Source organism: Hydrogenophaga aquatica, from assembly GCF_054780915.1.
Genome location: NZ_BAAGVK010000011.1, coordinates 170,277 through 283,850, shown reverse-complemented (window position 1 = coordinate 283,850; position 113,574 = coordinate 170,277). Strand labels below are relative to the sequence as shown.

General features: G+C 65.6%; 99 protein-coding genes and 2 tRNA genes (2 of these 101 running past the window's edge). 52 read left to right on the top strand and 49 right to left on the bottom strand.

Annotated features, from left to right (window positions below; translation table 11 throughout):
* The 13 genes from ACYVHH_RS08735 to ACYVHH_RS08675 form a co-directional block, all read left to right on the top strand.
* Positions 1-550 carry the 3' portion of a LuxR C-terminal-related transcriptional regulator gene (locus tag ACYVHH_RS08735; RefSeq protein ID WP_460564748.1) on the top strand. The gene continues 107 nt to the left of window position 1, outside the view, so only the last 550 of its 657 coding nucleotides appear in the window; the start codon falls outside the window, past its left edge; its stop codon occupies positions 548-550.
* Positions 547-2,502, top strand: a complete 1,956-nt coding sequence (locus ACYVHH_RS08730; protein ID WP_460564747.1) for a sensor histidine kinase — start codon at positions 547-549, stop codon at positions 2,500-2,502. The genes ACYVHH_RS08735 and ACYVHH_RS08730 overlap by 4 nt, the downstream gene beginning before the upstream one ends.
* A 165-nt stretch (positions 2,503-2,667) precedes the next feature.
* Positions 2,668-3,201 (top strand): Fe-S cluster assembly transcriptional regulator IscR, encoded by a 534-nt coding sequence (iscR, locus tag ACYVHH_RS08725; protein WP_460564746.1) that lies wholly within the window; start codon positions 2,668-2,670, stop codon positions 3,199-3,201.
* A gap of 27 nt (positions 3,202-3,228) precedes the next feature.
* Positions 3,229-4,449, top strand: coding sequence for an IscS subfamily cysteine desulfurase (locus ACYVHH_RS08720; RefSeq protein WP_460564745.1), 1,221 nt, complete (start codon positions 3,229-3,231; stop codon positions 4,447-4,449).
* Between the two features lie 12 nt (positions 4,450-4,461).
* Positions 4,462-4,848: a Fe-S cluster assembly scaffold IscU gene (gene iscU, locus ACYVHH_RS08715; protein ID WP_460564744.1), complete on the top strand. Its 387-nt coding sequence runs from the start codon at positions 4,462-4,464 to the stop codon at positions 4,846-4,848.
* 17 nt (positions 4,849-4,865) lie between these two features.
* Positions 4,866-5,189: an iron-sulfur cluster assembly protein IscA gene (iscA, locus tag ACYVHH_RS08710; protein ID WP_460564743.1), complete on the top strand. Its 324-nt coding sequence runs from the start codon at positions 4,866-4,868 to the stop codon at positions 5,187-5,189.
* Between the two features lie 13 nt (positions 5,190-5,202).
* Entirely contained in the window at positions 5,203-5,724 is a 522-nt protein-coding gene (gene hscB / locus ACYVHH_RS08705) for a Fe-S protein assembly co-chaperone HscB (RefSeq protein ID WP_460565268.1), read from the top strand.
* 2 nt (positions 5,725-5,726) lie between these two features.
* Positions 5,727-7,625 carry a Fe-S protein assembly chaperone HscA gene (gene hscA, locus ACYVHH_RS08700; RefSeq protein WP_460564742.1) on the top strand — a complete coding sequence of 633 codons (1,899 nt, stop codon included), beginning with the start codon at positions 5,727-5,729 and terminating at the stop codon, positions 7,623-7,625.
* Position 7,626: 1 nt separating this feature from the next.
* Positions 7,627-7,965 carry an ISC system 2Fe-2S type ferredoxin gene (fdx, locus tag ACYVHH_RS08695; RefSeq protein WP_460564741.1) on the top strand — a complete coding sequence of 113 codons (339 nt, stop codon included), beginning with the start codon at positions 7,627-7,629 and terminating at the stop codon, positions 7,963-7,965.
* Positions 7,966-7,973: 8 nt separating this feature from the next.
* Complete coding sequence (dnaQ, locus tag ACYVHH_RS08690; protein ID WP_460564740.1) at positions 7,974-8,690, top strand: DNA polymerase III subunit epsilon; 717 nt, start codon at positions 7,974-7,976, stop codon at positions 8,688-8,690.
* A gap of 69 nt (positions 8,691-8,759) precedes the next feature.
* A tRNA-Val gene (locus ACYVHH_RS08685) sits at positions 8,760-8,834 on the top strand.
* A 10-nt stretch (positions 8,835-8,844) separates the two neighbouring features.
* Positions 8,845-8,919, top strand: a tRNA-Val gene (locus ACYVHH_RS08680).
* Between the two features lie 100 nt (positions 8,920-9,019).
* Positions 9,020-9,724 (top strand): hypothetical protein, encoded by a 705-nt coding sequence (locus tag ACYVHH_RS08675; RefSeq protein WP_460564739.1) that lies wholly within the window; start codon positions 9,020-9,022, stop codon positions 9,722-9,724.
* On the opposite strand, the gene ACYVHH_RS08670 is transcribed toward ACYVHH_RS08675, so the two are convergent.
* Both ACYVHH_RS08670 and ACYVHH_RS08665 read right to left on the bottom strand, forming a co-directional pair.
* Positions 9,725-12,439 (bottom strand): cation-transporting P-type ATPase, encoded by a 2,715-nt coding sequence (locus ACYVHH_RS08670; RefSeq protein WP_460564738.1) that lies wholly within the window; start codon positions 12,437-12,439, stop codon positions 9,725-9,727.
* Positions 12,440-12,519: 80 nt separating this feature from the next.
* Entirely contained in the window at positions 12,520-14,169 is a 1,650-nt protein-coding gene (locus tag ACYVHH_RS08665; RefSeq protein ID WP_460564737.1) for an isovaleryl-CoA dehydrogenase, read from the bottom strand.
* Positions 14,170-14,253: 84 nt separating this feature from the next.
* On the opposite strand from ACYVHH_RS08665, the gene ACYVHH_RS08660 reads away from it, so the two are divergent.
* Positions 14,254-15,618 carry a BaiN/RdsA family NAD(P)/FAD-dependent oxidoreductase gene (locus tag ACYVHH_RS08660; RefSeq protein ID WP_460564736.1) on the top strand — a complete coding sequence of 455 codons (1,365 nt, stop codon included), beginning with the start codon at positions 14,254-14,256 and terminating at the stop codon, positions 15,616-15,618.
* Here ACYVHH_RS08660 and ACYVHH_RS08655 read toward each other — a convergent pair.
* Both ACYVHH_RS08655 and ACYVHH_RS08650 read right to left on the bottom strand, forming a co-directional pair.
* A complete protein-coding gene (locus tag ACYVHH_RS08655) occupies positions 15,585-16,751 on the bottom strand; it encodes an HD-GYP domain-containing protein (protein ID WP_460564735.1) in 1,167 nt (388 codons plus the stop codon). The genes ACYVHH_RS08660 and ACYVHH_RS08655 overlap by 34 nt on opposite strands.
* A 70-nt stretch (positions 16,752-16,821) precedes the next feature.
* The gene (locus tag ACYVHH_RS08650) at positions 16,822-17,790 is read right to left on the bottom strand and encodes a helix-turn-helix transcriptional regulator (RefSeq protein ID WP_460564734.1); all 969 of its coding nucleotides are present in this window, start codon (positions 17,788-17,790) and stop codon (positions 16,822-16,824) included.
* Positions 17,791-17,831: 41 nt separating this feature from the next.
* On the opposite strand from ACYVHH_RS08650, the gene ACYVHH_RS08645 reads away from it, so the two are divergent.
* From ACYVHH_RS08645 to ligA, 6 genes are read left to right on the top strand one after another with little or no spacing between them, the layout of a single operon-like run.
* Complete coding sequence (locus ACYVHH_RS08645; protein ID WP_460564733.1) at positions 17,832-18,032, top strand: hypothetical protein; 201 nt, start codon at positions 17,832-17,834, stop codon at positions 18,030-18,032.
* Between the two features lie 60 nt (positions 18,033-18,092).
* Entirely contained in the window at positions 18,093-20,408 is a 2,316-nt protein-coding gene (selD, locus tag ACYVHH_RS08640) for a selenide, water dikinase SelD (RefSeq protein ID WP_460564732.1), read from the top strand.
* A gap of 12 nt (positions 20,409-20,420) precedes the next feature.
* Complete coding sequence (recC, locus tag ACYVHH_RS08635) at positions 20,421-23,891, top strand: exodeoxyribonuclease V subunit gamma (protein WP_460564731.1); 3,471 nt, start codon at positions 20,421-20,423, stop codon at positions 23,889-23,891.
* Positions 23,888-27,466: an exodeoxyribonuclease V subunit beta gene (recB, locus tag ACYVHH_RS08630; RefSeq protein ID WP_460564730.1), complete on the top strand. Its 3,579-nt coding sequence runs from the start codon at positions 23,888-23,890 to the stop codon at positions 27,464-27,466. Before recC ends, recB begins: the two co-directional genes overlap by 4 nt.
* Positions 27,463-29,421, top strand: coding sequence for an exodeoxyribonuclease V subunit alpha (gene recD / locus ACYVHH_RS08625; RefSeq protein ID WP_460564729.1), 1,959 nt, complete (start codon positions 27,463-27,465; stop codon positions 29,419-29,421). The genes recB and recD overlap by 4 nt, the downstream gene beginning before the upstream one ends.
* A 4-nt stretch (positions 29,422-29,425) precedes the next feature.
* Positions 29,426-31,618, top strand: coding sequence for an NAD-dependent DNA ligase LigA (gene ligA, locus ACYVHH_RS08620; protein WP_460564728.1), 2,193 nt, complete (start codon positions 29,426-29,428; stop codon positions 31,616-31,618).
* On the opposite strand, the gene ACYVHH_RS08615 is transcribed toward ligA, so the two are convergent.
* Positions 31,611-31,982, bottom strand: coding sequence for a hypothetical protein (locus ACYVHH_RS08615; RefSeq protein WP_460564727.1), 372 nt, complete (start codon positions 31,980-31,982; stop codon positions 31,611-31,613). The genes ligA and ACYVHH_RS08615 overlap by 8 nt on opposite strands.
* Positions 31,983-32,138: 156 nt before the next feature.
* Between ACYVHH_RS08615 and ACYVHH_RS08610 the strand changes: the two genes are divergently transcribed.
* A complete protein-coding gene (locus ACYVHH_RS08610) occupies positions 32,139-32,672 on the top strand; it encodes an Mpo1 family 2-hydroxy fatty acid dioxygenase (protein ID WP_460564726.1) in 534 nt (177 codons plus the stop codon).
* A gap of 23 nt (positions 32,673-32,695) precedes the next feature.
* Here ACYVHH_RS08610 and ACYVHH_RS08605 read toward each other — a convergent pair whose 3' ends face one another.
* From ACYVHH_RS08605 to ACYVHH_RS08590, 4 genes are all read right to left on the bottom strand, one after another.
* Positions 32,696-35,371 carry a [protein-PII] uridylyltransferase gene (locus ACYVHH_RS08605; protein WP_460564725.1) on the bottom strand — a complete coding sequence of 892 codons (2,676 nt, stop codon included), beginning with the start codon at positions 35,369-35,371 and terminating at the stop codon, positions 32,696-32,698.
* 7 nt (positions 35,372-35,378) lie between these two features.
* Positions 35,379-36,203 (bottom strand): type I methionyl aminopeptidase, encoded by an 825-nt coding sequence (gene map / locus ACYVHH_RS08600; RefSeq protein ID WP_460564724.1) that lies wholly within the window; start codon positions 36,201-36,203, stop codon positions 35,379-35,381.
* 192 nt (positions 36,204-36,395) lie between these two features.
* Positions 36,396-36,830 carry a cupin domain-containing protein gene (locus ACYVHH_RS08595; RefSeq protein ID WP_460564723.1) on the bottom strand — a complete coding sequence of 145 codons (435 nt, stop codon included), beginning with the start codon at positions 36,828-36,830 and terminating at the stop codon, positions 36,396-36,398.
* 36 nt (positions 36,831-36,866) lie between these two features.
* Positions 36,867-37,175 (bottom strand): hypothetical protein, encoded by a 309-nt coding sequence (locus ACYVHH_RS08590; protein ID WP_460564722.1) that lies wholly within the window; start codon positions 37,173-37,175, stop codon positions 36,867-36,869.
* Positions 37,176-37,299: 124 nt separating this feature from the next.
* On the opposite strand from ACYVHH_RS08590, the gene ACYVHH_RS08585 reads away from it, so the two are divergent.
* Positions 37,300-38,880 (top strand): winged helix-turn-helix domain-containing protein, encoded by a 1,581-nt coding sequence (locus tag ACYVHH_RS08585; protein ID WP_460564721.1) that lies wholly within the window; start codon positions 37,300-37,302, stop codon positions 38,878-38,880.
* Between the two features lie 40 nt (positions 38,881-38,920).
* Here the strand turns inward: ACYVHH_RS08585 and ACYVHH_RS08580 are convergent, their stop codons facing one another.
* On the bottom strand, positions 38,921-40,156 hold the full coding sequence (locus tag ACYVHH_RS08580) for a YbfB/YjiJ family MFS transporter (protein ID WP_460564720.1): 1,236 nt from the start codon (positions 40,154-40,156) through the stop codon (positions 38,921-38,923).
* Positions 40,153-40,896: a GntR family transcriptional regulator gene (locus ACYVHH_RS08575; RefSeq protein ID WP_460564719.1), complete on the bottom strand. Its 744-nt coding sequence runs from the start codon at positions 40,894-40,896 to the stop codon at positions 40,153-40,155. Before ACYVHH_RS08575 ends, ACYVHH_RS08580 begins: the two co-directional genes overlap by 4 nt.
* Before the next feature lie 156 nt (positions 40,897-41,052).
* On the opposite strand from ACYVHH_RS08575, the gene ACYVHH_RS08570 reads away from it, so the two are divergent.
* From ACYVHH_RS08570 to ACYVHH_RS08520, 11 genes are all read left to right on the top strand, one after another.
* Positions 41,053-42,648 (top strand): ABC transporter substrate-binding protein, encoded by a 1,596-nt coding sequence (locus ACYVHH_RS08570; RefSeq protein ID WP_460564718.1) that lies wholly within the window; start codon positions 41,053-41,055, stop codon positions 42,646-42,648.
* 30 nt (positions 42,649-42,678) lie between these two features.
* Positions 42,679-43,647: an ABC transporter permease gene (locus tag ACYVHH_RS08565; protein ID WP_460564717.1), complete on the top strand. Its 969-nt coding sequence runs from the start codon at positions 42,679-42,681 to the stop codon at positions 43,645-43,647.
* Positions 43,648-43,661: 14 nt separating this feature from the next.
* Positions 43,662-44,585: an ABC transporter permease gene (locus ACYVHH_RS08560; protein ID WP_460564716.1), complete on the top strand. Its 924-nt coding sequence runs from the start codon at positions 43,662-43,664 to the stop codon at positions 44,583-44,585.
* Positions 44,586-44,601: 16 nt separating this feature from the next.
* Positions 44,602-45,597 carry an ABC transporter ATP-binding protein gene (locus ACYVHH_RS08555; protein ID WP_460564714.1) on the top strand — a complete coding sequence of 332 codons (996 nt, stop codon included), beginning with the start codon at positions 44,602-44,604 and terminating at the stop codon, positions 45,595-45,597.
* A complete protein-coding gene (locus ACYVHH_RS08550; protein WP_460564713.1) occupies positions 45,597-46,571 on the top strand; it encodes an ABC transporter ATP-binding protein in 975 nt (324 codons plus the stop codon). Before ACYVHH_RS08555 ends, ACYVHH_RS08550 begins: the two co-directional genes overlap by 1 nt.
* Positions 46,572-46,604: 33 nt before the next feature.
* Positions 46,605-48,053 (top strand): amidohydrolase family protein, encoded by a 1,449-nt coding sequence (locus tag ACYVHH_RS08545; protein WP_460564712.1) that lies wholly within the window; start codon positions 46,605-46,607, stop codon positions 48,051-48,053.
* Positions 48,054-48,196: 143 nt separating this feature from the next.
* Complete coding sequence (locus ACYVHH_RS08540; protein ID WP_460564711.1) at positions 48,197-49,759, top strand: methyl-accepting chemotaxis protein; 1,563 nt, start codon at positions 48,197-48,199, stop codon at positions 49,757-49,759.
* Between the two features lie 165 nt (positions 49,760-49,924).
* Entirely contained in the window at positions 49,925-50,887 is a 963-nt protein-coding gene (locus tag ACYVHH_RS08535; RefSeq protein WP_460564710.1) for a homocysteine S-methyltransferase family protein, read from the top strand.
* Positions 50,888-51,011: 124 nt separating this feature from the next.
* Positions 51,012-51,701 carry a VC1465 family Xer recombination activation factor gene (locus ACYVHH_RS08530; protein WP_460564709.1) on the top strand — a complete coding sequence of 230 codons (690 nt, stop codon included), beginning with the start codon at positions 51,012-51,014 and terminating at the stop codon, positions 51,699-51,701.
* Positions 51,698-52,258 (top strand): hypothetical protein, encoded by a 561-nt coding sequence (locus tag ACYVHH_RS08525; protein WP_460564708.1) that lies wholly within the window; start codon positions 51,698-51,700, stop codon positions 52,256-52,258. Before ACYVHH_RS08530 ends, ACYVHH_RS08525 begins: the two co-directional genes overlap by 4 nt.
* Positions 52,236-53,135, top strand: coding sequence for a rolling circle replication-associated protein (locus ACYVHH_RS08520; RefSeq protein WP_460564707.1), 900 nt, complete (start codon positions 52,236-52,238; stop codon positions 53,133-53,135). The genes ACYVHH_RS08525 and ACYVHH_RS08520 overlap by 23 nt, the downstream gene beginning before the upstream one ends.
* A 246-nt stretch (positions 53,136-53,381) precedes the next feature.
* On the opposite strand, the gene ACYVHH_RS08515 is transcribed toward ACYVHH_RS08520, so the two are convergent.
* The 8 genes from ACYVHH_RS08515 to mltG all read right to left on the bottom strand — a co-directional run bounded on the left by ACYVHH_RS08515 (position 53,382) and on the right by mltG (position 60,121).
* Positions 53,382-54,902 carry a tripartite tricarboxylate transporter permease gene (locus ACYVHH_RS08515; protein WP_460564706.1) on the bottom strand — a complete coding sequence of 507 codons (1,521 nt, stop codon included), beginning with the start codon at positions 54,900-54,902 and terminating at the stop codon, positions 53,382-53,384.
* A gap of 47 nt (positions 54,903-54,949) precedes the next feature.
* Entirely contained in the window at positions 54,950-55,399 is a 450-nt protein-coding gene (locus tag ACYVHH_RS08510; RefSeq protein ID WP_460564705.1) for a tripartite tricarboxylate transporter TctB family protein, read from the bottom strand.
* A gap of 121 nt (positions 55,400-55,520) precedes the next feature.
* On the bottom strand, positions 55,521-56,201 hold the full coding sequence (locus ACYVHH_RS08505; RefSeq protein WP_460564704.1) for an ankyrin repeat domain-containing protein: 681 nt from the start codon (positions 56,199-56,201) through the stop codon (positions 55,521-55,523).
* A 21-nt stretch (positions 56,202-56,222) separates the two neighbouring features.
* On the bottom strand, positions 56,223-57,044 hold the full coding sequence (locus tag ACYVHH_RS08500; RefSeq protein WP_460564703.1) for a TatD family hydrolase: 822 nt from the start codon (positions 57,042-57,044) through the stop codon (positions 56,223-56,225).
* Between the two features lie 9 nt (positions 57,045-57,053).
* The gene (locus tag ACYVHH_RS08495) at positions 57,054-57,422 is read right to left on the bottom strand and encodes a PilZ domain-containing protein (protein ID WP_460564702.1); all 369 of its coding nucleotides are present in this window, start codon (positions 57,420-57,422) and stop codon (positions 57,054-57,056) included.
* Positions 57,423-57,427: 5 nt separating this feature from the next.
* Positions 57,428-58,468: a DNA polymerase III subunit delta' gene (locus ACYVHH_RS08490; protein ID WP_460564701.1), complete on the bottom strand. Its 1,041-nt coding sequence runs from the start codon at positions 58,466-58,468 to the stop codon at positions 57,428-57,430.
* Positions 58,465-59,106: a dTMP kinase gene (gene tmk / locus ACYVHH_RS08485; RefSeq protein ID WP_460564700.1), complete on the bottom strand. Its 642-nt coding sequence runs from the start codon at positions 59,104-59,106 to the stop codon at positions 58,465-58,467. Before tmk ends, ACYVHH_RS08490 begins: the two co-directional genes overlap by 4 nt.
* Positions 59,107-59,119: 13 nt before the next feature.
* Positions 59,120-60,121 carry an endolytic transglycosylase MltG gene (gene mltG / locus ACYVHH_RS08480; RefSeq protein ID WP_460564699.1) on the bottom strand — a complete coding sequence of 334 codons (1,002 nt, stop codon included), beginning with the start codon at positions 60,119-60,121 and terminating at the stop codon, positions 59,120-59,122.
* A gap of 66 nt (positions 60,122-60,187) precedes the next feature.
* On the opposite strand from mltG, the gene ygfZ reads away from it, so the two are divergent.
* A complete protein-coding gene (gene ygfZ / locus ACYVHH_RS08475) occupies positions 60,188-61,156 on the top strand; it encodes a CAF17-like 4Fe-4S cluster assembly/insertion protein YgfZ (RefSeq protein WP_460564698.1) in 969 nt (322 codons plus the stop codon).
* A 19-nt stretch (positions 61,157-61,175) separates the two neighbouring features.
* On the top strand, positions 61,176-62,114 hold the full coding sequence (locus tag ACYVHH_RS08470) for an NRDE family protein (RefSeq protein WP_460564697.1): 939 nt from the start codon (positions 61,176-61,178) through the stop codon (positions 62,112-62,114).
* Here the strand turns inward: ACYVHH_RS08470 and ACYVHH_RS08465 are convergent.
* On the bottom strand, positions 62,066-62,923 hold the full coding sequence (locus ACYVHH_RS08465; RefSeq protein WP_460564696.1) for a YbgC/FadM family acyl-CoA thioesterase: 858 nt from the start codon (positions 62,921-62,923) through the stop codon (positions 62,066-62,068). The two genes, ACYVHH_RS08470 and ACYVHH_RS08465, sit on opposite strands and share 49 nt — an antisense overlap.
* Positions 62,924-62,956: 33 nt before the next feature.
* On the opposite strand from ACYVHH_RS08465, the gene ACYVHH_RS08460 reads away from it, so the two are divergent.
* Entirely contained in the window at positions 62,957-64,954 is a 1,998-nt protein-coding gene (locus ACYVHH_RS08460; protein ID WP_460565267.1) for a peptidase U32 family protein, read from the top strand.
* A gap of 18 nt (positions 64,955-64,972) precedes the next feature.
* Here the strand turns inward: ACYVHH_RS08460 and ACYVHH_RS08455 are convergent, their stop codons facing one another.
* Both ACYVHH_RS08455 and purL read right to left on the bottom strand, forming a co-directional pair.
* A complete protein-coding gene (locus ACYVHH_RS08455; RefSeq protein ID WP_460564695.1) occupies positions 64,973-65,515 on the bottom strand; it encodes a hemerythrin domain-containing protein in 543 nt (180 codons plus the stop codon).
* Positions 65,516-65,601: 86 nt separating this feature from the next.
* Complete coding sequence (purL, locus tag ACYVHH_RS08450; RefSeq protein WP_460564694.1) at positions 65,602-69,678, bottom strand: phosphoribosylformylglycinamidine synthase; 4,077 nt, start codon at positions 69,676-69,678, stop codon at positions 65,602-65,604.
* 204 nt (positions 69,679-69,882) lie between these two features.
* On the opposite strand from purL, the gene ACYVHH_RS08445 reads away from it, so the two are divergent.
* The 6 genes from ACYVHH_RS08445 (at position 69,883) to ACYVHH_RS08420 (ending at position 75,130) form a co-directional block, all read left to right on the top strand.
* Entirely contained in the window at positions 69,883-70,365 is a 483-nt protein-coding gene (locus ACYVHH_RS08445; protein ID WP_460564693.1) for a flavodoxin domain-containing protein, read from the top strand.
* 115 nt (positions 70,366-70,480) lie between these two features.
* A complete protein-coding gene (locus ACYVHH_RS08440; RefSeq protein WP_460564692.1) occupies positions 70,481-71,668 on the top strand; it encodes an ABC transporter substrate-binding protein in 1,188 nt (395 codons plus the stop codon).
* A gap of 93 nt (positions 71,669-71,761) precedes the next feature.
* Complete coding sequence (locus ACYVHH_RS08435; protein WP_460564691.1) at positions 71,762-72,625, top strand: branched-chain amino acid ABC transporter permease; 864 nt, start codon at positions 71,762-71,764, stop codon at positions 72,623-72,625.
* 24 nt (positions 72,626-72,649) lie between these two features.
* Positions 72,650-73,669: a branched-chain amino acid ABC transporter permease gene (locus ACYVHH_RS08430; RefSeq protein WP_460564690.1), complete on the top strand. Its 1,020-nt coding sequence runs from the start codon at positions 72,650-72,652 to the stop codon at positions 73,667-73,669.
* Complete coding sequence (locus ACYVHH_RS08425) at positions 73,662-74,411, top strand: ABC transporter ATP-binding protein (RefSeq protein ID WP_460564689.1); 750 nt, start codon at positions 73,662-73,664, stop codon at positions 74,409-74,411. Before ACYVHH_RS08430 ends, ACYVHH_RS08425 begins: the two co-directional genes overlap by 8 nt.
* On the top strand, positions 74,408-75,130 hold the full coding sequence (locus ACYVHH_RS08420) for an ABC transporter ATP-binding protein (RefSeq protein WP_460564688.1): 723 nt from the start codon (positions 74,408-74,410) through the stop codon (positions 75,128-75,130). The genes ACYVHH_RS08425 and ACYVHH_RS08420 overlap by 4 nt, the downstream gene beginning before the upstream one ends.
* A gap of 7 nt (positions 75,131-75,137) precedes the next feature.
* Here the strand turns inward: ACYVHH_RS08420 and ACYVHH_RS08415 are convergent, their stop codons facing one another.
* A complete protein-coding gene (locus tag ACYVHH_RS08415) occupies positions 75,138-75,965 on the bottom strand; it encodes an IclR family transcriptional regulator domain-containing protein (protein WP_460564687.1) in 828 nt (275 codons plus the stop codon).
* A gap of 135 nt (positions 75,966-76,100) precedes the next feature.
* On the opposite strand from ACYVHH_RS08415, the gene pobA reads away from it, so the two are divergent.
* A complete protein-coding gene (gene pobA / locus ACYVHH_RS08410) occupies positions 76,101-77,285 on the top strand; it encodes a 4-hydroxybenzoate 3-monooxygenase (RefSeq protein ID WP_460564686.1) in 1,185 nt (394 codons plus the stop codon).
* A gap of 40 nt (positions 77,286-77,325) precedes the next feature.
* Here pobA and ACYVHH_RS08405 read toward each other — a convergent pair whose 3' ends face one another.
* From ACYVHH_RS08405 to ACYVHH_RS08375, 7 genes are all read right to left on the bottom strand, one after another.
* Positions 77,326-78,459: an ABC transporter ATP-binding protein gene (locus tag ACYVHH_RS08405; RefSeq protein ID WP_460564685.1), complete on the bottom strand. Its 1,134-nt coding sequence runs from the start codon at positions 78,457-78,459 to the stop codon at positions 77,326-77,328.
* Between the two features lie 13 nt (positions 78,460-78,472).
* Complete coding sequence (locus ACYVHH_RS08400; RefSeq protein ID WP_460564684.1) at positions 78,473-80,101, bottom strand: alpha-glucosidase family protein; 1,629 nt, start codon at positions 80,099-80,101, stop codon at positions 78,473-78,475.
* A gap of 24 nt (positions 80,102-80,125) precedes the next feature.
* Positions 80,126-80,962, bottom strand: a complete 837-nt coding sequence (locus ACYVHH_RS08395; protein ID WP_460564683.1) for a carbohydrate ABC transporter permease — start codon at positions 80,960-80,962, stop codon at positions 80,126-80,128.
* 2 nt (positions 80,963-80,964) lie between these two features.
* Positions 80,965-81,876, bottom strand: coding sequence for a carbohydrate ABC transporter permease (locus tag ACYVHH_RS08390; RefSeq protein ID WP_460564681.1), 912 nt, complete (start codon positions 81,874-81,876; stop codon positions 80,965-80,967).
* A gap of 32 nt (positions 81,877-81,908) precedes the next feature.
* A complete protein-coding gene (locus ACYVHH_RS08385) occupies positions 81,909-83,189 on the bottom strand; it encodes an ABC transporter substrate-binding protein (protein WP_460564680.1) in 1,281 nt (426 codons plus the stop codon).
* Between the two features lie 151 nt (positions 83,190-83,340).
* Positions 83,341-84,417 (bottom strand): LacI family DNA-binding transcriptional regulator, encoded by a 1,077-nt coding sequence (locus tag ACYVHH_RS08380; RefSeq protein ID WP_460564679.1) that lies wholly within the window; start codon positions 84,415-84,417, stop codon positions 83,341-83,343.
* Between the two features lie 99 nt (positions 84,418-84,516).
* On the bottom strand, positions 84,517-85,428 hold the full coding sequence (locus ACYVHH_RS08375; RefSeq protein ID WP_460564678.1) for a carbohydrate porin: 912 nt from the start codon (positions 85,426-85,428) through the stop codon (positions 84,517-84,519).
* A gap of 228 nt (positions 85,429-85,656) precedes the next feature.
* Between ACYVHH_RS08375 and ACYVHH_RS08370 the strand changes: the two genes are divergently transcribed.
* Genes ACYVHH_RS08370 through ACYVHH_RS08355 form a run of 4 tightly spaced genes read left to right on the top strand, consistent with a single transcriptional unit; the run spans position 85,657 to position 89,217 of the window.
* Positions 85,657-86,871 (top strand): MFS transporter, encoded by a 1,215-nt coding sequence (locus tag ACYVHH_RS08370; protein WP_460564677.1) that lies wholly within the window; start codon positions 85,657-85,659, stop codon positions 86,869-86,871.
* A 10-nt stretch (positions 86,872-86,881) separates the two neighbouring features.
* The gene (mgrA, locus tag ACYVHH_RS08365) at positions 86,882-87,922 is read left to right on the top strand and encodes an L-glyceraldehyde 3-phosphate reductase (protein ID WP_460564676.1); all 1,041 of its coding nucleotides are present in this window, start codon (positions 86,882-86,884) and stop codon (positions 87,920-87,922) included.
* Between the two features lie 10 nt (positions 87,923-87,932).
* Positions 87,933-88,304: a methylglyoxal synthase gene (locus ACYVHH_RS08360; protein WP_460564675.1), complete on the top strand. Its 372-nt coding sequence runs from the start codon at positions 87,933-87,935 to the stop codon at positions 88,302-88,304.
* A 28-nt stretch (positions 88,305-88,332) separates the two neighbouring features.
* Complete coding sequence (locus ACYVHH_RS08355; RefSeq protein WP_460564674.1) at positions 88,333-89,217, top strand: CoA transferase; 885 nt, start codon at positions 88,333-88,335, stop codon at positions 89,215-89,217.
* Positions 89,218-89,238: 21 nt separating this feature from the next.
* On the opposite strand, the gene ACYVHH_RS08350 is transcribed toward ACYVHH_RS08355, so the two are convergent.
* Positions 89,239-89,931 (bottom strand): aspartate/glutamate racemase family protein, encoded by a 693-nt coding sequence (locus tag ACYVHH_RS08350; protein ID WP_460564673.1) that lies wholly within the window; start codon positions 89,929-89,931, stop codon positions 89,239-89,241.
* Between the two features lie 131 nt (positions 89,932-90,062).
* Here ACYVHH_RS08350 and ACYVHH_RS08345 point away from each other — a divergent pair, with 131 nt between their 5' ends.
* Positions 90,063-90,524, top strand: a complete 462-nt coding sequence (locus ACYVHH_RS08345; RefSeq protein ID WP_460565266.1) for an Lrp/AsnC family transcriptional regulator — start codon at positions 90,063-90,065, stop codon at positions 90,522-90,524.
* 21 nt (positions 90,525-90,545) lie between these two features.
* Here the strand turns inward: ACYVHH_RS08345 and ACYVHH_RS08340 are convergent, their stop codons facing one another.
* Positions 90,546-92,966, bottom strand: coding sequence for a YgiQ family radical SAM protein (locus ACYVHH_RS08340; protein WP_460564672.1), 2,421 nt, complete (start codon positions 92,964-92,966; stop codon positions 90,546-90,548).
* Between the two features lie 85 nt (positions 92,967-93,051).
* On the bottom strand, positions 93,052-93,585 hold the full coding sequence (locus ACYVHH_RS08335) for a MarR family winged helix-turn-helix transcriptional regulator (RefSeq protein ID WP_460564671.1): 534 nt from the start codon (positions 93,583-93,585) through the stop codon (positions 93,052-93,054).
* A gap of 46 nt (positions 93,586-93,631) precedes the next feature.
* Here ACYVHH_RS08335 and ACYVHH_RS08330 point away from each other — a divergent pair, with 46 nt between their 5' ends.
* From ACYVHH_RS08330 to ACYVHH_RS08320, 3 genes are all read left to right on the top strand, one after another.
* Positions 93,632-94,684, top strand: a complete 1,053-nt coding sequence (locus ACYVHH_RS08330; protein ID WP_460564670.1) for a TRAP transporter substrate-binding protein — start codon at positions 93,632-93,634, stop codon at positions 94,682-94,684.
* A gap of 91 nt (positions 94,685-94,775) precedes the next feature.
* Entirely contained in the window at positions 94,776-95,330 is a 555-nt protein-coding gene (locus ACYVHH_RS08325) for an NUDIX hydrolase (RefSeq protein WP_460564669.1), read from the top strand.
* 102 nt (positions 95,331-95,432) lie between these two features.
* The gene (locus ACYVHH_RS08320; protein WP_460564668.1) at positions 95,433-95,789 is read left to right on the top strand and encodes an Hpt domain-containing protein; all 357 of its coding nucleotides are present in this window, start codon (positions 95,433-95,435) and stop codon (positions 95,787-95,789) included.
* Here ACYVHH_RS08320 and ACYVHH_RS08315 read toward each other — a convergent pair.
* The 13 genes from ACYVHH_RS08315 to ACYVHH_RS08255 form a co-directional block, all read right to left on the bottom strand.
* Entirely contained in the window at positions 95,786-96,928 is a 1,143-nt protein-coding gene (locus ACYVHH_RS08315; RefSeq protein ID WP_460564667.1) for a cell division protein ZipA C-terminal FtsZ-binding domain-containing protein, read from the bottom strand. The genes ACYVHH_RS08320 and ACYVHH_RS08315 overlap by 4 nt on opposite strands.
* A gap of 2 nt (positions 96,929-96,930) precedes the next feature.
* Positions 96,931-100,455, bottom strand: a complete 3,525-nt coding sequence (smc, locus tag ACYVHH_RS08310; RefSeq protein WP_460564666.1) for a chromosome segregation protein SMC — start codon at positions 100,453-100,455, stop codon at positions 96,931-96,933.
* Positions 100,456-100,655: 200 nt separating this feature from the next.
* Positions 100,656-100,853, bottom strand: coding sequence for a DUF2783 domain-containing protein (locus ACYVHH_RS08305; RefSeq protein ID WP_460564665.1), 198 nt, complete (start codon positions 100,851-100,853; stop codon positions 100,656-100,658).
* A 2-nt stretch (positions 100,854-100,855) separates the two neighbouring features.
* Positions 100,856-102,583: an FAD-dependent monooxygenase gene (locus ACYVHH_RS08300; RefSeq protein WP_460564664.1), complete on the bottom strand. Its 1,728-nt coding sequence runs from the start codon at positions 102,581-102,583 to the stop codon at positions 100,856-100,858.
* Between the two features lie 74 nt (positions 102,584-102,657).
* Positions 102,658-104,082 carry a replicative DNA helicase gene (dnaB, locus tag ACYVHH_RS08295; RefSeq protein ID WP_460564663.1) on the bottom strand — a complete coding sequence of 475 codons (1,425 nt, stop codon included), beginning with the start codon at positions 104,080-104,082 and terminating at the stop codon, positions 102,658-102,660.
* Positions 104,083-104,251: 169 nt separating this feature from the next.
* Positions 104,252-104,704, bottom strand: a complete 453-nt coding sequence (rplI, locus tag ACYVHH_RS08290; RefSeq protein ID WP_460564662.1) for a 50S ribosomal protein L9 — start codon at positions 104,702-104,704, stop codon at positions 104,252-104,254.
* 14 nt (positions 104,705-104,718) lie between these two features.
* Entirely contained in the window at positions 104,719-105,000 is a 282-nt protein-coding gene (rpsR, locus tag ACYVHH_RS08285; RefSeq protein WP_460564661.1) for a 30S ribosomal protein S18, read from the bottom strand.
* 12 nt (positions 105,001-105,012) lie between these two features.
* Positions 105,013-105,300 carry a primosomal replication protein N gene (priB, locus tag ACYVHH_RS08280; RefSeq protein ID WP_460564660.1) on the bottom strand — a complete coding sequence of 96 codons (288 nt, stop codon included), beginning with the start codon at positions 105,298-105,300 and terminating at the stop codon, positions 105,013-105,015.
* Between the two features lie 29 nt (positions 105,301-105,329).
* Entirely contained in the window at positions 105,330-105,695 is a 366-nt protein-coding gene (rpsF, locus tag ACYVHH_RS08275; RefSeq protein WP_460564659.1) for a 30S ribosomal protein S6, read from the bottom strand.
* 129 nt (positions 105,696-105,824) lie between these two features.
* Positions 105,825-107,912 carry a sodium:solute symporter family protein gene (locus ACYVHH_RS08270; protein WP_460564658.1) on the bottom strand — a complete coding sequence of 696 codons (2,088 nt, stop codon included), beginning with the start codon at positions 107,910-107,912 and terminating at the stop codon, positions 105,825-105,827.
* 5 nt (positions 107,913-107,917) lie between these two features.
* A complete protein-coding gene (locus ACYVHH_RS08265) occupies positions 107,918-108,181 on the bottom strand; it encodes a DUF4212 domain-containing protein (RefSeq protein WP_460564657.1) in 264 nt (87 codons plus the stop codon).
* A gap of 32 nt (positions 108,182-108,213) precedes the next feature.
* Positions 108,214-108,789: a tetratricopeptide repeat protein gene (locus ACYVHH_RS08260; protein ID WP_460564656.1), complete on the bottom strand. Its 576-nt coding sequence runs from the start codon at positions 108,787-108,789 to the stop codon at positions 108,214-108,216.
* Positions 108,780-109,076 carry a hypothetical protein gene (locus tag ACYVHH_RS08255; protein WP_460564655.1) on the bottom strand — a complete coding sequence of 99 codons (297 nt, stop codon included), beginning with the start codon at positions 109,074-109,076 and terminating at the stop codon, positions 108,780-108,782. The genes ACYVHH_RS08260 and ACYVHH_RS08255 overlap by 10 nt, the downstream gene beginning before the upstream one ends.
* A 194-nt stretch (positions 109,077-109,270) precedes the next feature.
* On the opposite strand from ACYVHH_RS08255, the gene ACYVHH_RS08250 reads away from it, so the two are divergent.
* Positions 109,271-110,731, top strand: a complete 1,461-nt coding sequence (locus tag ACYVHH_RS08250) for a putative nucleotidyltransferase substrate binding domain-containing protein (protein WP_460564654.1) — start codon at positions 109,271-109,273, stop codon at positions 110,729-110,731.
* A 24-nt stretch (positions 110,732-110,755) separates the two neighbouring features.
* On the opposite strand, the gene ACYVHH_RS08245 is transcribed toward ACYVHH_RS08250, so the two are convergent.
* The 3 genes in view from ACYVHH_RS08245 to ACYVHH_RS08235 are tightly spaced (at most 2 nt apart) and all read right to left on the bottom strand, a layout consistent with a single transcriptional unit that may run on beyond the window.
* Complete coding sequence (locus ACYVHH_RS08245) at positions 110,756-112,951, bottom strand: 3'-5' exonuclease (RefSeq protein ID WP_460564653.1); 2,196 nt, start codon at positions 112,949-112,951, stop codon at positions 110,756-110,758.
* The gene (locus tag ACYVHH_RS08240) at positions 112,948-113,322 is read right to left on the bottom strand and encodes a response regulator transcription factor (RefSeq protein ID WP_460564651.1); all 375 of its coding nucleotides are present in this window, start codon (positions 113,320-113,322) and stop codon (positions 112,948-112,950) included. The genes ACYVHH_RS08245 and ACYVHH_RS08240 overlap by 4 nt, the downstream gene beginning before the upstream one ends.
* A gap of 2 nt (positions 113,323-113,324) precedes the next feature.
* Positions 113,325-113,574, bottom strand: the 3' end of a protein-coding gene (locus ACYVHH_RS08235; protein ID WP_460564650.1) for an ATP-binding protein. The gene runs 2,513 nt beyond the window's last position; the window shows 250 of its 2,763 coding nt (coding positions 2,514-2,763); the start codon falls outside the window, past its right edge; it ends in the stop codon at positions 113,325-113,327.

Sequence of the window (113,574 nt, the reverse complement as noted above, 5' to 3'; positions counted from 1 at the left end):
GGAAACCTACGCCCATGCGCAGGCAATGGCGCTCAACAGTCTGGCCGACGTGTTCCTGGTGGACCTGGGCCTGCCGGACGGGCGTGGCGAAGACATGCTGCGCCAGCTGGCCGTGGCCCGGCCCGACGCCGAGCTGCTGGTCTTCACCGTGTTCGGGGACGAGTCCCGCCTGCTCACGGCGCTGCAGATGGGTGCCACGGGCTACGTGCTCAAGGGGTGCAGCGGCGAAGAGCTGATTGGCGCCATCGAACAGATCCGCGAGGGTGGGGCTCCCATCTCGCCCTTGCTGGCCCGCATGTTGCTGAAGAAGTTCCGCCCTGCAGGTGAAGCCCTGGGTTCACCCATGCAGGCCGAGCCGCCACCGCTTTCCGACCGGGAAAGCGACGTGCTCAAGCTGGTGGCGCAGGGCTACCTGAACAAGGAAATTGCACAGAAGCTGGGCATTGGCTCGGCCACCGTCAGCACGCACATCAAGAACCTGTACCGCAAGCTGGCCGTGCATACCCGCGTGCAGGTGGTGAAGGTGGCGCAGGAGCGGGGGCTGATTTGACACACGGCGCGAGCCCGCTGCCCGTGCTGGCGCGCATGCGTGTGCTGCCGCACTACGCGTGGGTGGGGCTGGTGTTGGCTGTGCTGCTGGCGGGCTTGTACTGGGTGTCGCGCCCGGCACCCGTGAAAGGGGCGCACCAGATTCGCATTGCAACGGCGTCTGTTCCCGATCAGCCGGATCTGGGCACGCAGACCGTCATGCTGCCGCACATCCTGGACGACCAGCCGCCCGAGTGGCAGAGCGTGGTGGATTACCAGGTACCCTGGCCAGCCGCGCTGCAGTACCAGAATGCCGCCGACACCCGGCTGGCCATCCTGCTGCCTCGCGTGGGCACCCGGTTCAGGGTGCTGCTGAACGGGCAGGAACTGCACGACGTGGGTTGGCGCGCGCCAGAGGGCCGAACCGTCAACGCGGCGTGGTTTCCTTACCTGGTGTCGCTCCCCTCGGCCCTGCTGGCCAGCCACCCCGCCAACAACCGCCTGGACATACAAGTACGCGGCGAGCTGCTGGAGCGCAGCGGCCTGTGGCCCCTGCACATTGGCGACCAGGACGTGCTGGCCGAGCGCTACCGCTCGCTGTATGGCTGGCAGGTCACCGGCACCTGGATGATGGTGATGACGGCGCTGCTCATGGCCTTCATGGCGGCTTTCCTCTGGGGCATCATGCGCGAGCGGCTCTTCGGCCTGATGGCGCTGGCTTCGCTGGCCCACACCGTGCGGCTCGTGCTCTCTGCCGTGGCCGAACCGCCGCTGTCGTACGACACCTACTTTCTGCTGCACCGCATCTCGTTCACGCTGTACTGCGGTTTCCTGTACCTGTTCATAGAAGACCTGTTCGGCCTGCGCCTGCGTCTGGCGCGCTTCCTGGCCATCGCGCTGCTGGTGGTAGGGCCGCTCTGGATGGTGGTGACCCTGCTGACGCGGGACTACGACCTCTACCGCATCTGGGCGGGGGTTCTGGCCGTGGTGGCCTTTGTCATCCTCTCGCAGGTCACGGTGCAGACAGGCTGGGGCCGGCGCATGACACGCGACCAGATTCTGGTGATGGTGGTGGCAGGCTTCACGTTCGTCACCGGGCTGAGGGGTTTCCTGGTGGTGCAGCTGAACTTCCCCGGCGACGCCGACATCCGCTGGATGTCCATCGGCAGTCTGGCGCTGATGTTGACGCTGGGCTGGGTGCTGCTGCAACGCTCCACGGAATCCATACGCGAGGTGCGCCGCCTGAACGAGACACTGGCTGAAAAGGTTGCCAAGCGCGAGGCCGACTTGCGTGCAGCCTTCGAGCAGTTGCGCGCGTCGGAACAGCAACGCGCCATCGAAAACGAGCGCCGGCGCCTGATGCGCGACATGCACGACGGCCTGGGCAGCCAGCTGGTGCAGACGCTGAACATGGTTCGCAGCCAGCGGGATGGGCTGGACCGCAACTCTGTGGCGTCGATGATCCACCATGCGCTGGAAGAACTGCGCATGACGCTGGACTCGCTGGAACCCATGGAAGGCGACCTGCCGACCATTCTGGGCACGCTGCGCCAGCGCATAGCGCCCGCACTGGATGCCGCAGGCATTGAGCTGGACTGGCAGGTGGAGGAGGTGCCCGCCGTGCCCGGCCTGGATTCGCGTGGGGTGATGCACCTGTTCCGCTGTGTACAGGAGGCATTTGCGAACGTTGTACGGCACGCCAACGCCACGCGGGTCACGGTGCGCACCTGGTCGCATGAGGGGGTGGCCTACCTGTCGGTGGCCGACAACGGCTGCGGCCTGCCGCCGCACGAGGCCATGCGGCAAGGCGCACGCGGGCTGATGAACATTCGCGTGCGCGCGGAAAAGATAGGCGCAACCGTGCGCTTCTACGATGCCCAGCCAGGCACGGGCATCGAATTTGCCTTTGTGCACCGCTACGGCGCGGCCCCGCACGAGGCCGACACAGACTGGATGCCGCTGTCCGCTGGTTGAAGGCCGAGCGAATCAGTCGGCCTTTCTGTTATACTTTACAAAAACAGTCGGGATTCAGCCGACCAACAGAGTCTAACAGGCGAAAGCCGGGTGGGTGGAGAGAGTGCCTGAGAGCCGAGGGGTTTTCAGGCTGGGCACTGGAAGTCATTCACAAAGGAGCAGGACATGCGCCTCACAACCAAAGGCAGATTCGCCGTCACAGCCATGATCGACTTGGCGCTGCGTCAGAGCAGCGGTCCGGTCACGCTGGCCGCCATCAGCCAGCGGCAGCAGATTTCCCTGTCCTACCTGGAACAATTGTTTGGCAAGCTGCGCCGCCACGATCTGGTGGAGTCCACCCGAGGCCCGGGCGGCGGTTACACGCTGGGCCGCAAACCCTCCGAAATCACCGTGGCCGACATCATCGTGTCGGTGGACGAACCCATTGACGCCACCCAGTGCGGCGGCAAGGAAAACTGCCTGGGCGAAGGCACCCGCTGCATGACGCACGAATTGTGGGCCGCGCTCAACGCCAAGATGGTGGATTTCCTCGACTCCATCACCCTGCAGAAGCTGGTGGACGACCAGCTGGCCAAGGGCGTGGTGGTGGAAAATGCGCCCACCATCAAGCGTGCCATTTCGTCGGCGCCGGTGGTCAAGCCCATCCGCGTCAACGCCCCCAATTCGGTCTTCGCGCTGGGCGCGGCGGCCTCCAAGTAATTCCGTACTGCTACCCGAGCCCTAACCATGAGCACGACCCCGCATTTCCCCATCTACATGGACTACAGCGCCACCAACCCGTGCGACCCGCGCGTGGTGGACAAGATGGTGCCGTGGCTCTACGAGCACTTTGGCAACCCCGCCTCGCGCAGCCATGCCTGGGGCTGGGAGGCCGAAAAGGCCGTGGAAAATGCCCGTGAGCAGGTTGCCGCCCTGATTGGCGCCGACCCTCGCGAGATCGTGTGGACCAGCGGGGCCACCGAGTCCGACAACCTGGCACTCAAGGGCGCTGCGCACTTCTACCAGGGCAAGGGCAAGCACATCATCACCGTCAAGACCGAGCACAAGGCGGTGCTTGACACCTGCCGCCACCTGGAGCGTGAAGGCTTTGAGGTGACCTACCTGGACGTGCAAGCCGACGGCCTGGTGAACCTGGACGCCTTCCGCGACGCCATCCGCCCCGACACCATTCTGGCCAGCGTGATGTTCGTGAACAACGAGATTGGCGTGATCCAGGACATCGCCGCGCTGGGTGCCATCTGCCGCGAGAAGGGCGTGATCTTCCACGTGGACGCCGCCCAGGCCACCGGCCGCGTGGACATCGACCTGGCCACGCTGCCCGTGGATCTGATGAGCCTGACCAGCCACAAGACCTACGGCCCCAAGGGCATTGGCGCCCTGTACGTGCGCCGCAAGCCGCGTGTGCGCATCGAGGCGCAGATGCATGGTGGCGGCCACGAGCGCGGCATGCGCTCCGGCACGCTGCCCACCCACCAGATCGTAGGCATGGGTGAGGCCTACGCCATCGCCAAGGCTGAAATGCATACCGAACTGCCGCGCATCCAGGCGCTGCACGACCGCATGCTGGCCGGCCTGTCCACCATCGAAGAAGCGTTCATCAACGGCCACGCCACCCAACGCGTGCCGCATAACCTGAACATGAGCTTCAACTTCGTGGAAGGCGAATCTCTCATCATGGGTATCAAGGGCGTGGCGGTGTCCAGCGGGTCGGCCTGCACCTCGGCCAGCCTGGAGCCCAGCTACGTGCTGCGCGCCTTGGGCCGCAGCGACGAACTTGCCCACAGCAGCCTGCGCATGACGATTGGCCGCTGGACGACGGAACAGGAGATCGATTACGCGGTCCAATCCATCAAGGACAACGTCGCGAAACTGCGCGAACTCTCCCCGTTGTGGGAGATGTACAAGGACGGTATCGATCTGTCCACCATCCAGTGGGCAGCGCATTGAAGGAGTAACACCATGGCATACAGCGACAAGGTCATCGACCACTATGAAAACCCCCGCAACGTCGGCAGCTTTGAAAAAGGCGACGACACGGTTGGCACCGGCATGGTGGGTGCCCCTGCCTGCGGCGACGTGATGAAGCTGCAGATCAAGGTGAACCCGAGCACCGGCGTCATCGAGGACGCGCGCTTCAAGACCTATGGCTGCGGTTCGGCCATTGCCTCCAGCTCCCTGGTGACCGAGTGGGTCAAGGGCAAGACGCTGGACGAGGCGGCACAGATCAAGAACAGCGAGATCGCCGAGGAACTGGCGCTGCCGCCGGTGAAAATCCACTGCTCCATCCTGGCTGAAGACGCCATCAAGGCCGCCGTGGACGACTACAAGAAGAAGCACGCTCACTGAGAAAGCCGAACGACACCATGTCCGTCACCGTTACCGAAGCCGCTGCCAAGCACGTGACCAAATACCTGGCCCGCCGGGGCAAGGGAGTGGGGGTGCGCCTGGGCGTGAAGACCACCGGCTGCTCTGGCCTGGCCTACAAGCTGGAGTACGCGGACGAGGTGGCGCCCGAGGACGTGGTGTTCGAGGACCGGGGCATCAAGATCCTGGTCGACCCCAAGAGCATGGCCTACATCGACGGCACGCAGCTGGACTTCGTGCGCGAAGGCCTGAACGAAGGCTTCAAGTTCAACAACCCCAACGAACGCGACCGCTGCGGCTGTGGAGAGTCGTTCCGTGTCTGAGGCGCCCGCCGCGCTGCCCCACCTGCAGGACAACGATTTCAAACTCTTCGGCCTGCCGGTGCGCTACGCACTTGACCGCGCCGAGCTGGACGAACGCTGGAAGCAGCTGCAACGGCAGGTTCACCCTGACCGTTTTGCCGCCCAGGGCGCAGCCGCCCAACGGGTGGCCATGCAGTGGTCGGTTCGCATCAACGAGGCGTACCAGCGCCTGAAAGACCCCCTCAAGCGCGCCGCCTACTGGTGCGAACTGCAGGGCGTGCCGGTGAATGCTGAGAACAACACCGCCATGCCCGCCAGCTTTCTGATGCGGCAGATGGAGTGGCGCGAGGCACTGGATGAGGCTGATGGCGCCGACGCGCTGGACACCTTGCTGGACGAGGCGCGCGATGCCCGCCAGCAGGCGCTGGCCACCCTGACGCAATTGATAGACGAAGAAGCCAACCCCACGGCAGCTGTACAGCAAGTGCGTGCACTGATGTTCGTGGAGCGCTTCACGGAAGAAGTACACCAGCGCCTTGAACGCCTGGAATCCTGACCATGGCTTTGTTGCAGATTTCCGAACCCGGCCAGACGCCGGACCCGCACCAGCGCCGCATTGCGGTGGGCATAGACCTGGGCACCACACATTCGCTGGTGGCTGCCGTGCGCCATGGCGTGCCGGAGTGCCTGCCCGACGAGCAGGGCAGGGTGATACTGCCCAGTGTGGTGCGCTACCTGGGTAACGGACAAGGCAGCGGCCGCCAGATCGGCTTCGATGCGCTGGCGGCGCAGGCCGAGGACCCGCACAACACCATCAGCTCCGTGAAGCGGCTGATGGGCCGCAAGCTGGCCGACCTGCAGGCGCAGGGCGTGGCAGCGCAACTGCCTTACGAGGTGGTGGACGGCCCTGGCATGGCTGCCGTGCGCACCGTGGCGGGAGACAAGTCGCCCGTGGAGGTGAGCGCCGAGATTCTTGCCACCTTGCGCTTCCGCGCCGAGGACACGTTTGATGACGACCTGTTCGGCGCTGTGATCACGGTACCCGCCTATTTCGACGACGCCCAGCGCCAGGCCACAAAGGACGCGGCCCAGATGGCCGGACTGAACGTGCTGCGCCTGATCAACGAACCCACGGCTGCCGCCATCGCCTACGGGCTGGACCAGGCCAGCGAGGGCGTCTACGCGGTGTACGACCTGGGAGGAGGCACCTTTGACGTGTCCATCCTGCGCCTGACGCGTGGCGTGTTCGAGGTGATGGCCACGGGTGGCGATTCCGCACTGGGCGGCGACGACTACGACCGAGCTCTGGCCGAATGGGCTCTGCAGCGCAGCGGCCTGGGCCTGAGCACTGCCGACCTGAGCACCACCGAACGCGCCCGTCTGCTGGCCGAGGCCCGCCGTGTGAAGGAAGCCCTGTCGGCGCATGCCGGGAGCGGCGAAACCGTGACGCTGAGCACCGAGGTGCGCAGCCAGCCGCTGGCAGTGGACATCAGCCACGCGGACTTTGCGAACGCCACCCAGCCTTTGACCCAGCGCACCATGGCGGCCGTGCGCCGCGTGCTGCGCGATGCACGGCTCGACAAGAGTGACATCCAGGGCGTGGTGATGGTGGGCGGCTCCACCCGCATGCCGGTCGTGCGCCAGGCTGTGCGCGAGCACTTTGGCCAGGAACCATTGACCAACCTGAACCCCGACGAAGTGGTGGCCCTTGGCGCCGCCGTGCAGGCCAACCAGCTGGCGGGCAACAACCCCGATGGTGAACTGCTGCTGCTCGACGTGATTCCGCTGTCGCTGGGCATCGAGACCATGGGCGGACTGGTGGAGCGCATCGTGCCGCGCAACACCACCATACCCACCGCGCTGGCCCAGGACTTCACCACTTTCAAGGACGGCCAGACCGCCCTGGCGCTGCACGTGGTGCAGGGCGAGCGCGACCTGGTGGCCGATTGCCGCAGCCTGGCCCGTTTCGAGCTGCGCGGCATTCCGCCCATGGCGGCTGGTGCCGCACGCATCCGCGTGACCTTCACGGTGGACGCCGACGGCCTGCTCACCGTGACCGCGCGCGAGCAGGGCACGGGGGTGGAGGCGCGCATCGACGTGAAACCCTCTTACGGCCTGAGCGACGAGCAGATCGCAGCCATGCTGCAGGACAGCTTTGCCACCGCCCAGCAGGACATGCAGGCACGCGCCCTGGTGGAAGCGCGCGTGGAAGCCGAACGCATGCTGGACGCCACGCGCAGTGCCCTGGCCGCCGATGGTGACCTTCTGAACGCCCAAGAGCGCGCAGCCGTGGATGAACTGATGCAGGCCCTGGAAGCCGCGCGCAACCTGACCGATGCCGCTGCCGTGGAGGCAGCGACAGAAGCGCTTGCCAAGGGCACCGAGCCCTTCGCGGCCATGCGCATGAACCGAAGCATTGCGCAGGCCCTGGCCGGCCGGAACGTGGAAAATCTCTGACATGCCTACGATCACCGTATTGCCCCATCCCGAGTACTGCCCCGAAGGCCGCCAGATCCAGGCCTTGCCCGGCACCACCATCTGCGAAGCCCTGCTCGACAACGACATCGAGATCGAGCACGCCTGCGACATGAGCTGCGCCTGCACCACCTGCCACGTGGTGGTGCGCAAGGGTTACGAAACCCTGAACGAGGCCACCGAGGACGAGGAAGACCTGCTTGACAAGGCCTGGGGGCTGGAGCCCCAGTCGCGTCTGAGCTGCCAGGCCCGGGTGGCACAGACCGACCTGACGGTGGAGATCCCCAAGTACTCCATCAACCACGCCCGCGAGAACCACTGACCCCCGCCATGCGCCAAATCGTTCTGGACACCGAAACCACCGGCCTGTCGGCGCAGGACGGCGACCGCATCATCGAAATCGGCTGCGTGGAGTTGCTCAACCGCAAGCTCACCGGCAACAACCGGCACTTCTACATCAACCCCGAGCGCGACATCCACGAGGATGCGCTGCGCGTGCACGGCATCACCCTGGAATTCCTGGCGGACAAGCCCAAGTTCGCGGCCGTTGCCGCCGAGCTGCTGGACTACCTGCAAGGCGCGGAACTGATCATCCACAACGCGCCGTTCGACATCGGCTTCCTCGACGAAGAGTTCCGGCGCCTGGGCCACGGGCCCACCAAGGCGATGGTCAGCGGCGTGATCGACACGCTGGTGATGGCCAAGGAGATGTTCCCTGGCAAGCGCAACGGCCTGGACGCCCTGTGCGACCGCCTGGGCGTGGACAACTCGGGCCGCACGCTGCACGGCGCCTTGCTGGACGCTGAACTGCTGGCCGACGTCTACATCAACATGACGCGCGGGCAGGACGCGCTGGTCATGGAGATTGAAACCGGTGGGGGCGGCGAGGGCGCAGTTGCCAAGTTGGATCTGAGCCGCTTTGACCTGCCGGTGCTGACCGCCAACGAACAGGAACTTGAGGCGCACGCCAAGCTGCTGGGTGACCTGGACAAGGCCAGCAAGGGCAAGACCGTGTGGCGTGTGCTGGAGCCGGTGGTCGCGGGATGATTTTGGCCGAATGATTTCTGCAAAGTCTTTCGGAAGCGCGCCGAAACGGTATATAATTTAAGGCTTGATGGGTGATTAGCTCAGCGGTAGAGCACTGCCTTCACACGGCAGGGGTCACATGTTCGATCCATGTATCACCCACCATCCGGATACCGGGTGATTAGCTCAGCGGTAGAGCACTGCCTTCACACGGCAGGGGTCACATGTTCGATCCATGTATCACCCACCAAACACAAAGGCCCAGACCAGCGTCTGGGCCTTTTGTTTTTCCACTGTTGCCGGGGCTGTTCTGCAAGAATGAAGGCCTGACCGGCCACAGAGGAATCGTCATGCGCCGCCTGACCCGACGAACCACCTTGCTCACACTGGCAGCCTTGCCAGCGGCGTGCGCCATCCAGCCGCTGCCGCCCTTGCAGACGTCGCAGTTGCCTGCGCCGCAAACACCCTGGGCGCCCAGGCTACCGCGCGTGGGGCAGAACTGGCTTTACCGCCACTACAACCGCTTCAACAGCCAGGTGCAGGGCACGCTGCGGGAGACCGTGACCGCCCTTCAACCGCTGGTGGCAATAGAGCGGAGGGACGGTGCGGGGAACCTGCTGCCGCAAGAGCGCCATGCCACGTGGGGCCGCGTGCTGAAGGACCCGGCATGGAATGCAACGCTGAACCTGGACGAAGCCGTGCCGCTGTGGCCAGCCGAACCTGGCCGCAGTGAATCCGCGCACACCCGCTACCGGCTGGACAACGGTTCCTTCCGCTATTGGCTGAACGTGCATTGCACGGCCCGGGGCTGGGAACGCGTGCAGGTGTCTGCTGGCGCTTTCGACTGCCTGCGGGTGGAGCGGTTGCTCCGCCTGGATCACCCCGACGTTTCCCGCACGATGACGGTGCGCAAAGACGTGATGTGGCTGGCCCCGGAAGTGGGGCGCTGGGTGGCGCGTGAGACCAGCGGAGAATACCTCACCAGCGGTGACGACGAGGGCCCCATCTGGCAGCTGGAGGACCGCTGGCGCTGGGAACTGCTGGAATGGGCCTGATCAGCGCCCGGCCCCGCCTGACCGTCTGCGGGTGAAGGCCTTTTCCGCCTCGATGACCAGGAATACCGCCGTCCCGACGGCAAAAGCCGTGAGCCAGTGGCGCAGCTCCAGGTTGGCGGTGCCAAACCATATCTGCATGACGGGAACGTAGACAAACACCAGCTGCAGCAACATGAGCACGCAGACGGCGATCCAGGCGGCCCGGTTGGTGAAGAGCTGCGAGAACCTCAGGCTGGACGCCCACAGGAAGCGGCTGTTCACCAGGTAGAACGCCTGGGCGATCACCAGCGTGGTCACGGCGGTGGTGCGTGCCACGTCCAACCGCATGCCGTGCAACAGCTCAAGCTCAAAGATGACGATCGTCGCCCCACCGATCAGCAGCGAGACCAGGGCCAGGCGCTGCATCAGCTCCCGCCCCAGAATGGACGCCCCGGGGCTGCGGGGAGGGCGCTGCATCAGGCCGGGCTCGGCCGGTTCGAACGCCAGGGCCAGCGCCAGCGTGACGGCGATGATCATGTTCACCCAGAGGATCTGGACCGGGGTGAGGGGCAGCGTCAGGCCCAGCATCACCGACAGCAGCATCACCAGCCCCTGTGCCCCATTGGTGGGCAGGATGAACATGATGGCCTTGCGCAGGTTGTCGTAGATCGTCCGGCCTTCCTCGATCGCCCGTTCGATCGAGGTGAAGTTGTCGTCCGCCAGGACGATGTCCGCGGCTTCCTTGGTGGCCTCCGTTCCCTTGATGCCCATGGCCACACCGACATCCGCACGCTTGAGCGCAGGGGCGTCGTTGACGCCGTCGCCGGTCATTGCCACCACCTCGCCGCGTGCCTGCAGCGCACGCACCAGCCGCAGCTTGTGCTCGGGGCTGGTGCGGGCGAAGATGTGCCCGTCCTGGGCGAGCTGCCGCAGCTGTTCATCGGTGGCGGCTTCAATCTCCTGGCCGGTGACCACGCGCAGGGCATCGCCGTTGCCCAGTCCCATCTCCAGGCCTATGGCACGCGCGGTGCCTGCGTGGTCGCCGGTGATCATCTTCACGCGGATACCGGCCTGGTGGCATGAGCGGATGGCCGCCACCGCCTCGGGCCTGGGCGGGTCGATGATGCCGATCAGGCCCAGGAAGACCATGCCCTCGTCCAGGTCCTCCAATGCCAGCTGGCTCTTGTTCTCGTGCACGCTCCTGGATGCGGCAGCAAGCACGCGCAGGCCCTCGGCGCTCAGGCGCTCTATCTCGCGCTCCCAGAAGGCGTGGTCCAGGGGAACGGCATCGCCGCTGGCGGCCATCTCGAAGTCGCAGCGCTCCAGCAGGCGGTCCGGCGCCCCCTTGAGAAGGATGCGGCGCCCGCCCGAGGCGGTCGAGTGCAAGGTGGCCATGAACTTGTTGGCCGACTCGAACGGGATGGCCGCGTGGCGCTCGTGGACACCGGCATCAAAGCGGGCCTTGTGGGCCAGGGCGCGCAGTGCGCCTTCCGTCGGCTCGCCCGTGACCTTCCATTGGCCGCCCTCCTCGGACAGGTGGGTGTCGTTGGCCAGCGCAATGACCTCGATGAGCGCGTGCAGATGGGTGTGCTGCGGCAGGCTCACGGACTCGCCAGCCAGCGTGATGTCTCCCAGCGGCTCGTAGCCGGTGCCGCTCACCTCGTAGGAGGCCGCGCGAGTGATCACATGGCGGGCCGTCATTTCATTGCGCGTGAGGGTGCCCGTCTTGTCGGAGCAGATGACCGTGACCGAGCCCAGTGTCTCCACCGCCATGAGCTTGCGGGTGATGGCGTTGCGCAGGGCCATGCGCTGCACCCCCAGCGCGAGCGTGATGGTGAGAATGGCGGGCAAGCCCTCTGGAATGGCCGCCACGGCAAAACCGATGGCAGCCAGGAAGACCTCGCCGATGGGGTAGCCATGCAGGAACACGCCCACGGCCAGCATGAGCACGGCCAGCGCGACGATCACGACCGACAGCGTCTTGCCAAAGGCGGCCATCTGGCGTGTGAGCGGGGTTTCCAGCGACTGCACCTCCGACATCAGGCGGTTGATCCGGCCGATTTCGGTCTGGGCCCCAGTAGCCGTGACGACGCCGATGCCCCTGCCTGCCGAGACCATGGTGCCCGAATAGGCCATGCCGAAACGGTCACCCAGCCCCGCGTCGATGGCCGCCGTTTCGGTGGTCTTGTCGACGGGCACCGACTCCCCCGTCAGGGCGGACTCCTCGATACGCAGGTTGATGGCGTCGATGAGGCGCATGTCGGCGGGCACCCGGTCGCCGGAACGCAGGCGGACGATGTCTCCTGGCACCAGTTGCTGCGCGTCCATTTCGGTCCATTGCCCGTCGCGCAGGGCGTGCGCATGCGGGGAAAGCATGTTGCGTATGCCCTCCAGCGCCTGTTCGGCCTTGCCCTCCTGCACGAAACCGATGATGGCGTTGATGACGACGACGCCGACGATGACGCCCGTGTCTATCCAGTGCCCCAGCACGGCGGTGATGGCTGCAGCGCCGAGCAGGATGTAGATGAGCACGTCGTGGAAATGCCGCAGGAACCGCTTGACGACACCGTCCTTCGGTGGCTCGGGCAGGCGGTTCGGGCCGAAACGCTCAAGCCGCTCCTGCGCCTGCACAGACGTCAGGCCGCGAGGCGTGCTGGCAAGGGTGTCCAGGGTCTGTTGGGGGCTGAGCGCGTGAGGATGGGCGCAGAAGGGATCGGGCAGATTCCGGTCGGTCATGTCGGGTGGCAACGGTGGCGGGGCGTGACGTCTGGGGGATGCCAGCTAGTGTATGCCCTGCGAGTACCGGTACCCTTTCATCAGCGCGGGCACGCCCGCGAGACGATGCTGTCGAAATCTTGCGTGGCCCCGAGCGTGCCGAACGTGTGGCCCCAGTTCCCGCCAAGGCGGGTGTTGCAGAAAGCCGCGAACACGGCCGTTGGCGCACTGCGGGCGAGCAGGGCGGCCTGCACGGCCAAGGCCACGTCCTGCACCAGGCGCCGCGCCTCGCCTTCGCTGGACAGGGCTTCCAGCCGCCCGGGCAGGCTGGCAGCCGCCTGATCGAGCGCAGTGTGTATGCCGCGCGCCAAGTCCAGCTCGGCGCAGAGGGCGGCCGCGGCGTCGGCCTGCCTGAGGGCCCGGAGCAGGTCCAGCGCCATGATGTTGCCAGCCCCTTCCCAGATGGAGTTGACCGGCATTTCCCGGTAGATGCGGGCCATGACGCCTTCGCCGTCCTCCTCGACATAGCCGTTGCCACCCAGGCATTCCATGGCTTCCTGGGCCAGGGCGCTGCCGCGCTTGCAGATCCAGAACTTGGCCACGGGCGTGAGCAGGCGGCACATGAGCTGTTCATGGGGGTCTTGCGGGCAGTCGAGCGCATGCGCCAGACGCAGGGCCAGGGCCGTGGCTGCCTCGGACTCGAGTGCCATGTCGGCCAGCACGTTTTTCATCAGCGGCTGCCCAGCCAGCGGCTTGCCAAAGGCCTGGCGCTGCGCGCAATGATCGGCGGCCAGCGCCACGGCACGGCGCATCAGTCCGGCGGTGCCCAGGGCGCAATCCAGCCGGGTGAGCCTGCCCATGGCCAGAATCTGGGGAATGCCTCGCCCCTCTTCACCCACAAGCCAGGCCGTGGCCTGGTCGAACTCTACCTCGGCACTGGCGTTGGCGTGGTTGCCGAGCTTGTCTTTCAGGCGCTGGATGAACAGGCGGTTGCGGCTGCCGTCCGGCAGAACGCGCGGCAGGAAGAAACAACTCGGGCCAGCCCCGGTGTGGGCCAACACAAGAAAGGCATCGCTCATGGGAGCGGAAAAAAACCATTTGTGGCCAGTGATGCGGTGGCGCTGGCCCCAGGCATCGGTTCCCTCGGCGGTGGCCCTGGTGGTGTTGGCGCGCACGTCGGAGCCGCCCTGTTTTTCGGTCATGCCCATGCCCATGGTGAGGCCGGTCTTGGCATTCCAGGGGCGCAGCGGCGCGTCGTAGCAGCGGCCGGTCAGGCCCTGCGCCCAGTCGGCATGCACGCCGGGGTTGGCCTGCAGCGCGGGCGTGACCGCGTAGGTCATGGAGATGGGACAGAGGGTGGAGGGCTCCACCTGGGTGAACAGCATGAAGGCTGCCGCGCGGCGCAGGTGGGCATGCCCCCGCGCCTGTTCGTCAGCGGAAAAGGGCGTGCCGTGCAGCCCGGCGCGCATGGCCGCCGCCATGAGCACGTGGTAGCTGGGGTGGAATTCCACCTCGTCGATACGATGCCCTTGCCGGTCGTGCGTGCGCAAGCGGGGCCGGTGAACGTTGGCCAGGCGGGCATGGGCTTGCATCTCGGCACTGCCCAGGCGCTGGCCGAGCCCCGTCAGCTCCGCAAGGTCGAGCTGGGGCGCATGAAGCCGCAGGCTGGCCTGCATGGCCTGGTCGCCGCCGAACAGGTTGTCGTCCAGCAGTGGCTGGGGCTGGTTGAACACGTCATGGGTGGGCCACATCTGCGTCTCCTGTGGTGCCTGCCGGTCTGCGACCTTAAACCCGCTGCGCCCCGCTGGGAAGGGGGGCGGGCGCTACACTCGCGCATGCCTTGCGAGTCCCCCGATCACCTGACCGAACCCGTCCCTGCCAACACACCGTGCAAGCCGCGCGCCATCATCATCGGCGCTGGCCCGGCTGGGCTGATGGCAGCCGAAGCCCTGAGCGCCGCGGGTGTGGAAGTGCATGTGCATGACGCCATGCCGTCGGTGGGGCGCAAGTTTCTGCTGGCGGGCATAGGGGGGCTGAACCTGACGCATGCGGAGCCGCTGGAACGTTTTGTGACCCGGTATGGCGAACGGCGGACCGAGATTGCGCGCTGGCTGGGCCGTCTGGGCCCGCAGGGCTTGAGGGACTGGGCCCAGGGGCTGGGCATCGACACCTTCGTGGGCAGTTCACAGCGGGTGTTCCCCACGGACATGAAGGCGGCACCCCTGCTGCGCGCCTGGCTCCACCGCCTGCGCCACCCCGGCAGCGGCGTGCCCGTTCAGTTCCACATGCGTCAGCGCTGGAACGGCGTGTTGCACCGGGAGGAGGGCACGGGAGCGCACCGCTTCGTGCTGGAGTTCGACACACCCAACGGCCCCCATGTGGCGCGTGCCGATGCGGTTGTGCTGGCGCTGGGCGGCGGCAGCTGGGCCCGCCTGGGGTCGGATGGCGCCTGGCAGAGCTGGCTGGCAGGCATGGGGGTAGGCGTGTCACCGTTGAAGCCGGCGAACTGCGGTTTTGACGTTCGCACGGGCGCCACGGTGGGCTGGAGCGACTACATGGCACAGCATCACGCGGGTACGCCGCTGAAGTCTGTGGCGCTGTCGTACGCACCACCGGGGCAGCCTGTCTGGACGCGCAAGGGCGAATTCGTCATCACGGCGTCGGGCATTGAAGGCAGCCTGGTGTACGCGCTCTCGGCCCGCCTGCGCGATGACCTGGAGCGGCTGGTGCAGGTCACCATTCATGTGGACCTGAAGCCCGACTGGAGCGAGGAGCGCGTGCTGGCAGCCCTGCGCCGCCCGCGCGGCAAACGCAGCCTGTCCAAGCACCTGCATGCAACGCTGGGTTTGCAGGGTGTGCACACCGCCTTGCTCCACGAACTGCTGGACAAGGAGACTCTCGGCAGCGATGAGCGCCTGGCGCGGGCGGTCAAGGCGCTGGCGTTCAACTTGCACGCCCCCCGGCCGCTGGACGAGGCCATCAGCAGTGCGGGCGGGGTGCAGCTTGAGGCCCTGACCGGTGACCTGATGCTGCGGGAACAGCCCGGCCTGTTCTGCGCGGGAGAGATGCTCGACTGGGAAGCCCCCACCGGGGGTTATCTCCTCACCGCGTGCATGGCCAGCGGCCTGGTGGCGGGCGAGGGCGTGCTTGCCTACCTTGGCAACGCTCAGGTCTGCGGCACGGCAGACAGTTCGTCCTGATAGTTGCGGGCGATCTGGTCGATTTCTTCAGCGTGCGCGGCCAGCGCCTGCACGCAACCAGCGTCGAGCTTGCCTGCGGCGGCCATGCGCTGAAGTTCTGCGATGGTGGCTTCGGTGGTCCAGCCGTTCTTGTAGGGGCGCTGGCTGCTCAGCGCGTCGAACATGTCGGCAACCGTCACGATCCTGGCTTCCAAGGGGATTTGGTCGCCCTTCAGGCCCCTGGGGTAGCCGCTGCCGTCCAGCAATTCGTGGTGGTAGGCCACGATGTTGCGCATGATGGAGGCATCAGGCATCTGCCCAAGGTCGAAATCGCCGATGATGGTTTCCAGGATGGCGCAACCCTTTTCGACGTGGCTTTCCATCACCTCACGCTCCACGGCATTGAACTTGCCCGGCTTGAGCAGCACCTTGTCAGGTATGCCGATCTTGCCGATGTCGTGCAGGGGCGCGAACTGGTAGACGTTTTCCACGAATTCGTCGGACAGGCCGTACAGGGGAGCGACACCCTTTGCAATCAACCGCGAGTAACGGGCCATGCGCTCCAGGTGAGCCCCAGTCTCGAAATCCCGCAGATTGGCGAAGTCGCGCGCCACCTTGGCCGAAGCCAGCACTGCCTTCACCGCGGATAGCTCACTGGCGATGGCCATGTTGAGCAAGGTGCAGTAGAGCACCAGGTCGCGCTGGATCAGCGGGGTGAAGGCCGAGGGCTGCACCGAGTCGAAGAAGATGAAACCGATGAGCGCCCCGTTGCCGTACATGGGCACGGTGAAGGACGAGCGGTAACCCTGTTCCAGCAGCCAGCGCGAGTGTTCGGTATTCGCCTGGATGACGCTGGGGATGTCGTCAAGCACACGAAAACGGCCAGAACCGGCGAGTTCGTAGAGCGAGCGGCTTTCGGACAGCTTGAACTCGTAACCGGCGATGGGTTCACCATGGCGGGTGCTGTTGATGAAGGTCTTGAGCGTGTCCTCCACAGGGTCGTAGAGCGCGCAGGCAATGCGGTCAACAACGTCAGTGCGCTGCAGCAGATCGTCATGCATCTGCTGCAGCCTTCGAGACAGCGGGGTGTGGCTCTTGAGCCAGTCAGTGAGCAGACCCGGACCGGGCCTTGGCTTGACCAAAGGTGCCAGCATTGAAATCAACTAATCAAAAGATAAAATATGCAACGCAAATATACCAAAATTATAACACTCATGCCCGGCATTAATCACCATAGTGGGCGAGCGCCCGTTCTAACATGGTTCGCACTTTCTGTCGAAGCCCGGCAGGGGACTCCACGACGCATGCAGGGCCATGCCGCAGGATGTCGCCCACCAGCTCCCGGTCGTCGCCGTAGGGGATGCGCAGCCGGTAGGAGCCGTCTGGCAGCCACTGCGCCTGCTGCTCGGGGTGCCAGTTCTCGCCGCTGACCCAGCGTGCCCGGTCGGGGCTGAAGCGCAAGACCGCCCATGCCTTGGCCGGCCCGCTGAAAATGCCATACGTGGCTTGTGTGGCACTTTGCAACTGCTCGGGCGGCACGTCGATGGCCGCCTCGTCCTGCAGCACTTCGCACTGCTCGATCGCGTCCACGGCGAAGCTCCTGAGGGCCTGGCGCCAGTGGCACCAGGCGTCCAGGTACCAGTTGTCGCGGTAGCGAACCAGTTGCTGCGGTGACACGGTGCGCTGGGTGGTCTGGGTGGTTTCCCGGTTGAAATGGCGCAGCTGCAGCCGCCGCCGGGTAAGGGTTGCCAGGGCAACGGCTTCGAACGCTGCGGGAGGCAGGTGGCGCTGGCCCGCATGCACAAGGCGGATGCGTTGTGCCAAGGCCACGTTGTCCAGATCTGCGTCATGCAGCAGCCGGGCCAGCAGCTCCTTGAGCGGGGCCAGCTTGTCAGCCATCAGGCCGGGCACGAAGTTCGCCAGCAGGTGCTGCAACGTGGCCAGGGCCACCAGTTCCTGCGAGTTCATCCAGAACCCGGGCAGCTCGCGGCTGCCATACCCGGCAGCCAGCCGGTACCCGCCGTGCAGCCTGTCGTATTCCACCTGCAGGTTCAGGCGGTCGCGCAGCTTGGCCAGGTCACGCTTGAGTGTTGCAATCGAAATGCCAAGCGTGTCCATGAGTTCCTGCGTGGGCACGGCGTGCCGGCTGGTGAACAGGCTTCGGTAACGGTACAGGCGGTCTATTTCACTCATGGCTGGATCATCCCGGATTTCCGTATCGTTTTTTGATACGGATGGACTTTATCGTTGAAAACAGCGTGGCGTGGGCCGCGATCAACGAGGAGAGCACCATGTGGAATCTGGTCAGGAACTGGATGACGAAAGGACTGAGCCGTGCAGCGGCGATCAAGACCGAGAACTGCCTGCCCATGAGCAGCCCCTGGGACATGCCGGCCTGCTGGCGCCAGGAGCTGTCTGGCGACCGGCTGCATTGACCGCCCGGCAAGGCCTGGCGCTCCCGGCAGCCGCTAAGATCGAGCGCCCAAGGCCAAGACATGCAAGCAGCGAACCAGCCCATATTGAAAGACATCGTCCTCGTCGGCGGGGGGCACAGCCACGTGGGGGTGCTGCGCAACTTTGGCATGCGGCCCATGCCCGGGGTGCGCGTCACCGTCATCGGCACGGACACGCACACACCGTACTCGGGCATGCTGCCCGGCTACGTGGCGGGGCACTACGCCTTTGACGACGTGCACCTGGACCTGCGCCGGCTGGCGACCTACGCTGGCGGGCGGTACTACCAGGACGAGGTGATTGGCCTGGACCGCGATGCCCGCCTGGTGCTGTGCAGGAACCGCCCGCCTGTGCCCTATGACCTGCTGTCCATCAACACGGGCTCCACCCCTTTGACCAGCGGTGTGCCGGGCGCAGACGCGCACGCGACCCCGGTCAAACCTGTACGGCATTTCAACAAGCGCTGGGAGCTGCTGCTGGAGCGCGCGCGCCAGAGCGACGCACCGCTGCGCGTGGCGGTGGTGGGCGCCGGGGCGGGGGGAGTGGAGTTGCTGCTCTCGATGCAATACCGGCTGAACCGGGAGCGCGTCTTGAGGGGGCTGGGCCACGTACCGCTGTCGTTCGACCTGTTCGACGCCGCTGCGGACGTGCTGCCCACGCACAACAGAACCGTGCGGCACATGATGCGCGCCCACCTTGTGGCGCGCGGCGTGCACTTGCACCTTGGCGAAAAGGTGAGCGCCCTGTCGCCAGGAAGCGTCCAGGTGGGCAACCGGACCCTGGGCCCTTTTGACGAGATATTCTGGGTGACGATGGCGGGCGGCCCTGCGTGGTTGAACGGCACGGGCCTGGCGCTGGACGAGCGCGGCTTCGTGAAGGTGCGCGACACCCTGCAGACGCTGGACGACCCCCTGGTTTTTGCCGCTGGTGACGTGGTGGCCTGGCAGGGTACCCCTCTTGAGAAAGCAGGCGTGTTTGCCGTGCGCATGGGCAAGCCGCTGGCAGACAACCTGCGGCGCCAGCTGCAAGGGCAGGCGCTGAAGCACTACCGGCCGCAGCGCCACTGGCTGGCCTTGATGGGAACCGGCGACGAACACGCGGTGGCATCGCGCGGCCCCTGGGGCTGGCAAGGCGGCTGGGTCTGGCGGTGGAAGCGCAGCATTGACGAACGTTTCATGCGAAGGTTCACCGGATTGCCCCCGCGCATGAGCGCGGACCGCAACCTCGGCCCAGTGCCTGGCATGGCCTTGAGCGACGAGGAAACCCGCCAGGCCCTGGCCGCGCAGGCCATGCGCTGCGGCGGTTGCGGCGCCAAGGTGGGCAGCAGCGTGCTTTCTCGCGCGCTGGCCACCATCCATGTGCAGCCGCAGCCGGGCGTTCTGGTGGGGCTGGACGCCCCAGACGACGCTGCCGTGGTTCGCGTGCCCGCCGGACACCTGCTCGTGCAGACGGTCGACTTCTTCCGTGCCTTCATCGACGACCCGTACGTCTTCGGGCGCATTGCGGCCAACCACGCCCTGGGCGACGTCTACGCCATGGGCGCCACACCGCACACCTGCACTGCCATAGCCACCGTGCCCCCCGGGCTGGAAAGCAAGGTGGAGGACACCGTTCGCCAGTTGATGTTTGGCGCCGTGGATGTGCTCAACGCAGCGGGTTGCGCGTTGGTGGGCGGGCACACGGGAGAGGGGCAGGAACTGGCGCTGGGCTTTGCCATACAAGGGCTGATGCCCGACCAGGCATCGGGCCATGGCCCGATGGCGGCGGGCATTGCCATGACCAAGGGCGGCATGCGTCTGGGGGAGCGGCTGATACTGACCAAGCCGATAGGCACTGGAACGGTCATGGCCGCCCATGCGCGCATGCTGGCCAAGGGCCGCTGGGTCGATGCGGCACTTGCTTCCATGCAGCAATCCAGCAGAGATGCGGCCATTTGCCTGCGACAGCACGGGGCCAGCGCCTGCACCGACGTCACCGGATTCGGTCTGCTGGGCCATGCACTGGAAATGGCACGGGCATCCGGGGCCGGACTGACGGTGTCGCTGGACGCCGTGCCCCTGCTCGATGGCGCGCTGGAGCTGGCACGCGCCGGGGTCTTGAGCTCCTTGCAGCCTGCCAATGTCCGCCTGCGGCGCGCGATTGCGAACCACGACGAGGCCAAGTCTCACCCGGTGTATCCGTTGCTGTTCGACCCGCAGACGGCAGGCGGCCTGCTGGCGAGTGTGCCCGCGGACAAGGTTGCCTCCTGCCTGGCGGCCTTGCGCACTGCAGGGTACGCAGACGCCTGTGTCATCGGTGAAGTCCTGCCACTTGGGCTGGGGGAGGGCGCTGACACGCCCATCCGCCTGCTGTATTGAGAGCGGCCGCTCATGACTGCCCCCGACCTGCCACGTGGTTTCATGGTGCTCCAGGGCAACCGCCTGGAGGATCTGCGCGACCTGCTCGTCAGCACGCTGCAGCGGCAGCCGCTCGGGCCGCTGGAGCCCGAAGTCATGCTGGTGCAGAGCAACGGCATGAAGCACTGGCTGGAACTGGCGCTGGCCAGCGACGAGGCCCTGGGCATCTGTGCCGCCACCCGCATGGCCCTGCCTTCGGCCTTTTTGTGGCAGGCCTACCGCGCTGTGCTGGGCCCGCAGCAGGTGCCCGAACAGCTGGCGCTGGACAAGCCCGCATTGCTGTGGCGGCTGTGGCGGGTACTGCCGCAGTGGGTGGCACAGCGCGCCGTGTACGCCCCACTGCAACGCTACCTGGCCAGCGACGCCGACGGCCGCAAGCGCTACCAGCTGGCCCAGCAACTGGCCGACGTGCTGGACGGCTACCAGAGCTACCGCGCCGACTGGCTGGCCGATTGGGAAGCAGGCCAGGACCAGTTGCGCAACCCGCACGGGCAAGGCATGCCGCTGCCCGACGATCAACGCTGGCAAGCCCAGCTGTGGCGCGACGTGCTGGCCGACTTGGCCCAAGGTGGCCTGGCCAGCAACCATGTATCAAGGGCAGACGTGCACCAGCGCTTCATGCAGGCGCTGCGGCAATGGCCGGCACAGCGGCTGCGTCCTGCCGGGCTGCCGCCCCGCATCACCGTGTTCGGCATCTCGTCGCTGCCCATGCAGCAGGTAGAAGCGCTGGCTGCCCTGGGGCAGCTGTGCCAGGTGCTGCTGTTTGCCCAGAACCCGTGCCAGTACCACTGGGGCGACGTGGTGGAGGGGCGCGAATGGCTGCGCCAGCTTGAGCGCCGCCGCCGCGAAGGCAAACCCGGCCAGCAAACGCTGCTTGCACCCGAACTGCTGCACACTCAGGCCCACCCGCTGCTCGCAGCCTGGGGCCAACAGGGGCGCGACCACCTGCACCTGCTCGACGCCTTCGACCTGCCGCCGCAGTACCGCCAGCGCTTCGACACCATCGACGTCTTCGTCGACCCTGCGGCAGAAACCAAACCCACCCGGCTGGCCCGGCTGCAGGCCGACATCCTGCACCTCAACCCGCCGCCCGCCGAACCCGAAGACCTACCGCCCGATGGCAGCATCGTGCTCACCATGACCCACTCGCACCAGCGGGAAGTGGAGGTGCTGCACGACCAGCTGCTGGCCTGGTTCGATGCCGACGCCACGCTGAAGCCATCTGACGTGATGGTGATGGTGCCCGACATGGCGGCCTTTGCGCCTCACATCCAGGCCGTGTTCGGGCGCTTCGTGCCGGGCATGCTGCGGCACATTCCCTACAGCGTGGCCGACCAGTCCGCCAGCCAGTTGCCCCTGGCGCGGGCACTGGCCGCGCTGCTGCAACTGCCCCAGTCCCGCGTGACGCTGGCCGACTGGATGGATGCGTTCGAAGCGCCCGCCATGCGGCAGCGCTTCGGCCTGGGCGAAGACGACGTCGATCTGCTGCGCACCTGGCTGGTGGACGCCGGGGTGCGCTGGGGCCTCGACGCGGAACACCGCCGCCACTGGGGCCTGCCTGCAGGCATGAGCGACGTGGACCAGAACACCTGGTCGTTCGGCCTGCGGCGCATGTTGCTGGGTTATGCCATGGGCGACGGCCCGGCCTGGCAGGGTGTGGCACCGTTGGGTGCAGTGGGGGGGCTGTCTGCCCGCCTGGCGGGCGCCTTGGCGCAATGGCTGGACGCGATGGACGCCACCTGGCGGGACCTGCAACAAGCGCGCACGCCTGGCGGCTGGGCCGCCACGCTGCGGGGGCTGGTGGACCGGTTCTTCCAACCCGTGGACGACACCGAGGAGCGCGAACTCCAGCGTCTGGTGGCGCCCCTGGGCCCCTGGTTGCAGCAGTGCGCCACCGCCGGGCTGGACGAGCCCGTGCCCCTGGTGGTGGTGCGTGACCACCTGCAGGCCCAGTGGGAAGCCGCCGCCTTGCACCAGCGTTTCTTCGGTGGCGGTGTGCAGTTCGCCACCCTCATGCCCATGCGTTCCATTCCGTTCCGCGTGGTGTGCCTGCTGGGCATGAACGATGGCGACTACCCGCGCCGCACCACCCCGCGCGATTTCGACCTGATGAGCACCTACCGCCGCCCCGGCGACCGCTCGCGCCGCGAGGACGACCGCTACCTCTTCCTGGAAGCGTTGCTGTCTGCCCGAGAAAGACTCTGGATCAGCTGGTGCGGCCGCCGGGCCAGCGACGATGCCGAGCAACCCCCATCGGTGCTGGTGGCCCAGTTGATGGACGCCTGCGCCGCCTACTGGCAAGACCCGCCCCAGCCCTGCCTGCAACCCTTGCAGCCGTTTTCAGCCCGTTACTTCGAGCCCGCTGGGCCGGGCGCGCAGCCCCTGTTCAGCACCTACGACACCGACTGGCAGGCCGCGCACAACGGCCCACAACCGCCCGCGCCAGACGGTGCGGCGGCCCCCATGCCACATGCCCTTGACCTGCCAAGCCTGGAACGCTTCGTGAAGGAGCCCGTGGAGTGGCACTGGCGCGAGCGGCTAGGCGTGCGCTTTCCGGCGCTGGACGAGCTGCCCGACGACGCCGAACCGTTCACGCTGGATGGCCTGCAACGTCACCGCCTGGGCGCGGAGTTGCTGCGTTCGGGCGATCCCGCACAGGCACAGGAAACCATCCACCTGCGTGGGGAGCTGCCATTGGGCGGCGTGGGGCAACGGCACGCGCGCGCCTTGCGGCGCGAGGCAGACACGGTGCTGGAACGCGCACAAGGCTGGTTGGCACACTATCACCAGACGGCCCGCCCCGTGAATGTGTCCTGGACCGTGGGCGCACACACCATCACCGGTGTGATCGAAGACTTGCGGGCTGCCCCAGCGGGACTGGAGAGCGATTGCCTGGGCACCTGGCTGCAATGTGAGATGCGCACTGGCGCCGTCACACACAAAGTGGGGGGAGCTTTGGCGCCGCGTGCCGACCTGTTGCGTGCCGCTTGGGTACGCCATGTGGCGCTGTGCGCCACTGGAACCCCCGTGACCACCGCATTGCTGGGGCTGGACAACGCCGTCTGGCTCAAACCAATGCCCGCCGGGCAGGCGCAGGCCTTGGGCGAACGCTGGCTGGCTGCCACCCAGGAAGCCTGGCAGGCGCCGCCGCCCGTCAGCGGCAAGGCGGCCTTGGCCTACGAACAGGCCCGGCAACTGGCCGACGGTGATGACAGATCTACCCACTGGCGCGCGGCGCGCGACGTGTTCGAGGGCACGCACCTGCGCACCGGCGAACAGGAGCGCTCCCCCTACCTGGCGCGCAGCATTGCCACGTTCGACGACATGACCGACATCTTGCCCCGCTGGGCCGCGCTGCTGTACGAGGACCTGCTGCGCCACGCCCGCCTGGGCTGGCCACCGGGCTTGAATACGGGCGATGACAACGAGGAGGGCAGTGCATGACCACGCCCACCATCCTGCCACTGGACGTGCTGGGCATGCCGCTGCGCGGCCGCCAGATCATCGAAGCCAGCGCTGGTACCGGCAAGACCTGGACCCTTGCCGCCCTGTACCTGCGGCTGGTGCTGGGGCATGGCCGCACGGCGGACGATGCAGCGGACCCGTTCGCTGCCGCGCTCATGCCGCCCGGCATTCTGGTGATGACCTTCACCGAAGCCGCCACCGCCGAACTGCGCAAGCGCATCCGCGAACGGCTGGCCGAGGCTTGCGGCTTCTTCCGCCAGAGCGGCGCCGAGGGCGACGCCTTCCTGCACGCCCTGCGCGGCAGCTACCCGCCCGAGCTCTGGAATGCCTGCGCCCACCGGCTCGATCTGGCCGCGCAGTGGATGGACGATGCCGCCGTGTTCACCATCCACGCCTGGAGCAACCGCATGCTGCAGGAACATGCTTTCGAGAGCGCCAGCCTGTTCCAGCAAAGCGTGGTGGAAGACGGCCAGACCCTGCGGCTGGCCGTGGCGCAGGACCACTGGCGCCAGCACTTCTACGACCTGCCGCCTGAGGCGGTGGACGCCTTGCTCGATGTGGCCAAGGACCCGGCGCACCTGCTGGAGCGCATTGCCGAACGCTGGCAGGCCGCCGACCGGTCGCCTGACGCAGATGCCGGCATGGGCAGCGGCACAGAGCCACCATCGCCCCGGGAACTGCTGCTGCAGGCAGGCCGCTGGCAGGCGGAGCTGCCCGCACTGGAAGCCGCCGCACGCGCCGCGTGGACGCCAGAATGGGTCGACGCCATCAGCGCCGCTGCCGCCAGCAAGGCCATCAAAGGCCACCCGCCGCACTACCTGCCCGGGCGGCTGGCCAAGATGGCCGCATGGCAGCAGGGCGGGCAGGTGGACGAAGGCGTGCTGCAGCGCTTCACTGCCGCCGCCCTGGCCGAAGGCTGGCCCGCAGCACCCGACCTGTCGCCCCTGGTGCCGCTGGACGCCTTGAGCCACCACCTGCGGCAACGCCCCGATCTGGAAGACGCCGTGCTCGACCACGCCGCCTGGGCGTTGCGCCAGGCCTACAGCCAGCGCAAGGCACAGGCCGCGCAGTTCGACTTTCAAGACCTGCTGCAACGACTGCACCACGCCGTGCAGGCGCCTGACGGCAGCCTGGCCGCCGCCATACGCCGCCAGTTCCCCGTGGCACTGGTGGACGAGTTCCAGGACACCGACCCCTGGCAGTACGGCACGCTGGAGCGCATCTACACCGGCGCTCAGGCCGACGCCACAGGCGCCACGCTGGTGATGATCGGCGACCCCAAGCAGGCCATCTACAGCTTCCGCGGCGCTGATCTGCCCACCTACCTGCGGGCCCGTTCACAAGCCCAGGCCATCCACACGCTGGACGGCAACCACCGCTCCACCCCCGCGCTGGTAGACGCGCTCAACCACATCTTCGAGCAGGCCGAGCGGCCTTTCGGCGACATTGGCTACCCCCACGTCCACGCCCGGCGGCCCGACGCACCCGTGTGGGACGGCCCAGACGCACCCACCGCCGTTACCGTCTGGCACACGCCCCTCGATGCTCCACTCAACGCCAGCGCCTTCGAGCAAACCCTGGCCGAGTGCTTTGCCGACGCCATGGCCCGCATGCTCGCCCAAGGCCATGCCCAGCCGCAGGACATGGCCGTGCTTGTGCGCAGCGGGCGCGAGGCCGACCTGATACGCACCGCCCTGGGCCAGCGCGGCGTGCGCAGCGTCTACCTGTCGGAAAAAAACAGCGTGTTCGCCACCCAAGAAGCCCAAGACCTGTGGCGCCTGCTGAACGCCTTGCTGCAACCGCGCAACGGCAGCCTGCTGCGCGCCGCACTGGCCAGCGCCACCTGGGGCCTGTCGCTTGGTGAGCTGGACCACCGGCTTCACAACGAAGCCGCGTGGGAAGCCATGCTGGAAAGCGCCTTGCGCTGGCAGTCCGTCTGGCGGCAACAGGGTGTGCTGCCTGCACTGCACCGCTGGCTGCACGACGAGGGCATACCCGCCCGCCTGCTGGGGCAGGACACCCAGGGCGAGCGGCGCCTGACCAACCTGCTGCAGATAGGCGAATGGCTGCAGGCCGCCAGCGCCGAACTGCACGGCGAAGCGGCCTTGCTGCGCCACCTTGAAAATCAGCTGCGCCAGCCCGGCCTGGCGGGCGACGCGGCCCAGCTTCGCCTGGAAAGCGACGAACGGCTGGTGAAGGTGGTGACGATGCACAAGTCCAAGGGCCTGCAATACCCGCTGGTGTTCCTGCCCTTTGCCAGCGCCTTCCGCCGTGACGATGGCGGCGAGGAGGGCGCTGATGCCCTGGCCGAGAACATGCGCCTGCTCTACGTGGCCCTGACCCGTGCCGAACGCGGCCTGTGGCTGGGTGTGGCACCGCGCGCGCAGGAATTCACCGCCAAGGCCACGCGGGGCAAGAGCGCGCTTTCCGCCTTGCTGGGCCGCCGCAGCGCCGACGATCTGCCTAACCGCCTGGCCGCGTGGGCGCAACACCCGCACATCACCGTGGCGCCGCTGCCCATGCCTACGGGCGCACATTTCACCCCGCCAGGGCAGGAAGGCCCCAGCCGCAGCGCGCTGCAACCTGCGCGTGTGCTGCACAGCCACTGGTGGACGGCCAGCTTCAGCGCCCTGGTGCGCCCGGGCCGTGACCGTGTGGCCAGCACTGCAACCAACGCCCCCACCTGGGCCGAGGAACGCTGGATGGACGCGCAAAGCGACGCCGCCCCCACCACCGAAGCCGAAGCACCGCACGAGCCCACGCCCTTCGACGCCTTCCCCGCAGGCAGCGCCTACGGCACCTTGCTGCACGACCTGCTCGAATGGCAGGCCCTGCGCGACTGGCCCATCGCCGCTCCTGCGGGTAGCGAAGAGGCGCAGGTGCATCAGCCCGACTGGCAAGCCTACCTGCAACACCGCACCCAGTCCGAAGGGTTGTCCCCGGAAGACGCTGCCCTGCTGCCGCGCTGGCTGCGCCTCATTGCCACGCGCGAGCTGCCTTTGACCGGAGCGGGCACAGCGCAAGCGCCCCTGCGCCTGGCCGACCTGCACACCCGCCGTGCCTGGGCCGAAATGGGTTTTTCGCTGCCCAGCGCCACCTTGCCCGTGGAGCGGCTGGACGCGCTCATCACCCGCCACCTGTGGCCCGGTGAGCCCCGGCCCGCCCTGGCGCCGCGCACGCTGGGCGGCATGCTCACCGGCTTCATGGACCTGGTGTTCGAACACCAGGGCCGCTACCACGTGCTGGACCACAAATCCAACAAACTGGCACGCTACACCCCGCAAACCATGCGCCAGGCCATGCTGGAGCACCGTTACGACGTGCAGCTCACCCTCTACGTGCTGGCCCTGCACCGGCTCTTGCGCGCACGCCTGCCCGGGTATCGCTACAGCCACCACATGGGCGGCGCGGCCTACCTGTTCTTGCGCGGCATCGACGAGCCCGGCGCGGGCCTGGTGCACCTGTGCCCGCCGCAGGCGCTGATCGAAACGCTGGACGCCTGGCTTCGTGGTGCGCAAACGCCTGCCCCCACCGGCGAGGAGGCCACCGCATGAGCACGCCACTGCCCCCGCTGCACGGCGTGCCGGAGCAAGCCCCCTTTACCGCGCTGGACCGCGCCTTTGCTGCCTTTTTGCAGGAACGCCTGCCCAGTGCCGACTCACGCCACACCTGGCTGGCCTTGCTGGTGAGCCACCTGCATGGCCTGGGCCATGCCCGGCTGGATTTGCCCACCCTGCACGCCGCGCCACAGCAGATGCTGCCCACCTGGCCAGACACCGCACGCGGCCTGTTGCCGCCCGGCCTGGACCTGGCCGCCGACACCTTGCCCTGGGCCGGGCGTGGTGACGGCACCGAGCCACTGGTGCGGCAAGGCAGCGCCCTGTACCTGCGCCGCGCCTGGGTGGCGGAACAGCACATCCTGGCCTCGCTGCAGCAGCGGCTGACACTGGCGCAGCCTGCTCCTGCCCAGCTGCCGCCCTTGCTGAACGAGCTGTTTGGCCCAGTGGTCCAGGGCAAGGTGGACTGGCAGCGCGTGGCCTGCGCATTGGCCGCACGTGGCAAGCTGCTGCTTCTCACCGGCGGCCCAGGCACCGGCAAAACCACTACCGTCGCCCGCCTGCTGGCCATGATGCAGTCCCAGGCCGTGGCCGCTGGCGTACCCTTGCGCATCCACCTGGCGGCACCCACCGGCAAGGCCGCCGCGCGGCTGGGCGAATCCTTGAGCGCTGCGCTGCAGCGCCTGCCCACAGCCTATGGTCAGGCTCTGCAAGCCTACCCGCCACAGGCCCCCACCACGCTGCACAGGCTGCTGCGCCTGAGCCCCACGGGCGACCACCCGCCCGCGCAGCCGCTGGCCACCGACCTGGTGGTGGTGGACGAAGCTTCCATGATCGACCTGGAAATGATGGCCCGCCTGCTGGCCTGCGTGCCAGAACAGGCGCGGCTGGTGCTGCTGGGTGACAAGGACCAGCTCGCCTCTGTGGAGGCGGGCGCCGTGTGGGCCCAGTTGTGCGAGGGCGCGGAACAGGGCGGCTACGACGCCAGTACCGTGGCCTGGCTGCGCGAACAGGCTGGTTGCGACGTGACGGCCTGGCAAACACAACCACCCCAAACCACCGCCAGCCCCGCCCAGCGCGGCCTGTGGGACGAGCCCGCGCCCGCGCAAGCATCATCTCCCTGGGCGCAACACACTGTCATGCTGCGGCACAGCCACCGCTTCAACGCCCAGGGCGGCATTGGGCAATGGGCGCAGGCGCTCAACACGGGCGACGTGCAGCAGGTGCACACGTTGTGGCAGGCTTTGCCCGCCTGGGCACCGGGCGAGGCTGCAACCATCACCCGGCTGGACAGCACCGCTACCCGTGGCCAAGCCTGGACGGCATACCTGCGGCAAGGCTGGCAAACCTGGCTGGCCGCCATGGAGCCCTGGCGTGCTTGGAGCGACAACGCCACGTCGCACAATGCGCCGCAGGAAGGGGTGGATGACACCCAAGCCCGCGAACTGCTGGACGCCTTTGCGCGCCTGCAACTGCTGTGCGCCGTCCGCGAAGGCCCCTGGGGCGTGCAGCAGGTGAACCGCGCCGTGGCCCAGGCCCTGCACCTGCCGCTGGACGGCTGGTACGCCGGGCGGCCCGTCATGGTCACCCGCAACGACAGCGCCCTGGGCTTGATGAATGGCGATGTGGGCCTGTGCCTGCCGCACCAGGGCCGCCTGCGCGTGGCCTTCCCGCAAGGGCAGGTTGGGGTGCGCTGGGTGGCCTGCGCCCGGCTGGAAGCGGTGGAAACCGTCTTTGCCATGACCGTGCACAAATCGCAGGGCTCCGAATTCGACGCCGTGCTGCTCATCGTGCCCGACCGCATCAGCCCGCTGCTCACGCGGGAGCTGCTCTACACCGCGCTCACCCGCGCCAAGACGCGCGCCACCTGGCTGGCAGCAGCGCCAGACGTGCTGGTGCAGGCAGCCGGGCAGAGGGTTTGGCGCAGTGGCGGCCTCGGGCACAATCCCTAGCCTTATGGCCCACGACCCGTCCCCCAAGCAGACCGAACGCGCCCGCGCGCTGCGCGAGCAGCTCAACCACCACGCCCACCTGTACTACGTGCTCGACGCACCGGCCATCCCGGACGCCGAGTACGACCGCCTGTTTCGCGAGCTTCAGGCCCTGGAGGCCGCGCACCCCAGCCTTCTCACACCCGATTCACCCACCCAGCGCGTGGGCGGGCGTGTGCTCGACGGCTTTGCGCCCGTGCGCCACCGCGTGCCCATGCTCAGCATCCGCACCGAGACGGACACCGAGGCCACCGGCGCCCAGGCGTTCGACACCCGCGTGCGCAAGGAGCTGGAGCTGGATGCCGCCACACCGGCCGTGGACTACGTGGCCGAACCCAAGTTCGACGGGCTGGCCATCAGCTTGCGCTACGAAAACGGCGTGCTGGTGCAGGCCGCCACGCGCGGCGATGGCGAGCAGGGCGAAGAGGTCACGCAGAACATCCGCACCATAGGCCAGATTCCCTTGCGCTTGCTGGCGGGACAGGGCACCCACCCCGTGCCCCCCGTGGTGGAGGTGCGCGGCGAGGTGTACATGCGCCGCGACGACTTCGAGGCGCTGAACGAGCGCCAGCGCGAGCGCATTGCCGCAGGCGCCAAGGGCGAAAAGACTTTCGTCAACCCCCGTAACGCCGCCGCCGGGGCCGTTCGCCAGCTTGACCCGGGCATCGCTGCACAGCGGCCCCTGAGCTTCTTCGCCTATGGGCTGGGCGACATCACGCCAGCGGCCGAAGGCGGCCCGGCCTTCACCAGCCACATGGAGGTGATCCAGACCCTGCGCGCCTGGGGTCTGCCCGTGTCCGACCTGGTGCAGACCTGCCAGGGCGCGGAACAGCTGGTGGCCTACCACCGCCGCCTGGGCGAGCTGCGCGACAGCCTGCCGTTCGACATCGACGGCGTGGTGTACAAGGTCAACCGCCTGGATTGGCAGCGCGAACTGGGCTTTGTGACCCGTGAACCGCGCTGGGCCGTGGCCCACAAATACCCGGCGCAGGAGCAGATGACAACCGTGCTCGCCATCGACATCCAGGTGGGCCGCACAGGCAAGCTCACGCCCGTGGCCAAGCTGGCCCCGGTGTTCGTGGGCGGCGTGACGGTGACCAACGCCACGCTGCACAACGAGGACGAGGTGCAACGCAAGGACGTGCGCGTGGGCGACACGGTGATCGTGCGCCGCGCGGGCGACGTGATCCCCGAAGTGGTGGCCGTGGTGCCCGCTGGCGGCCCAGGCATGACCGGGGTGTTGACTGACGAGGCCAAGGCTGACGAAGCACTTGCGGGACCAGCCAACGATGCGCAGCCGGGCCTGTTCGACCCCGCGCCCGCACCCATGCGCGGTGCCGTGTTCCATATGCCTGCCACATGCCCGGTGTGCGGCAGCGCCGTGGTGCGGGAGGAGGGCGAGGCGAACCACTACTGCACGGGCGGCCTGTTCTGTTCCGCGCAGCGCAAGCAGGCACTGCTGCATTACGCCCAGCGCCGCGCCATGGACATCGAAGGCCTGGGAGACAAACTGGTGGACCAACTGGTGGACGGCAGCGTCGTCCACACCCTGCCAGACCTCTACAAACTCGGCCTGACCAGCCTGGCCGCGCTCGACCGCATGGCCGAGAAGTCTGCCCAGAACCTGCTGGACGCGCTCGAAAAGTCCAAGAACACCACGCTGCCGCGCTTCCTGTTCGGTCTGGGCATCCGCCACGTGGGCGAGGCCACGGCAAAGGAATTTGCAAGACATTTTGGCAGTCTTGACAATATCTTGCAGGCATCTGTTGAGCAACTGCTTGAAGTTAGGGATGTGGGCCCGGTGGTGGCCCGCAGCCTGCACACCTTCTTCCAGCAGCCACACAACCGTGAGGTGGTGGAACAGTTGCGCGCCTGCGGCGTGCACTGGCCTGAAGGCGAGATGGCCCCCACGGCTCCGCAAGTCCTGGCGGGCAAGACCCTGGTGCTCACCGGCACGCTGCCCACCCTCACGCGTGACGAGGCCAAGGCCATGATCGAATCGGCGGGTGGCAAGGTGAGCGGTTCGGTCAGCAAAAAGACCGACTACGTGGTGGCGGGCGCCGAGGCGGGCAGCAAGCTCGACAAGGCCCAGGAGCTGGGCGTGGCGGTGATCGACGAAGCGGGCCTGCGGGAACTGCTGGCCGCTGGAGCTACTTGAAGCGGTAGTGGTCGCGGTTGAGCACTGCGGCCACCGCCGTCACCTCTTCGGGGAACAGCTGCAGGTTCAGCGTGACGCTGCATTGCTCCACCATGCCCCGCAACAGGCCAGCGGTATTGATGCGCCCCATCGGGCGGTAGATTCCGCTGCCGTCACCGCCCACCTTCTGCGCGTGGCACTGGCTGCAGCGGTGCTCGGCGATCAGCCGTTCGCCGAGCGCCAGATCGGCCTCGCGAAAGATTTGCGGCGTTTCAGCGAGGGCGCCTTCGCTCAAGGAAAGGCTGGCCGCCAGCAAGGCCCAACGCCAAGGGTTTCCAGAGGTGGCCGCCGTGCGCCCGCTGCCGCGCGTGGATGCTGTGTTCATGGCAACTCCTTTGCTGTCACTCTACACAACTTCAGGGCGGATTGAGAAGAGGGCATCTGAATGCGGGGCAGCACCAGACTGTCGGGTTCTTGACAGTCAGCGGCAACGAGCGTACCTAGGATGAGCGCCGTTGCCCCGATCAAACAGGAGACAGACATGGACACGAACACCGCACTCCTGGTGCAGTACGCCCGTTATCACCGCGACCCGCGCAACATCGCCACCCACTTCGTGGGCATTCCCCTGATCGTCTTCGCCGTGTGCGCCATCCTGACGCCACTGCGGGCCACTGTGGGCGGCCTCACGGTAAGCGCTGCGGTAGTTGCCTGGGCGCTGGCCACGCTGTGGTACACCCGGACCGGCCAGCGCAGCCTGCCCATCGTCACCAGCGTGGCGGTAGGCCTGCTGGTGCTGTTCGCCGAAGCGCTTTTTCAGGTGAACGCCGTTCCGTGGTGGCCCATGGCCATCGGCAGTTTTGTGGTCGGCTGGGTCTGGCAGTTTGTCGGCCATGTGTACGAAGGCCGCAAACCCGCTTTCGTCGACGACATCCGGGGCTTGCTCGTGGGCCCGATGTTCATGGTGGCGGAAGCGGGCTTCGCGGTTGGTGTCTGGCAGACCTTGCGCGACACCATCGAGGCCGAAGCTGGGCCTGTGGCCCGGCAGCAGCGGCGCACCAACCATGCAGGCTGATCTGGCGGCACGCCCGCCCACACTCAACCGTTGCCTTCAAGCACGTCCAGCAACTCGGTCTCGATTTCGATCTGTTCGCGCGTGTACTGCAAGGCCGCGCCGCTGATGAGGAAGGTGTCCTCCACCCGTTCGCCCAGCGTCATCACCTTGGCCAGCTGCAGGCTGATCTTGTGCTTGGCGAGAACACGGGCAATGCTGTAGAGCAGGCCCACGCGGTCGCTGGCTGAGACGCTCAGCAGCCAGCGCTGCGCCTTTTCGTCGGGGTGCAATTCCACACGGGGAATCACGGGGAAGCTCTTGACCCGCCTGGACAAGCGGCCCTTGCTCGGCGTGGGCAGCGGCGCACGTGTGTCAATCGCCTGTGTCAAATCCTTCTCGACCATCGCGATGAGCTCACGGTAGTGATCGGACAGGGTGGGTGCCACCACCTGGAAGGTGTCGAGCGCGTGCCCGTCCAGGGTGGTGTGGATCTTGGCGTCGAGAATGCTGAACGAGGCCTCTTCGAAGTAGCCGCAGATGCGTGCAAAAAGGTCGTTCTGGTCGCTGGCATACACCAGCACCTGCAACCCTTCGCCCACCGGCGACAGGCGGGCGCGCACCAGCGTGTGCAAAGGCACCGTGGCGTCGGCACGCTGCGCCAGGGGGCGGGAAAGCTGCCGGGTATGCCACGCGATTTCTTCGGCCTGGTGCCGCATGAAGTAGCTCACGTCCAGCTGGTCCCACAGCGTCTTGTGCGCCATGTGGGGCAGGGCATGCAGCGCCAGAATGCTCAGCGCCTCGCGCTTGCGGGCCTCCACCTCGGCATGGGGGTCGGGGGCGCCACCGCCCAGCGCGCGCAGCGTGTAGCGGTAAAGGTCCTCCAGCAGCTTGCCCTTCCAGGCGTTCCAGACTTTCGGGCTGGTGCCACGGATGTCAGCCACGGTCAGCAGGTACAGCCCCGTCAGCCGCCGCTCATTGCCCACCCGCCGGGCAAACGCGGCGATCACGTCCGGGTCGCTCAGGTCCTCTTTCTGGGCAATGCGGCTCATGGTGAGGTGTTCCCCCACCAGGAAGCGGATCAGTTCTGCGTCGGCCTTGGCAATGCCGTGCTGCCGCGCGAAGGTCATCACGTCTTTGGCGCCCAGGTCGGAATGGTCACCGCCACGGCCTTTTGCGATGTCGTGGAACAGGGCCGCCGCGTAAAGGATCCAGGGCTTGTCCCAGCCCGCTGCCAGCCGTGAGCAGAACGGGTATTCATGGGAATGTTCCGGAATGAAGAAGCGCCGCACGTTGCGCAGCACCATCATGATGTGCTGGTCCACGGTGTAGACGTGGAACAGATCGTGCTGCATCTGGCCCACCGTGTTGCGGAAGATCCACAGGTAGCGGCCCAGCACCGAAGTCTGGTTCATCAGCCGGAAGGCGTGGGTGATGCCTTCCGGTTGACGAAGTATGTCCATGAACGTGGCACGGTTGACCGGATCGCGCCGGAACGCGGCGTTCATGATCGGCCGCGCGTTGTAGAGCGCGCGCAGCGTGCGCGCCGACAGCCCCTTGATGCCCAGTGTCGTCTGGTACAGCAGGAAGGTCTCCAGGATGGCGTGCGGCTGTTGCACGTAGAGGTGGTCGCTGGCCACCTCCAGCATACCGCCCTTGTCGAAGAAGCGCTCGTTGATCGGCCGCAGGGGAACCGGGTCGCCCCTTTCGTCACTGTCCAGCCGCTCTTCGATGTTGAGCATCAGGATCTGGTTGAGCTGGCTGACTGCCTTGGCCGCCCAGTAGTAGCGCCGCATCAGCGCTTCGCTGGCACGCCGTGCACCGCGGGCGCTCTGGTGGGCACCGCTGCCGTGCGCAGGCTGCGGCGGTTCGGGCCGGAAACCGAACGACTCGGCCAGCGCCGACTGCATGTCGAACACCAGCCTGTCCTCGCGCCGCCGGGCCAGCAGGTGCAGCCTGGCGCGCAGAAGACTCAGCAGGGCCTCGTTGGCCTTGATCTGGCGGGCTTCAAGCGGCGTGGCCAGCCCGCGGCGCGCAAGTTCGTCCCAGCTGCGGCCCAGACCAGCCGCCTTGGCCACCCAAAGGATGACCTGCAGGTCGCGCAGCCCGCCAGGGGATTCCTTGCAGTTGGGCTCCAGCGCGTAGGGAGTGTTCTCGAACTTCTGGTGGCGCTGGCGCATCTCCAGCTTCTTGGCCACGAAAAAGGCTTTGGGGTCCAGGGCCTCTGCCAGTTCACCCACCAGCGTCTGGAAAGCCTTTCGCTGGCCTGCCAGCAGACGGCACTCCAGCAGCGACGTCTGGACCGTCACGTCAGCGGCGGCCTCGGTCACACACTCGCGCAGCGTGCGAACACTGGAGCCGATCTCCAGACCGACATCCCAGCAGTTGCCGATGAAGGCCTCCACCTTCGCCTTGAGCCCTTCGTCCTGTTCCAGCGCCACTCCCTCGGGCAACAGCAGCAGCACGTCCACGTCGGAGTAGGGGAACAGTTCGCCGCGCCCGTAGCCGCCCACGGCCACCAGGGCAAAGTCACGCGGAAACCCGGCGAGCGCCCAGAGCGCGCGCAGCACCCGGTCCGTCAGCCGTGCCAGGTCCTTGAGCTTGCCATGCACCGCGCGTGTGCTGGCTGGCAGCGCGGCAATCTGCCGCAGGACTTCTGCCTTGCCTTCACGGTGCTCCTGGCGCAGGAGATTCAGCGCTTCACGCGCGGCGGCATCAGCCATGGCAGGCTCACTCAGCCGGGGAGGGGCTGCGCTGCTGCACAAACGGCGGCGGCGCAGGCGTACCGGCGGAAACGGTCATGACCTCGTAGCCGGTTTCGGTACACAGCACGGTGTGCTCCCACTGCGCCGAAAGCGAGCGGTCCTTGGTGACGATGGTCCAGCCGTCGCCCATCTCCCGGATTTCCCGCTTGCCCTGGTTGATCATCGGCTCGATGGTGAAGATCATGCCGGCCTGGATCTCCATGCCGGTGCCGGGCTTGCCGTAGTGCAGGATCTGCGGGTCCTCGTGAAACTTCTGGCCAATGCCGTGGCCGCAGAACTCGCGCACCACGGAATAGCCCGCCGCCTCGGCGTAACGCTGGATGGCATGGCCAATGTCACCCAGGCGCACGCCGGGACGCACCATCTCAATGCCCTTCCACATGCATTCGTACGTGACCGCGCAAAGCCGCTTGGCGGCAACCGACGCTTCCCCCACCAGGAACATGCGGCTCGTGTCGCCGTGCCACCCATCCTTGATGACGGTGATGTCGATGTTGACGATGTCGCCCTTCTTCAGCGGCTTCTCGTTGGGAATGCCGTGGCAGATCACCTGGTTGACCGAGGTGCAGATGCTCTTGGGATAGGGGATGTAACCGTTGGGCGCGTAGTTCAGCGGCGCGGGAATCGCCTGCTGGACGTTGACGATGTAGTCGTGAGCGAGCTTGTCGAGCTCGTTGGTCGTGACGCCGGGGCGAACAAAGGGCGTGAGGTAATCAAGCACCTCGGCGGCCAGGCGGCCCGCCACTCTCATGCCCTCGATGCCGATGGCGTCCTTGATGGTTACAGTCATGTTGCTTCGCTGAAATGGTGCGCCCAGCGCCAGTGCGCCAGGTCGTGGAACCTGTGACATTCCGAAGCAGCTTATTGTCCCCGAATTCCGCCGGACACTGGTGAATGTGACATTCACCCCTGACCACTCCAAGGCAAAGCAGCCCGGCAGCCGCTGAGCGGCTGCCGGGCATCCCTCCCAAGAGCAGCCGGGTCACTGGCCGGCAACGGTTGTCGGCTTACCCGCTTCCCCCACGAACACGACGAGCAGCTTGCTTGGCCCCGCAGCCACGTTGAACGCCTGGTGTTTGCGGTTCTGCGACTCGATGAACGCCTCTCCAGCCTTGTAGCGCTGAGGCTGCGCACCGTCGGTCCGTAACTCGATTTCGCCTTCCAGGATGTACACGTAAACCGGAACCGGATGCATGTGCAGCGGTGTGCGTCCATCCTTCTCCAGGGTACCGATCACGGAAATCATCTCGGGATTGGCCATTGGGTAGCGAATCGGCTCGTTGTCACGGGTCATCCCGGTCTTGAGCAGCGGCTGGGTGGTAAACCCCGCAGGCAGAGGGCTGTCCTGCGCCTGGGCGGCGAAGCCCACGCCTAAACAGAGCAGGGTGGTCAGGGCGATTTTCTGGCTGGTTTTCATGGCATTGCTCCTTGGCACACGATGGGGTTCGCCCTTTCAGGCGACCTGCTTCAGGATTTCCCACCGGGTGGAGCCAGACACGAGCAGCGGCTCTACCCGTTGCGCGAACGCCTTGTGTTCGGCGAACCGGGCCAGCTGGTCCCACTGGGCCTCCAGCTCGGCCATGTCCTGGCAGCGCACGTCCACGGTCACGAGTGACTCTGCGGCCCCGACGCTGCCCGTGAGGATGGTGATGTCGGTCTGACCGATATCGCGTCCGATGGTGGACCACCAGCTCTTCAACTCTTCGATCAGTTCCTGCTTGTGCCCGAAACGGGCATTGACTTGCCAGCGTGCGACGATCATGATGTCCTCCTGTTGGAATGAGGTGGGTTCATCTTGGCGCGCAGGCGCCCCGCCGTCCTTGAGAAACGCTTGTCTTTCTCTGGACTTGTGCTCCACGCCCAGCCGGACCCTCGCCCCACGCGCCATGGACATCTTGTTCGAGGACTTCGTTCTGGACCCGGCACGACGCGAATTCACCAAGAATGGTGCCGAAGTCTTGCTGGAGCCCCAGGTATTCGACCTGCTGGTCTACCTCGTGCGTGAACGCGAGCGAGTGATAGACAAGGACGAGCTGGTCCACCATGTCTGGAAAGGGCGCATCGTTTCGGACTCCACCATTGAAAGCCGCCTGTCCGTCCTGCGAAAGGCGCTGTGCGACGACGGCCGCCGGCAACGGCTCATAAGAACCTACGCGCGCAAGGGGGTCCGGTTTGTTGGCTGCGTGCAGGAAAACCGCCCAGACGGCGAGCTTTTTCCGCTAGCCCCGCCAGTCGGCGCAGTGGCAGATGACAAGCCCCCCGGGCCGCCGGACGCCCGGCCTTCCGTGGCCGTCATTCCCTTCAACAACCTCGGCGGCAACCCCACGCAGGACCATCTGGCGGAGGGTATCGCAGCAGACATCATTGCACTGCTTACCCGCAGCCGCATGCTGTTCGTGCTGGCCCGCAATGCGAGCTTCGGCCTCAAGCATGCCGACCCCGCCAAAGCTGCGGCCATGCTGGGCGCCGACTATCTGGTCGACGGCACCATTCGCTGCGCCCAGGGGCGCCTGAGGATCACCTTCCAGCTGGTCGACACCACACAGGGATACGTGATCTGGGCAGAGCATTACGACTGTGAGGTCAATGACATCTTCGAGGTGCAGGACGACATCGCCGAAAAGATCGTCGGACGCATCGAACCCGAAATAGGTCGCTACACGCGTAGCCGGATCCTGCGGCACCCCCCCAGTTCGCTGCAGGCCTGGGACCACTTTCACCTGGGCATGTCCCACCTTTACCGGGCAACCCCGGGCGACAACCAGACCGCCCAGGCCTGGTTCCGAAAAGCCCTGACCCTGGACCCCAGGTTTGCCCTGGCACACGCCTTCCTGTCCTACGCAGTCGTCCTCAGCATGATCTACTTTGACGCCGAGCCTGTGCCGCGACTGCTGGACGACGCCCTGGGCCTGGCCAAGCGGGCCGTGGAACTGGACGGCGAGGACGCGACAGTGCGTTTTGCCCTTGGCCGCGCGCTCACGGTGCTGCAGCGGTACGACGACGCCATCGCCGAGATGACGATCGCCACCGAGCTCAACCCCGCGCTGGCAATTGCCTGGTGCGGACTGGCGGACTCCTATGTCTATGTCGGTCAGTTTGAGCGGGCGTACCCGCTTTTCCAGCACGCCATCAGCCTGAGCCCGCACGACCCGATGCGCTGGGCGTTTCATGCGTACTGCGCGCAGGCCCACCTGTTTGCGCGGGACTTCCTGGCGGCGGATACCCACGCGCAGCAGGCCGTGCGAACCCCCAGCTGCCACTACTGGCCGTTTGCCCACCGGGTTGCTGCCCTTGGCCACCTGGGGGCGGAGCCGGCAGCAACGTCTGCCGCAAGGGAGCAACTGCTGAATATCAAGCCGGATTTCAGCTGCGGCTGGGCCCACGCAAGGCTTTTCTACGTGCGAGACCCCGAGCAGCGGGAAATCTACATCGATGGCCTGCGGCGTGCGGGCTTGCCGGCTGCCTGAACACCTTGCCTGTACCGGGAATGGGCCCGCAAAAATGCCCTCAGGGGCTTGAGGTGCCTTCGCCGGGATACACCTTCGCCGTTTGAAGTGCACCGCTCTGCACCAGCGAGACAGCAGCGGCGCAGGCCAGCAGTGCCGGTCCCAGCCAAAGGCCTGCCTCAAGATGGCCGGAGGTGTCGGCGATCCACCCTGCCAGCAGCGGTCCGATGGACTGCCCCAGGGAAAACGCCGCGGTCAAGGCACCCAGCCCGCCTGCGAGCTGCTGGTACGGCAGGAGCCTCTGCGCCACCAGGCTGACGGCGGCAGGACCCGCCATGAAGCTGGCGCCAAAAACAAGCGCCGAGAACGCCAGCGACGGCAGGAGCGGCGACAGGATGACAGGAACAGACCCCACGGCAACGCAGACGCAGACCACGGCAAAACCATGACCGTTGCGCAAACGCGCCAGCCCCTTGCCCCATGCCGGCGTGGCAAGCAACGACGCCAAGCCCAGCCCGCAGAAAAACAGCGAGGAAGTGGTAGCGCTGTAGCCTTGCTGGCGCAGCAGCGCGATGACGAAGGTGGTGTAGCCGACGTAGCCCGCGCCGAACAGCGCGTTGGCCGTCAAGCTGGGCCAAAGGGCTTTCAGGCTGCCTTTTCCTTGCTCCAGGAGTGACGGGCTCTTGGCCTTTGGCAGGGACTTGGCCGCTGCGGCGCTGACAAATGCCGCCAGCAGGGAAGCGATGCCCATCAGCAACCAGGCCGTCTGCCAGCCTTGCGCGCTGGCGTCCACCCAGTGCGGGAGCACGCTGCCCGCCAGCACCATGCCCATGCCGGAGCCACCAAAGTAAAAGGCGAGGGCGGTGGCCGGCCGCTGTGGCATGGCCCGCGTTGCCAGTGAGGTGCCAAGTACAAACGTCACGGCAGTGCTTATTCCACCCAGGAAACGCACGGCCATGAATGTGTGCCAGTCGTCCACCAAGCCACTCAGCAACAAGGCCATGGCGCTGACCAGCATGCCTGCACCAAAGGCCTTGCTTTCGCCCCAGCGGCGCCCGGCCCAGGCCGAAGCGCCCGCGCCTATGAGGTAGCCCAGGCCGTTGGCCGTGTTCAACGCCCCGGCCTGAGACAGGCTCCAGCCCAGATCGCTCTGCATGGCGGGCAGCAACAGCGCATATGAAAAGCGAGAAAAACCCAGGGCAACCAAGGGCGCCAGCGCCAGTGCCAACACCTGCAACAGGCCGCCAAGCCTGCCACTGACATCCTGCCTGCCCGGGGTATCGCTCGCGGCGCTCATGCCCGCTTGCCAAACAGTTTCAGGAAGTCGACATCCGTGGATGGGGGTTCCAGCCTCAGTTTCCGCTCGGCGCTCTGCAAGTGCTCGTCCATCAGGCGGCAGGCGAGTTCCGCGTCGCCTGCGGCAATGGCATCCAGTATGGCGGTGTGCTCCTCGAACGAGCACACGTTGCGCCCCGGGGCAATGTAGAGCGCCTTCATCAGCGTGGTCCGGGCGACCAGGGCGTTCATGATCTCTTCCAGCTCGTGGTTGCCCAGGATGCGCGCCGCTGCCAGGTGGTACTCGCCGGAAAGGCGTATCCAGTTCGTGCGGTCACCCTGCTGGTAGGCACGGGTCTCGTCCTCCACCAGGCGGCGCAGGCCGGTGATGTCGGCAGACCGGGCACAGCTGCACAGGCGGCGCATCAGCCCCCCCTCGATCAGCCGGCGCACCTCGAACACTTCATGCATTTCGGACTGCGTGGGCTGGGCCACCGCGGCGCCCTTGTTGTGCTGCAGCTCGACAACCTTTTCGTTCGCCAGCCGCACCAGCACCCGCCGCAGCAGCGAACGGTTCACCCCGAAGGCCTCGCACAGCGGGGTTTCCACCAACCGCGTACCCGGCGGAAGTTTTTGTGACAAAACAGCTTCAACGATCGCCTTGTGCACACGCGTTTCGTCGGCCAGTTCCTGTGACTGATCGGCGTCATCGGCGTTTGCAGCGGGCGCTATCTGCGGGGGCTGGGTCTTGGGGCGTGCCATGTTGGTCCCTGTGAGAAAGGCTGAATTGTGCCATGCGGCCTCTCATGGTAACAAAGCCAAGAATTTTTGTTGCAAAAACTTATTTTTATGTGACAATAAATCCACGAATCGGCACAAGATGTCGATCGAACTGACCAACCCCGTAGAGGAGACATCGTGAAACAGCATCTTTTTTCCCACGGCCTTGCGGCCCTGATCGCGGGCTTCGGCCTGCAAACCGCCATGGCGCAGGCACCTGCCCAGGCGCTGACGTGGTCCGCCAACCTGGACGCGCTGTCCATGGACCCGCACTCGACCAACAACAGCTTCACCAACGCTTTCGTGAGCAACATCTACGAGGCGCTCGTGCGTTTCAACGACAAGCTGCAGATCGAGCCCGCGCTGGCCACGTCCTGGAAGGTGATCAGCCCCACGGTCTGGCGCTTCACGCTGCGCCAGGGGGTGAAATTCCACAACGGCGAGACCTTCGACGCCGATGACGTCGTGTTCTCCTGGCAGCGTGTGAACACCCCCGGCTCGCTGGTCAAAGGCAACCTCAGCGACATCAAAGACGTGCGCAAGGTGGATGCCTACACGGTGGACGTGGAAACGCACAACCCCATGCCCATCCTGACCAACGAGCTGGTGCAGCTTCTGGTCATGGACAAGGGATGGGCCGAGGCCAACCGTGCCACCGAGGCCAGCGATCTGCAAAAACAGAAGGAAAACCACGCCAACCGCAACACCAACGGCACCGGCCCCTTCATGCTGAAGCAGCGTGACGTCGACACCCGCACGGTGCTGGCGGCGTTCCCTGGCTGGTGGGACAAACCCAGGCACAACCTGGGCGAGGTGACCTTCATGCCCATAAAGTCCGACGCAACCCGCACCTCGGCCCTGATCAGCGGCAGCATCGACGTGTCTGTCAGCGTGCCGCTGCAGGACGTGCCGCGCCTGCAGTCCAGCGGCGTAGACGTGGTGCAGGGCCCCGAACTCAGGACCATCTTCCTGGGCATGGACCAGCACCGCGACGAATTGCTCTACAGCGACGTCAAGGGCAAGAACCCCTTCAAGGACAGGCGTGTCCGCCAGGCGGTCTACCACGCCATCGACATCGAGGCCATCAAGCGCTCGGTGATGCGCAACGCCTCATGGCCTGCGGGCACCCTGCTGTCGCCATACCTCAATGGCGCGCCCAACGCCCTCAACAAGCGTCTGCTGCCGTATGACCAGGCCGCCGCGAAGAAACTGCTGGCCGAGGCGGGCTATCCCAACGGGTTCACCGTGGGCATGCAGTGCCCGAACGACCGCTACGTCTATGACGAGGCGATCTGCCTGGCCATCTCGTCCATGCTGGCACGTGTGGGCATCAAGACCTCGCTGTCGATCGAGCCGACTGCGCGCTGGAGCGTTCGTCTCAACACGAATGACGTGTCTTTCTACATCGTCGGCCACGCCGGTCTGCCGATGGCAGATTCCTACGGCCTGCTCAAGGACGTGGTGCACACCCGCACCCAGAGGGAAGGCTCCCTGAATGCCGGCCGATACAGCAACCCGAAGTTCGATGCCTACCTGCCCCGCATCGCCGCCGAAATCGATACGGCCAAGCGCAACAAGCTGATCGAGGAGGCCGTGGCGCTCGAGCGCGATGACGTCTCGCACGTGCCGCTGCACCAGCAGCCCATCACCTGGGCGGCACGCAAGGGCGTTGAACTGGCCCAGGCACCCGACAACCAGATGCGTCTGTGGCTGGTGCGCGCACCGGCCAAGTAAGACTGTTGCCACCGATCACGGTTCACTCAAATGATCCGCTTCATTACAGCCCGGCTGGCCAATGGCCTGCTGGTGATGGCTGTCGTCTCTCTGCTGGCCTTTGGCCTGTTCAACTTCATCGGCGACCCGGTCAACAACCTTGCGGGCGAAAACGCGACCGCCGAAGAAAAAGCGGCCCTGCGTGAAAACCTGGGGCTGGACCAGCCGCTGCCGCTGCAGTACCTGCGCTTCGTGGGCAGGGTGTTGCAGGGGGAGTTTGGTGTCTCATACCGCAACCTGGAACCGGTGGCACAGGTCATCGCCGGGCGCCTGCCAGCCACGCTGGAGCTGGCGCTGGTGGCAGCAGTGCTGGCGCTGGCCGTGGGCATTCCTCTGGGCGTCTACAGCGGCATACGGCCACGCTCTGCCGGGGCGCGCGCCCTGCAGGTGGCCTCACTGGTCGGGATTTCGGTCCCTTCCTTCGTGACCGGCATCCTGCTCATCCTCGTGTTTTCCGTGGGGCTGAACTGGCTGCCCGCGTTTGGCCGCGGTGAGCTGGTGCAGGTGGGTGGCTGGAGCACAGGGCTGCTGACGGCAAGCGGCTGGGCATCGCTGGTCATGCCCGCCATCACGCTTGCGCTGTTCCAGCTCACGCTCTTCATGCGGCTCACGCGCACCCAGATGATGGAAGTCATGCGTACCGAGTACATCAAGTTTGCCCGGGCGAGGGGCCTGCGTGAGCGTTCCGTGCACTTCAAGCACGCATTGCGCAACACGCTGATCCCCATCATCACCGTGGCAGGCCTGCAGATCGGCGCGATGATCGCTTTCTCGATCATCACCGAGACCGTGTTCCAGTGGCCTGGACTCGGGCTGCTCATCATCCAGGCCATCACCTTCAGCGACGTGCCCGTCATTGCCGCATACCTGCTGCTGATTGCACTGCTGTTTGTCGTCATCAATACCGTGGTCGACCTGCTGTACTTCGCCGTCGACCCGCGCCTGCGCACCTCGCGCTGACAGGAGCCCGTCCCATGAACACGCTTGTTTCGGGCTTGCGCCGTGCGCGCAACTCCGAGTTGATCTGGCATCTGCGCCGCTCACCCGAGGCCATGCTTGCAGCCTTTTTGCTGGTGGCCTACGCCGTGATGGCCCTGACTGCGCCCTGGCTGGCGCCACAGAACCCGTTTGACCCAGCGGCGCTGGACGTGCTGGATGCACGTCTTCCCCCGGTCTGGCTGGAAGGAGGGCAGTGGCGCTACATCCTGGGCACGGACGGCCAAGGCCGCGATCTGGTTTCCGTCATGCTCTACGGCTTGCGCATCTCGCTGCTTGTCGGTCTGGCATCCACGGCGGTGGCCATGGCCCTGGGGGTGGCGCTTGGCCTGCTGGCGGGCTACAGCGGCGGTCGGCTGGACGCGCTGATCATGCGCGCGGCCGACGTCCAGCTGAGCTTTCCCGCCATCCTCGTGGCGCTGCTGATCGACGGCCTGTCTCGCACGGTGATGCCGCGCGAGGTCTATGAAGAAATGTCCCTGTACATCGTGGTGCTCGCCATCGCGCTGGCCAACTGGGTGCAATACGCCCGCACCGTGCGCGGCCTGACGCTGGTTGAAAAGGACAAGGACTACGTCAACGCCGCACGGCTCATCGGCATGGGGCGCATCCTCATACTGTGGCGGCACGTTCTGCCGAATGTGCTCAGCCCCGTGCTGGTCATCGCCACGCTGTCCATCGGACTGGCCATCCTCACGGAAGCCACGTTGAGCTTCCTTGGGCTGGGCGTGCCCGCGAGTTCGCCTTCACTGGGAACGTTGATCCGCATTGGCAACGAGGTGCTGTTTTCCGGTGAATGGTGGATCACCGTCATGCCCGGGCTGCTGCTGGTGGGCCTGGTGCTGGGTGTGAACCTGTTTGGCGACTGGCTGCGTGACGTTCTCAACCCTCGGCTGAAATGACATGGAGGAACCAGACATGAATGCTTCTCCGTTGCTGTCGGTGCGCCACCTGCGTGTGGAGATTCCGACGCGGCACGCCCCGCTGATTGCGCTCGATGACGTGAGCTTTGACATCGCGCGTGGCGAGATCCTGGGTTTTGTCGGCGAATCCGGTGCTGGCAAGTCACTCACCGGCATGGCGGTGCTGGGGCTGCTGGACGCCCCCGCCCACGTGGCCTCCGGGCAGATCATCTTCGACGGCGAGGCCATCCAGGCCTTGCCGCCAGCGCGCATGCGTTCGCTGCGCGGCCGCCGCATAGCGGCTGTTTTCCAGGACCCGCTGCTCAGCCTCAACCCGCTGCTCACGGTAGGAGACCAGCTGATCGAAACCCTGTGCACACACCTGCCACTCACCGCTGCAGAGGCCCGGGAGAGGGCGATTGACTGGCTGCGCCGCGTCGGCATCCCGTCACCCGCAGAGCGGGTCGATGCCTACCCGCACCAATTCTCTGGCGGCATGCGCCAGCGTATCGTGATAGCGCTGGCCCTGTGCGCCGAACCGGACCTGGTGGTGGCCGACGAACCCACCACGGCGCTGGATGTGTCGGTGCAGGCACAGGTGCTGGAGCTGTTGCGCCGCCTGTGCCAGGAGCGCGGCACGGCGGTGCTGCTGGTCACGCACGACATGGGCGTGATATCGGAAAACGCCGATCGCGTGGCGGTGATGTACGCCGGCCGCATTGCCGAGATTGGCCGAGTCGAGGATGTAGTGGGACGCCCCTCGCACCCTTACACACACGGTCTGATGCGCTCGATTCCGCCGCTGGACCACACGCCCGATCAGCTCAAGCAGATCGACGGAGCCATGCCACGCCTGTCAGCCCGCCCTGACGGCTGCGCGTTTCACCCCCGCTGCGAACACGCCACCGACATCTGCCGCCAGGAGCGTCCGAAGCTGGTGGAGCACCGCGGTGTCTCGCTGGCGTGCTGGTCCCCGGTGTTTGAACTGCCACCCGTGGCGGAGGCTGCCTGATGAACGCGAATACCCAACCCATGCTGCAGGTGTCGGATCTGACCCGCCAGTTCCAGGCGCAGGGCCGAAAGGTGCGTGCGCTGGCAGGCGTCAGCCTGGACGTGCCTCGCGGCACCACCTTCAGCCTTGTCGGCGAGTCAGGCTGTGGCAAGACCACCCTTGCCCGCATCGTTGCGGGGCTGGACCGCGCCTCATCCGGGAGTGTCCAGTTCGCAGCCGGGCAGGGCGCCCGGCCACCCCGCGTGCAAATGGTCTTCCAGGACCCATACGCTTCGCTCAATCCGCGCTGGAAGATTGGCCGCACGATCGCCGAACCCATGGTGTTCCAGAACCTGCGCCCGGCCGGCCAGACCGCCGCCCGCGTGGCCGAGCTGCTGCAGCGTGTCGGTCTGTCAGCTGCCGATGCAGAGAAGTACCCTCACGAGTTTTCCGGCGGTCAACGCCAGCGCATCTCCATTGCCCGGGCCTTGGCGGGCGAGCCAGACTTCCTGGTCTGCGACGAGCCGACATCGGCGCTGGACGTGTCGGTACAGGCCCAGATCCTCAACCTGCTCAAGCGGCTGGAGGCCGAAGACGGCTTGACCAGTCTCTTCATCAGCCACAACCTGGCTGTTGTGCGTTTCGTCTCCACGACGGTGGGGGTCATGTACCTGGGGCGGCTGGTGGAGGTCGCGCCGACCGAGACCTTGTTCGATGCCCCTCGGCACCCCTACACCCAATTGCTGCTGGGGGCCATTCCACGCGTGGGCCAGGGCCGCCGGGAGGCGGCCGTTCCGACGGGCGATCTTCCCAGCCCGCTTGCCCCGCCTTCCGGATGCACGTTCCATCCCCGCTGCACGATCGCGGCCGAAGTCTGCAAACGGGAAGCTCCCGAGCTGCGCCGCCTGCCCAGTGGCGGGACGGTCGCCTGCCACGCCGTCGCTGGCAGCGTCCAGCCCGTGCGGTTTGTCCCTCGAACCCCTGTGGCCGCCTAGCCTGACCACGTTCCACCCAGAAAGCCTTGACCCATGACCGCCCATCCCATTGACCTGCTGATCGACAACGGCACCGTGTTCACGCTAGACCCGCAGCGCCGCGTTCTGGAAAACGCCTCCGTCGCCGTGAACGGCAACCGCATCGTCGCCATCGGCGACGCCACTGAACTGCGCACCCGTTACCAACCCCGCCAAACGCTGAACGCCCGCCGCAAAGCCGTGCTGCCCGGCTTGATCGACAGCCACGCCCATGCCGGGCACGGCATGCTGCGCACGATCGGCACTGGCGCCGGCACCGGCGCATGGATGCAGGCGGCGGCCAAGGTTTACACGGCTGCGTCCGACGAACAGTTCTGGCACGCGGAAGCCGCACTGGCCTCATTGGAGAAACTGAAGGCAGGCGTGACCACCGGGGTCTCGCTGTTCGGTGGCGGCGATTCCATCATGCGTGTTGACGACCCCAAGTACGCACGAGCCCACTGCGACGCCATAGAAGCCGCCGGCACACGCGCGGTGCTGGCGATAGGGCCCTCCCGGCCCTCGGCGCCGCGCCGGTACACGGACTGGTCTGCTCAACCCCCGACCGAAAGCGAGATCACGCCGGAAACGATGATGGCCGTTTGTGACCAGATCGTGCGCGACAACCACCGCCGCGCCGATGGCCGCCTGCAGATGGCCGTCAACCTGGCAGTCTTTGCGCCCATGCACGACCCAGGGCACGAAGCTCTGCGCCCCCAGTTTGAGCAACAGGCGGCTGATGGGGTCGCACTGGCCAGCCGTTATGGCCTGGGCCTGACACAAGACGGGCATCGCGCGGGCACCATCGCACTCGCACGTGAACTGGGCCTGCTGGGTCCCCGCTCCTTCATGTCCCACAGCATCGACCTGACGGAAGCGGACATCGCTGCAGCCCTGGAAACCGGCACCCACATCGTGCACAACCCCAGCGCCATCATGTCCATCCTCGGGCGCTGCCCGGTGCCCGAACTGATCGAGCGAGGCGTCAATGTGGCGCTCGGCTCCGACGGGTCGGCCCCAGACCGCGGCTACGACATGTTCAGGCACATGTTCCAGGCCATGCACTACCACCGCCGCCATTTCCGGGACCCCGACGTGCTGCCCCACGGCAAGGTGCTCGAGATGTGCACCATTGATGCCGCGCGCGCACTGGGCCTTGCGGACGACATCGGATCGCTGGAAGTCGGGAAGAAGGCCGACATCATCCTGGTCGATTTGTTCAAGCCTCACATGATGCCGATGAACATGCCTTTGACCCGGCTGACCTGTTTTGCTAACGCAGCCGACGTTGACACCACCATCGTCGATGGACGCATCCTGATGCAAGGGCGCCAGGTGCTCAGCGTCGATGAAAACGAGGTGCTTGAACAGGCGCAGGCAGCCTGCGACCGCATGCTCGACCGCAGCGGACTGCGCCATCTGACCGAAATACCCGAGCGCACTTGGGGGCAGGCGCATTACTGAACCAACCACACTCGCTCCCCAACGCGCGCCCTGACAAGGCCGCGTTCGTGAGCACTGCTTCAGGTTCCGATTTGACCGCCAGATTTCACCCCAAAAATCAAATCGACATATATGATATGTTTTTCTTCTCTTAGGAGGAAAACATGAACCAGCTAAAGATTTCGACTCGCCTGGGAGTATTGATTTCAGTTCTTCTGTTGGTCTTGTTGGCTGTGGGCGCTGTGGGTTTGCGTGGAATGCAAAGCGCGAACGCAGGCCTTGAGACGGTCTACGAAGACCGAACGGTTCCCATGGGGCAGTTGCTCGATGTGCAGCGCCTGTTGTTGCGCAACCGAGGGTTGATCGCCCATTCCATCGCACTAGGCACCCCCGAGGTGATCAAGGCCGACGTGGAGCAGGCGAAGCAAAACACCGCCGAGATCAACCAAGTGTGGCAGGCCTACATAGCGACCAAGCACACGCCGGAAGAAGCCAAGACTGCACGAGCCTTTGAGGCGGCACGTGCAGCTTACATACAAGGCTTTCTGGGCCCAGCCCAGGAATTGTTGCTTGCAGGCAATCTGGATGCGGCCCGCGAGCTGCTCAAGGAAAAAGACGAACCCTTGTACGCGGCAGTGCGCAAAGAGATAACTGGGCTGACAGCGTTGCAGCTGGAGGTGGCCAAGCAGGAGTACGAAGATGCGGTCAAGCGCTATCAGTCATCGAGGCTGCTGTCGTGGGCCATCTTCCTGCTCGGTGCGGCGTTTGCGGTGGGCTTCGGTTTGCTGTTGGTGCGTGGTATCAACCAAGGACTGGGCTCGGCCATTGATGCGGCCAACGCGGTGGCTCAGGGTGACTTGACCCGCTCCATCCAGGCCCAGGGCAAAGACGAAGTCGCCCAACTGCTGCAAGCCCTGCAGTCCATGCAGACCTCGCTCGTTCGGGTGGTTGCCTCGGTACGTCAAGGCAGCAATTCGGTCTCACTGGCCAGCGCCGAGATCGCACAGGGCAACCAGGACCTGTCGGGGCGCACCGAGAACCAGGCCAGCGCGCTGGAAGAGACGGCCGCGTCGATGGAAGAGCTCAGTTCCACCGTCAGGCAAAACGCCGACAACGCCCAGACGGGCAACCAGCTGGCGCAGAACGCCTCGGCGGTGGCGGTGCGCGGCGGTGAAGTGGTGTCTCGGGTGGTGGACACCATGCGGGGCATCAACGACAGCTCGCGCAAGATCGCCGACATCATCACGGTGATCGACGGCATAGCGTTCCAGACCAACATCCTGGCGCTCAATGCAGCGGTGGAAGCGGCCCGGGCGGGCGAACAAGGGCGAGGCTTTGCGGTGGTCGCGGGCGAGGTGCGCAGCCTGGCGCAGAGGAGCGCGGAGGCGGCCAAGGAGATCAAGGCGCTGATCGGCGACAGCGTGGAACGGGTGGAGCAGGGCAGCGCACTGGTGGACCAGGCGGGCACAACGATGCAGGAGGTGGTATCGAGCATCCGGCGGGTGACGGACATCATGGGCGAGATCAGCGCGGCCAGCCGGGAGCAGAGCGAGGGCGTGGGGCAGATAGGCGAGGCGGTGCAGAGCATGGACCAGGCGACGCAGCAGAACGCAGCGCTGGTGGAGGAGATGGCTGCAGCAGCCACGAGCCTGAACGGACAGGCGCAGGAACTGGTGCGGGCGGTGTCGGTGTTCCGCCTGGCTCAGGGCACCGGCCAGGAAGCCTGAGTTGCAAGGCCGCGGTGACTGGAATGCATTTTTCCCCTGAAACACCGTTGCTCCAGCCTCAACCACCCGGGGTGTGTTGTCATTACCGGAGGTTGGACAAATACAGGCGCAGCGCGCACACTTTCGCTCAGCCATGTTTGGCGGGACACCTTGCAAGGAGACGCAATGACAACGCAAACGTCGCCTCTTGCACAGCTTGGAGCAATGCCTTTTCTGACAGATGGAGGACTGGAAACCACGCTTGTCTTTCGGGATGGATTGGACATCCCCCTCTTCGCTGCTTTTGGCCTTCTGCGAACGGAGGAGGGGCGTGGCGCACTTTCCAAATACTTCATTGAGTATTTGCGAATTGCCGAGCGTCACGGCTGCGGGATCATCCTTGAAAGTCCGACTTGGCGAGCCAACCCAGACTGGGGATGGCGGCTGGGTTACACGCTCGACGAGTTGGCTGCAGCCAATCGCGATGCGATCAACTTGTTGGGCGACGTCATTGAGCCATTTCGCAACGTGGCGGGCGCCCGCATACGCAGTGGTTGCATAGGGCCTCGTGGCGACGGGTATGTCGCCGATCATGTCATGCCGGTGGCCGAAGCCCAGGCCTACCACTCGTGGCAAATCGGTATCTTTGCCACCACCGAAACAGACATGGTTTGCGCAATGACCATGACGACCGCAGAAGAGGCTTCCGGTGTTGCGCTCGCGGCGAAGAAGCATGACATGCCTGTGGCCATTTCGTTTACCACCGAAATTGACGGGCGTTTACCCAGTGGCCAGGCACTCGGAGAAGCCATCACCCAGGTCGATGCCACCACGGCAGGCTATCCGGCGTACTACATGGTCAACTGCGCGCATCCAGACCATTTTCGGTTTGCCCTGGAATGCGGCGAACCCTGGCTTGAGCGGCTGCGCGGTGTTCGGGCCAACGCTTCTCGGAAGAGCCACGCAGAACTAGATGCCTCTGAAAACCTCGATGATGGCGACCCGGTTGAATTTGGGAAGATTTACGCCGAGATGCGCGCCCGCCATGGGCGCCTCAGCATCCTGGGCGGCTGCTGTGGCACCGATGCGCGACATATCGAAGCCATAGCAACGGCGTGCACACCGTTGTTCACGCGACTTCTGAACTGAGATCTGTTGCGGGGCGAGTAGCAACCGACGGGAATTCACGCGCCCCCACTATTTAACATAATATACATTGTGGAAATTACAGGCCAAGCCGCCACGGCGGGCCTGTGACCCGCAAACCCGCGCCATGCAAGGAAAACGCTTCCGCTACATGTACACCCGCCTGGGCTATACGGCCGCAGACGTGGCGAAGTTTTTGCAGGTGTCTGAGCGCACTGTTCATAACTGGGTGGCGGGATCTGTGCGGGTGCCCCACGCGGCCTACAAGCTGCTGCGCGTCCACCTGCGCTACGAGCTGCCGGGCGATGGCTGGCAAGGCTGGCACTTCAGCGCTGGGAAGCTCTGGACGCCTGAGGGCCATAGCATCCACCCGGTTGAATGGTCTTGGTGGTCGCTGATGGCACGCAAGGCAGCTTCGTTTGAGAAGCTGTACCACGAGAATGGCCTGCTCAAGGCCGAACTGGAGACTTTGCACCACCGACTTCAAGACGGAAACAGCCGGGGGGCCTGCGAGCCGATGAATGACACACGGTGTCATCCAGCGGCACGCTGGCGCGGCAGGAGGGGCCCCGCTTGCGGGGTGGCGCCTGCCGACGCGAAGCGGCGGCTAGATTTATCACTAGGACACTTTGGAACATCACCAGCAAAAGCGGTGGGTTCTCACTCTGAAGAACAACCGGGGGCCCCACTTGTGGGGGCTGGGGGGATGGGGGTGCAGAACCCCCATGCCAACGGTGGCCAGCCAATGACCGTGGCCACGAAGTCCGGGGTCTCTGCACGTCACCGTTTGAACCGTTCCCAGGGAGGCAAATCATGAGTACGAAACCCGCCATCGCGGCCAACCTTCCCCCGGTCGTGACCCGTCAGGACTGCTATTCGTGGCTGTCTGAGGAGGATTTGCAGGCTGAAGTCTGGGTGGCCCTGCGTGGTGCTATCCGCTACATGCAAGAGGAAGACTTCAGTGATCCAGACGATGGGGTCTCGCTGCAGCCTGGGACCGTCTTGGATGCGTCGGATGGTCAACCGCGGGTTGATCGGGCCTATTTCTTTGGGCAACTCATCGAGTTTGTGTACTGGCGTCTGCACCGGTATGCTGAGGCTCAGGGGCTGCGCATGAACGGGTTCACGGATGTGTCTGTGCGTCCTTATGCCTTTGGGGAGCTTCGGGATCGTCTGGACGCCCATCCCTATGGCAAGTACGTCAGTGGCGATGTGCAAACCTTTCACTTCGACACTGAGCGTGAGATGCGGGCCTTCATGAGGGCGAACGGCTTGGCCCGCAAAAAGAATGCCCCCACTGCTGGTTGCAACAGCACGGGGGCGGTGACCAACTTTGGTAGGAGCAAAGCTGATGGAACGGATTGTAGATCGTGACCTCCTTCGTGGGGTGCCTGGCGGCGGATACGACTTCGTGCGCCGGGATTTGGGCAATGGCCACCATGAGTACCGGATACAGGAACTGGTGACCTGGGAGCATGTCGACGTGCTCTCTGATGAGGCCTACGCGGCCTACCTTGAGCAGCGGGAAGCCACGGCTGAGGAACGGCGTCAGGCCAATCTTGAGCGGGCGGCAAAGCGCGCCAAGACCCGTGTGCGGCACCTGTGCAAGGCGTCGGGTGTGGACACCCTCCTCACCCTCACCTATCGGGCCAACATGGTCGATCGGGAGTTGCTCAAGAGGCACGTCAAGGAATTTAACCGGCGCATGAAGCGGTTGATCCCTGGCTTCTTCTATGTGGCTGCATACGAGCAACAGGAGCGTGGTGCATGGCATGTCCACATGGCGGTGCACAGGCTTCCCAGGGAGCTTCAGGCCAGGCCAGGTGTGAAGGTCAAGAGCTTCAACGTCGTCAGGGCTGTGTGGCGTGCGGTCGTGGGTGAGTTGGGCGGCAACATCGACGTGTCAGCTCACAAGCGCAACAGCAAGCGGGCTCCTTCCAAGGTGGCGGCTTACCTGTCCAAGTACATGGTCAAGGCGTTTGCTGATGGTGATGCGTGGTCCAACCGCTTCAGTTCTAGCAAGGGTGTCACGGTGCCCAAGCCTGAGCGCATGCGGTTTGTCGGGTACAGCCTTTGTGAGGTGCTTGAGCTGGTCTTCAATGACCTTCCCCACTACGTAAGCGACCAGCTCACGTGGGGCATGGGGCGGTTCAAGGACTGTGTCTGGCTGATGATTGACCGGAATATCCGAATACCGGGCTTGGCGGCGCTGGATGGCGTGCCATGTGACGAATTCGGCAACCTTGCGTAATTGAGACGGGCTGATCACTGACGGGAACGTCGGTGGCTCGGGTCGTATCACGCCTCGGGTGTAACCGCGTTACCTTCAAATATGGTCAATTCGATCCACAATTGCGCATTTAATTGACCCATGAATTGAAAGAATTTCGGTATGATGCCAATTAATTCACGATATACATTGTAGAAATAATATGGACCAACACAAACAGAAACGGGACCCTCAGGTCCCGTTCCATCTGTCACTTGCAGATACGCTTCAGGCTTCGCCAAAATCCTTGGCCCGTTCATTGGCCCGCAGCTGCTGCTTCAGCACAGACCACAAGGTCCACAGCACCAGGGCCGCACAGAACGCCAGGAAGCCGGCACTGATCGGACGGTCAATGAACGTGGACATGTCACCGCGCGACAGCAACAAGGCGCGGCGCAGGTTTTCCTCCATCAACGGGCCCAGCACGAAGCCCAGCAACAGCGGCGCCGCCTCAAAGCGCAGCACAGCCAGCGCGTAGCCAGCGGCACCGATCAAGGCCACCATGAACACGTCGAACGTGTTGTTGTTCACGCTGTAGACACCCAGCGCGATGAACACCAGGATGGCGGGATACAGCACGTTGTAGGGAATGCGCAGGATAGCCACCCAGATACCGATCAGCGGCAGGTTCAGGATCATCAGCATGATGTTGCCGATACCGAAGCTGACGATCAGGCCCCAGAACAGGTCCGGCTGCTGCGTCATGAGCAGCGGGCCCGGCTGAATGCCGTGAATGATCAACGCACCAAGCATCAGCGCCATCACCGCGTCACCGGGAATGCCCAGAGACAGGGTCGGCACGAATGCGGTCTGCGCGGCGGCGTTGTTGGCGGACTCAGGGGCGGTCACCCCTTCGATGGCGCCATTGCCGAAACGGCTGGGGTCCTTGGCCACTTTCTTCTCGACAGCGTACGAGAAGAAAGACGCGATGGAAGCACCGGTTCCCGGCAGAGCACCGAAGAAGCTGCCAATGCCCGTGCCACGCAACATGGGCATGACGGAGTCCTTGACGTCCTTCTTCGTCGGCATCATGTTGCGCATGGTGATCTTTTCACGCACCTTGGATTCGCGCGGCTGGTTGATGCTGCCGATCACCTCGGAGATGCCGAAGACACCCATGGCGAGAGCCACCAGGTTGATGCCGTCCATCAACTCGGGAACACCGAAATCGAAACGGGCCACCCCGGAGTTCACGTCGGTGCCGACCGTGCCCAGCAGCAGGCCGAACACCACCATGGCCATGCCCTTGGCGGGAGAACCCGACGCCAGCGTGGACGCCGCGACCAGCCCCAGCAACATCATCGAGAAGTACTCCGCCGGGCCGAACTTGAGCCCAAGCTCCGCGATGCTGGGCGAAAACAGCACCAGCATGAGGATGCCCAGCATCGAGCCGACAAACGAAGCAATCGTCGTCATGAACAGCGCCACACCCGCTCTGCCCTGCTTGGCCATGGGGTAACCGTCCAGACAGGCCACTGCCGATGACGGCGTGCCCGGCAGGTTGAGCAGAATGGAGGCCGTGGAGCCGCCGTACTGCGCACCGTAGTAGACGCCAGCGAGCATCACGATCGCGGCGGTTGGCGGAATGTGGTAGGTCACCGGCAGGAGCAGCGAAATGGTCGCCAGCGCGCCGATACCCGGCAGAACACCGATCAGGGTGCCCAGAAAAACGCCTATGAAGCAGTACAGCAGGGTCACGGGCTGCATCGCAGACTGCAGACCGACCCAGAGGCCATTGACTATGTCCATGTTTGTCTCGCGTTGAATTGAACGTTATTGTGAAAACGGCCTGAGACTCAAGGGCTCCAGGGCCAGGTCGGCAGGGTCATGCCCAAACCGAAACTGAACACACCCCAGGTGATTGCCGCCACACCCACGGCAACCAGCACACGGGCACGCCACGTGATCTCGCGGTCGGCCAACGACGACACCAACACCGAGGCGACGGTCGCGAGCACCAGACCGGCTGTCTTGAGCAGGAAGGCAAACACGACAATGCTCAGGGTCACAAGAGCAAAGGTCTTCCACTCGACCTGAATGGCCTCGCCTCTGCGCAACATGGCGGGCAGCGCGATCAGCACGCCCAGCACGGCCAGAACCAGGCCCAGAGCCACCGGGAAATAGCCCGGCCCCATGCGGTGCAACTCACCAAACTCGTAGTTCTGGCTGGCATACCAGGCCGCGAACAGGCCCGCTGCGGTCATCAGCCACCCTCCGACGATGTCCCGTGTGTCTTTGTGTGTCATGTAGTCTCCTGTTGACGTGCTAAGACGTGCCTGAATTGGACAGGCAAACACCCTGGAAGTCTTTACGTAATTGCACGTATCGGCTGAGGCGGGGGTTCATCTTCCCCCAAACCGACCGCGCTTACCAGCTGCCGCGGGGCTGCTGCTTCCTGACGAAGGCCGCAATCGCTTCGGCCACTTCTTCGCGCCCCACGCTGTGGGCGAAGTCAATCGCGCTCAGGCCTTTCTGGTTCCTCAGAAGGGGGTCGGCCCCCTCCTCCAGCAGCAGCTGAACAACCTCTGCGCGGCCGTAGCGTGCGGCCATCATCAGCGGCGTGGAGCCGTTGGGGGAGGCCGCATCGATGTAGGCGTGGCGTTCCAGCATCAGCCGGGTGATCTCCAGCGCCACCCGCTCGCTGTGGGTGGCCGCATAGTGCAAAGGGGTCCAGCCGGGCTTGTTGACGTGGGCCTTGCGGTCGATCAGCGCCTGCACCAGGCGCAATTGCCCCTTGAGAGCGGCCATCATCAGGGGGCTTTCGTCAGCGGGGCTGCGCGCTTCCACGTCCACCGATGGCTGCGCCGCCAGATACCCGGCCACTGCATAAGATTCCTTGGCAATGGCCAGGTAGAGAGGCGGCTCCAGATCGGGGCTGGGCGTGTTGAGGTCGAACCCCAGTGCCTGCAGGCGCTGGACCGTCCTGACGTCATCACGCTCCAGCGCGCGGAAGAAAGCTTCGTACGAACCAGCGCCAGCCGCCGGAAAAGACCCAAGAAAAAACACAACAAAAACAAAGTTTTGAAGAATTTTCTTGATGTATTTCATGCGATTTGAATCTGTACTGGATCACGCTGCGGCCAAGGGGCGCGTGGCACTGAACAGGGCATGGAAGTTGCCGGTGGTGACCCTGGCCACCTCCTCCACCGGGACGCCCTTGATCTCGGCCAGCTGGGCCGCTACGAAAGGCACCAGGGCGGGCGTGTTGGTCTTTCCCCGGTATGGCACGGGCGCCAGGTACGGGCTGTCGGTTTCAATGAGGCAACGCTCCAGCGGCACGAATCCCGCCACTTCGCGCAGATCGGCAGCATTGCGGAAGGTCAGAATGCCCGAAAACGAAATGTAGAACCCAAGATCCAGCGCGGCGCGCGCCACGTCCATCGACTCGGTGAAACAGTGGAATACGCCTCTGGACACAGGCCGGGCCCCGGCGCCGCCACCGCCAAAGCCCCCCTCTTCCCGCAGGATGGCCAGCGTGTCGTCGGACGCGCTGCGGGTGTGGATCACGAGTGGCAAGTCGGTGATGCGCCCTGCCCGGATGTGCACGCGAAACCGCTCGCGCTGCCACTCCATGTCGGCCAGGGTGCGGTCACCCAGGCGGTAATAGTCCAGCCCCGTCTCGCCAATGCCCACCACGCGCGGCAGCGCGGCATGCTGCACCAGTTCGTCCACGGTTGGCTCGTGCACGTCTTCGTTGTCGGGGTGCACACCCACCGTGGACCAGAGCCGGTTGTTCTGCGTGGCAAGGGCATGCACCTGGGGAAATTCCTCCATGGTGGTGCAGATGCACAGGGCTTCGTCCACCCGTGCGGCGCTCATGGCATCCAGGATCACGGGCAGCTGGGACGAGAGCTCGGGAAAGCTCAGATGGCAATGGGAATCGACAAACATGAAAAAGAATCAAACCGTCTGTGTCGGCCGGTCGGAGGCCAGGTGAGCACCCAGGATTTCCTCGATGCGGGCCTTCAGCATCCTGGACTTGTCATCAGAGGGAAACCGTATGCCTATGCCCTGCGTGCGCGAACCGGTCGTGCCTGCAGGCGTGATCCACGCCACCTTGCCTGCAATGGGGTAGCGCTGCGGGTCGTCCGGCAGCGTAAGAAGCACGTAGACATCCATGCCCAGGCGGTACTCGCGCGCCGAAGGCACGAAGATGCCGCCGTCGGAGAACATCGGTATGTAGGCCGCGTACAACGCGCCCTTTTCCTTGATCGACAGCTGTATGACCGTGGGGCGCGCAACCGAACCGGCAGCGTCATGGGTGCTCATGCCGGTTAGTGTAGCGCCAGAGCGTCGCGGGCGCGGACGGCCCAGGCTTCCTGCAACAAGGCCGCGCTGAAAGGATGCTCCAGCGTCCGGGACGCCTGGCGCAGCCACCGGTGCCACTCGTTCAGTGCCGCCGCGGCCGGTACGGGCGGCAGGTCATCGGTTGCAAAAAAGCGGGGCACCCCGCCAGCGCCCGCCACCATCAGGTCGTGGCAGACCTTCTGCATCACATCCATTTGCCGTGCGGGCGACCAGGACGCCATGAGGGAAAAGTCCCCTTCGGCCAGCGCCTTGGGCAGGCGGGCCCAGACCGATGCGGGCACGCCCTGCCGCACCCAGTCCAGCGCATCGTCGGGGCGGCCGCCAGCGGCACGCAGCCACACTGCCAGGTCTGCGGCCGAAAGCTTGGCCCCGGCCTGCTCCGCCGCACTCAGCAGCCATGCCGACGCCTGCTGCGCCGAAGGCCAGAGCATCGTGTGCGTCAGGCACCGGCTGCGAATGGTGGGCAACAGGGCGTGGGCAGCCTCGGTGGCGAGGATGAAGCGCACGGCGCCCGGCGGCTCCTCAAGCGTTTTGAGCAGCGTGTTCGCCGATTCGACGTTCAAACGCTCGGCCGGGTAGATCAACACCACCTTGGTATCGCCCCGCGAGCGTGTGAACTGGGTGAAAGCCACCGCTTCGCGCGTGGCGTCCACGCGAATGAACTTGCTGGCCTTGATTTCCTTCTTGTCGATCTTGTCCTGGGTCTTTTCGTCCAGCGGCCAGCCCAGCTCCATGCAGAGTGTTTCCGGCATCAGGACGAACAGGTCAGGGTGTGTGCGCACGTCGATGGCATGGCAACTGGCGCACACCCCGCAAGCGCCGGTGGACGTGGGGCTCTCACACAGCCAGGCACGTGCCAAGGCCAGGGCCAACGGGTATTGCCCCAGCCCCGGCGGCCCCGACAGCAGGATCGCGTGCCCGCGCTGCTGCCTGAGCTGGTCCAGCTGCGCCTGCAGCCAGGGCGCCAGCACCCCGCCGTCAGCCGCTTCGGCGGTTTCGCCGGTCATGCCAGCAGCCCCCGCTGTCGGCACACCGCCAGAACCGATGCCCACACCTGCTCCACAGACTGGCGGGCGTCGATGCGCGCAAAGCGTGCCGGGGCCTGCGCCATGCGTTCGCCATAACCGCCAGCCACGCGGGCAAAGAAGGCCTGCGGCTGGGCCTCGAACTTGTCTGGGTTCCGCACACCGGAAAGCCGCGCGGCGGCCACGTCAGGCGAAACGTCAAACCACAGCGTCAAGTCGGGCTGAAGGACGCCATGGCCATCCGCGCGTTCCTGCACCCAGCCCTCCAGGGCACGCAGAACATCCAGGTCAAAGCCCCGCCCGTAACCCTGGTAGGCAAAGGTGGCGTCGGTGAAGCGATCGCACAGCACCACATGCCCTTGCGCCAGTGCGGGCTCAATCACCTGGCGCAGGTGTTCGCGCCTGGCGGCAAACATCAGCAAGGCCTCGCTCAGCGGGTCCATGGCTTCGTGGAGCAGCAGCTCCCGCAACTTCTCGGCCAGCGGCGTTCCCCCGGGCTCCCGCGTCAGCGTCACGGCATGGCCCTGCGCCCTGAAGGCCTCGGCCAGAGAGGCAATGTGCGTCGACTTGCCTGCGCCGTCGATGCCTTCGAAAGTGATGAAGCGTCCGGAATGGGTCATGAGCAATCTCGGGTCAGCGGCCAAGGATGTAGCGGCGCACCGCCGCGTTGTGTTCGTCCAGTGTGCTGCTGAACTGGCTGGAACCGTCTCCGCGCGACACAAAGTACATGGCATCGGTGGAGGCGGGCTGCACGGCCGCCAGCAAAGACTCCATGCCCGGCATGGCGATGGGCGTGGGGGGCAGGCCCGCGCGCGTGTACGTGTTGTACGGGGTGTCGGTGTCCAGGTCGCGGCGGCGCAGGCGGCCGTCGAAGCTCTCCCCCAGGCCATAGATGACGCTGGGGTCGGTCTGCAGGCGCATGCCGATGCGGAGCCGGTTGGCGAACACGCCAGCGATCTGCGCCCGGTCGCTGGCCATGCCGGTTTCCTTTTCCACGATACTGGCAAGGATCAGCGCCTCCTCGGGCGTGCGCAGCGGCACGTTGCGCGCACGCTGCTTCCAGGCTTCATCCAGCCGCCGCTCCATCGCAACGGCGGCCTGCCGCAACACGCTCGACGCCGTGGCGTGCTTTGGGTAGACGTAGGTGTCCGGGAAGAAGCGCCCCTCCGGGTGCCCGGCTGCAAGCCCCACCGCACGGGCAACGGCGCCGGGGTCGGCGGGCAGGTCATAGCGCAGGTGCTCGGCGTTGCGCAGCGCCTGCAGCACCTGCCTGTAGTTCCAGCCTTCCACCAGGGTAACGCGGCGCACGGCCTGCTCGCCGCGCACCAGCTTGCCAAGCAGTTCGCGCGGCGTGGTGCCCGGGGCCAGCTCGTAACTGCCGGCCTTGATCAGATGGGCCTGGCCAGACAGGCGAAACCACAGAAACAGCAACCCTTCAGGCTGACTGACGCCACTGGCCACCAGCGTGCGCGCCACACCCCGGGCAGAGGTTCCCGGTTCGATGACCAGGTCGAGCACTGGCTCGCCACGCAGATTCATGGGCAGGGGACGGTGCAGCCACACCAGCGTGGCGGCAACACCAGCCAGTGCCAGCAGCACGCCACCCCAAAGCAGCGATTTCAACAATCGGAACACGGACTCGGCGCCTCTGGGAAAATACAAGCACCCGATGATAAGTGAGACCGTCCACCCCTCCTGCACATGACCTCTCCAACCCTTGCCCCCGCCTCCCCCCAGAACGTTCCCTCGGGCGTCAGCCCCGCGCAACTCCAGGGGGTTGCGCCCCTGGCGCACCTCGGCATCATCCGCGTCCAGGGTGAAGACGCCGCCAAGTTCCTGCACAGCCAGTTGACACACGACTTCGCCCTGCTGGGGCATAGCGAAGCCCGGCTGGCCGCTTTCTGCAACGCCAAGGGGCGCATGCAGGCCAGCTTCATCGGTTTCAAGCTCGCGGCTGACGACATTGCCCTGGTCTGCTCGCGCGACCTGCTGCCCCAGACCCTGAAGCGTTTGAGCATGTTTGTCCTGCGGGCCAAGGCGAAACTGACGGATGCCACCGCCGAATTCGCCCTGTACGGGGTCAGCGGCGACGCCGTGGCTAGCGCAGGCCTGGGCGACAAGTGGTGGAGCAAGGTGGACCGGGACGGCGCCCACTGGGTCCGGCTGCCCGATGCGGCTGGCGTGCCGCGCGCGTTGGTGACCGCACCGGCAAATGCCCCCGCACCCGCTGGCACACCGCTGCCAGAGCCTGTGTGGCAGTGGTTGGAGGTGCGCAGCGGCGTGGCCACCCTCACCCAGCCGCTGTTCGAGGCCTTCGTGCCGCAGATGCTCAACTACGAATCGGTGGGTGGCGTGAACTTCAAGAAAGGCTGCTACCCCGGCCAGGAGGTGGTGGCCCGCAGCCAGTTCCGCGGCACCCTCAAGCGCCGCGCCTACCTGGCGCACGCCGAGGTCGTGCCCGCCGTGGGCCAGGATGTTTTCCACGCCAGCGACGCCGAGCAGCCCTGCGGCACCGTGGCGCAGGTTGCGGCCCACCCTGCTGGCGGCTTCGACGCCATCGTCTCCATGCAGATCAACGCCGCCGACGGCCAGCCCCTGACCCTGGGCACACCTGACGGCACCGTGCTGACCCTGCTGCCCTTGCCCTACGAACTGCTCGCCGACATCTGAGCCCACTGCCGCCACGGCCATGTGCCTCATCGCCTTTGCCCTGAACATGCGGGAAGACTGCCCGCTGTTGCTCGCGTCCAACCGCGACGAGTTCTGGGAGCGCCCCACCCTGCCGCTGGCCCAGTGGACGCTGCCGGGCGGGGCCACGGTCTACAGCGGCCGTGACCTGCGGGCCGGTGGCACCTGGCTGGGCTTTTCGCCCAGCGGGCGGGTGGCCATGCTTACCAACGTGCGCAACGGCGAACCCGACCTGGCACCGCGCAGCCGGGGCGAACTGGTGACACGCTGGCTGGCCGGCCCGAGGGAAACGCCCGACTGGCAGACCCTGACCACGGGCCACCAGGCTGGCGACTATGGCGGCTTCAACCTGGTTCTGGGCGAGATGAACGGCCGCGACTGGGTCTGGCTGAGCAACCGGCCTGGCCACACCGATTCAGGGGGCGACCCTTTGCCCGTCAACAGCGGGTGGCATGGGCGGCGGCTGCGCCCGGGTGTGTACGGCCTGTCCAACGCTGGTCTGGACACGCCCTGGCCCAAGACCCGCCAGCTGAAAGCGGCCACGGCGCAGGCGCTGGATCTGCTGGGCCACACCGCGCCGGAGGCGTCGGAGCACTGGCGCCACACCCTGCTCGACGCCTTGCTGGACCGGCGCCTTGCCCTCGATACCGAGCTGCCCCGCACCGGCATTCCCCACGAGCGGGAAAAACAGCTGTCCAGCCCCTTCGTCCACATGCCCGACGCTGGTTACGGCACGCGCAGCAGCCTGATTGCAAGGTGGCACGCACCCGCCAAGGGAGGCCAGCTGGAACTGGAGGAATGGACACACGCGCCAGGGCTGGCACCAGCCAGCGATGCAGGCAGCGCCGACAACGCCAACAGTTCCACCCATTGGCCGCTGGCGGCCAGCACTTACAGGCGGGTTTCCATGTCCACGTGGGGAATGCCCACTTCCTCGTAAGTCTCGCCCACAGGCTGGTAGCCCAGGCGGCGGTAAAACCCTTCGGCGGTGCGCTGCGCGCTCAGGCGAATGGTGTGGTCGCCCCGCTCGCGGGCTGCGGTGGTCAATGCGCTCACGATCTCGCGGCCCACGCCGGTACCCCGCAACACACGGTGCACGGCCATGCGCCCGATCTTGCCCACCCCGGGCCCACCCTGCAGCAGCCGCCCGGTGGCTACCGGCTGACCCAGGTGGTTGTAAGCCACGGCGTGCAGGCAGGCTAGGTCGGCCTCGTCCCACTCGTCCTCACGGGCAATGCCCTGCTCTTCAATGAACACGGCGGTACGCACCTGCCGGGCGTCATCGCCCAGCTCGCTCCAGGCGCCTGTGCGCACTTCGATCACCGGCTCGCCCGCCTCGTAACCCTGCAGCAGCGCCCGCAGTGGCGCGGGGATGGGTTTTGAAGTCTGCGTCGCCGGGTCGGCAAACACGTAGATCAGCTCACCGCTGATCAGGTGCTCCTCGCCCCGGAAGATGGCGCCGGTCATCGTCATGGACGAATTGCCAATGCGGCTGCACGTGAAGGCCACGTCCAGCATGTCGTCCATGCGGGCCGAGGCGTTGAACTCCACCGATGCCTTCTTCACGTACAGTTCGCCGCCCAGCTGGTGCATGGCGTCTTCGTAGGGCAGCGCCAAGGCGCGCCAGTACTCGGTGATGGCCACGTCGAAGTACATCAGGTAGTGGGCGTTGAAGACGATCTTTTGCATGTCGACTTCGGCCCAGCGCACGCGAAGACGGTGAAAAAAGCGGAAATCCTGGCGTTTCATGGACAATCTAGGGTTGGCTTGAAAATCCGCATTATGTTGCCCCACCAGCTCGAACTCCTGTCACCCGCGCGCGACGCCGACATCGGCATCGAGGCCGTCAATCACGGCGCCGACGCCGTCTACATCGGCGGCCCATCGTTCGGCGCGCGCGCCAGTGCCGACAACTCCGTGGCCGAGATCGAGCGGCTGGTGCGCCACGCCCACCGCTTCCACAGCCGGGTGTTCGTCACGCTCAACACCATCCTGCGCGACGACGAGCTGGAACCCGCCCGCAAGCTGGTGCGCCAGCTCTACAACGCCGGTGTGGACGCGCTGATCATCCAGGACATGGGCCTGCTGGAGCTGGACCTGCCGCCCATCCAGCTGCACGCCAGCACACAGACCGACATCCGCACCCCCGAAAAGGCCCGCTTCCTGCAAGACGCGGGCCTGAGCCAGATCGTGCTGGCCCGCGAACTGACGCTGCCGCAGATTTCCGCCATTCACCAGGCGCTGGGGCCGGTGGATGCGCCCAGCCGCGCCGTGCTCGAATTCTTCATCCACGGCGCCCTGTGTGTGGCCTACAGCGGGCAGTGCTACATCAGCCACGCCCACACGGGCCGCAGTGCCAACCGGGGCGACTGTTCACAAGCCTGCCGTCTGCCCTACGAGGTGAAGGACAGCCAGGGCCGCATCGTGGCGCACGACAAGCACGTGCTGTCGATGAAGGACAACAACCAGAGCGACAACCTGCGCGCCCTGATCGACGCGGGCGTGCGCAGCTTCAAGATCGAAGGCCGCTACAAGGACATGGGCTACGTGAAGAACATCACCGCCCACTACCGCCAGCTGTTCGACGAAATCCTGGAAGAGCGCCCCGAACTGGCACGCGCCTCCAGCGGCCGCTGCACCTACACCTTCACGCCCGACCCGGACCAGAACTTCAACCGCGAGTTCACCGATTACTTCGTGCAGGGCCGCAAGGAAGACATTGGCGCCTTCGACACGCCCAAGAACCCCGGCCAGCCGATCGGCTGGGTAACCCGGGTTGCCGCCGACTCCGTGGAACTGGAAACCGAAGACCCCACCACCGAGCTGCAAAACGGCGACGGCCTGTGCTACCACGACCTTCAAAAGGAACTGGTGGGCCTGCAGACCAACCGCGTGGAAAAACTCGGCCCCGGCAAGGATGGCGGCACCGTCTGGCGCGTCTTCCCCAAAGACCCGATGAGTGGGTTCAAGGACCTGAGGCGCGGCACCACCGTGAACCGCAACCGCAGCATGGACTGGGTGCGCACGCTGGAGAAGAAATCCGCCGACCGGCGCATCGGCGTGTGGATGGCGCTGAGCGATTCCCCTGCGGGCCTGCAGCTCACGCTGACCGACGAAGATGGCCACGTGGGCAATGCCGAACTGGCGGGCACCTGGGAACGGGCCAAAGACCCGGCCCAAGCTGCGGACAAGCTGCGTGAACAGCTGGGCCGCCTGGGCGACACGCTTTTCCAGGCGAGCGACATCCAGGTGCACCTGTCACAGCCGTGGTTCGTGCCCGCGTCGCAGCTCAATGCCTTGCGGCGCGATGCCGTGGCCGACCTGGAACGGGCCCGTTCCCAGGCGCTGAAGCGCCTGCCGCGCGCCGTGCCGGTGGAGCCGCCCGTGCCCTACCCCGAGGACACCCTCACTTACCTGGCCAACGTCTTCAACCAGAAGGCTCGCGACTTTTACAGCAAGCATGGCGTCAAGGTGATTGCCGCCGCCTACGAAGCGCACGAGGAAGAAGGTGAAGTCAGCCTGATGATCACCAAGCACTGCGTGCGCTTCTCGCTCAGCCTGTGCCCCAAGCAGGCCAAAGGCGTGACCGGGGTCCAGGGCACTGTGCGCGCGGAGCCGCTGCAGCTCATCAACGGCAAGGAAAAGCTGACCCTGCGCTTCGATTGCAAGCCCTGCGAGATGCACGTGGTGGGCAAGATCAAGCGCAGCGTGCTCAACAGCACGCCGGAAAGCCCCATCCAGTTCTACAAGACGCGCCCACAGGCACACCCGGTCCACTGAGGACCGGGAAGCCGCCCGTCAGACGTAACCCGCTACCGGCGGCACCGAGTGCCGCATGTGCAGAGACAGGCCCAAGGCTGCCATGTGGTTGGCGTTGCGGCCGAGGATGGTCTGCGACAGCGGCAGGAACTCGGCTTCCTCGTACTGGGCGTGGGCCCGGTACTGCGTCACCAGGCGCTGGATGGCGCCCACGTCGATGTCCGTCGCCTGGCCCTTGGCCACCTTCTTCAGGCCGGATTCCAGCTGCTTCCAGACACCTTCCAGCTCACGGTGCTCGTTCGTCAGCCGCTTGACCATGGCCTGGACACGTTCGTGCTCCGCGCCCTTTTCGGCGCTGGCCAGCACAGCGGGAAAGAGCTCCCGTTCTTCGTCCAGATGGTGTTCGAAGATTGCCTCGCGGAAGAACTCCAATGCCTTTTCGGCGATCTCGCGGGCACGGGCGGCGGGCTCCAGCAAGGCGGGCAGTTCGCCCAGCATGTCCAGCTTCTTCACGATGCCAGCGTGGCAGTGCGAGAAGTCCTGGATGGGGGCGTTGTCAACGGTATTCTGGGGGGCGTTCATGTCGTCTCCGAACAGTGGGATCACAAGTCGTCAGTCTAGTGATCATCTGCCCGGAGACTTTGACGCCGGTCAACAGTTGTGGGGGTTCACCCCACCCACTTGCGCGCGTTGCGCCAGATGCGCATCCACGGGCTCAATTCGCTGGCATTTCCGCTGGTCCAGCTCATCTGGATATTGCGAAACACGCGCTCGGGGTGCGGCATCATGGCCGTGAAGCGGCCATCGGCGGTGGTCACCGCGGTCAGGCCACCCGGGCTGCCGTTGGGGTTGAACGGGTAGGCCTCGGTGGCCGCGCCGGTGTTGTCGACGTAGCGCATGGCGCCAATGGCTGCATCGCGGTTGCCGCGGTGCTTGAAGTTGGCGTAACCCTCGCCGTGCGCCACAGCGATGGGCAGGCGGCTGCCTGCCATGCCCTGAAAGAACAGGCTGGGTGACTCCAGCACCTCCACCATCGACAGGCGGGCCTCGAAGCGCTCGCTCTGGTTGGTGGTGAAGCGCGGCCAGGCTTCGGCACCGGGAATGATGTCGGCCAGCTCGGCAAACATCTGGCAGCCGTTGCACACGCCCAGGCCGAAGGTGTCGGGGCGGGCAAAGAATGCCTGGAACTGCTCCGACAACACGCGGTTGAAGGTGATGGACCGTGCCCAGCCGATGCCGGCGCCCAGCGTGTCACCATAGCTGAAGCCGCCACAAGCCACCACGCCCTTGAAGTCGCGCAGATTGGCTCGGCCGGACTGCAGATCAGTCATGTGCACGTCGAAGGACTCGAAGCCCGCGCGATCGAAGGCGTAGGCCATTTCCACGTGCGAGTTGACACCCTGCTCGCGCAGGATGGCCACCCGAGGGCGCGCCAGGTTCAGGTACGGCGCTGCCACGTCTTGCGACGGATCGAAGGTGAGCGCCACGTGCATGCCAGGGTCCGCAGGCACGCCAGCCGCGGCGTGTTCGGCGTCGGCACAGGCGGGGTTGTCACGCTGCTGGTTGATCTTCCAGCTCACGCTGTCCCACACCTGGTGAAGGTCGTAGAGGCTGGCACTGAACACGGCCTTGGTGTCACGCCACACCTGCAGTTCGCCCTTGCCCACGTCCATGGCAGAGCTGGCCGGGCGCGTCTTGCCCACGAAGTGGCTGTGCTTGCTCAGCCCATGCTCGCGCAGCACCTGCATCACCTCGTTGCGCTCGGCCGTGCGCACCTGCAGCACCACGCCCAGTTCTTCGTTGAAGAGCGCCTTGAGGGTCAGTTCCTCGCGACGGGCGCTCACCTGCGACGCCCAGTTCTTGGCGTCGCCCGTGTCCATGCGGCTGTCGGAGATGCCGTCGCCCTCGGTGACGAGCAGGTCCACGTTCAGGGCCACGCCCACGTGACCGGCAAAGGCCATTTCGGCCACGGTGGCCAGCAGGCCGCCGTCGCTGCGGTCGTGGTAGGCCAGGATCTTGCCCTGCGCGCGCAAGGCGTTCACGGCGTTCACCAACGCGATCAGGTCTTGCGCGTCGTCCAGGTCGGGCACGGCGCCGCCGGGTTGATCCAGCGTCTGCGCCAAGATGGAGCCGCCCATGCGGTTCCTGCCTTTGCCCAGATCGACCAGCACCAGGGTGGTGTCTTCTTCCTGTGCGTCGAGTTGCGGCGTCAGCGTGCCGCGCACGTCAGGCAGCGAGGCAAAGGCGCTGACGATCAGGCTCACGGGCGATGTGACCTTCTTCTGCTCGCCGTCCACCTTCCACTGCGTGCGCATGGACAAGCTGTCCTTGCCCACGGGAATGCTCACGCCCAACGCCGGGCACAACTCCATCCCCACAGCCTTGACGGTAGCGTACAGCGCGGCGTCCTCGCCTGGCTCGCCGCAGGCGGCCATCCAGTTGGCGCTCAACTTCACGCGCGGCAGTTCAATGGGTGCGGCCAGCAGGTTGGTAATGGCTTCTGCCACGGCCATGCGGCCGGAAGCAGGGGCGTCCAGAGCGGCCAGCGGGGTGCGCTCACCCATGCTCATGGCCTCACCGGCAAAACCGGCGTAGTCGGCCAGGGTCACGGCGCAGTCAGCCACGGGCACCTGCCACGGGCCCACCATCTGGTCGCGGTGGCTCAGGCCGCCCACGGTGCGGTCGCCAATCGTGACGAGGAAGCGCTTGGAAGCGACAGTGGGGTGGCTCAACACGTCGATGACGGCCTTTTGCAGGTCCACGCCCGTCAGGTCCAGTTCGGCTGCCTTGCGCTCCACGGTTTTCACGTCGCGGTGCATCTTGGGCGGCTTGCCCAGCAGCACGTCCATGGGCATGTTGACTGCAGCCCCCACGCTCCCCACTGCGTGTGGTTCGCTGCCCCCCGAGGGGGCCCTCGCGGCTTGGGACGGCCCGGCGCCGCTCACGCTATCTTCATCGGTCAGCACCAGCTGGCGCTGCTCGGTGGCCACCCCCACCACGGCGAAGGGGCAGCGCTCGCGTTCGCAGAAGGCCTTGAACTGCTCCAGCGACTCGGGGCCAATGGCCAGCACGTAGCGTTCCTGGCTCTCGTTGGACCAGATTTCCTTGGGCGACAGGCCGGACTCTTCCAGCGGCACTGCACGCAGGTCAAAGCGCGCACCGCGCCCAGCGTCGTTCGTGAGTTCGGGGAAGGCGTTGGACAGACCGCCCGCACCCACGTCGTGGATGGCAAGGATGGGGTTCTTGTCACCCAGCGTCCAGCACTGGTTGATGACTTCCTGGGCGCGGCGCTCGATCTCGGGGTTGCCACGCTGCACGGAGTCGAAGTCCAGATCGGCCGCGTTCACGCCGGTGGCCATGGAACTGGCCGCACCGCCGCCCATGCCGATGCGCATGCCAGGCCCGCCCAGCTGGATGAGCAGCGTGCCTGCGGGGAATTCGATCTTCTTGGTCTGCCCGGCTTCGATCTGGCCCAGGCCACCCGCGATCATGATGGGCTTGTGGTAGCCGCGCTGCACGGTGTCGGCGTCGGTGGCCACGGTCTGCTCGTACTCGCGGAAGTAGCCCAGCAGGTTGGGCCGGCCGAACTCGTTGTTGAAGGCCGCGCCGCCCAGCGGGCCTTCGGTCATGATCTGCAAGGGGCTGGCAATGTGCTCGGGCTTGCCCCCTGGCTGGTCGGACCAGCCGCCCCACAGCTTGGACACGGTGAAGCCCGTCAGGCCCGCCTTGGGCTTGGAGCCCCGGCCAGTGGCGCCTTCGTCGCGGATTTCACCGCCCGCACCGGTGGAGGCGCCGGGGAACGGGGAAATGGCCGTGGGGTGGTTGTGTGTTTCCACCTTCATCAGCACGTGGTGCTGGGCACGCTCGGCCACATAGGGCGTGGCGGCGCCGCTCTGGGCACGGGCCACGAAGCGTTCCAGCTCGTGCCCTTCCATGATGGAGGCGTTGTCCGAATAGGCCACCACCGTGTGCTGCGGGCTGGTCTGGTGGGTGTGGCGGATCATGCCGAACAGGCTCTTGTCCTGCGCCACGCCGTCAATCGTGAACTGCGCGTTGAAGATCTTGTGGCGGCAGTGCTCGCTGTTGGCTTGAGCGAACATCATCAACTCCACATCAGTGGGGTTGCGCTTGAGGTCGTTGAAAGCCTTGACGAGGTAGTCGATCTCGTCGTCCGCCAGCGCCAGGCCCCAGGCGACGTTCGCCTTTTCCAGCGCTGCGCGGCCACCGCCCAGCACGTCCACGTGCTCCATGGGGGCGGGTTCCAACTCGGTGAACAGGTGGAAGGCGTCTGCGCGGCTGGCCACAGCGCTTTCGGTCATGCGGTCGTGCAGCACAGCGGCCACTTGCTGCCACTGCTGTGCGCTCAATTCGGCCTTGCCAAGCAGGCCAGCTTTCAGTGTGAGCCGGTATTCGGTGATGCGCTCCACCCGCTTGACAGCGAACCCGCAGTTGTGAGCGATGTCCGTGGCCTTGGACGCCCAGGGCGACACCGTGCCGATGCGCGGCGTCACCACCACCAGCACACCGCCCGTCTCGCCCTGGTAAGGTTCGCCGTAGGTCAGCAGCGCCTGCCAGTCCTTGAGCTGAGCATCCGTAAGCGGCTCAAGCGTGTCCACCAGGTGCACGAAGCGGGCAGAGACGCCGACGATCCGGTCATGGATGGCTTGCAGGCGGGGAAGGAGTTGCTGGGCGCGGAAGTTGCCGAGGGCGTCGCCCCCCTCGATCGGGGTGATGTGCTGGGTCACGGTGTGGCCTGGTGTGGGGAAAGACCCATGATTTTACTTGGGCTGGGACGCCCGCCTCCCCCACCCGTCAGGCCACCCTGCGGCAGCCTGCTGCATCAGGGTTTACCTTAGGGCTCTCCCTACATGCAATGCAGTATATTGCATACGAAAGAAGGCAGTTTAGTTCATGCCATGTGGCAGCCGGACTGCAGGAACGCGAGACAAATGAAACTGAAAATCCTGGTGGGCACCACCACCCAGACCGCAGAATGCGTGGCTCAGGCCATCGAGCTGGATTGCGCTGATCTTGTGTCCGAGATCGAAGTCACGCTGATGGACAACCTCACGCCCGAGGTGTTCGACGAACCCGCCCTTTTCCTGATCTGCTGCGCCACCTATGGCTCGGGCGACGTGCCCGACAACGCACAGGCTTTCTACGCCGCCCTGCTTTCCCAGCCGCGCTATCTGGGCCATGTGCGCTATGGCGTCATGTCGCTGGGTGACCAGGGCAGTTACCCGATGACGTTCGCCCGGGGCGGCCGCAACTTTGACGAGTGCCTGCAGGACCAGGGCGCCCGGCGCCTGGGTGACGTCTGGACCCATGACGCCAGCAGCGGCATCGAGCCCGAGGCGTCTGGCATCGAATGGTGCCGCCAGTGGCTGAACACCTACCTGCCCGAGCTGGAGCGGCAGGCAGCCGCGACGTGAAGCCAAGAAAGTTGATTGATGAAAAGTTTAAGCCTAAACTAAGGGTAATTCTGGATCGCCCTTCACTGGCAACCCGCCTAGCATCTTGAACATCCATACAAACAGGAGACAACCCATGACAACCCGCCGCCTTGTCCTCACCCGTGGAGCCGCCGTGATCGGCGCCGCATCCTCCGGCCTGCTGCTGCCGCAGATCGTGCGCGCCCAGTCCGAAAAGGTCCGCGTCGGTTTCATGCTCCCCTACACGGGCACGTTTGCCCAACTGGGCGTGGCCATTGAAAACGGCTTCCGCATGGCGCTGGATGAGCAAGGCGGCAAGCTGGGCGGGCGCGAAGTGGAGTTCTTCAAGGTGGACGACGAGTCCAACCCCGCCAAGGGTATCGAGAACGCGCAGCGGCTGGTCCAGCGCGACAAGGTGGACGTGCTCGTGGGCACGGTGCACTCCGGCGTGCAGATGGGCATCCACAAGGTGGCCCGTGACACTGGCGTGCTCAACCTTATCCCCAACGCCGGTGTTCACGCCGCCACCCGCAACCTGTGCGCGCCCAACGTGTTCCGCACCAGCTTCTCCAACTCCCAGCCCACGCTGGCGCTGGGCAAGGCCATGGTGGACCGCGGCCACAAGAAGGCCGTGTGGATCACCTGGAACTACGCGGCGGGCGACGAAGCCTTTGAAGGCTTCGAGCAGAGCTACACGGCAGCGGGCGGCACCATCATCAAGAAGTTGGGCCTGCCCTTCCCCAACGTCGAATTCCAGGCCCTGCTGACCGAGATTGCCGCTCTCAAGCCGGATGCCGTGGCCTGCTTCTTCGCGGGCGGCGGCGCGGCCAAGTTCCTGCGTGACTACGCGGCAGCCGGCCTGAACAAGAATATCCAGCTGTACGGCTCGGGCTTCCTGACCGAAGGCGTGCTCGACGCTGCGGGTGCGTCCGCAGAAGGTGTGCTGACCACCATGCACTACAGCGACCTGCTCGACACCCAGCGCAACAAGAGCTTCCGCCTGAACTACGCGAAGACCTTCAAGCTCCAGCCCGACGTCTACGCGGTCCAGGGTTACGACACCGGTCTGCTGCTCGTCCAGGGTGCCAACGCCGTCAAGGGTGACCTGAACAACAAGAAGGCCCTGTACGCCGCCATGGAAAACGCCACCATCGACAGCCCGCGCGGCAAGTGGACCATGAGCAAGTCTCACAACCCCATCCAGGACATGTACCTGCGCCAGGTGGTGGGCAACCAGAACAAGGTGATCGGCATCGCGGCCAAGGCCGTGGCCGACCCCGGCACAGGCTGCCGCATGGGCTGATCGCCAACGCGGTCAACCCTGCTGCGAACCGGCGGCGTCAACGCTCCTTTGAGGGTGTTCGCCGCCCTTTTTTCGCCCAAATTTCCACCGAACATGGATTTCGCCAACTTTCTGATCCAGTTGCTCAACGGTCTGCAATACGGCTTGCTGCTGTTCATGCTGGCTGCGGGCCTGACGCTGATCTTCGGCATCATGGGCGTGGTCAACCTGGCGCACGGCAGCTTCTACATGCTGGGCGCCTACATGGCCTGGTCCCTGACCGCAACCTTCAACAGTCTGCTGCTGGCCATCGTCGTGGGCACGGCGTTGTCCGTGCTGCTGGGGCTGGCACTGGAATGGGTGCTGTTCCGTCACTTCTACAAGCGCGACCACCTGGACCAGGTGCTGCTCACCTTCGGTCTCATCTACATCTTCGAGGAAGTCCGCTCGCTGCTGTGGGGTGATGACGTGCATGCCGTGCAGGTGCCCGATCTGCTCAACTGGTCCATCCCGCTCACCGAGAACCTGTCCTACCCCATCTACCGCCTGGTGATGTCGGGCATCTGCGTGCTGCTGGCCATCGGCCTGTACCTGCTCATCTCCAAGACCCGCCTGGGCATGAAGATCCGCGCCGGTGCATTCAACCGCGACATGACGGAAGCCCTGGGCATCAACATCCGCCTGATCCACGCAGTGGTGTTTGCCATGGGCGTGGGCCTGGCGGCCATTGCCGGGATGATCGCCGCCCCCATTTCCAGCGTGTACCCGAACATGGGTGGCTCAGTGCTGATCATGTGCTTCGTGGTGGTGGTGATCGGTGGCATTGGCTCGGTGCGCGGCGCACTCATCTCTGCGCTGCTGGTGGGCCTGGTGGACACCTTCGGCAAGGTTCTGGTCCCTCAACTGGCTGGCATGCTGGTCTACATGCTGATGGCCGCTGTGCTGCTGTACAAGCCCGAAGGCCTGTTCAAGCAATGAGTTTCTGCGTATACGGATAAGAACATGTCTGCCGCCTCCTCGCACATCGAACAACTGCCACGCAGCCTCCAGCTCACCCTGGGCCTGGGGGCACTGGCCCTGGCCGCCTTTCCCATACTGGGACTGGAAAGCCGGGATTACTACCTGCAGATGCTCACCCAGATGATGATCCTGGCCATCTTTGCGATGAGCCTGGACCTGCTGCAGGGCGTCACCGGCATGGTCTCGCTGGGCCACGCGGCCTTCTTCGGACTCGCGGGCTACGCGCTGGCGTTCATCACGCCCGACAGCCAGCCTGTGAGCCTGTGGTGGAGCCTGCCGGTCGCGGCGCTTGGCGCGGGCCTGGCGGCGCTCGTCATCGGCTTCTTCGTGGTGCGCACCCACGGCATCTACTTCATCATGGTCACCATGGCCTTTGCGCAGATGGTGTTCTTCCTGTTCTTTGACAACAAGTCGCTGGGCGGCTCGGACGGCATCTACGTCTACTTCAAGCCCAGCACCGCCCTGGGCGGCCCTGACAGCGGCGAACTGTTCGACCTGGAGAACAAGACCGTCTTCTTCTACTTCACGCTGGGCATGCTGCTGGCGGTCTACGCCTTTCTGCGCCGCGTGCTTTTCTCGCCCTTCGGGCGCGTGCTGGCAGGCATCCGCGTCAACGAGCACCGCATGCGTGCCATGGGCTTCGGCACCGTCTGGTACAAGCTCACGGCCTTCACGCTGGCAGGCACGCTGGCGGGGGTCGCCGGTTACCTGTGGGCCGCGCAGACCGGCTTCGTCAACCCAGAGCTGATGGGTTTTCACCTCAGCGCGCACGCCATCATGATGGTGATCCTGGGCGGCATGGGCAACTTCGCAGGCGCTGTCGTGGGAGCCTTCGCCTTTGAATACCTGATGCATGTGTTCAAGGACATGACCAAGCACTGGCAGCTGTTGATGGGCGGTTTCATTGTGCTGCTGGTGATATTCGCGCCGCGTGGCATTCTGGGCCTGGGCCAATCGTTGCTCGACAAGCTCGCTGGCGGCAAAGGAGGCAAACATGAGTGAGGTGCTGCTTCAAGCCAGTCAGGTGACCAAGCGTTTCGGTGGCCTGGCGGCAGTGAACCAGGTGTCGGTGAACCTGGTGCGTGACCAGATCCACGCCGTCATCGGCCCCAACGGCGCGGGCAAATCGACGTTGACTAACCTGCTTTCGGGCGACCTGCCGCCGACCGAAGGCACCATCACCCTGGGCGGCCGCGATGTGACGGGCAAGAGCATGCAGGAGATCTCTCGCATGGGCCTGGGCCGCAGCTACCAGAAGACCAACATCTTCCAGCCTTTCAGCGTCTGGGAGAACGTACGGCTGGCCGCACAGTCGCGCACCCCGCATGCCGCCCGCTGGCTGACACGGGCCACCACCCTGCGTGACATCAACGAGCGCGCCGAGCGAGCGATCGAACTCGCCGGGCTGCGCCACCGCACCAAGTTCGCTGCCAGCGCGATCAGCCACGGCGAGCAGCGACAGCTGGAAATCGCCATGACGCTGGCCACGGCGCCCCAAGTCCTGCTGCTGGACGAACCGCTGGCAGGCATGGGCCATGCCGAAGCGGAACGCATGGTCGAATTGCTGCTGGCCATCAAGAAAGACCACGCCATGATGCTGGTGGAACACGACATGGACGCCGTTTTCACCCTGGCCGACCGCCTGACGGTGATGGTCAACGGACAGGTGATTGCCAGCGGCACGCCCGCGGAGATCCGGGCGGACGCGGGTGTGCAGGCAGCCTACCTGGGTGAGGAAGCATGAGCGCGAACAAGGAAATGCTGATCGAGGCCACGGGCCTGCACACGCACTACGGTGCCAGTCACATTCTGCATGGCATCGACTTCCGAGTCGGCCGTGGCGAAACCATTGGCCTGATGGGCCGCAATGGCATGGGCAAGAGCACGCTGCTAAAGTCGCTGATGGGGCTGGTCAAGCCCAGCGGCGGCAAGGTGCACATCAAAGGCGAAGACCGCACGGGCGCCGCCACCTACGATGTGGCGCGCATGGGCATCGCCTATGTGCCCGAAGGCCGTGGCATCTTCGGTAACCTGAGCGTGCGAGAGAACCTGGTGATGGCCGCACGTCCGGGTGCGCGAGGCCAGCGCGACTGGACCTACGAGCGTGTGCTGGAGACCTTCCCCCGCCTGGCCGAGCGTCTGAACCATGGCGGTCAGCAGCTCAGTGGCGGCGAACAGCAGATGCTGACCATCGGCCGCGCGCTGATGACCAACCCCGACGTGCTGATCCTGGACGAGGCCACCGAAGGCCTGGCCCCGCTGATCGCACGTGAAATCTGGCGCATCTGCGCGGTCATCCGCGACAGCGGCATCAGCAGCGTGATCGTGGACAAGAACTGGAAGCACGTCACCCAGATCACCGATCGCAACGTCATCCTGGTCAAGGGTCAGGTGGTGTTCGAGGGCAGCTCGGCAGAGCTGATCTCGCAGCCGCAGATTCTGGAGCAGCACCTGGGCGTGTGACGCCGAGTCACAGCAGGGGGCGCAACTCACGCGCCGCATCCTGCAGCAGCGGCAGAAGCTCCCGCTGGACCGCACCGCTGTGCAGGCGGCTGTGCGGCACCACGGCGTTGAGCGCGGCCACGGTCTTGCCGTCCAGGTTGCGCAGCGGCACGGCCACCGCAAAAACGCCAAGTTCATGCTCCTCGCTGGCGATGCAGTGGTCTGCCTGCCGCACGTCGGCGATGACCTGACGGAAGGCTTTGGGTTCCACCACGGTGTAGGGCGTCAGCCGCGCCAGCGCCCTGCCCTTGAGCCAGCCATTGAATTCGGTCTTGGGCAGCGCCGCCAGCAGCACACGCCCGGTGGAAGTGGCGTGTGCAGGCAGGCGCGCGCCCAGATGCAAACCGTAGGCCAGCAGGCGCACGGGCGCGCTGCCTGACAGCGTCGCACTCCCCAGCGAACCGCCGTCCCAATCGCCCACCGGGCCTGCCATGGCCACGCTGCGGGCAACGATGACCACGGCGTCGCCCTCCAGCACGGCCACCGAAAAGGAGTCACGCGTCTGCGCAGCCAGCCGGTTGAGCGTGGGCTGCACAGCCCGGGGCAGGCGCGCACTGGACAGGTAGCTTCCGGAAAACCGCAGCACCTTGGCCGACAGCCAGAAGTAGCTGCCGTCTGTCTCCAGGTAGCCCAGGTGCGCCAGGGTCAGCAGGTGGCGGCGCGCCGCCGCCCGGGTGATGCCCGCCCGCTGGGCGGCCAGCGTGGCGTTGAGCCGCTGGCGCTCGGTGTCGAAACTTTCCAGCACAGCCATGCCCTTGGCCATGCCCTCGATGAGATCGGCCTTGGCGATGCTCATGGCCGGATTGGTTGAAGTTGCGCGATCATCGCGCAATTGTTCCACTGATCGCGCAAACCCGCAATCACCGGGGTGTGCAGGCTGGCCACCGGGGTCTAGCATGAACCCATTCGCATTGCTTCACAGGAGACCTCCATGCGCACCCAAGTTGCCATCATCGGCGCAGGCCCTTCTGGCCTGCTGCTCGGCCAGCTGCTGTACAAGGCTGGCATCGACGCCGTCATCCTCGAACGCCAGACGCCCGACTACGTGCTCGGCCGCATCCGCGCCGGCGTGCTGGAACAGGTGGCCACCGACCTGCTGGACGAGGCAGGTGTGGGCGAGCGCATGCACAAGGAAGGCCTGGTGCACACCGGTTTTGACATGCTGTTCAACGGCCAGCGCCACCGCATCGACCTGGAAGGCCTGACGGGCGGCAAGAAGGTGATGGTTTACGGCCAGACCGAAGTGACCCGCGACCTGATGGACGCCCGCAAGGCTGCTGGCCTGACCAGCATCTACGAGGCGGCCAACGTGCAGGTGCATGACTTTGACACCACCAAACCGCGCGTCACCTACGAAAAGGACGGCCAGACCCACACCATCGAGTGTGACTTCATTGCGGGCTGCGACGGCTTCCACGGCGTGTGCCGAGCCAGCGCACCGCGCAACGCCATCAAGGAATACGAGAAGGTTTACCCCTTCGGCTGGTTGGGTTTGCTGTCGGACACCCCGCCGGTGCACCACGAACTGATCTACGCCAACAGCGAACGCGGTTTTGCCCTGTGCTCGCAACGCAGCCACACCCGCAGCCGCTACTACCTGCAGGTGCCGCTGACCGACAAGGTGGAACAGTGGAGCGACGACGCCTTCTGGAACGAGCTGAAGCTGCGTCTGGACCCCGAAGCAGCTGAAAAGCTGGTGACAGGCCCCAGCCTGGAAAAAAGCATTGCGCCGCTGCGCAGCTTCGTGACGGAGCCGCTGCGCTTTGGCCGCATGTTCCTGGCGGGCGACGCCGGGCACATCGTGCCGCCCACCGGTGCCAAGGGTCTGAACCTGGCCGCCACCGATGTGAAGTACCTGTCCAACGCCATCGTCGAGTTCTACCAGGACAAGACCGAAGCGGGCATCGACAGCTACTCCGAGCGTTGCCTCAAGCGCATCTGGCGCGCGGAGCGTTTCAGCTGGTGGTTCACGTCGATCATGCACAACTTCCCGGACGAAGGCGCCATCAACGCCAAGCTGCAGCAAGCCGAGCTGGACTACCTGATGCACTCCGAATCCGGCCTGCGCACGATTGCCGAGAACTACGTGGGCCTGCCGCTCGATTTCGGGCAATAAGGCACCCAGGAGAAAACGCGGTCTGAGGGCCGCGTTTTTTTTAGGCGGGCAAGTCAAGCGTCCGAAAGCAGGCTTCGCCATCTGAGCCGAACACGTGGATCAGGTCTGCCGGCCATTGGACGTGCACGGTCTCCCCCACCCGTTCGGTGGCCGTGCCCGGCACACGCACGGTGATGGCAGGCAGCGCCTGCCCCACATCTACATAAAGCAGCGATGCCTCGCCCAGCTTCTCGACGTGGCTGACCTGCCCGCTCAAGCTGTTGGCCGAGCCGGTACTCACCAGGCGCATGTCTTCAGGGCGGCAGCCCACGTGCAGCGCCTCGCCCGGCTGGATGGCCTGGGCATCCACAGCGGCCTCCAGGTCGACACCTGCCAGTTTCACCGTGGCCGTGTCCGGCGCCGCGCGGACCAGTTGACCCGGCAACACATTCATCTTCGGCGAACCGATGAACTCCGCCACAAACAGGCTGGCCGGACGGTGGTACAGCGCCATGGGCGAGCCCACCTGCGCAATGGAGCCATGGCTGGCAATGCGGTCACCTGTGTGCAACAGCACAATCTTGTCGGCCAGCGTCATGGCCTCCACCTGGTCGTGCGTGACATAGATCATGCTGGCCGAACCGATGCGCTTGTGCAGCCGTGAAATCTCCAGGCGGGTCTGCACGCGCAAAGCAGCGTCCAGGTTGGACAGCGGCTCGTCGAACAGGAATACCCGCGGCTCCTTGACAATGGCACGCCCGATGGCAACGCGCTGGCGCTGTCCGCCCGAAAGCGCCTTGGGCAATCGGTCCAGCAGATGGGTGAGCTGCAGCACCTCGGCGGCCTCGCGCACCTTGCGATCGATTTCGGCCGCGTTGGCACCGAACACCTTCAGGCCGAAGGCCATGTTCTCGCGCACGGTCATGTGGGGATAGAGCGCGTAGCTCTGGAACACCATGGCCACGCCACGGCGGGCGGGCGCCAGGTCGTTGACGCGCTCGCCGCCGATGAGGAGGTCACCGGAGGTGATCTCCTCCAGCCCTGCAACCATGCGCAACAGCGTGGACTTGCCACAGCCTGAAGGGCCGACGAACACACAGAACTCGCCGTGCTCGATGGTCAGGTTGGCGTCGTTGATGGTCAACGTCTGCGGCGTATAGCGCTTGCTGACGTTGCGGAACTCGATCTTGGACATGGCATGTGCTCCTTCAGCAGGCGGCGTGCAGCCCGCCCCAGGGTTCGAAACGGATGGTGCCGTCAACGATGCGCGCGCCCTCCAGCCCGCTGCCTGCCAGCGGGGCGGCCGACGCCACTTCCGCGGGCAGCGTCCAGACGGCGGCTTCGTTGCTGAAGTTGAACGCGCACAGCACCCGTTCGCCACCATGGCTGCGCACGAAGGCCAGCACCTGATCATGCGCGGGCAACATGGCCATGCTGCCCTTGACCAGAGCAGGCCGGGTGCGGCGCCAGTGAAGCAGTTGCGTGTAGAAGGCCATCAGGCCGCCAGTCCCTTGCCGGTCCACCGCCAGCGGCAGGTGGGCCGGTGACACGGGCAACCACGGCTGGCTGGGCCCGAAACCCGCGTGCAGCGCGCCAGAAACCCAGGGCATGGGCGTGCGGCAACCGTCGCGCCCCTTGAACTTGGGCCACATCGTGATGCCGAAGGGGTCCTGCAGTTGTTCGTAGGCGATGTCGGCTTCGGGCAGGCCCAGCTCGTCACCCTGGTAGATGCAGGGCGTACCCCGCACGGACATCTGCATGGCTGCGGCCAGGCGCAGCAGGCGCCCATCAGGCTGGTCGCCACCCCAGCGGGTGGCCAGCCGCACACAGTCGTGGTTGGACAGCGCCCAGCAGGGCCAGCCGTCGCCCACGATGTCCAGAAAGCGGGTGAACAGCGCATGCAGGAACGGGGCACTGTGCTGCTTGCCGAGCAGGTCGAAGCAGTAGGCCATGTGCAGCTTGTCGCCGCCGCTGGTGTACTGCGCCATGCGGGCCAGCCCGTCGTCGTCGCCGATCTCGCCGACCATGGTGGTGTCGGGGTATTCGTCCAGCAGCGCGCGCAGGCGGCGCAGGAAGTCCAGGTTCTCGGGCTGGCTCTTGTCGTGCAGGTGGCGCTGCCAGCCGTAGGGGTTGTTGCGGTCCACCGCCGGGTCTTCGCCTTGCGGCATGCCGCGGCCCGGGTTGTCGCGCAGCTGCTTGTCATGGAAGTAGAAGTTGGCGGTGTCCAGGCGGTAGCCATCCACGCCCAGCTCCAGCCAGAAGCGCACGTCGTCCAGGATGGCCTGCTGCACCTCGGGGTGGTGGAAGTTGAGGTCCGGCTGGCTGGTGAGGAAGTTGTGCATGTAGTACTGCAGGCGGCCGGTGTCCCACTGCCATGCACTGCCGCCAAAAATGCTCAACCAGTTGTTGGGCGGGTTGCCGTCATCCTTGGCATCGGCCCACACATACCAGTCGGCCTTGGGGTTGTCGCGGCTGGCGCGGCTCTCCTTGAACCAGGGGTGCTGGTCGGACGTGTGCGACAGCACCTGGTCGATCATCACCTTCAGACCGAGCTCATGGGCGTGCTTCACCAGGGCGCGGAAGTCGTCCAGCGTGCCGAACATCGGGTCCACGTCGCGGTAGTCGCTCACGTCGTAGCCGAAGTCCTTCATCGGGCTTTTGAAGAAGGGAGACAGCCAGATGCCGTCCGCGCCCAGCCGGGCCACGTGCTCCAGCCGGGCCGTGATGCCGGGCAGGTCGCCGATGCCATCGGCATTGCTGTCCTGAAAGCTGCGCGGGTAGATCTGGTAGATGACGCCGCCGCGCCACCATTCGTTGTTGGGAGCCTTGTGTTTCATGTATGAGCCGTGAGAGAAAAGGAGTCAACCCTTGACCGCGCCAGCCGTGAGGCCCGAGACGATCTTTTTCTGGAAGAGGAGCACCAGCGCCACCAGTGGCAGCGTGACCAGCACGGACGCAGCCATGATGTTTCCCCAGGGGATGTCGTACTTGCTGGCGCCCGAGATGAGGGAGATGGACACCGGCACGGTGCGCTCGTTGTTGTCGAGCACAAAGGTGAGCGCGAAGAGGAATTCGTTCCACGCGGCAATGAAGGCCAGCAAGCCCGTGGACACCAGCGCGGGCCACAGCAGCGGCAGGAACACGTCCTTGATGACGCGCCAGGGGCTGCAGCCGTCCATGATGGCGGCCTCTTCCAGTTCCTTGGGCAACTGCTTCATGAAGGTGGTGAGCACCCACACGGTGAAGGGCAGCGTGAAGATCATGTAGGGCAGCACCAGGCCGAGCGCCTTGTTGTACAGGCCCAGCCACTGGATGAGTTCGAACATGCCGGCCAGCACCGCCACCTGCGGGAACATCGACACGCCCAGGATGGTCATGAGCAGCAGCCCCCTGCCCTTGAAGGAAATGCGCCCCAGGGCGTAGGCCGCCGTCACGCCCATGAAGAGCGAGAGCCCCACCACCAGCACCGCGACCATGATGGAGTTGACGATGTGCCTGCCGAAAGGCTGCTCTGCCAGCGTGAAGAGCGAGATGTAGTTGCCCAGGGTGACCGAGCTGGGCCACAGGCGGGGCTCGAACAGCGCCGCCCCCGACTTGAACGAGGTGGAGATGGCGTAGATGAAGGGAAACACCGACAACGCCACCACCAGGGCCGCTGCCAGATACAGCGCCGAGCGCGCGTACCAGGGGGATTTCATGTTCAGTCCTCCGCCAGCTTGAGCCGGCCCAGGCGGATGTAGGCGACCGTGCACAGGCCGATGATGAGAAAGAGCGCCGTGGAGGCCGCAGAGCCATAGCCCATGTAGCCGTTTTCCACCATCTCGCGCCGCACGAAGCCAGACATGCTGATCGTGCTGTTGTTGTTGGACGTGAGCACGTAGATCAGGTCGAACACGCGCAGGGCATCGAGCAAGCGGAAGATCACCGCCACCATGAGCGCGGGGCGGATCAAAGGCAGTGTCACGCGCCAGAACACGCGCAGCGGGTGCACACCGTCGACGCGAGCTGCCTCGTAGCAGTCCTTGGGCAGCGTCTGCAGTGCCGCCAGGATCAGCAGCGCCATGAAGGGCGTGGTCTTCCACACGTCCACGGCCACCACCGTCCACAGGGCATAGGCAGGGTCGGCCGTCCAGGCCACCTTCTCGGCCAGCAGGCCGGCGTCCACCAGCCACTGGTTGACGACGCCGAACTGGTCATGCAGCATCCAGCCCCACATCTTGGCTGACACGATGGTGGGAATGGCCCACGGCACCAGCACGGCCGCCCGCACCCAGGCCCGGCCACGGAACTCCTGGTTGAGCAGCAAGGCCACGCCCAGGCCAAAGGCAGTCTCCAGCGTCACCGACACCACGGCGAACTTGAGCGTGTTCAGGATAGACACGCCCCAGTCGCTGGCCCAGAAGCCGTCGGTGTGGGTGGGGTTGGCGAACAGGCCGTACTCGCCCAGGTAGTTTTCCAGCCCCACGAAGCGGGCCACGCCGATGTCGTTGATGTTGGCATCGGTGAAGCTGAACCAGATGGTGCGCCCCAACGGCCAGGCGGCCACCATCAGGAGCACCACCACCATGGGCGCCAGGAACAGCCAGGCGGTGCGTGTCTTGTTGTTCATCATGTCGATTCCGGGTCAGGCCAGGCTGGCACGGCTCACCACTTGTTGCGGCGCACCTGCTTGAGGCGCGCCTCAAGCTTGGTCAGCGAGTCCTCGGCGGTGGCCTTCCCGGACAGCACGTCGTGCGTCGCGTTCCAGAGCGCGGCACTCACCTCGGGGTACTTCAGGCCGGTGGGCGTGGACGGCCGGGGCACGGCGCTCACGAACACGTCGAACAGGCTGTAGAAGAAGGGGTTGGCGTCCAGGACCGCCTTGTCCTTGTACAGAGAGACGATGGTGGGGTTGTAGGAGCTGGTGATGGCGCGCTCGCGCTGCACCTCGGCACTGGTCATGTACATGACCAGGTCGGCCGCAGCCTCGGGGTTCTTCGAGTACTTGGACACCGCGAGCTGCCAGCCGCCCAGGGTGGCGGCGTTCTGGCCATCGACCCCGCCCTTGGGCAGCGGTGCAACGCCGACCTTGCCCTTGATCTTGCTGTCGGCACCATTGGCCAGCGACCAGGCATAGGGCCAGTTGCGCATGAAAGCGGCGTTGCCGTTCTGGAAAACGCCGCGCGCCTCTTCCTCGGCATAGTTGAGCACCCCACGTGGCGCGATCGTGCCCACCCAGGAGGCGGCCATCTTGAGTGCCTTGACGGCGTTCGGGTTGTTGACGGTGATATTGCCGCTGGCATCGACCACATTGCCCGCGTTGTAGCTGTGCAGCCATTCGATGGCGTCACACGTCAGGCCTTCATAGGCCTTGGCCTGGAACACGAAACCGTGGAAGTCGGCATTGCCCGCTGCGCGCTCGCCGTCCTGCACCTTCTTTGCCACGGCGCTCAGCTCTTCCCAGGTGGCCGGGGGCTTGGCGCCGTACTTTTCCAGCAGGTCCTTGCGGTAGTAGAGCAGGCCCGCGTCGGTGAACCAGGGCATGGCCAGCAGCTTGCCGTCCACCGTGTTGTTGGCCACGATGGCGGGGAAATGCTCTTTCTCCACGCCCTTGGAATAGGGTTTCAGGTCCAGCAGGTGGTCCTTGATCACGCCTGGCCACACCACGTCCACGTTGATCACGTCCAGGTCGGTCGACTTGGCGGCAAACATCTGGCGGAACAGCGACAGGATGTCGGTCGTGGAATTGGGCACCGTGAACAGCTTGACGGTGTGGCCCGTTTTCTTGGACCAGGCCTCCGTGTGCTTCTTGCAGTTCTCGAAGTCCTGCCCCACGGAGCCGCAGGAGATGGTGATGGTCGCCGCCTGGGCGCCTGCCAGGGCACCGGCAGTCGTCAGGGCCAGCAGCCCGGCTTTGATCGCCACGGCACGGGATTGGATACGCATGTTTGCCTCGCAAATGTTGTTGATCGCTGCCCACCCGACACCAGGTTCCACGGTGGCCGCAAACGAATTGCACCACTTACGCAAACGATTGCATTACAGGGTTTACCCGATCTCGCTGAAATTTGTACCTGGAACGTAACCCGAAACGGCCTCAGCCGCCGGTGCTGTCGCGAACGATGAGCTCGGTCGGCAGCGTCACCATGCGCCGGGAACGGTGCGCCACCGACTCAAAGAGCAGCTCCACCAATGCCTTGCCTGCCAACGCTGCAGGCTGGCACACGGTGGTCAGCGACGGATGCATGTGCGCCGAGAGCAGGATGTCGTCGTAGCCGACCACCTTCACGTCCCCGGGTACGGAAACACCTCTCTCGCTCAATGCACCAATGATGGAGATGGCCGTGACGTCACTGTTGGCAAACACCCCGTCAAAAGCGACGTTCTGCCCCAGCCAGTCGTCGATCACGTGCCGCACGCGGGTATCCCCAAACAGGAAGGACTGCTCCAGCCTGGGGTCTGCCTGAATGCCGGCCTCGTCCAGGGCACGCCGGTAGCCCTGGTAGCGGAGCCCGGCCTCGGGGTGGGCCTTGTCGCCGAAGAAGGCGATGCGCCGGCAACCGCGATCCAGCAGATGTCGCGTGGCCAGGTAGCCGCCCCGCTCGTTGTCGCCCCCCACCACGGAATACATGGCGTCAGGCAGGCAAGCGCCCCACACGGCCATGGGCACCCCTTGCCGGGCCAGTTCGTTCAGGTGCTCGTGCCAGGTCAACTGGCCGATGACGATGAGGCCGGCCACCTGCCCGCTGGCCACCATGGGCGCCATCAGGTGTTTGCGGTCGTCCTTGAGCCGGCTGAGCAGCAGGTTCATGCCTCGCTCGTCCAGAGCGTCGGCCACGGCACCCAGAATGCTCAGCAGGAAGGGGTCGGAGATGGCCTGCATGCTGTCACCCAGGATGGTGACCCCCACCGTCTGCACGTCGCGCTTGCGCAGATTGGCAGCGCCAACGTTCACGCTGTAGTTGAGCGAACGCGCCAGTTCCGCGATACGGCTGCGCGTTGCCTCGGGAATCTGTGAGCTGCCGCTGAGCGCCCGCGACACTGTGGACACCGACACCCCCGCGAGCCGCGCGATGTCGGTCATCTGCATGCGTTTGCGGGACGGAGGCGTTGCCTGCGGCACCGCATCTTGCGGCTCGGCGGCGGCACGCCGGGGGGAGGAACGTTCGGGCATGCGGCGATTATTTCATCCCCCGGCCGCCTACCCCGCCGGTAATGAAAAAGGCCCGCAGCCTTGCGGGCCGCGAGCCAAAAAAGAACCCTGAAAAAACGCTCAGAACGCGTAGTTCAACCGCACGCGAACGGCGGTCAGACCGTCCTGACCGGTATGCGTAGAGTGGCTGATCGCGGGAGTGACGGTGGCACCTTTGACGCCAAACAACGGGAAGCTGTAGGCAGCGTAATAGGTGTTGGACTTGCCGGCAGCGGTCTTGTCGTGGATCAGGCCCACGCCAGCAGCACCAAACGTGGCGTTCAAACCGAAGGAAGACGCGTTCACGTCGCTGCTCTTGGCGTAGCTCGCGTTGACGTAGCCATCCTTGCTCACGGCGTAACCGGCCGACAGGCCGTAGCCGGTCTGGTTGCCATCACCGCGGTCAAAGTGCTCGATGCCTGCACGCAGGGTCAGCGCGCCGTTGGTGTACACGGCCACGGGGCGCACACCCTGCTCGACGATACCCGTCTTGTCGCCCTTGTAGGAGATCAGCCCCAGCTCGAAGCGCAGGTTCTGCCCGGCGTTGAGGCCGACGGCGCCGTGGAACTGGTCGTCCTTGAAGCGCCCGCGCAGGACGTTGGCGCGGTAGGTACCCGAAGCCACGCTTTCCACGACAGTGTCCTTGCCCAGCGGGAACAGATCGACAGCCTCGAAGCGGCCGAGCTTGAAGTCCCACGTGCTGTTGCCGAACTGAATCCACGCATCGTCGATGCCAGTGTCGGCGTTGAGACCCAGCAGCAGCGAGCCACGGGCGTTGACGAAGAAGTCGCCCTGGCGCAGCAGTTCGGCGTTGGCGTTGATCTCGATGCGCCCGCCGTTGTCGAAGGTGCTGGCGGCAGCCGGGTTGTCGCGGCTGGACTTGTAGGTGGTGTTGGTCTCGATGTTGGCGTCGAACTTCACATCGGCTTGCGCGCCCAGGGAACAGAGCGCCAGCATGGCGGCAATGGCGGACGGCTTGAGAAACTGCTGCATCGAATATCTCCGGGTTTTGATGGTTGGTTTGCTGCCTGAAAGGACCTTTTCGGCAACCTAACTGAGGCGAGCGGATTGAATCATTTGAACAATCGTTTGCATGAAGGTGAAAACCCTAGCTTTTCAGGACTTTTTGGTTACGTAACCATCTTTTAGGGCAAACATCACAAATATTCACAAGACTCCATGCAAACGTTTTTATGATTCAGTACCATGCCCTGATAACTCATGCCCCAAAACATGTCACGCGAGCCCGTCCCTCCACCATCCATCACCGCCACTGCTGGCCATTGGCGCCGCGCCCGCTGGGCCACCCGCGCCCAGTTCATCGGCCTGGGCGTGACGGGAGGTGCGTGGGGAGTGCACATCCCCTCGGCCAAGTCCACGTATGGCCTGACCGAGGGTTCGCTGTCCCTCGTACTGCTGACCATTGCCATGGGTGCCATCGCCTCCCTGCTGGTCGCTGGGCGCATGGTTGCGTGGCTGGGCGTGCGCGGCGCGGTCCAAGGGTGCGCGCTGGGAATGGCGCTTGCGCTGGCCAGCGCGCTGTGGTGGCCCGGGCTGTGGGGGCTGCTGCCCGCCATGTTCCTGTTCGGCGCGGCCATGAGCCTGTACGACGTGGCGATCAACACCGAAGGCTCCATGCTGGAAGCGCATGCCGGACGCCCCATCATGGGAAACCTGCATGGCAGCTTCAGCGTGGGGGGCATGGCTGGCGCCATGTTGGCCGCCGCGCTGCTGCGCACCGGTCTGTCGCCCGCCTGGCAGCTTTCGGGCATCGGCTTGCTGGTGCTGGTCTGGGTCGCCATCACTTCGGGCAGCCTGCTCAATGCACCCTCTGAAACGGCCCCTGGGGCCCCTGCCGCACGGCGACGCCATTTGCCCCATGGCCAGCTGCTGGTCCTGGGGTTGCTCATCTTCGCTGGCATGAGTGCCGAGGGAGCCATGTACGACTGGAGCGTGCTCTACCTGAAGCAGGAGGTCGGCATGCCTCAGGACCGCGCGGCCATCGGCTATGCCGTCTTCTCCGCCGCGATGGCGCTGGCGCGCTTCGGGGGCGACGCCCTGCGCCACCGTTACCCCGAACGCGCCTTGCTGCGCGCGGGCGGAAGTGTCAGCGCCACTGCCATGGCGGTGGTTCTGCTGTCCGGTTCGCCTGTGCTGGCATTTGCGGGTTACGCCCTGGTTGGCGCAGGCCTTGCCATGGTGGTGCCCATTCTTTACAACGCTTCCACGCGTGTGCCGGGAACCACACGCGCCTCGGCCATCGCCGCGGTGTCGTCCATCGGCTACAGTGGTTTCCTGATCGGCCCCCCGCTCATCGGCGCCATCGCCGAGGCGTGGTCGCTCACCTGGGCGCTGGGCCTGGTGGTCGTCACGTCTGCCACGCTCGCCTGGGGCTCGCGCTTCGTGCCCGCCCCGCCTCCTCCATCCACCCATTGAGGTTCACGCCATGTACCACGCCGCCTCCGACCGATACCAGGAAATGACCTACCGCCGCTGTGGCCGCAGCGGCCTCAAGCTGCCCGCCATCACGCTGGGCCTGTGGCACAACTTTGGCGGCACCACACCGCTGGAAACGCAACGCGCCATGCTTCGCGCGGCGTTCGACCTGGGCATCACCCACTTCGACCTCGCCAACAACTACGGCCCGCCCTACGGCAGCGCCGAAGCCAACTTCGGCGAGCACCTGCGCCGCGATTTCCGCCCCTACCGGGACGAGCTCGTCATCTCCACCAAGGCGGGCTACGACATGTGGCCAGGCCCCTACGGACAGGGTGGCGGCTCGCGCAAGTACGTGCTGGCCAGCCTGGACCAGAGCCTCAAGCGCATGGGCCTGGACTACGTGGACATCTTCTACTCCCACCGCTTCGACCCTGACACGCCGCTGGAGGAGACCATGGGCGCGCTGGCCAGCGCAGTGCAGCAAGGCAAGGCCTTGTACGTGGGTATTTCCAGCTACTCCGCAGGCAAGACGCGCGAAGCCGTGGCGCTGCTCAAGGACATGGGCGTGCCGTGCCTGATCCATCAGCCTTCCTACAGCCTGCTCAACCGCTGGATCGAGGAAGAACTGATCGACACCCTTGACGATCTGGGCATGGGCTGCATTGCCTTCAGCCCGCTGGCGCAAGGGCTGCTCACGGGCAAGTACCTGCAGGGCGTGCCACAGGACGCGCGCATCAACCGGCCTGGCGGTGGTTCTTTCAAGCCCGAGCACCTGAGCGAGCAGAACCTGAAGCACGTGCGCGCGCTCAACGGCATTGCCCAGGCACGCGGCCAGAGCCTGGCCCAGATGGCCGTGGCCTGGGTGTTGCGCCACCCGGGCATGACGTCCGCCCTCATTGGCGCCAGCCGCGCAGAACAGATCGTGGAACTGGCGGGCGCGCTCAAGCGGCTGGACTTCAGCGCCGAGGAGCTGGCCGCCATCGACCAGCATGCCATCGACGGCGGCATCAATCTGTGGAAACGCCCGTCCACCGACCAGCGGCTTTGAAGCAGACACCATGCGCATCGCACTGATTGCCCACGACGGGCGCAAGGCCGACATGGTGCTGCTGGCCCGCGAGTTCCGCGACTGGCTGAGCCGGTGCACCCTCTGCGCCACCGGCACCACGGGCGGCCGATTGGAAAGCGAAGCAGGTCTCAGCGTGGAAAAGCTGCTCAGCGGCCCGCTGGGCGGCGACCTGCAGATCGGTGCACGTCTGGCCGTCGGCGACATCGATGCCGTGGTCTTCCTGCGCGATCCGATGACCCCCCAGCCGCACGAGCCGGACATCAACGCGCTGGTGCGCGCCTGCGACGTGCACAACGTGCCCTGCGCCACCAACACCGCCACGGCGCGGCTGATGCTCCGGCAGCTGCAAAGCCAAGACTGAGCCCCGGGGCCTGATTAAGATGAGGGGCATGAAGCCCCTCAAACCCCTGCGCGGTGTGCGCGTGCTCAGCCTTGCCCTCAACCTGCCCGGCCCGGCGGCCCTGCAGCGCCTTCGCGCCATGGGTGCCCGCTGCACCAAGCTGGAAGCGCCCGCGCCCGCAGGCGGCACCAGCAGCGACCCCATGGCGCAGTACAGCGCCACGGCCTACCAGGCCCTGCATCAGGGCATCCGCCGGGTCAGCGCCAACCTCAAGACGGACACCGGACAGGCCAGGCTGCGTCAATTGCTGGGAACCACCGACGTGCTGCTCACGTCGTTCCGCCCGTCCGCGCTGCGCAAGTTGGGGCTGGACTGGAAGACGCTGCGCAAGTCGTATCCGGCGCTGTCCATGGTGGCCATCGTCGGCAGCCCCGGCGAACGCGCCGAAGAACCCGGGCACGACCTCACCTACCTGGCCGATGCGGGCCTGATCAGCGGTCTGTCCATGCCGCCCACCCTGTTCGCCGACATGGGCGGCGCACTGCTGGCCAGCGAAGCTGTGCTGCAGGCCACGCTGACCGCGCAAAGCAGCGGCCAGGGCAGCTACCAGGAAGTGGCCCTGTCGGACGCCGCCGCCTGGCTGGCCCTGCCACGCACCTGGGGGCTCACGTTGCCCAACGCCGCCGTGGGGGGCGCGCACGCCGGCTACCGCGTCTACCCCTGCAAGGACGGGCGCGTGGCCCTGGCAGCGCTGGAACCGCACTTTGCCCAGGCGCTGTGCCAGGCCGCAGGTGTCGCCGTCCAGGGTTACGCCACCCTCTTCGAGCCTGCCACCCACGATGCCATTGCGGCCTTCGTGGCAGGCCGTACCCGGCGGCAACTGGAGCGGCTGGCCCTTCAGAAAGACATCCCCCTGCACACCCTGCCGTTGTAAGCGGCCGCCAGCGGGCGCCTATCAGTCAGCCAGCGCGAAATCGACGGCGGCCATGGCGTGCAAGGCCGTGGTGTCGAACATGGGCAGGACGCCGTCGCCTGGGCGCAGGATGAGCGGCAGCTCGGTGCACCCCAGCACCACCCCTTGGGCACCGCGCGCCTGCAGGCTGCTCATGCACGATTGCAGCCAGACGCGGGAAGCGTCGAGCACCTTGCCCTGGCAAAGCTCTTCGAAAATGATGCGGTGGATTTCCGCGCGCTGGTCCTCGTTCGGCACCACGCACGCAATGCCACGCTGCGCCAGCCGCTCCACGTAAAAGGGCTGCTCCATGGTGAAGCGCGTGCCCATCAGGCCCACCGTGCCCAGACCCGCGCGGACGATTGCGTCGGCGGCCACGTCGGCAATGTGCAGCAAGGGCACATCGGTGGCGGCCTGCACCTCGGGGGCCACCTTGTGCATGGTGTTGGTGCCGATCAGCACACAGTCGGCGCCCGTATCCTGCAAGCGGCGGGCCGCCCCGGCCAGAATGCCCGCCATGCCCGGCCAGTCGCCTTCGCGCTGGCGCTGGGCGATGTCCTGGAAATCCAGACTCACCAGGCTCAGCCGGGCACTGCTCAGTCCGCCACGGCGGCGCGCCACCTCGCGGTTGATGATCTGGTAATACAGCGCGGTGGACTCCCAGCTCATGCCACCGATCAAACCAATCGTCTTCAAGACAGGCCTCCGTTCATGGACGTTCGAATGCCCTGAAGTGTGCTCCAGACCCTGGAAAAATGGGTTGTCAAAATTCCATAGATAAACCGGATAATGAGGAAAATTTTCTACTTACAAGAATGAAAAAGAAACTGGACACCACTGATAGGAAGATTCTTGGCATTCTTCAACAAGACGCCGAAACCCCGCTGGCCGACCTGGCCCAGGCGGTGAACCTGTCCACCACACCGTGCTGGCGGCGGGTACAGCGGCTGCGCGAACACGGTTTCATCGCCCGGCACGTGGCGCTGGTGGACCCGCGCAAGGTCAACCTGGGGGTCACGGTGTTCGTGTCCATCCGCACCAACCAGCACAGCCAGGCCTGGTTCGAACGCTTTCGCGACGCGGTGCGCGCCATTCCCGAAGTGGTGGAGTTCTACCGCATGAGCGGCGACGTGGACTACCTTCTGCGCGTGGTGGCGCCCGACATCGCCGTCTACGACCAAATCTACAAGCGGTTGATCCGCGAGGTGGACCTGTCGGACGTCAGCGCCAGCTTCGCGATGGAGGAGCTGAAATTCACCACCGCGCTGCCGCTGGACTACGCGGACTGAACCAGCCGCGAACCCTGCCCGTCAACGGCCGCCAGAGGGTTTGGTGCCGCGCTTCTGGCCAGCGCCATTGGCGCCATTGGCGCCATTGACCCGGGGCGGCAACCCCGTGTGCTGCGTCAGGATGCGCCCGCGCTGTGGTTGTGCGCCGCCCTTGCCAGCCTGCACCGGCTTGGCCGCACCGCTTTTCTCGGCTGGCGTGCTGTTCTTGCGGCGAGCGCTCTGGTAGCCACCGTCGGTCAAGGGCTGGAAGGTGGGAATCAGGTGCTGCTTGCCGTTGCCGATCAGGTCGGCACGGCCCATGGCCTTGAGCGCCTCGCGCAGCAACGGCCAGTTGTTCGGGTCGTGGTAGCGCAAGAAGGCCTTGTGCAGGCGGCGTCGGCGTTCGCCCTTCACCACGTCCACGCGTTCGGCCCGGTCGTCCCGGTGGATGCCCTTGAGCGTGTTCAACCCCGAGTGGTACATGGCCGTGGCCGTGGCCATGGGGCTGGGATAGAAGGTTTGCACCTGGTCGGCACGGAAGCCGTTGCGCTTGAGCCAGAGCGCCAGGTTCATCATGTCCTCGTCGCTGGTGCCGGGGTGCGCGGCAATGAAGTACGGAATCAGGTACTGTTTCTTGCCCGCTTCCTCGCTGTACTTCTCGAACATCTGCTTGAAGCGGTCGTAGGTGCCTATGCCCGGCTTCATCATCTTCGACAGCGGCCCCTGCTCGGTGTGCTCAGGGGCGATCTTCAGGTAGCCGCCCACGTGGTGCTGCACCAGTTCCTTCACGTACTCGGGGCTTTTCACGGCAAGGTCGTAGCGCAAGCCAGAGCCGATCAGGATCTTCTTGACCCCCTTGAGCTGCCGCGCCCGCCGGTACATGTGGATGAGCGGGTCGTGGTTGGTGTTGAGGTTCTGGCAGATGCCGGGGTAGACGCAGCTGGGCTTGCGGCAGGCGGCCTCGATCTCGGGGCTCTTGCAGCCCAGGCGGTACATGTTGGCCGTGGGGCCGCCCAGGTCGGACACCACGCCTGTGAAACCGGCCACCTTGTCGCGGATGTCCTCGATCTCCTGGATGACGGAGTCCTCGGAGCGGCTCTGGATGATGCGGCCCTCGTGCTCGGTGATGGAGCAGAAGGTGCAGCCGCCGAAGCAGCCGCGCATGATGTTCACGCTGAAGCGGATCATCTCCCACGCGGGAATCTTCGTGGCGCCGTCGTGGCTGCCGTTCTCGTCAGCGTAGGCAGGGTGCGGGCTGCGCGCATAGTGCAGGCCGAACACGTAATCCATCTCGGCCGTGGTCAAGGGGATGGGCGGCGGGTTGATCCACACGTCGCGCGCAGACGTGCCACTGCCGTGCGCCTGCACCAGCGCCCGGGCGTTGCCGGGGTTGGTCTCCAGGTGCAGCACTCGGTTGGCGTGCGCATAGAGCACCGGGTCGGCCTTCACCTGCTCGAAACTGGGCAGGCGGATCACCGTGCGGTCACGCGGGGCCTTGCCCTTGGAAGGCAAGGCCGGGTTGGCCACGAAGTGCAGCGGCTGCATCTGGGCAGCCTGTGCCTTGTGCCCGGTACCCTGGCCGCCGACGGCCTCCAAAGCCGCATTGGCCTCGTCCGCCTCGGCCTGGGCTTCGTCCTCGCGGGCACAGGTCTGGCCCTGAGCCTTGGCCTGTTCCGACACCATCAGGTAAGGGTTGATGTGCGCATCCACCCTGCCCGGCTGGTCCACCTCAGTGGAATCGATCTCGAACCACCCGTCAGGCGTTTCACGCCGCACGAAGGCCGTGCCGCGCACGTCGGTGATCTGCTCCACGGGCTCGCGCTTGGCCAGGCGGTGTGCAATTTCCACGATGGCGCGCTCGGCGTTGCCGTACAGCAGGATGTCGCACTTGCTGTCCAGCACCACGGAGCGGCGCACGGTCTCGGTCCAGTAGTCGTAATGAGAGATGCGGCGCAGAGAGCCTTCGATACCGCCCAGCACGATGGGCACGTCCTTGTAGGCCTCGCGGCAGCGCTGGCTGTACACGGTGGCCGCGCGGTCCGGGCGCTTGCCGCCCACGTCCCCCGGGGTGTAGGCGTCGTCCGAGCGGATCTTGCGGTCCGCCGTGTAGCGGTTGATCATGGAGTCCATGTTTCCCGCCGTCACGCCCCAGAACAGGTTGGGCTTGCCCAACGCCTTGAAGGGCTCGGCGCTGTGCCAGTCGGGCTGGGCAATGATGCCCACACGGAAGCCCTGCGCCTCCAGCACGCGGCCGATCACGGCCATGCCAAAGCTGGGGTGATCCACGTAGGCGTCGCCGGTGACGATGATGACGTCGCAGCTGTCCCAGCCGAGCTGATCCATCTCTGCCCGGCTCATGGGCAGAAAAGGCGCGGTACCGAAGCGCTTCGCCCAGTACGGGCGGTAGCTGGTAAGGGGCTTGGCAGCGCGCGGAAAGAAGGAGACGTCGATTGGGGCGTTCATCGGGGGCGGGGAGTTGGCGCGCGATTTTAAGGCGCCACCCGGGTTTTCACCGAGCATCGCCTGCGCAGCCCTGCCCTGCCAGGGGTCAAGAGCCGGTTTGCGGAGCGGACTCGCCAGCGCCAGCCACGAGTTTTTCCAACAGGCGCTGCAACTCCTGCACCTCCTGCGGTGCCAGCGGTGCCACCAGCCTCTGCTGCGAATCCCCGATCGGGCCGTTGAGCTGCGCCACCACTTCACATCCCGTGGGCGTCACCCACAGGCGGCGGCGGCGGCGGTCGCTCTCGTCCAGCTCACGCTTCAACCAACCCTTCGCTTCCAGCCGGCCGATCACCGACCCCGACGTGGCCGCGTCCATGGCCACCTGCTGCGCCAGGCTCACCTGGTCAATGCCTGGGCTCTCGATCAGCGCGTTGAGGATGGCGAACTGCACGGGGGTGATGTCCAGTTGCGCGGCCGCGTCCATGAAGATGGCGACCGATACCTGATGCGCGCGGCGGATAAGATAACCCGGCGCATTGCGGAAATCGAAGCTCTGTGGGTGAACGTTGCTTTCGGCCATGCGCGCAAGTGTAGCGAGCACGCCACCCGGGTTCCCCCCTATGGTCAGGCGTTGATTCATACGCATACTTACAACATACACAACGTCGTTGAAGGAGTACCCCAACATGATCCAACGCCGCACCCTGCTGCAATCCGGCGCAGCCGTGGCCCTGGGCGCCCCCGCACTGGTTGGCTTTGCCCAGCAGAGCGTCACCCTGAAATTCCATACCTTCATGGCGCCCATGTCCAACGTGTGGCTGAACATGCACAAGGCATGGATGGACAAGGTCGAGAAAGACTCTGGCGGCCGAATCAAGTTCGAGGCCTACCCGGCCATGCAACTCGGCGGCTCGCCGGTCCAGCTGTTCGACCAGGCCAAGGACGGCGTGGTGGACATCGTCTGGACGCTGCCCGGAAACACCCCGGGGCGTTTCCCGCGCACGGAAGTGTTCGAGCTGCCCTTCATGATGAGCAACGCCGAGGCAACGTCCAAGGCCTTCTGGGAATACATCCAGACCAAGGCCCCGGACGAGTACCGTGACGTCCAACCGCTGGCGCTGCAGGTGCACGGCCCTGGCATGTTCCACACCAAGGGCAAGCAGATCCGCACGCCCGACGACCTGCGCGGCCTCAAGCTGCGCGGCCCGACCCGCCAGATCACCAAGATGCTGGGCTACCTGGGTGCCACGCCCGTGGGCATGCCGCTGCCGCAGATCCCCGACTCGCTGTCCAAAGGCGTGATCGACGGCTGCGTCATCCCCTGGGAAGTTGTGCCTTCGGTCAAGGTCCACGAGCTGACCAACTTCCACAGCGAGTTCGCCCCTGCGGGCGGCGCCCTGTACACCACCACCTTCGTGATGGGCATGAACAAGGCCAAGTACAACTCGCTGGCGCCGGATCTCAAGAAGATCATCGACGACAACTCCGGCATGGCAACGTCTGCGTTCCTGGGCCGCGTGCAGCAGGCCGGTGACGTCCCGGGCCGCAAGGCCGCCGCAGACCGTGGCAACACGATCTACACCATCTCCCAGGCCGACGCGCAGGAATTCCGCCGCAAGGCACGCCAGGTCGAAGTGGAATGGGTGCAGGACATGGACCGTCGCGGCTTCAACGGTCGCGATCTGCTGGATACCGCCCGCGCACTGATCGAAAAGCACACCAAGACCACCAAGTCCTGATCTTCAGGCAACTTGTGGCCAGCCAGCCGAAGAGCCCACGGGCTCCGGCTGGCTTTTTTACGGGCCTGGCCAGCCCGCTACACTGTCCAGCATGTTTCGAGCCCCCATCAAGCACTGCCGCAACTGTGGTTCCCAGGTGGAACACCGCATACCCGACGACGGCGACACCAAGACACGGGCGGTCTGCCCCGCCTGCGGCACCATTCACTACGAAAACCCGCTGAACGTCGTCGGCACGGTTCCCTACTGGGGGGAACAAGGCGAATGGGTGCTGCTGTGCAAACGCAACATCGAACCCCGACTCGGCAAATGGACGCTTCCCGCGGGCTTCATGGAACTGGGCGAGTCGACCGCGGAAGGCGCGCTGCGCGAAACCATCGAGGAAGCTGGCGCGAAGATCGAGATGGAAGGCCTGTTCACCGTCCTCAACGTCGTGCGGGTAGGCCAGGTTCACCTGTACTACCGTGCACGGCTGCTCAGCGACCGCTTTGACCCGGGGCACGAGACTCAGGAAGCCCGTCTCTTCCGGGAGGAGGACATTCCCTGGGAGGAAATCGCATTCCGCACCGTCAAGGAAACCCTGGAACGCTACTTTGACGACCGCCGCAAGGGCTGTTTCGGCATTCACTCGGCTGACATCAGCTAAAAATACTATTTAAATCACTTTAAACGCAAAACAGCCACAAATTTTTGAGGGTTTCTGGCAAACACGCTTAGAATGCAACACTTCTTTTCGCATCTTTTCGCCGTGTCCGAAGAACTTCTCAACATCGACGCTCTGGATGACCTTCGCTCCGTGCTGGGAGACGAATTCTTCGATCTGGCGCAAATGTTTGCACGGCAGCTGCAGGTGGAGGTCAAAGCCCTGCTGCAGTGCCACGAGCGAGGCGACATGCCCCAGTTGAAGCGGCTGGCGCATTCACTCAAGGGTGCCAGCGCCAACATGGGAGCGTTGGCCCTGGCGCAGCTGGCAAACGCCATTGAGCGTGCTGCCCTGGCCGAAGACAAAGCGACCGTCGACTCGCTGATGCCGCAGCTCACCGCGCTCGCCGACCAGTCGCTGGAAGCGATGCGGTCAGCTGGCTACCTTGTGAACGAAGGTTAACTGAAGAGGCGCCGGGCCAGCGCAGAGCCTGCCGCCAGTTCACGGCTGTCCAGCGTGTTGTAGAGCGTTTCCAGATCGGCACCAATGCGGTCCATGGTCTCGGGGTGCAGCGGCTGGCCGGAGTCGTCCGTGACCACGCCTTCCATGGCCTTGGCCAGGGCTGTGGCGCATTCCCGTAGACGCACAAACGGCGATTCACTGCGCGGCACGTGCGGCACATCCAGCGTCAGGTGGAATTCCCTCAGGGCACTTTGCTCGGGATCTTCGGCCAGAGCGGCCTGGGTCTCGAACTGGAGCACCAGCACCGGCGCCCCACCGGGGTGCGACGATGGCAGCACCATGCGCCCGGGCAGAGCGCCCGCCACGAAGCCCTGCTGGGCCGCATGCTGCGCCAGGTAGCCAGGGCTCCACGCCGCACGCCGGGCGCGAACCGTGAAGCCAAGCTGCGCGTCATGCGCACTGGCAAACTGATCCAACTCCCGGCCGCGGGCCACCTCCTGCATCATCTCTGGGAAATCGGGCGCAGCGGACACGGCGTCGGCAAAGGCCTGCACCTTCACCACGAACTCGGAAAACTCGATCTCGTTGAGTGCACCCATGCGGTTGGCCAGCTGTATGCCTGCCTGCAGCGCCGTGTAACGCTGCCCCACGCGGGGCAACTCCCAGTCCTGGGTCACGGCATTGAGCCCTTCCACCAGGAAGGGCTTGCTGCCGACACGACGCGTACCGGGCAGTGCGGCCAGTACGGCATCGCCAGACACCTGATGCTCGAGGTTGAGCGCGGCCACGGCGTCGATGAGAGGATCCAGTTGGGCTGCCTTGGCAGGCAGGATGCCTGCCACGGCCGCGGGTGGCGCTTCCGCAGCACCAACATCCCCTGAGGTATCCGCGGTAGCGTCACCGGCGTCGGGCTGCGCCTGAGCGGCCAGGGCATCGCCCAGCACCGGCTCCCTGCGCTGCCCCACGGCCTCCAGCAGGCCTTCAGACGGATCAAGGGGGGCCACACCGTCACTGGCGCCCGTGCCCTTGACCGCCGACCGGCGCGGGGCGCTGCGCCGCGTTGTCCACTGGTTGTAGGCAAACACTCCAACGATCACCAGCGCGCCGATGAGCATCAATCCGATTTGCAGGGAACTCATGGTCAGGAGGTCTCCATCATGCCTGCGGCGGTTTCCATGTCGACCGCGACGATGCGCGAGACACCCTGCTCCTGCATGGTCACACCAATAAGCTGCTTGGCCATCTCCATGGCGATCTTGTTGTGGCTGATGAAAAGGAACTGCGTGTCGGTGCTCATGCTGGCCACCAGTTTGGCATAGCGCTCGGTGTTGGCGTCGTCCAGCGGCGCGTCCACCTCGTCCAGCAGGCAGAACGGCGCAGGATTGAGCTGGAAGATGGCGAACACCAGCGCGATGGCGGTCAGCGCTTTCTCACCGCCAGACAGCAGGTGAATGGTCTGGTTCTTCTTGCCTGGGGGCTGCGCCATCACTTGCACACCCGCGTCCAGGATTTCTTCGCCGGTCATCACCAGCCGAGCCTGGCCGCCACCGAAAAGTTCCGGGAACATCTTGCCGAAGTGGGCGTTGACGGTCTCGAAGGTGTTGCCCAGCAAGTCGCGCGTTTCGGCGTCGATCTTCTTGATCGCGTCTTCCAGGGTGCGGATGGCTTCGTTGAGGTCGGCAGACTGCGCGTCGAGGAACTGCTTGCGCTCGCGTGCCGAAGAAAGCTCCTCCAGCGCCGCCAGGTTGACAGCCCCCAGCGCCGTGATTTCGCGCTGGCAGCGGTCGATCTCGCCTTGCAGGCCGTAGAGTTTGACACCCTCGGCCTCGATGCCCTGCTCCAGCGCTTGCAGGTCGGCCCCTGCTTCGGCCAGCCACTGGTTGTATTGCTCCAGGCCCAGTCGGGCAGCCTGCTCCTTGAGCTGGAATTCGGTGATGCGCGAGCGCAGCGGATCGAGTTCGCGTTCCAGCTGCAGGCGCCGCTCGTCGCTGGCGCGCAGCTTGGCCGTGAGGTCGTCGTACTGGCTGCGCTGCGCTGCCAGTTCCTGCTCGCGCTTGAGCTTGGCGTCCAGCGCGTCCTGCAGGCCACCTTGCGCAGCCGCATCGGACAGGCGGTCCAGCTCGCCCTGCGCGCGCTGCTGCTCGTCGGCCAACGCCAGGGCCTGCTGCCGGGCCGTCTCGATGGTGCGCTGCAGTTCGCCCCGGCGCGCCTCAAGGCTGCGTTGCGAGAAGGTGGCCTCCTGCGCCTGCCGCTCCAGCGCGCGCAACTGCTCACGGGCCTGGTTCAAGCGGCGCTCGGCGTCGATCACGCCGTCTTCCAGCTGCGCATGGCGCTCCTGGCCGTCGGCCAGCTGCATGTCCAGCTCCTCGAAGCGCGCCTCGGCGGTCACGCGGCGCTCCTGCAAGGCTTCCAGTTGGTCGTCCACCTCGGCCAGGTCCTGGCTGAGTTGTTCGCTGCGTGCGCGGGCCTGTTCGGCCAGTTGCGTCAGGCGCAGCGCCTCGACCTGCAGTTCATGCACGCGGGACTGCTGTTCGCTCGCTTCGCGGCGCGCGGGCTGAAGACGCTGGGCCACGTCGCCGTAGGCGGCCTCGGCACGGTTGAGCGCCGTGCGCGCCTCGTCGGCGATCAGCGACTGGGCACGCAGCTGCTTTTCCAGGTTCTCGATCTCGTGGGCACGGGCCAGCAGGCCGGCCTGCTCGCTGTCGGGCGCGTAGAAGCCCACATGGTGAGCGGTAACGCAGTGTCCTTGGGGCGTGTAGATGGCCGCACCGGCGGGCAAGGCACCGCGCGCGGCCAGCGCCTCTTCCAGCGTGGCAGCGCAGTAGCCGCCGTGCAGCCACTCCTCCAGCAGGGCCTGCAAGGCGGCGTCGTGCTGGCGCAAGCGTTGCGCCAGCGGCGTCAACCCGGGCACCGCTGATGCGCCTGCAGCAGCCCCCGCCACTGGCGGACTGAAGAACGCCAGCTTGGCAGGCGGCGCATCGGCCGCAAAGGCCCGCACCATCTCCAGGCGGGACACCTCCAGCGCCCCCATGCGCTCGCGCAAGGCTGCCTCGATGGCGTTTTCCCAGCCGGACTCGGTCTGCAGGCGGCTCCACAGCGCACCCAGGCCGTCCAGTCCGTGCTTGGCCAGCCAGGGTTGGAGCTTGCCGTCGGTCTTGAGCTTTTCCTGCAGGGTTTTGAGCGCGTCCAGCCTGGCCGACAGTTCGGCCTGCGCCCGGCTTTCCGTATTCACGGCAGCCTGGGCCTGGCGGCGTTCCTCGTCCAGTTGGGGCAGCAGTTCCTGCAGCTCCTGCAGGCGGGCATCGGCCTGAGCCTGGGTTTCCTGGGCGGTTTCCAGCTGCTCGCGCACTTGAATCAACCGCGTTTCGTCGGGCGCGGTCATGGCATTGCGGTCGGCGCTCAGGCGTTCGCGGCGCTGCTGCAACTGCCGCGATTGTTCCTCAATGCCCCTCTGCTCGGCTGCCAGCACCTGTATGGCCTGCTGCACCTGGGTCACGGCCACCCGCTGCTCTGAGGCCTTGCCCTGGGCCTGGCGCAGGGCATCTTCGAGCCCGGGCAGCTGCAGTGCCTGCTCCTCGACCTGGGCCGCCAAAATCTCGCTGTGCTCGGCGGCGGATTCGTTCTGCTCGGCCAGGGTTTCCAACTCGGCCTCGGCCGTTTCCTGGCGCTGCGCCCACTGTGCCACCTGCTCCTGCAGCTGCACCATGCGCTGCTGGACGCGCTGGCGCCCTTCCACCACGTAGCGGATTTCGGCTTCCAGCTTGGCCACCTCGGCGCCCGCTTCGTACAGGCGGCCCTGCGCCTGGTTCACCTGGTCGCCAGCGTCGTAGTGCGCCTGGCGGATGGCCTCCAAGTCAGCCTCCACGCGGCGCAGGTCGGCCATACGGCTTTCCAGGTCGTTGACGGCCTTGAGCCCATCGGACTGCACGCGCGCCAGCTCCACGTCGGCGTCGCGGCGCTTCAGGAACCACAGGCGCTGCTGGCTCAGCCCCACCTGCGCCTGCAGCGCGTGGTAACGCGCTGCCACCTCGGCCTGCTTTTCCAGCTTGTCGAGGTTGGCGTTGAGTTCGCGCAGGATGTCTTCCACGCGCGTCAGGTTCTCGCGCGTGTCGTTGAGCCGGTTCGCAGTTTCGCGCCGGCGTTCCTTGTACTTGGAGACCCCCGCCGCTTCCTCCAGGAACAGACGCAGTTCCTCGGGTTTGGATTCGATGATGCGGCTGATGGTGCCCTGGCCGATGATGGCGTAGGCGCGCGGGCCCAGGCCCGTGCCCAGGAACACGTCCTGCACGTCGCGGCGACGCACTGGCTGGTTGTTGATGTAGTAGCTGCTGGTGCCGTCGCGCGTGAGCACGCGCTTGACGGCGATCTCGGCAAACTGGCCCCACTGGCCGCCCGCGCGGTGATCGGCGTTGTCGAACACCAGCTCCACGCTGGCGCGGCTGGCCGGCTTGCGGTGCGTGGTGCCGTTGAAAATCACGTCCTGCATGGACTCGCCGCGCAGTTCGCTGGCCTTGGACTCGCCCAGCACCCAGCGCACCGCGTCCATGATGTTGGACTTGCCGCAGCCGTTCGGCCCCACCACACCCACCAGTTGGCCGGGCAGGTTGAAGGTGGTGGGTTCGGCAAACGACTTGAAGCCGGAGAGTTTGATCGTATGGAGACGCACGGCGCAGTGGCGGGTCGGTGACGCAGGAACAAAGACCCAAGTTTACAGTGCGGCCCGTGCCAGGGCTCCCGCCCCCACGCTACGCTGCCCCCCAAGGGGGCCTTCGTCGCCTTGGGGCGGCCCGGCGGCGACTTTTATGCCCCCACGCTACGCTGCCCCCCAAGGGGGCCTTCATCGCCTTGGGGCGGCCCGGCGGCGACTCAGAGGTCGCGCAAGGCCCGCTCGATCTGCTCGCGCATGGCCTGCGCGCTGCCCAGCGCCTGGGCGTTGAGCAGGGCCAGTTTCACCAGAAAAAGTTCACTGCGCTCGGGGCCTGCCTGGTCAATGGCCTGGGCCAGCGCGTCGTACACGTCCTCCAGGTCGGCGATGCTCAGCTGGGTGTCAACGGTGGGGTTCATGTTCAGGCTCCCAGGTTGGAAAGTGTGGTCTGCCCGGCGCTGGGCGCCAGGGCGTTGGTCAGGGCAGCGCGCAGGCGCTCGGCATCCAGGCTCATCCAGCGGGCACAGACGTGCTGGTCCGGCCGCAGCAGGTACGCGGCCCCGCGCGCCGTCACGCCGTAACGCGCACGCAGCTGGCCACGGACATCAGCCAGCACGACATCGGCCCCCTCCACCGGTGCGCTGGCACCCACCGCGAGCACCCGCAGCGGCACCCCGCGCACCCGGAAGTCCTGCACCACCTGCCGCAACGCTGGCGGCACCTCGGCCGCATCGGTGAAGTACAGCAACTGGAAGGCATGGTCCAGCCGGTCCAGCAGGTAGTCGTCCGGGCCCAGGCACACGTTTTGCGGTGGCGCCCCCCTGCCCGGCCCGCACTTGAACAGGGCGTTGTCATCGCCCAGGCTGTTCAGGGCGGAGTGCGTGTACTCATGGGGGCGCGAGGTGCGCCAGTGGTAGAGCGGCCCGACGAACGGCTCGGTGAGCGAGAGCGACAGAACCGCATCGCGCAGCAGGCGAAAGCCCCGCGTGGGCGGCGTCATGAAGCGCGTGCTCTTGCCTGCTTCGTCGATGATCTCGCGGGCGGCGCCCACGCGCTCCTGGCTGTAGGTTTGCAGCAGCTGCGCAGGCGCCACCCCTTTGACGACCAAGGCGAGCCTCCAGGCCAGACCCTGCGCATCCTGGAACCCGGTGTTGGCACCGCGCACCCCGAAAATGGGCAGCATGTGTGCCGCGTCGCCCGTGAACAGTACCCGCCCCAGCACGTAATCCGGCAGGGTGAGCGCACGCGCTGAATACACCGAGCACCAGTCCATCTCCCACGGCACCCCTGGGTGGCCAATCATGGCCAGCTGCGCGTCAATGCGCGCCTTGAGCGATTCGGGCGCCAAGGCCTGTTCGGGCGTCTCGTCGGCCGGGAGCTGGTAGTCCACCCGCCAGATGCCGTGCGGCTCGCGGTGCATCAGCACCGTGTTGCCCGGGTTCCATTCCGGATCGAAGAAGGCCAGGCGTTCGGTGGGCAACGGCAGATCCACCCGGATATCGGCGATCACAAACCGCCCTTCGTAGGATGCTCCTTCGAGCTTCAACCCCATCATGGAGCGGATGCCCGAACGGGCCCCGTCTGCGGCCACGACCCAGCCAGCAGGCAGGCTATAGGGGCCTTCGGGCGTGTCCACCTCCAGAGTGGCGTGCTCTGCCCCCTGGGTCAACGCGGTCACCCGGTTGCCCCAGCGGAAGTCGATGAGCGGGTGGGCCAGGCAGGCGTCCACCAGGTATTCCTCCAGGTACTGCTGCTGGAGGTTGATCATGGGGAAGAAGCGGTCGTCCGGGTCGTGCGGCCCTTCCATGCGAAACACCCGCTGCCCCCGGTAGAACGAGTTGCCGAACCGCCAGGGCAAGCCGTTGGCGGACACGCGGTCGGCCACGCCCACCTGCTGCAGGATTTCCATGGATCGCCTTGTGAACACGATGGCGCGGCTGCCTTCGGACACCTGCAGTTCCGACTCCAGCACCACGCAATGCACGCCCTGTTGTGCCAGCGCAAGGGCGGCTGTCAGCCCCACCGGGCCGGAGCCCACGACGACGACAGGAACCTGTTCGGGCGCCGGGTGCGCCGACGGCAGCCACGGCTGGAACACCTGGTAGCGGTAATAGATGGAACGCCGAGGCTCGGCATGGGGCTGGTGCATGGCTTGTCTCCGTACTGTGCTGGCACACAGTGTAGGCAAGCCCCCCGCCCCGCATGTCCCCTCGTGGGGACAAATCAGTAGTCGTCGGACACCGTGTAGCTGGCCAGGCTCTCGAAGCGCGTGAGCATGTTCAGGAAGGCCAGCTTGACCGTGCCCGTGGGGCCGTTACGCTGCTTGCCGATGATGATTTCGGCCACCCCCGGCTCCTTGCACGCGTCCTTGGTGTAGTACTCGTCACGGTAGATGAACATGATGATGTCCGCGTCCTGCTCGATGGCGCCGGATTCGCGCAAGTCCGACATCATGGGGCGCTTGTCGGTACGCTGTTCCACCGAACGGTTCAGCTGTGACAGGGCAATCACCGGGCACTGCAGTTCCTTGGCCAGCATCTTCAGGCCCCGGGAGATTTCACCCAGCTCGGTGGCGCGGTTATCGCCATCCGACGAGGTGCCGCTCATCAGCTGCAGGTAGTCCACCACGATCAGGCCCAGCTTGCCGCACTGGCGAGCCAGGCGACGCGCGTTGGCACGCAGTTCGCTGGGTGTGAGGCCCGGCGTTTCGTCGATGTGCAGCGACACCGTGCGCAGCCGCTCGATGGCTTCCGTCAGGCGTGGCCATTCATCGTCCGTCAGCTTGCCGGTGCGCAGGTGGCCCTGGTTGATGCGCCCGATGGAGCCCACGATACGCACCGCCAGCTGGGCGGCACCCATTTCCATGGAGAACACGGCCACGGGCAGGCCTTCGTTCAACGCCACGTGCTCGGCAATGTTGATGGCGAACGCCGTCTTGCCCATGGAGGGGCGCGCCGCCAGCACGATCAGGTCACCCGGCTGCAGGCCAGCGGTCATGCGGTCCAGGTCGATGAAACCTGTGGGTACCCCTGTGATGTCGTTGGGGTTGTCCGCCATGTCTTGCACGCGGTCCAGCAGGTCCACCACCAGGGAATCCATCGACTGGAAGCCCTGCTTCATGCGGCTGCCTTCTTCGCCGATGTTGAAGATCTTCTGCTCGGCCTCGTCGAGGATGTTGGCCACCGCCTTGCCCTTGGGGTTGAAGGCCTGCGTGGCAATGTCGTCGCTCACGGAAATGAGCTTGCGCAGGATGGCGCGCTCGCGCACGATCTCGGCGTAACGGCGGATGTTGGCTGCACTGGGCACGTACTGCGCCAGGGAGTTGAGGTACGGCAGCCCACCCACCTCGTCGGCCTTGCCCTGGCTCTGCAGCTGCTCGAATACCGTGATCACGTCCGCCGGCTTGTTGCCGTTGATCAGCACCGCAATGGCGCCGAATATCAGCTGGTGTTCGTGGCGGTAGTAGTCGTCGGCACTGACCAGGTCGCCCACGCGGTCCCATGCGCCGTTGTCGAGCAGCAGCCCACCCAGCACGCTCGATTCGGCCTCGACGGAGTGCGGCGGCACACGCAGCTGGGCCACCTGGCGGTCGTTGCTGAACTCGATCGGGGACTCGAAATCTTCTTCAATGGGGAAGACGGCGGACATGGGTTTCCTTTCAACCCGGAATCTTACGTTTGCAGGCAGGCAATGTCATTGCACAACCCTGTGGACAACCCGTGGATCGCCTGGGGAAATGCGGTGGATGACTTGCCGGTCGCCAAAAACAAAACAGCCGGCACGCGGCCGGCTGTTGTGCGTGTGAGGAGACAGCCTATCAGGCGGTTTCGCCCAGCACGGAGACGTTCACGTCCACCACCACGTCGGTGTGCAGACCGACGGAGACGGTGTAGTCGCCCACATTCTTCAGCAGGCCGTTGGGCATGCGAACTTGAGCCTTGGTCACGGCGAAGCCTTGCTTGACCAGTTCGTCGGCGATGTCGTGGTTGGTGACGGAGCCGAACAGGCGGCCGTCAACGCCAGCCTTCTGGGACAGCTTGACGGTGAAGCCGTTGAGCTTCTCGCCCAGGGCTTGGGCTTCGGCCAGCTTGGCGGCAGCAGCCTTTTCCAGTTCAGCGCGGCGAGCTTCGAATTCGGCCACGGCGGACTGGGTGGCACGGCGTGCACGGCCGGCGGGGATCAGGAAGTTACGGGCGTAGCCGTCCTTGACCTTGACGATATCGCCCAGGTTACCCAGGTTGACAACTTTGTCGAGCAGGATGATTTGCATGGTCGTGGCTCCTATCAGACGCGGTGCTGGTCGCTGTAGGGCAGCAGTGCCAGGAAGCGTGCGCGCTTGATGGCGGTGGTCACCTGGCGCTGGTAGATGGCGCGGGTGCCGGTCAGGCGAGCGGGGATGATCTTGCCGTTTTCAGCGATGAAGTCACGCAGGACGTCCACGTCCTTGTAGTCCACTTCCTCAACGCCAGCCACGGTGAAGCGGCAGAATTTCTTGCGCTTGAACAGCAGCGATTGGGTGTTGCGCTTGGGGCGCTTGTCTTTGTTGAAACGCTTGGGTGCAGCCATGATGGTGCTTCCTTAAGTCTGTTTGAAATCTTGGATGTGAAACACGACGCCTTTGCCGTTGCGGGTGTTGGTCAGGAACCCCTCGAACCCGAACACGCTGCCCAAGGGCTGGCGCGCCAGGGTTTCTGCCTGTGCACCGAAGGCCACGGCCCTCAGTTCCAGGTTGACCCTGCGGGTCTGCCCCATTTCCTGCTGCTCGGACTCATGTGCGAGCGTCAGGTCCAGGGCGGGTATGCCGGCGGGGGTGTAACGCAAGGCGGCCGTGTGGGCCAGCGTCGCGTGCATCACCAGCCGGTTCATGGTTCAACCGACCTTGACACCTGCAGCAATTACGCCGCGGCCTCCTGCTGCTGAGCCTTGCGAGCTTCTTCGCGCTCGACGGCCTTCATCATGGAAGAAGGAGCGGTTTCGGCTTTCTTCTTCTGCACGGTCAGGTGACGCAGCACGGCGTCGTTGAACTTGAAGGCGTGCTCCAGCTCGGCCATCACGGCCTGATCGGCCTCGATGTTCACACACAGGTAATGAGCTTTGGACAGCTTGTTGATCTGGTAGGCCATCTGGCGGCGGCCCCAGTCTTCCACGCGGTGGATCTGGCCGCCACCGTTGGTGATCATGCCCTTGTAACGCTCCAGCATGGCCGGAACCTGCTCGCTCTGATCCGGGTGGATCAGCAACACGATTTCGTAATGACGCATGGACTCTCCTTTTGGATGACACGCCCGCATTGAGCAAGGCGCTTTGAGAACAGCCGCCCCCTGCGTCAGGTAGGGGTACGGCAAGGCAAGCCCGCAATTATAGTCTGAAACCCGGCTACGTTCCAGGGGTCAGCGTATGCCGGGCTGCCGGGGGTGGCGAACGTGATCCACCAGCGCCTGTACCGCTGGCGGCGGCGCAGGCGTGATCAGGCTGACGGCGATGAGCACGGCAAAGCCGACAGGCACACCGAACACCCCGGCAGAAATGGGCTGAATCCCCCACCAGAGTTCCACCGGGCCGTGCAGGCCGAACACCGAACGCAGCCAGGGTTGCGTGGTGGCCATGTAGTAGAAGGTCACACCCAGGCCGCTGAGCATGCCCATGACGGCCGCGGGGCCCGTGGCACGCTTCCAGAAGATGCCAAGCACCAACGCCGGGAAGAAAGCCGCAGCGGCAAACGAGAACGCGGCGGACACCAGGAACAGGATATCTGCCGGCTTTTGCGCCGCCACATAGGCCGCGGCCAGCGCCACCATCAGCAGCAGCACCTTCGAGATGGTGACGCGCCGCGCGGTGGAGGCGTTCGGGTCGATCATCTTGTAGTACAGGTCGTGGCTCAGGGCATTGGCAATCGTCAGCAGCAGGCCGTCGGCGGTGGAGAGCGCCGCCGCCAGCCCCCCGGCCGCGACCAGCCCGGCAATCACGTAGGGCAGCCCGCCGATCTCGGCGGTGGCCAGAACGATGATGTCGCCGCCTATAGATATCTCGTTGAGCTGCAGGATGCCGTCGCGGTTGACGTCGCTCACGCTCAACAGCGAAGGGTCCACCTTGTTCCACGCGGCCACCCAGGACGGCAGTTCGTAGAAAGGCGTGCCGACCAGCACGTTGAATATCTCGAACTTGACCAGCACCGCCAGCGCCGGCGCGGTGAAATACAGCAGGCTGATGAACAGCAGCGACCAGGTGACCGACTGCCGCGCCTGGCGCACGCTGGGCACGGTGTAGTAGCGCATCAGGATGTGCGGCAGCGCCGCCGTCCCCAGCATGAGGCAGAACACCAGGGCCAGGAAGTTGCGCCGCGACGTGTCGAACTCCGCGCGCTCCTGTGGCGATCCGTCGGGGTCCCCGGCAAACTGCTGGGCATGCGGCAGCATGCCGTTGAGCGGGCGGGACTTGCTTTCCGCCTCTTCCAGCTGGCGGCTCCAGAGCGCCCGGGCAGCCGCCTCGTCCTTGGGCAGGCGGGAAAGCTCCCGCTCGGCGGCAGCCACCTCGGCCGGCAGGCCGTTGAAGTCGCGCAGGGCGTCCAAGTAGGCCGCCGCCAGCGCCCGGTCCTGCTGCAATGCCCTGGCGGGGTCATCCAGCTTGTCGCGCAGTATCCCGGCACGGTGGGCCGCGATCATCCTCACTTCGATTTCCGCCGGGTCACCGGCCAGCTCACGCTCCCGCTCCGAGACCTTTTCCAGCTGGGCACCGTACACCAGCTGCGGCACCGGCACACCGGTCTGCTTGACCGACAGCCAGACCACCGGCAGCAGGTAGGCGATGATCAAAACGATGTACTGCGCCACCTGCGTCCAGGTCACCGCCCTCATGCCCCCCAGGAACGAGCAGACGAGGATGCCACCCAGGCCCAGAAAGACGCCCAGTTCGAAGGCCACCCCGGTAAGCCGGGAGGTGATCAGGCCCACGCCGTAGATCTGGGCCACCACGTAGATGAAAGAACACAGGATGGCCGCCCCGATACCCAGGAACCTGGGCCAGTGGCCGCCGTAGCGTTCGCCCAGGAAGTCGGGGATCGTGAACTGGCCGAACTTGCGCAGGTAGGGCGCGAGCAGCAGAGCCACCAGGCAATATCCGCCGGTCCAGCCCATCACAAAGGCCAGGCCGCTGTAGCCGTGCATGTAAAGCGTGCCCGCCAGCCCGATGAAGGATGCCGCGGACATCCAGTCGGCAGCGGTGGCCATGCCGTTGTACATGGCTGGCACACGTCTGCCCGCCACGTAGTATTCGGTGGGATCGGTGGTCCGGCTCATGATGCCGATGGTGGCGTACAGGCCGATGGTGGCCAGCAGAAAAACCATGCCTATCCACTGGCGTGACAGGCCCATCTGCTCCAGCACGGCAAGGCTGAGCACGAACAGGAAAAACCCCCCGGTATACCAGAGGTAGACGCGGTTGAGCTGGCGCCGAAACAGGGTGTCGTTCTCTTTGCTCATGCGAGTCAGTCACCGTCCTGTTCGTCTACGCCGTGATGCTTGTCCAGCCGGTTCGTGTACCAGGCGTAGAACGCAACGATGCAGCCATAGACCAGCATCGACCCCTGAGCCGCCATCCAGAAGCTGAACGGCCAGCCAAAGAACCGGAAGTTGAGGTCGCGGGCGAAGTAACTGACGCCAAAGGTGACGGCGAACCACACCAGCAGCAGGACGGCGGTCAGGCGCAGGATGGCAGACCAGTAACGGCGTTGGACTTCGGTGGGTGGCATGGGGTTGTTGTCTGGATCCGTATCTACAGGGCTCAGGCGGCGCCAGCCCACTCCACGCCCAGCTCCCGTGCCAGCCCCAGCGCCACCTTGGGCTCGAAGCTGCCCAGGTGCTGCACCGTCTGGCACGCCTTCTCGAGCTCACCGCGCCGGGCCTGCAGACGTGCCAGCTCGACCCAGGCATGGGGGCTGAAGGGTTGGCGCGCCGTGTTTTCCTGGAAAGCGCGGACCGCCTCGTCCAGGCGGTTCTGCCGCTCAAGCGCACGCCCCAGGCCATACCAGGCCTGATCCAGCCTGTCGTTGATGGCCAAAGCCTGGCGGAACGCATGTTCGGCGCGTTGCGCGCACTGCCCCGCCTGGTCCAGCAGAAAGCCGAGGTTGTACCAGGCCGCTGCGTCGCCCGGTGCCAGGTCGACGGCACGCTGCTGCAGCAACAGCGCCTGCGTCATCTCGCCCTCTGCGGCCGACAGGTGCGCCAGGGTTGCAAGCGCGTGCGTGTCGTGCGGCAGTTGGGCCAGGAGCCTGGTGAAACAGCTGCGTGCCACCACCGTGGCGCCCAGCATCAGCGCCAGCCTGCCGCCAGACCGGAGCCAGGCCGTGCTCAACGACACGCCTGCACTCCCAGGTCCAGACACATGACGATCTTGGCCACCGTTGCGGCGCACCAGGTGAACATCAGCAGCAGGAACGCCACCAGCGCGTGGTGCTGCCGCAAGACAAAACGGGGGGTGATCCACTGGACCAGCCAGAGGAAAGGCTTGCACAACGCATCCAGCACCCACAGGAAGAGGTTGCCAGAGGCGCCATCAGGCGCCGTTCGCTGAATCCAGGCGCCCAATACCCAGCGGCCCACCAGCGCCATCAGGGCAATCTCGGCGATGAGTTTGACGGTCGTCACCAGAAGCAGCATGCTGCAATAAGGGGAAAGAGGAATATTCGGGGAAGCTTAACAACATCCAGCCAGCGCACAGGGCAAAACCACTCAGGAAAACCCTGAGAAACGGGCGCAGCGTCAAGCGCTATTGACGCTGCGCAAGGTTGCGGGCCGGAGGTTGTGTAGCATGGGCGATATTACCCAACCGCAGCGCCCCCATGCCCAGCCAGCCACTGCCCCGTAGCGCCGACAACCATGTCAACCTCATCACCACGCCGGTGTCGGCGCTGGTCAAGCGCCAGGCGGTGTCGCTGCCGCCCAATACCACCATCCGTGAGGCGGCGCAGGTCATGCGCGACCAACGGGTGTCCTCGGTGCTGATCGTGCAGGACGGCGTGCTGTTCGGCCTCATCACCGACCGAGACCTGCGCAACCGCGTGGTGGCAGCGGGTCTGGACACGTCACGGCCGATCATGGAAATCGCCACGCTGGCCCCCATGACCATCGGTCTGAACAGCCACGCCTTCGATGCGCTGCTGATGATGGCCCGCCACAACATCCACCACGTGCCGGTGATGGACGGGCAGCAGGTGGCCGGCATGATCACCAGCACCGACCTGACGGAGCAGCAGAGCAATTCGGCCGTCTACCTTGCGGGAGCCATCTACAAGCAGACCTCGGTGGAGGGCCTGATCGAGACGAGCCAGCGCATCAAGCAGCTGCAGCAGAACCTGGCAGCCGCCGAAGCCAGTGCCTACAGCACGGGGCATATCGTCTCGGCGATCACGGACGCACTGACATCGCGGCTTTTGCAACTGGGTGAATTGCGCCTGGGGCCGCCGCCCGTGGAATACGCCTGGGTGGCCGCAGGGTCGCAGGGGCGCAACGAGCAGACCGCCAAGTCGGACCAGGACAACTGCATGGTGCTGGACGACGCCTACGACGAGCAGCTGCACGGCGAATACTTCCGCGAACTGTCACGCTTTGTCTGCGACGGCCTGAACGCCTGCGGCTACGTGTACTGCCCCGGCGAGATGATGGCCATGACCGACCAGTGGCGCCAGCCGCTGCGCCAGTGGCAGCATTACTTCCGCAACTGGATCGACCAGCCCGACCCCAAGGCGCTGATGCTGACCTGCGTGTTCTTCGACCAGCGCTTCGTGTATGGCAAGCGGGAGTTGCTGGACACGCTGCGCGAGGACGTTCTTTCCCGCAGCAAGGAGCAGAGCATCTTCCTGGCATTCATGGTGGGCAACGCGCTGACGCACCAGCCGCCCTTGAACTGGCTGGGCAACCTGTCACTGATCAAGAGCGGCGAGTACGAAGGCACCATCGACCTGAAGCACACGGGGATCGTCCCGATCATCGATCTGGCCCGCGTCTATGCGCTGGCGGGCGGCTCGCCCGCGGTGAACACGCGCGACCGCCTGGAGAACGCAGCCGCCAGCGGCGAGATCACCGAGCAGCGGGTGCGCGACCTGCTGGACGCGCTGGAATACCTGAGCACCTTGCGCATCCAGCACCAGGCCAGGCGCATGTCGGACGGACACGCCGCCGACAACTACCTGCGGCCCGACGAACTCTCCAACCTGGAGCGCAGCCACCTCAAGGAGGCTTTCGCGGTGGTCAAGAGCCTGCAGGGCGTGCTGGGCAACCGCTACCAGGCCGGGCGTTTCTGAGGGCAAGGCGCAGGCGCCCCGCCCTCAGTACCTGAGCCGCGCGTAGTAGGTGCGCTGCGCAGCCTCGCGCGCCTGCCCCAGCGTGTGTATGCCCTTTTCCGCCAGCAGCGGAATGAGCTTCAGGAACACCTCCGCCGTCACCATGGCGTCACCCATCGCGGTGTGCCGGCCAATGACCGTGACGTTGAACCGCTCGGCGATCGCCTCCAGCCGGTGCGAATCCTGGCTGGGGTGGATGAGCGCCGACAGCAGCAGGGTGTCAAGCACCGGCTGGTCGAAGCTCAAACCGGTGGTTTTCTCCTTGAGCTGAAGGAAGCGCATGTCGAACGCGGCGTTGTGCGCCACCAGCACCGTGTCCTGTGCAAAGGCATGGAACGCAGGGAGCACCTCCAGGATGTCGGGCTGCCCTTCGACCATGTCGGGCGTGATGCCATGGATGGGAATGGACGCTGGAGGAATGGTCCGGCGCGGGTTCACCAGTTGTTCAAAACTCTCCTGCCGCAGCAGCTTGCCGTTGACGATGCGCGTCGCACCGATCTGGATGATCTCGTCGCCCTGCGACGGATTGAGCCCGGTCGTCTCGGTATCGAAAACGGTGTAGGCCAGCTCCGTCAGCGGCACGTCCTCCAGCGCCTGGCTGCGCGCTGATGTGCGGAAGAGGTCGAAGTCGTAGTATTCCGGGCGGCTCTCGTTGCGCACGAAGGTGGCCACGTCCAGCTGCTCCTGCGGCTGCGCCGTGGGCAGCAGGAAGCGGAAGAAGGCCCTGTGGCTGGCGCGATCCCGCTCGAACCAGAAGGCGCCGCCGTGGCGCTCCACGACGTCCCGCACCGTCAGGGACGAGGCGTCACCCGCCACGCGCATGGGGTCCATCTCCCAGCTCATCACGGTCTCGGTGCTGATGGCGTGCCCTGACCAGATCAGATCGAGTTCGGCGCGCTGCTGCCCCTGCGTGGCGGGCTGCAGGCGCAGGGAAACGTAGCGCACGTCGAACTCATCCTTCAGCCTTGCGCTGAGGTAGACCAGCGCCTGCATCAGCGAAAAGCTCTCGACGCGCAGCCACAGCGCGTTGTCGACGTCGACATCCTTGACCGGTACGCCCGCGCCTTCCTCGATGCGCCGGCCCACGGCGGACAGCAGATCGGACGCCAGCATGTCCTCCAGCGGCCAGCGGGTCTTGAGGCCACTGGCCGACCGGCAGGCCAGGTCCTGGATGCGCTGCCCCATGGCGCGCACCTCGTCCCTGACGACGTTGAGGAAACGCTCCCGCATGGAGGCTTCAAGGTCGGGGTAGTCGAGCATCTCGACCGCCGCCTGGATGTTGGCCAGCGACGCCCGGCTGCCTTCGGTGAGGCCCAGCAGAAGCTGGTCGCGCTCGGCTTCCTCCTCGTACTCGCGGGTGATGTTGTCCAGCATCAGCACGTAACCTGCAAGTGCCATCGGCGAGTCCGCCTCGCCTTGCGCATGCACCTGCCGGACCGGCGCCATCTGCACGCGCAGCAACTGGCCCGCCCGCGTGGTGGTGACGAATTGTGCTGATGGACTGGCAACGCCCCGGCGCATGCGCTGCTGCACGCTCTCCAGCGCATGTGACACCAGCTTGCGGTCGAACACGGCGTAGATGGAGCGCCCCAGGCCGATCAGCTCGGCGCCATCGGCCAGGCGCGGCGCACTGGACAAGGCGCGAAACTGCACCCTTGCCCGGTTGTTGTAGAGCAGGATGCGGCCGTCCAGGTTGCACACCACGACGCTCTGGGTCAACTCCGACATGAGCGCCGCCAGGCGAGACTTTTCCTGCTCTATGCCCTGAGCGGCTTCGCGCACCTTGGCGTCCATCTCGGCGCGCAGGTTTTCCCTTTGCTCAACCAGCTGGTTGACCAGCACGGTGATGGCCCGCGTCTCGCGGTTGCCTGCCGGCTCCAGTTGGCGGACGACGTCGGTGCGCAGGAACACCTGGGCGTGCTCGACCAGTTGTGCCGATGGCATCACCCAGTACTGGAACCACTTTTGCAGCCCCCAGGCGAGCAGACCAGCCCCTGCCAGCCAGGCCAGCAGCAGCAGGGGCGCGCGCCCGGCCAGGATGTCCTGGAACAGCCTGGACTGCTCGCCCTCCAAAGTACTGGCCACCAGCCAAAGGGCCAGCACCAGCCACACCGCCAACCCCAGGGCACCTGCCAGCAGCAAACCCCAAACGCGCCGGTCGGCGCGCCGCTGGCGGCTCACTCGCCAGCTCCCAGCATCTCACGCACTTTCTCCACCAGTTCCTTGGTGGAAAACGGCTTGGTCATGTAGGCATCGGCCCCTAGGGCCAGCCCCTTGGCCACGTCGGTGTCGCGCCCCTTGGCGGTGAGCATCAGGATGCGCGTGCCGCGGATGTCTTCCCGCGCACGGACCTCCTGGCACACATCGAAACCGCTCTTTCGCGGCATCATCACATCCAGCAGCACCAACGCCGGGCGGTACGCCACGATGGCGTCCAGCGCCTCCTGGCCATCACGTGCAACCTGCACGTCGTAGCCCTCTCGCTTCATCAGAAACTCCAGCGAGATGAGGATGTTGGGTTCGTCGTCGGCGATCAGTATGGTCGCGCTCATGGTCATGTCTCCTGTTTGGTACCGGGGAAGCCGCCACCGTCGGCCATGGCCGGCAGGAGAAAGCCGAAACAGGCCCCCTGCCCGGGCACCGACCGCAGCCACATGCGCCCCCCGAAATGTTCAACGATCTGCCGGCTGATGGGCAGCCCCAGGCCGGTTCCCTGCGGGCGGTCAAGGCTGCTGCCCCCCTGCCGGAACTTCTCGAACACCTGCTGCTGCTCTTCCGGGCGGACACCCGGGCCGTTGTCCTCC

Excerpts from the sequence above, each read along its gene's own strand:
- iscR (WP_460564746.1), top strand. The coding sequence starts at position 2,668 with ATGCGCCTCACAACCAAAGGCAGATTCGCCGTCACAGCCATGATCGAC.
- ACYVHH_RS08720 (WP_460564745.1), top strand. The coding sequence starts at position 3,229 with ATGAGCACGACCCCGCATTTCCCCATCTACATGGACTACAGCGCCACC.
- iscU (WP_460564744.1), top strand. The coding sequence starts at position 4,462 with ATGGCATACAGCGACAAGGTCATCGACCACTATGAAAACCCCCGCAAC.
- iscA (WP_460564743.1), top strand. The coding sequence starts at position 4,866 with ATGTCCGTCACCGTTACCGAAGCCGCTGCCAAGCACGTGACCAAATAC.
- hscA (WP_460564742.1), top strand. The coding sequence starts at position 5,727 with ATGGCTTTGTTGCAGATTTCCGAACCCGGCCAGACGCCGGACCCGCAC.
- fdx (WP_460564741.1), top strand. The coding sequence starts at position 7,627 with ATGCCTACGATCACCGTATTGCCCCATCCCGAGTACTGCCCCGAAGGC.
- dnaQ (WP_460564740.1), top strand. The coding sequence starts at position 7,974 with ATGCGCCAAATCGTTCTGGACACCGAAACCACCGGCCTGTCGGCGCAG.
- ACYVHH_RS08675 (WP_460564739.1), top strand. The coding sequence starts at position 9,020 with ATGCGCCGCCTGACCCGACGAACCACCTTGCTCACACTGGCAGCCTTG.
- ACYVHH_RS08670 (WP_460564738.1), bottom strand. The coding sequence starts at position 12,439 with ATGACCGACCGGAATCTGCCCGATCCCTTCTGCGCCCATCCTCACGCG.
- ACYVHH_RS08665 (WP_460564737.1), bottom strand. The coding sequence starts at position 14,169 with ATGTGGCCCACCCATGACGTGTTCAACCAGCCCCAGCCACTGCTGGAC.
- ACYVHH_RS08660 (WP_460564736.1), top strand. The coding sequence starts at position 14,254 with ATGCCTTGCGAGTCCCCCGATCACCTGACCGAACCCGTCCCTGCCAAC.
- ACYVHH_RS08655 (WP_460564735.1), bottom strand. The coding sequence starts at position 16,751 with ATGCTGGCACCTTTGGTCAAGCCAAGGCCCGGTCCGGGTCTGCTCACT.
- ACYVHH_RS08650 (WP_460564734.1), bottom strand. The coding sequence starts at position 17,790 with ATGAGTGAAATAGACCGCCTGTACCGTTACCGAAGCCTGTTCACCAGC.
- ACYVHH_RS08645 (WP_460564733.1), top strand. The coding sequence starts at position 17,832 with ATGGACTTTATCGTTGAAAACAGCGTGGCGTGGGCCGCGATCAACGAG.
- selD (WP_460564732.1), top strand. The coding sequence starts at position 18,093 with ATGCAAGCAGCGAACCAGCCCATATTGAAAGACATCGTCCTCGTCGGC.
- recC (WP_460564731.1), top strand. The coding sequence starts at position 20,421 with ATGACTGCCCCCGACCTGCCACGTGGTTTCATGGTGCTCCAGGGCAAC.
- recB (WP_460564730.1), top strand. The coding sequence starts at position 23,888 with ATGACCACGCCCACCATCCTGCCACTGGACGTGCTGGGCATGCCGCTG.
- recD (WP_460564729.1), top strand. The coding sequence starts at position 27,463 with ATGAGCACGCCACTGCCCCCGCTGCACGGCGTGCCGGAGCAAGCCCCC.
- ligA (WP_460564728.1), top strand. The coding sequence starts at position 29,426 with ATGGCCCACGACCCGTCCCCCAAGCAGACCGAACGCGCCCGCGCGCTG.
- ACYVHH_RS08615 (WP_460564727.1), bottom strand. The coding sequence starts at position 31,982 with ATGAACACAGCATCCACGCGCGGCAGCGGGCGCACGGCGGCCACCTCT.
- ACYVHH_RS08610 (WP_460564726.1), top strand. The coding sequence starts at position 32,139 with ATGGACACGAACACCGCACTCCTGGTGCAGTACGCCCGTTATCACCGC.
- ACYVHH_RS08605 (WP_460564725.1), bottom strand. The coding sequence starts at position 35,371 with ATGGCTGATGCCGCCGCGCGTGAAGCGCTGAATCTCCTGCGCCAGGAG.
- map (WP_460564724.1), bottom strand. The coding sequence starts at position 36,203 with ATGACTGTAACCATCAAGGACGCCATCGGCATCGAGGGCATGAGAGTG.
- ACYVHH_RS08595 (WP_460564723.1), bottom strand. The coding sequence starts at position 36,830 with ATGAAAACCAGCCAGAAAATCGCCCTGACCACCCTGCTCTGTTTAGGC.
- ACYVHH_RS08590 (WP_460564722.1), bottom strand. The coding sequence starts at position 37,175 with ATGATCGTCGCACGCTGGCAAGTCAATGCCCGTTTCGGGCACAAGCAG.
- ACYVHH_RS08585 (WP_460564721.1), top strand. The coding sequence starts at position 37,300 with ATGGACATCTTGTTCGAGGACTTCGTTCTGGACCCGGCACGACGCGAA.
- ACYVHH_RS08580 (WP_460564720.1), bottom strand. The coding sequence starts at position 40,156 with ATGAGCGCCGCGAGCGATACCCCGGGCAGGCAGGATGTCAGTGGCAGG.
- ACYVHH_RS08575 (WP_460564719.1), bottom strand. The coding sequence starts at position 40,896 with ATGGCACGCCCCAAGACCCAGCCCCCGCAGATAGCGCCCGCTGCAAAC.
- ACYVHH_RS08565 (WP_460564717.1), top strand. The coding sequence starts at position 42,679 with ATGATCCGCTTCATTACAGCCCGGCTGGCCAATGGCCTGCTGGTGATG.
- ACYVHH_RS08560 (WP_460564716.1), top strand. The coding sequence starts at position 43,662 with ATGAACACGCTTGTTTCGGGCTTGCGCCGTGCGCGCAACTCCGAGTTG.
- ACYVHH_RS08555 (WP_460564714.1), top strand. The coding sequence starts at position 44,602 with ATGAATGCTTCTCCGTTGCTGTCGGTGCGCCACCTGCGTGTGGAGATT.
- ACYVHH_RS08550 (WP_460564713.1), top strand. The coding sequence starts at position 45,597 with ATGAACGCGAATACCCAACCCATGCTGCAGGTGTCGGATCTGACCCGC.
- ACYVHH_RS08545 (WP_460564712.1), top strand. The coding sequence starts at position 46,605 with ATGACCGCCCATCCCATTGACCTGCTGATCGACAACGGCACCGTGTTC.
- ACYVHH_RS08540 (WP_460564711.1), top strand. The coding sequence starts at position 48,197 with ATGAACCAGCTAAAGATTTCGACTCGCCTGGGAGTATTGATTTCAGTT.
- ACYVHH_RS08535 (WP_460564710.1), top strand. The coding sequence starts at position 49,925 with ATGACAACGCAAACGTCGCCTCTTGCACAGCTTGGAGCAATGCCTTTT.
- ACYVHH_RS08530 (WP_460564709.1), top strand. The coding sequence starts at position 51,012 with ATGCAAGGAAAACGCTTCCGCTACATGTACACCCGCCTGGGCTATACG.
- ACYVHH_RS08525 (WP_460564708.1), top strand. The coding sequence starts at position 51,698 with ATGAGTACGAAACCCGCCATCGCGGCCAACCTTCCCCCGGTCGTGACC.
- ACYVHH_RS08520 (WP_460564707.1), top strand. The coding sequence starts at position 52,236 with ATGGAACGGATTGTAGATCGTGACCTCCTTCGTGGGGTGCCTGGCGGC.
- ACYVHH_RS08515 (WP_460564706.1), bottom strand. The coding sequence starts at position 54,902 with ATGGACATAGTCAATGGCCTCTGGGTCGGTCTGCAGTCTGCGATGCAG.
- ACYVHH_RS08510 (WP_460564705.1), bottom strand. The coding sequence starts at position 55,399 with ATGACACACAAAGACACACGGGACATCGTCGGAGGGTGGCTGATGACC.
- ACYVHH_RS08505 (WP_460564704.1), bottom strand. The coding sequence starts at position 56,201 with ATGAAATACATCAAGAAAATTCTTCAAAACTTTGTTTTTGTTGTGTTT.
- ACYVHH_RS08500 (WP_460564703.1), bottom strand. The coding sequence starts at position 57,044 with ATGTTTGTCGATTCCCATTGCCATCTGAGCTTTCCCGAGCTCTCGTCC.
- ACYVHH_RS08495 (WP_460564702.1), bottom strand. The coding sequence starts at position 57,422 with ATGAGCACCCATGACGCTGCCGGTTCGGTTGCGCGCCCCACGGTCATA.
- ACYVHH_RS08490 (WP_460564701.1), bottom strand. The coding sequence starts at position 58,468 with ATGACCGGCGAAACCGCCGAAGCGGCTGACGGCGGGGTGCTGGCGCCC.
- tmk (WP_460564700.1), bottom strand. The coding sequence starts at position 59,106 with ATGACCCATTCCGGACGCTTCATCACTTTCGAAGGCATCGACGGCGCA.
- ygfZ (WP_460564698.1), top strand. The coding sequence starts at position 60,188 with ATGACCTCTCCAACCCTTGCCCCCGCCTCCCCCCAGAACGTTCCCTCG.
- ACYVHH_RS08470 (WP_460564697.1), top strand. The coding sequence starts at position 61,176 with ATGTGCCTCATCGCCTTTGCCCTGAACATGCGGGAAGACTGCCCGCTG.
- ACYVHH_RS08465 (WP_460564696.1), bottom strand. The coding sequence starts at position 62,923 with ATGAAACGCCAGGATTTCCGCTTTTTTCACCGTCTTCGCGTGCGCTGG.
- ACYVHH_RS08460 (WP_460565267.1), top strand. The coding sequence starts at position 62,957 with ATGTTGCCCCACCAGCTCGAACTCCTGTCACCCGCGCGCGACGCCGAC.
- ACYVHH_RS08455 (WP_460564695.1), bottom strand. The coding sequence starts at position 65,515 with ATGAACGCCCCCCAGAATACCGTTGACAACGCCCCCATCCAGGACTTC.
- ACYVHH_RS08445 (WP_460564693.1), top strand. The coding sequence starts at position 69,883 with ATGAAACTGAAAATCCTGGTGGGCACCACCACCCAGACCGCAGAATGC.
- ACYVHH_RS08440 (WP_460564692.1), top strand. The coding sequence starts at position 70,481 with ATGACAACCCGCCGCCTTGTCCTCACCCGTGGAGCCGCCGTGATCGGC.
- ACYVHH_RS08435 (WP_460564691.1), top strand. The coding sequence starts at position 71,762 with ATGGATTTCGCCAACTTTCTGATCCAGTTGCTCAACGGTCTGCAATAC.
- ACYVHH_RS08430 (WP_460564690.1), top strand. The coding sequence starts at position 72,650 with ATGTCTGCCGCCTCCTCGCACATCGAACAACTGCCACGCAGCCTCCAG.
- ACYVHH_RS08425 (WP_460564689.1), top strand. The coding sequence starts at position 73,662 with ATGAGTGAGGTGCTGCTTCAAGCCAGTCAGGTGACCAAGCGTTTCGGT.
- ACYVHH_RS08420 (WP_460564688.1), top strand. The coding sequence starts at position 74,408 with ATGAGCGCGAACAAGGAAATGCTGATCGAGGCCACGGGCCTGCACACG.
- ACYVHH_RS08415 (WP_460564687.1), bottom strand. The coding sequence starts at position 75,965 with ATGAGCATCGCCAAGGCCGATCTCATCGAGGGCATGGCCAAGGGCATG.
- pobA (WP_460564686.1), top strand. The coding sequence starts at position 76,101 with ATGCGCACCCAAGTTGCCATCATCGGCGCAGGCCCTTCTGGCCTGCTG.
- ACYVHH_RS08405 (WP_460564685.1), bottom strand. The coding sequence starts at position 78,459 with ATGTCCAAGATCGAGTTCCGCAACGTCAGCAAGCGCTATACGCCGCAG.
- ACYVHH_RS08400 (WP_460564684.1), bottom strand. The coding sequence starts at position 80,101 with ATGAAACACAAGGCTCCCAACAACGAATGGTGGCGCGGCGGCGTCATC.
- ACYVHH_RS08395 (WP_460564683.1), bottom strand. The coding sequence starts at position 80,962 with ATGAAATCCCCCTGGTACGCGCGCTCGGCGCTGTATCTGGCAGCGGCC.
- ACYVHH_RS08390 (WP_460564681.1), bottom strand. The coding sequence starts at position 81,876 with ATGATGAACAACAAGACACGCACCGCCTGGCTGTTCCTGGCGCCCATG.
- ACYVHH_RS08385 (WP_460564680.1), bottom strand. The coding sequence starts at position 83,189 with ATGCGTATCCAATCCCGTGCCGTGGCGATCAAAGCCGGGCTGCTGGCC.
- ACYVHH_RS08380 (WP_460564679.1), bottom strand. The coding sequence starts at position 84,417 with ATGCCCGAACGTTCCTCCCCCCGGCGTGCCGCCGCCGAGCCGCAAGAT.
- ACYVHH_RS08375 (WP_460564678.1), bottom strand. The coding sequence starts at position 85,428 with ATGCAGCAGTTTCTCAAGCCGTCCGCCATTGCCGCCATGCTGGCGCTC.
- ACYVHH_RS08370 (WP_460564677.1), top strand. The coding sequence starts at position 85,657 with ATGCCCCAAAACATGTCACGCGAGCCCGTCCCTCCACCATCCATCACC.
- mgrA (WP_460564676.1), top strand. The coding sequence starts at position 86,882 with ATGTACCACGCCGCCTCCGACCGATACCAGGAAATGACCTACCGCCGC.
- ACYVHH_RS08360 (WP_460564675.1), top strand. The coding sequence starts at position 87,933 with ATGCGCATCGCACTGATTGCCCACGACGGGCGCAAGGCCGACATGGTG.
- ACYVHH_RS08355 (WP_460564674.1), top strand. The coding sequence starts at position 88,333 with ATGAAGCCCCTCAAACCCCTGCGCGGTGTGCGCGTGCTCAGCCTTGCC.
- ACYVHH_RS08340 (WP_460564672.1), bottom strand. The coding sequence starts at position 92,966 with ATGAACGCCCCAATCGACGTCTCCTTCTTTCCGCGCGCTGCCAAGCCC.
- ACYVHH_RS08335 (WP_460564671.1), bottom strand. The coding sequence starts at position 93,585 with ATGAATCAACGCCTGACCATAGGGGGGAACCCGGGTGGCGTGCTCGCT.
- ACYVHH_RS08330 (WP_460564670.1), top strand. The coding sequence starts at position 93,632 with ATGATCCAACGCCGCACCCTGCTGCAATCCGGCGCAGCCGTGGCCCTG.
- ACYVHH_RS08325 (WP_460564669.1), top strand. The coding sequence starts at position 94,776 with ATGTTTCGAGCCCCCATCAAGCACTGCCGCAACTGTGGTTCCCAGGTG.
- ACYVHH_RS08315 (WP_460564667.1), bottom strand. The coding sequence starts at position 96,928 with ATGAGTTCCCTGCAAATCGGATTGATGCTCATCGGCGCGCTGGTGATC.
- ACYVHH_RS08305 (WP_460564665.1), bottom strand. The coding sequence starts at position 100,853 with ATGAACCCCACCGTTGACACCCAGCTGAGCATCGCCGACCTGGAGGAC.
- ACYVHH_RS08300 (WP_460564664.1), bottom strand. The coding sequence starts at position 102,583 with ATGCACCAGCCCCATGCCGAGCCTCGGCGTTCCATCTATTACCGCTAC.
- dnaB (WP_460564663.1), bottom strand. The coding sequence starts at position 104,082 with ATGTCCGCCGTCTTCCCCATTGAAGAAGATTTCGAGTCCCCGATCGAG.
- rplI (WP_460564662.1), bottom strand. The coding sequence starts at position 104,704 with ATGCAAATCATCCTGCTCGACAAAGTTGTCAACCTGGGTAACCTGGGC.
- rpsR (WP_460564661.1), bottom strand. The coding sequence starts at position 105,000 with ATGGCTGCACCCAAGCGTTTCAACAAAGACAAGCGCCCCAAGCGCAAC.
- priB (WP_460564660.1), bottom strand. The coding sequence starts at position 105,300 with ATGAACCGGCTGGTGATGCACGCGACGCTGGCCCACACGGCCGCCTTG.
- rpsF (WP_460564659.1), bottom strand. The coding sequence starts at position 105,695 with ATGCGTCATTACGAAATCGTGTTGCTGATCCACCCGGATCAGAGCGAG.
- ACYVHH_RS08270 (WP_460564658.1), bottom strand. The coding sequence starts at position 107,912 with ATGAGCAAAGAGAACGACACCCTGTTTCGGCGCCAGCTCAACCGCGTC.
- ACYVHH_RS08265 (WP_460564657.1), bottom strand. The coding sequence starts at position 108,181 with ATGCCACCCACCGAAGTCCAACGCCGTTACTGGTCTGCCATCCTGCGC.
- ACYVHH_RS08250 (WP_460564654.1), top strand. The coding sequence starts at position 109,271 with ATGCCCAGCCAGCCACTGCCCCGTAGCGCCGACAACCATGTCAACCTC.
- ACYVHH_RS08240 (WP_460564651.1), bottom strand. The coding sequence starts at position 113,322 with ATGAGCGCGACCATACTGATCGCCGACGACGAACCCAACATCCTCATC.